Raw genomic sequence first — 92,128 nt, 5'->3', positions numbered from 1 at the left:
GGGGGGGCCCCCCCCCCCCCCCCCCCCCGCCCCCCCCCCCCCCCGCCGGGGGGGGGGGGGCCCCCCCCCCCCCGGGGGCCCGGGGGGGGGGGGGGGGGGGGGCCGGGCAACCTCAACCAGCGGGAGGCGGGGGGAGCGTCGTGGTGTCGTCGGCCGCGAAGGCGGCCGGGGTGAGGCCGGTGCAGTTCGCGGAAGTGCAGCTCCAGGGCGTCCGTGAACCGTCCGTAGGTGTCACTGCGGCTTCTGCTGGCGCTCGTGTCGGCGGGGTTGATACCAGGGGCGTTGGCCAGGCGTAGCAGCAGCGATTCGAGCAGGCTGCGCCGCAGGGCGTGGTGGATGTCGAGGGGGCGGCGCCCGAGTGCGCGGTGTTCGTCCAGAAGCTGGAGCGCCGTCTGCCGGAGCCAGGCGGCGTCGTCGGGGTGCGGGTTCAGTACGGCAGGAGCCGTGTGTGCGGTGAGCGGGGCCAGCAGGCGGGCGATGTCGGGCCGCAGCACGTCGGGTTCGAACAGGATGAGCGGGCCGCGGGCGGCGCCGGGCGGGTGCCAGCACTGCGCGTGCCCCGGGCGCACCCACAGCCACTGGCCGGGGGCGACGGTCCGTGTGAGGTGGTCGACGTCGTGCCGCAGCTCGCCCTCGGTGACGGCGATGAGGTAGTGGAAGGTGGCGCGGCCCGGACGGGGCGGGTTCCACGGCCAGTCGTCGTGCTGGGCGAAGAAGTCCTCGACGGTGCTCACCTCGAGGCCGTACGGGGTGCCGACCGGGGGCTGGAAACCGTACAGCGGGACCGCGGCCGGTCCGGCCTGTAATGCTCTCGCCGTCTGGACCTGGCACCGAACACCGTCAAGCGCTACACCCGGCACACCGATCCCGATCATCTGCGCGAGGACGCGCTCAGGACCCCATACCGAGATGCGCTCCACCGGCGACGTCCAGAGAGACGCCGGTGATGTACCGGTTGGCCCGGTCCGTGAGGAAGCCGATCGCGTTGGCGACCTCGGTCGGTTCGGCGAAGCGGCGCATGGGGAGCTGCGCGGCGCGGGCGTCGCGTGCTGCCTGCGCGGAGCCGGACTGGTCGGCGAGCTGTGTCCACATCGGTGTGTTCACCGGTCCGGGGTTGACGGCGTTGACCGAGATCCCGTCCGGTCCGAGGACCTTCGCCATCGACCACATGATGTGCAGCACGGCGATCTTGCTGGCGTTGTACGGCAGGTAGTCGATCCGCGCTTCCTTGGCCGCGACCGACGACAGCAGCAGAATGGTGCCCTTCGTGCCGCTGCCCCGCATGAGGTTCGCGACCTCGCGCGTGATGGTGAACGTGCCCGTGGCGTTGATGCGCATGGTGCGCTCGAACTCCTCGGTCGTGGTCGCCAGCGGATCGGGGGTGCCGCCGAGCACTCCCGCGGCGTGGACGAGGACGTCGATGCGGCCGTGCTCGGCGACGGTCCGGCGCAGCACTTCGGCGGTCTGCTGCTCGTCGGTGACGTCCAACTCGGAGAAGCCGGCGAGGTCCTGACCTTCGAGCGGTGCGAGGTCCGCCCCGACGACGATGTCCCCGCGCGCCCGCAGTGAGTCGACGGCGGCCGCGCCGATGCCGCCGCTGGAGCCGGTGACCAGGGCGACCTGGGGCTGCGGGGCTACTGCACTGCTTTGCTGGACCATGTGCGTCCTTCCTGCTCCTCGGTGGGCAGGCCTGCCGCCGCGAGGATCTTGTCGAGTAGCTGCTGGGTCTTGGCCGCTTCCCATCCGGAGGTCAGCGGCTGCTGCCGGTCCTGGACGCGGTCGAGGAAGTGGCGAACCGCGTCGGCGAAGCCGAAGGTCTCGGTCGCGGTCGCCCAGCCGAATGCCTCCGGGCTCATCGACCGGACGGTGCGGGCGCCGTCCGCCGTCACCGCGACGGTGTCGGGGGCGATCACCTCCGCCGAGCGCATCTGCCCGTACGCGTCGAGCTTCTCGCCCCACGCGCCGGCGGCTCGGGCCGCGACCAGCACCCCCGTGTTCCCGGTCGAGAACCGGATGAGGGCGGCGGTGCCGTCCTCCTCCCAGGGGTCGGTTCCGGCGGCCGCGCTGCTGACCTCGACGACGTCTCCGCCGCAGAACCAGCGCAGGAGGTCCACCATGTGGATCGCGTTTTCGAACGTGGCCCGGTACTCGGAGCCGGCGCGGTTCTTCTGCGCGACACAGAACGACGCTCCGGCCGCACCGAACGCTTCCCGCGCGGCGACGTACACGGGCGCGAACCGCCGGTTCAGGCCGACCATCAGGATGCGGCCGTGCTCATCGGCGAGTTCCGCGAGGCGGACCGCGTCGGAGGTCGAGGTGGCGAGGGGCTTCTCGCAGAACACGTCGATGCCTGCGCGCAGAGCGCTCTCGACGGCCGCGACATGCTCGGAGCGGGGAGTCAGCACGAAGACGGCGTCGAGCTCTTCGGCGTCGAGCATCGCGTCGACCGTGCGGTACACGTTCGCGAACCCCCACCGACGCTGCAGCGGGCTCGGGTCCTCGCGCCGCGACACCAGGGCGCGCAGCTCGACGTCGTCACGCTGAACAAGGGTGGGCAGCTGCGCGATGCTGGCGATGTTGCCGGCGCCCACCACACCGACGCGGAGCGCGGTCACGAACGGACCTCCGCCTTCTGGCCGGTCGCATCGACATCGAGCTCCCGCAGCAGCGCCCGGAGGTGCTCGGCGCCGCGCCGGAATCCGGTCTCGGGGGCTTCGAGATCCTGCGGATGCCACCGGTACTCGTATTCGAGCGAGAGCACGTCGTCGTAGCCGACTTCGCGCAGGCGTCGGAGGATGGACGACCAGTCAAGGGTGCCGTCGCCGACGACGCGCGACATGACGGCGCGCTCCTCGGCGTGCACGCGCGCCGTCTCGGACGCGACGAACGGGGCGTTCGGGTCCTTGAAGACAAGGTCCTTGACGTGTACGTGGCCGATGAGATCGCCCTGGACGGCGAAGGCGTCCTCGAAGCCCTCGTCGTGGGTGAAGGTGAGGTTCGCCTGGTCATAGAGGACGCGGACGGCGGGCGAGTCGACCTCGCGGATGAGCTTGGCCGTGTCGCGTGCGGTCTGCGTCATGGTGCCGAAGTGGTTCTCGGCGCAGAGCACGACGCCCGCGTCCGCCGCCGGGCCGGACAGCTCCTGGAACGAGCGGACGAGCTGCGCCCAGTGCGTGGCGTGGTCCTGCCGGTCCGGCTGCCACGCGCCGGAATAGACGCGGATGCGGTTCGCGCCGATCGCGTGGGCGGTGTCGATGGCCGATCGCAGTTCGTCGACGGCTGCCGCGCGTATGCGCTCGTCGGTCGCGTTGATGGCGGTCGTGTACGGAGTGAGCCCGATGACGGGGATGCCTTCGCCGTCGGCGACGCGTGCCACTTCCGCCGCTGCCGCGGTATCGCCGACGGGCAGGCCGCTCTTGTAGTCGTCCTGGTAGATCACCTCGGCGGCGTCCAGGCCGGCACGGGCGAAGAGTTGGAGCGCTTCGGGAACGGTGTGGTCGGGGGTGCCGAGGGTGTGTCCGGCGATCTTCACGAGAGTGTCTCCGAAGTCTTCGAGGTGATCGAGGTCATCGAGGTCGAGTGGGCGTGCCAGTCGTGGGGGCCGACGAGACGCGGAGGGTCGGCGACCCGCGAGCGGTCGACGAACTCGAGAATGAGCCCCCAAGAGCTGCGGGCGTACACCCACCGGTTCCCGGCGACGGCGGGGCTGTCGCCTGCGACCTCCTTGCGCGCACCGAGGATCTCGACGCCCCGGAGGTCCGCGATCGCGTTGACGACGTCGTCCACGTCGTCGACGACGAAGCAGAGGTGGTGCCCGCCGGCATCGCTGGCGCGCGGGAACACGGGGGAGCGGTCCTCGCTCCACCACTGGAACAGCTCCACGTTCAGATTCGGCGGCAGCCGGAGCATGCGCAGCTCAAGGTGTGCGTCCGCGGGCACGCCGAAGTGCTCCGGCATGACCGCTGCATCGGGTCCGCGGGTGGAGCGATAGAGCTCCTCGGCGCCGAGGAGGACGGTGAACAGGCGGGTGGCGTCGTCGAGGTCGGGCACGGTGAAGGCCACGTGGTCCACGTATTGCAGACCGGGAAGGCGGCCGGGGTTCGGATTCATGAGCGGTGTTCCTGGGTGGAGGAGCGGATGAGAAGCGACGGCTCGAGCACGACGTGTTCGGGCGAGCTGCCGGCGATGAGGCCCTCGCCGAGTTCGATGGCGATCCGTCCGAGGTCGGTGATGGGTTGGCGGACGCTGGTCAACCGGGGGTTGAACTGGGCGCCGAGGTCGAGGCCGTCGAAGCCGATCACCGACAGGTCGGCGGGCACGGACAGTCCGCGCGAGCCGAGCTCGGAGATCACGGCGAAGGCGATGAGGTCGTTGGAGGCGATCACCGCTGTCGGGCGGTTCGGTTCCCGCATCCAGTGGTCCACGATCCCCGGCCCCGGTTCGGTGCCGGGCGCCGCCTCCAGGACGACGGGCTTGATGGCGTGACGCTCGGCGGCGTGGTGGTACGCGTCCCAGCGGTCCTGGGCGGTGTACGTGCCGACGATCCCCGGGGCGTAGGCGATGTTCGAGTGGCCGAGACCCAGGAGGTGGTCGAAGGCGAGGTCGATGCCCCGGGCGCTGTCGACGGTGACGGTGGGTACGGCCGGGTCGTCCTCGACGCGGTCGATGACGACGACCCGGTTCTGGAACGCGTACCGGCGCAGCGCCTCGAGGTTGACCCGGGTCGAGGGGGCGACGATGCCGAAGGGCGAGTACATGGAGTGCATCGCGCTCACGTAGCCGGCGGTCTGCCCGGCGTCGCCGTTGGTGATGCAGAGCATCAGCTGGTAGCCGCGTGCTTCGGCGGCGGCGGCGGTCGTGCGCGCCAGCTCGGCGAAGAACGGGTTGGTCAGGTCCGGAACGATCAGCGGGACGAGGTTGCTCGAACCGCGGCGCAGAGCCTGCGCGAGGGGGTTCATCGAGTACCCCAACTCGGCTGCGACGCGCAGCACATGTTCCCGGGTCGCCGCGCGCACGGCATCCGGCTTCGAGAACGCGCGCGACACGGTCGAGCGGTGCACACCGGCCGCTTCGGCGACGTCGTCGATACTCACCTCAGCCACGACGCACCGTCCCTTCCGGGTCCGGCGACCAGATGAGTTCCATCGTGGTCAGAAGGTCGGCGAGCGTCGACATGCCCACGAACCCGGTCGTCAGCGTGTCGGCGACGCCGGTGACGAAGACGTCGTACAGCGGGTCGCTGTCGACTTCGAGCACGGCGCTCTTGGTGACGCCGGACTGGTCGGTGAACGTCGCGTCGCCGTTGGTGTCTACGGTGGCGAACCCGTTGGCTCCAGCCGCGGTGAAGCTGCAGTACCGCTTCAGCGGTGAGTCGGGGAACGCGTAGCCGACCTCGACGATCGCCTCGCGGCCCGTGCCGGTGGTCAGGATCATCGTGGAGTGGTCGTCGACCGCCCCGCCGTGCAGCGTGGTGGAGAGCTTCCGGACGACGTCGACGGGGTGTCCGAGGTGACGGATCGCCATGTCGACGAAGTGCGGGCCGAGGTTCATCAGGCTGCCGCCGCCCGAGAGTTCGGGTTCGAGCATCCACGGGTTGCCGTTGTGCCGGTACCGCGAGGGTGGACCGGCGACGAACGCCATCCGTTCGTAGACGATGTCGCCGGCCTGCCGCAGCCACGTGTCGATCGGGGCGCCGCGCTGGACGAGCGCAACGGTCGCCGGCACGGTGGCCGAGCGCGCCTCCTCCTCGATCGTCCGAAGGTCGTCGAGGTTGGCTCCGGCGGGCTTCTCGATCACGAACGGGATGCCGCGGTCGATGAGCTTCCGGCCGACCGTGAGCATCTCGTGGTGCGGGCAGAACACGAACGCCACCTCGATGCCGTCCTGGTCCAGAGCCTCGTCGACGCTCGCCGCGACAGGTGCGCCCAACGGCTCGGCGAATGCCCGGGAGACCGCGGGGTCGTGGTCCTGCACCGCCGTCACGCGGAAGTGCCGGGCGAGCCCGGCACGGTAGAGCGGCGCGTGCCAGTGGGAGGCACCCAGCACCACGGCCGAGGGCCGGGGGGCCGAAGAGGAATGATCCACCGCCGCGGACTCCTTCGTCTCGATGAGGATCCCGGCGCGTCTCGCCCTCACGAATGAGAACGATTGCTGAGATCGATTGCAGACCAGATTGCAACAGGTCACCGCGATTCGTCAACGTCTCCTGGACGCGGCTCGCGAAGCGCGAAAAAGTGGTGTACCCATCGGGGTCATGTTCCAGAAACTCGACGTCATAGAGACCATCCGCGATTCCGGCAACGTCCTCATCGTCCGCCTCGACACCGCCGAGGAGGCGTTCGAAGTCGCCTCGGCAGCCGTCGCCGGCGGCATCCGCGCCCTCGAGATCACCCTGTCGATACCCGGCGCCCTCAGCGTGATCGAGCGCCTGACCGAGCGCTTCGCCGGGGAAGACGTGGTCTTCGGCGCGGGCACCGTTCTCGACGGGCACGCCGCCTGGTCGAGCATTCAGGCCGGCGCGCAGTTCCTCGTCAGCCCGAACCTCAACCCCGAGATGATCCGGGTCGCCAACCGCTACCAAATTGCCACCATCAGTGGTGCCTACACGCCGACCGAGATCCTCGATACGGCCGAGGCCGGCTCGGACATCGTCAAGCTCTTCCCCACCGAAGCCGGCGGCATCCCGTACGCCAAGGCGGTCCTGGCGCCGCTCGCGCACATCCCGATCCTTCCGGCGGGCGGCGTCACCACCGCCAACGTCGGCGACTGGTTCGCCGCAGGCGTCGCCGCGGTCGGAGTGGGCAGCGCCATCACCAAGGCCGGCCGCCCCGACGGCGACATGGACAAGGTCACCGCAGCGGCGAAGGAGTTCGTGGCCGCAATCGCGCAGGTGAAGCGGTGACATCCGACGTCCAAGCCCTGCCCGTCGCCTACATCACGCTCGGCGGGGCGGGGTCGGGCAAGTCGACCCTGTCGAGACACCTCAGCTCCCTCACGGGTGCGGCCTATCTCGACAAGGACACGCTCGCCGGGCCCCTCGTGCGCGTGGCTCTCGAGGCGTTCGGCCAGGATCCCTCCGACCGGGAATCGAACGAGCTGTACCTGCGGACGGTCATGCCGGCCGAGTACGAGACGCTCTTCGCGACCGCCGGCCGGAATCTGGAACTCGGCCACTCCATCGTCCTCGACGCGCCGTTCGTGGCGTACCTCAAAGACCCCGACTTCCTGCGTCGCTCGACCGAGAGCGCGGGCTGGCCCGCCGCTCGAATCCGGGTGATCCACGTGCGCACCTCGCCCGAGGTCGTGCGGCAACGGTTGATCGAGCGCGGCAGCGAGCGGGACCGGGTCAAGCTCGCCGGATGGGACGTCTACTGGGAGCGCTTCGGCGCACTTGAGTGCCGCTGGAACACCGGCGAGCACGACGTCGTCGTGAACGACGACGAGTCGGCGTTCACGCGTCTGCGTGAGCTGGTCCAGCAGACCTGACCGCCGAGTTCCCGCGGTCTGACGACCAGGGTGACCGATCACTCTTGACAGCGAGGGCGGACGCGTGTGACGTTTCGTAACAGCGTTCGTAACGGCGTTACAACCACGCGGACGTGAATCCACGATGGCGAGGAGACGAGAACATGGCACTGGCCGATGGCGTCGTGAATGCGATGCGTGTGCTCGAACTGCTGGCGCCGCACCCGGAAGGCCGCCGCGTCACGGACATCGCCGAGGGCCTGGGCATCAACAAGGCCATCGTTCATCGCCTCCTCGCCGCCCTGGTCGATGCGGGCTATGTGAATCAGGATCCCCGCACCTCCAGCTACTTCGCCACTCACAGCCTCGGCGCCCTGGGACTCCGCCAGCTGTCCTCGTCAGGAGTGGGAACGTGGGCTCAGCGAAGCCTGGACTCGCTCGCGGCGGAGTGTGAAGAGCTCGTTCGCCTGGCGGTAGCCACCAACGACTCCTTGAAGTGGATCGCCAAAGCCCAGGGGGCGAACTCGTCCCTCCGTATCGACCCCGTCATGGGCCAGGACGCGGTGCCCCACGCCACTGCATCCGGGAAGGCGTGGCTTGCCACTCTTTCTCCGGACCGGGTCGCGACCGTGCTGGCGCACGAGAGTCATCTCGACGTCACCGCCAGGTCCGCCCTCGACCGGTCCGCTCTCCAGGTCGAGCTCGAAGAGGTTCGGCACCGCGGGTACGCCACGACGATTGAGGAGATGGACCTCGGTATCAGTGCCGTGGCGGCCCCCATCCACGGAGCCGGACCGGGCCGGGAGGCCACCGGGACGATCAGCATCGCGGGCCCCTCCGTGCGGATGACCCGAGCGCGGATGGCCGGGCTGTCGCCGCGCCTGATCGCGGTCGCGGCCGACATCTCCCGGAGCTGGCCGAGCTACACCTACCTCGTCGCGGACGCGGAACTCTCCGCCTAGACAGGCAGACACCCCTCAACACCTCTTCAACAGGTTCAGCGACCCTCGGCCCGGGCGTTGGGATGCTCACTCGCGCTCAAATTCAAAGGAGAATTCGATGACGGCCTCACGTCGCGCGCCCAGTACATCCACCCTCGACAGCGCAGCTCCTGTCCCGCGTAGGAGACGCTTCCGTAACCTGCTCGCCGGGACCGTCGGGCACTTTGTCGAGTGGTACGACTGGTATGTATACGGTCTTCTCGCCTCTGTCTTCTCCGCGCAGATCTTCCCCTCGGGCTCCCAGTTCGCGTCCCTCATCGCCGCGTTCCTCACGTACGCCATCGGGTTCGTCGTGCGGCCTCTGAGCGGCATCATGATCTCCCCGCTTGCCGACCGGTACGGGCGCCGACGCGTCCTGTCCCTCGCGGTCTCGGGGATGACTCTCGGCGCGCTGATCATCGCGTTTACACCTTCGTACGCGACCATCGGCTACTTCGCGCCGGCGCTGTTCGTCGTCGCCCGCATCCTCCAGGGCATCTCCGCCGGCGCCGAGGGGCAGAGCGCCATCGCGTTCATGGTGGAACACTCCCCGGCCAACCGGCGCGGGTTCTACGGCTCCTTCACCAACATGGCCAGCGGGCTGGCAACCCTCGCCGCAACGGGAGCCGCAGCCGCCGTCACCTCCATTTTCGCCGCCGACGCCCTGGCGTCTTACGGATGGAGGATCCCATTCCTCATCGGTGGTGTGATCGGGATCGCTGGACTCATCCTTCGCACCCACTCGGATGAGTCTCCGGAGTTCGAAGCCAGCACGCTCGTCGAGCAGAAGTCCGCACCCGCGAAGCTCCGACAGCTGCTTCGCGAGCATCCCAAGGCGATCCTGCAGACCGCTGCCCTGTCCGCTCCCGCCGTGGCCTACTACACCTGGGCGACGTTCCTGCCCACCTACGCCAACCTCACCTCGGGCCGCGACCTGTCCTCCACCCTCGCCGGCAGCGTGATCGGCCTGGTCCTGCTGGTTGTCGTCGTCCCCACCAGCGGCTACCTCTCCGACCGTCTCGGCCGCCGGAAGATCTTCCCCATCGTCGGTGCCATCGGGATGATCGTCCTGTTCTATCCGCTTCTTCTCCTCCTGCAGGCGCCCGGCTTCGGTGTCTACGTCATCGTCGCCGCCTCCGGATGGGTCGTCCTCGGAATCTGGCAGGGCGTCTACCCCACCATCCAGGCCGAGCTGTTCCCCGCCTCGGTCCGCGTCTCCGGAATCGGATTCGCCCATCAGATCGTCATCGCCCTCTTCGGCGGCACCGCACCCCTCATCGCGTCCGCGTTCGTCGGCGCCGGACGGCCCATGTACGTGGCGATCTACATGATCGTCGTCGTCGCCCTGTGCCTCATCGTCTACTTCACGCTCCCGGAGACCGGCAGCCGTGCCCCGCGGAAGATCGTTTCCGAGACCGACACCATCGCGGCCGTCATGAGCGAGGACTCGTCCGCTGCTGCTGGTTCAGCCCCTGAACAGTGCAAGGAGCTCCGGTCGTAGCCGCCCCTGCTCCCGGGCGCGCGATGGGGACACCTCAAAGATCGAACGGAAATTCAATGATCATCAACACTTTTTCGTACCTCTGGTCGACAACGGCGATCGATGCGATATCCGAGCTGGCCCAGAATGGGTACAACACCTTCGAGGTGCCCATCAGCTCTCCACATTGCTGGCCGGAAGAGATCCCCAGCGCCGAGCGTTCGGCAATCCTGGCGACGCTCAACGAGAACGACGCCAAGATCCGATCCCTGAATGCCGGCGGATACGACATCAATCTGGCCAGCCCTGCTGCCAGCATGCGCCGGAAGAGCATCGAGCACATTACGTCGGTGATCGATCTTGCGGTGGCCTGGGATGTCCCGGAAGTCGTCATCTCACCGGGAACGCGGCGCCCCATGATCTCCCCCTCGCTCGAGAGCGTCTACGGGTGGATGTACGAAAGCCTGGAAGAGCTGATCCCGCTGGCCAAGCGGGCGGGAAAGCGACTCCTCTTCGAGAACACCCCCTACTGCTTTGCTCCCACGATTGCGGAGCTGGCGGATATCGTCGGCACGGTCAACGATGATGCACTCAAAATCGTGCACGATGTCGCGAACGCTGCTTACATCGGGGACGATCCTGTGTCGAGTCTGCGCTCACACCACGAATCGGTTGCGCTTATGCATATCTCCGACACGGGTACGGAAACGTGGGGGCACGACCCCATCGGCACTGGGGTGATCGATTGGAACGGCCTGGGTAAGGCAGTCCACGAAACAATCGGTGTGGACAACGTCGTGCTCGAAGTCATTCGCGAAGAGAACACGCTTGAAGTGTTCGCGAAGTCGATGCATGACCTCAGTGAAGCGGGCTGGAAACTCGAATAGCGATTCAGGCCGACACGAAATGTGTGGCCTGTTGAGTATGCCAGCTGGAAATATGTGAGGAGAGTGTGCAATGAGGGTTCTGGTCAGTGGTGGAAGCAGTGGCATCGGCGCGGCTGCAAGCCTGAGGCTCGCAGAGGCAGCGCTTGCCCGTGGTGAGAAGCCGATGATCGCGGTATCCGGCCTTACCGCGAACGCGCGGCAGGACGAGGTCGTCCGGTCCATCGAGTCGATGGGCGGCAAGGCCATTGCGTTGACAGGCGACCTGGGTGACCCCGAGGTGCCCGGTCGGATGGTGACCGCTGTGGTCGAAGAATTCGGCGGCTTGGATGCGCTGGTGGCGAATGCCGGGATCGCCAGCCCTGGCGCACTCAAGGATGTCTCCCTCGAGGACTGGGACGGCATGTTCTCCGTCAACCTCCGCGGGGCGTGGCTCCTTGCCAAAGCGAGTTACTCGCACCTGAAGGACAGCCGCGGGTCCGCCTGCTTCACCTCGTCAATGTCCGGCCAGCTCCCGCATGCCGGGTCGGGCGCCTACAGCCCGGCCAAGGCCGCACTGACGATGTTGGCTCAGACACTCGCATTGGAATGGGCGCCTGACGGAATCCGTGTGAACGTGGTATCCCCGGGCATGACTCGCACGCAGATGACCGAAAAGATGTACCTCGACCCCGAGGTCAAGAAGGCAAGGGAAGAAATCATCCCGTTGGCGAAAATTGGCGACCCGATGGATATCGCGAACGTGATCGAGTTCCTTGTCAGCCCGCTGGCAGGATATGTCACCGGCCAAGATGTCTGCGTCGATGGGGGTTTCTCCAAGTCCATTCTCAGCCACATTCCCGGTCGGCCCAGCTCCAAGTCCTGACGGGAACTGTTCGACCGGATTGGCGCTGAGCTTTTTCAGCGTTGCCTCTCCAGGGTGAGGACGGCCTTGGCTTGGATGGCCGGGCGGCGTGCGTATCTGGCGGATTTGTCCGATGCCGAGTGGGCGGTCCTCGCGCCGCTGGTGCCGCCACCGCAGCTGGGTGGCCGTCCGCCCCGCGTCCGCGCCGTGAGCTCATCGACGCCCTCGCGTACTGGCTGCGCCTGGCGGTCGCTCCTCACGACTTTGTGCCTGCCGAAAACCCCATCCGTGCAGCTCAGGCTACGTGTCGGTATGCGTGCAGGATTCCGCCGGGGTGGTCTCTCCGGCGTACGTCGAGGTGTGAGATCTGTGCGCGGGGGAGCCAGGAGGCGATCGTCGCGCCGGTGGCAGCCACCTCCTGCGACGTCGACTCCGCGATCCTGGCAGGGCACGCTTTCATCGACCCGCTCTTCGCCCTCGGGCACGAGTGTGTGGCGAAGGTCGTCGAGATCGGCGACACCGTGACCACGGTCGCACCCGGCGACCTGGTCGTCGTCCCGTGGTCGATCAATTGCGGCAGCTGCGACAACTGCCGCACGGGACTCACCGCGCACTGTGCCGCGGTACCGCACATGGCGATGTACGGCCCCCGATCGGCGGGAGTTGGGGCGGTCTCTTCTCCGACTTGGCCCGTGTCCCGTACGCGGATGCCATGTTCGTCCCGCTGTCCACCGGCCTCGACCCCGTCGCCATGGCCTCGGCGAGCGACAACTGGCCCCTGTCCGGGCGCCTCGTCGCCCCGCGCGTGAAGAGTCGGTCGGAAGCTCGCGTTCTGGTCGTCGCCCGCTGCAGTATCGGCCTGTACGTGTGCGACATCGCCCGCGCCCTCGGTGCCTCCGACGTCCTTTACGTCGACCCGGCCCCCGAACACCGCAAGCTCGCGGAGAGTTTCAGCGCCCACATCCCCGTCGCCCTTGCTCTCGTCGCCTCCGGCAGCGTCGACCCGGCTCGGGTCGTCTTCCGTGTCCTGGACTGGGAACAACTTCCCGAAGCGCTGTCCGAGAAGCACCTCAAGCCCGTCTTCGTCCGCACCGGCACCTGAAGATCGGGCGGCACGGAGCAGGAACGCGTGGGGATCGCGTTGGGTGTAGCTCGTGGCTGCACCCCTTCGCGTACATCACCACCGCCCTGTGCGTCGGCGCGGCTTCGTCCCACGACATGAAGGCCCTGCGCACACGGCCCGCCCGCTACATGGTCTTCCACGTGCCGAAGTTGTCCGGGGTGAGCAGCTTGAACGGGTTGACCAGCGGCCACCGCGCCTGCCGGCGCCAAACGCATGACTCGCTGTCCGACTATGAGCCCGCGCTCTCGCCCCGCTTATCGACTCCGTTCAACCAGGATGCCCGCCGAAATGCGAACGGCTGCCTACCGGTCCAAGGGAGACGACGTCCTATTCGGATGCGCTCTGCCCTGAGCTGAGCCCGTCCAGCAGGAGATCGCCGAGCTCGGAGAAGGCGTCGCCGGCGGTCAGGCCGGTCCTCTCCAGGAGGACCCCCGACTGGACCGCGTCGATGGTGACCGCTACGACGTGTGCGGCGAAGTGGCCGTTGAGGGCACGGAAGACGCCGGTCTGCACGCCCTCTTCGATCAGTTCGTGGACCCGGTGTGCCGCGGCGGCAGAGTTCTTGCGGTAGATCTGCGCTGTCGGCTCGTAGCCGACCATGTCGTCGTAGAAGGCGTGGGAGTGCCGGTGCATGGCTGTGCCGACGCCGTTGAGGTAGACACGGATGCGCTGCCGGGGGTCGGGCTCGGCCTGGACGGCCTGTTCGATCTCGACGGTCGCCTCCCGGAAGAAGGCGCGGGTGACCGCCAATACCAGCTGCTCCTTCGTGGAGGCCAGGCTGTACAGCGTCGCCTTGGAGCACTCCAGCCGCTGGGCGAGCTCGTCCATGGTCACTGCGGTGAAGCCTTCTGCCAGGATGATCGTCTCGGCCTGGCGCAGCAGTTCCTCCCGCCGACGTGTGTCGACGACTCGCCTGCGTGCCGTTCGGCGCGGGCGTCGGTCACGCGAGTCAGTTTGGGCCGTCACCGCAGCAGTCTCCCATGAGGATCTCCGTCTGAAGCGGCGAGTGGCCGTCCGGGCCGGAGGTCGCCTCTTGCGGAATGGGTACCAGCGTCCCTCCTAACGTACCCACAGCGAGTGCCACTCGTGTGGGATGTTCAGGCGAGAGTGTCCGAACTCGAAGACGTCCGTAGCAGCATCGGGACACCCTCATTGAGAGGCGGCCGCGTTTCTTTGCTCGTCGTCGTCAGGCACCGATCTGCAGCAGTGTGCGGCCGAGGGTCCTTCGCTGGTCCAGGTGCTTCAGCGCGGCCGATGCCTGTTCCAGGGGAAAGACGGACGAGAGGGGCGGGTTCAGCCGGCCGGACTTCAGCAAGGGCCAGAGTTCGCGCCAAGAGGCGCGGGCGGCGTCCGGATCCTGTCGCCAGTACTCGTCCATACCCACTCCGAGCACGGAGGTGTTGGTCAGCAGCAGACGATTCACTTTGATCGTGGGGATGCCCCGGCCCGCGAACCCCAGGACGAGGAGGCGCCCCCCACCGTGCCGCAGCGCGCGAAGCGAGTCCGGGAAGCGATCCCCGCCGACCGGGTCGACCACGAGGTCGACGCCCTGGCCGTCGCTGAGGGACCTGACCTCGTCGAGAAATCCGTCGACACGTACGACCTCATGTGCTCCTACCGACCTGGCCAGTTCGGCCTTCTCCTCAGTGGATACGACCGCGATGACGCGCGCGCCGTGTGCTGCGGCCAGTTGGCAGGCCGCGCTCCCCACTCCGCCCGCGGCTCCGTGGACGAGGACGACCTCACCGGGGCGCAGAGCACCCCGGTGAACAAGCGCGAAATGCGCGGTCAGGTAGTTCAGGGGCAGGGCCGCCCCATGGCGGGTGTCGACGTTGTCCGGGAGAGGAAAGACCATCGTTGCGTCGACAGCGACGGTCTGGGCGAAGCCGCCGGTGACCGGCAGGGCTGCCACGCGGTCGCCGGCACGGAATCCGGCACCGTCCGTGCGGACCGTTCCGGACACCTCCCAGCCGGGGACGAACGGCAGCTCGGGACGTGTCTGGTACTCCCCGCGAGTCTGCAGGATGTCCGGGAAGACCACGCCCGCCCATTCGACGTCGATGAGGACCTGGCCCTCTTGGGTCTCCGGCTCCGGAAGCTGTTGTACAACCAGGGCGTCAGGACCCTCGAATGCGGTGACGAGTGCTCCTTGCATCAGTACCTCCCGGTCCCAAGGACCGTTTCTTTACCACTGTGTGCTTGCGCATCTGCGAACCGGGTCAGCTGGGTGACTGTCCTCGACGATCTCCTCGTACGGGGCCACTCGCTCGCGGGGCTCGCTGTTACCGGATCGAGGATCCGATGGAGATGCCACCATCGACGTCGAGGACGATGCCGGTGATGTAGCCGGCGGCTTCGCTGGCGAGGAAGGACGCGGCTTCGGCGATGTCCTCGGGCCGTCCGGTGTGACGCATGGGGACCTTGTGGGTGAGTTTGTCGCGTGCGGGGCCGTTCATGGAGGCGAGCATGGGGGTTTCGATGAGTCCGGGGGCGATGGCGTTGGCGGTGATGCCGTGGCGGGCACCTTCGAGGGCGAGGGTGCGGGTCATGCCGACGATGCCGGCCTTGGCGGCCACGTAGTTGGTCTGGCCGAAGTTCCCGCGCCAGGACATGGAGGAGAAGCTGACGATGCGTCCGTAGCCCTGGCGTTTCATGGGGCCGAACGCTGCGCGGGCGCAGTGGAAGCCGCCGGTGAGGCTGACGTCGATGACCGCGTGCCAGTCGTCGTCGGTGATGTCCTCGACGCGGTTGTCGCGGATGATGCCGGCGTTGTTGATCAGCACGTCGAGGTGGCCGAGGTCGGCGGTGACGCCGTCGATCCAGGCATTGACCTGGGCGGAGTCGGTCACGTCCACCACGTCGGTGCGGAGTTTCGCGTCGTGGGCGTCGGAGATCGTCAAGGAGGCTTCGGCGAGGGCCTGTTCGTTGACGTCGGCCAGTGTGACGGTGGCGCCCTCGGCGGCGAACCGGGTTGCCATGGCGAGGCCGAGACCTTGTGCGGCCCCGGTGATGGCGACGACGCGTCCCTGGTAGCGATTCATTTGCTGTCCGCTTTCGTGGTGGGGGGAGTGAGGAAGGCCCGCAGGGCGTCGGGCACCGAACTCGCCGACCAGTTGTCGGCGAAGGTGGCCAGTTCCTCGCGCAGGGCCTGCTCGGGGGCCATGCCGTCGATCCGGTGCAGCAGCGTTTTGAGGTGTCGCTGGGCGGGGCTGTCGCGGTCGGCCAGTTGCCGGCAGACGCGGGTCGCGGTGGCGTCGAGGTCGGCCTCGGGCACGATCGCCTGGATCCAGCCGGTGTTCGCGAACTCGGTGGCGGGCAGCAGTTCGCCGGTGAGCAGGAGCCAGCGGGACAGGCCGCGTCCGACCGCGCCGGGCAGTCGGACGCTGGACCCGCCTGCCGGTACCAGCCGCCGCTGTAGGTGGCCGTCGCCGATGAGCGTGGTGTCGGCGGCGACGACGACATCGCAGGCCAGCGCCAGTTCGAGGCCGCCGGCGACGGCGTGACCGTGCAGGACGGCGACCCACGGCTTGGGACTGGCCGCGATGCGGGTGAAGCAGGCGGACACGTCGGTCAGGAAGTCGACCGGGTTGTCGCCCTGGTCGTGCAGCTGAAGGAACTGGTGGAAGTCACCGCCGGCACAGAAGCTCGGCCCCTTGCCCGCCACGGCGACGACCGCCGTCCCGGGGTCGGCCTCGGCGCTGGTGATCTGCTTGTCCAAGGCCTCGATGAGGGTGACATCAAGGGCGTTGCGCCGCTCGGGGCGGTTGAGCAGCAGCCACCTGACGGGGCCGCGTTGCTCGACGAGCAGAGGTTCGGTGTCGGTCAACGTGGCTCCGGGGTGGTGAGTTCGGTGCGGCGGCGTTTGCGCAGCAGGTAGCGCTGGGTCTTGCCGCTGGGCGTCTTGGGCAGGGCGTCGATGAAGTGGATCGTGCGCGGGTAGGCGTGGGCGGCGTAGCGGGTCTTGACCAACTGCTGGATTTCGGTGGCCAGTTGCGGGGAGGCGTCGGTGCCGTCGCGCAGGACGACGTACGCCTCGATGACCTCGCCGCGGACGTCGTCGGGGGCGCCGATGACACTGCACTCGGCGACGGCGGGGTGCTGGGCGAGGACGCTCTCGATTTCGAACGGCCCGATCCGGTAGCCGGCCATGATGATGACGTCGTCGTCGCGGGAGGAGAAGAAGAAGTCGCCGTCGGTGTCGATGCGTCCGGCGTCGCCGGTCAGGTACCAGCGGCCGTCTGCGGTGAACTTGGAAGCGCTTTGCCCGGGGATCTGGTAGTCGCGGAACGTCATGAGCGGGCTCGCCGCGACGTCGATCGCGACCCGGCCGAGCACGCCCGGCCCGGCGGGTTCGTCCTGCTCGTCGGCCAGGACGGTGAGGCTCCAGCCGGGCACCGGCCGGCCCATCGATCCGGTCTTGAGCGGGCGGGCGAGTTCGCTGTGGTGCTGGTTGGCCAGGGGCATGCCGACCTCGGTCTGGCCGAAGTGGTCGTGCACGGCCAGGCCGAGCGTGCTGCCGGTCCACTCGTTGACCTCGGGGGTCAGGGGTTCGCCCGCGCTGGACGCCCGCTCCAGGCACAGGCCCTGCGGCACCGGCACCAACGCGGAGCGCAGGCCCCGGTAGACGGTGGGGGCGGCGGTGAAGTCGGTGACCTGGTGGTCGACGAGGGTGCGCCAGGTCGTCTCGGCGGAGAACCCGCCGGACAGCAGCAGGCTGGGGACGCCAGCGGCCATCGGAGCGACGATGGCCGAGTACAGCCCGTACGCCCAGCCGGGATCGGCGGCACACCAGTAACTGCCGCCCGGAGTGACACCGAGGGCGTACTCCAGATAGGTCTGCCAACCCGCGACGTAGGAGACGGGGTGGATGACGCCCTTGGGCTTGCCGGTGGTGCCGGAGGTGAACATGTGCACCAGGGGGCCGTCCCCGCTTGTGGTGACAGCGGGCACCGGCTCCGATGACGCGGCGGCGACGAATTCGGACAGCGACGCCTCCCCGCTGGACGCAGCGGTTCCGGTGACGACGACACGGCGCTGGGGATCGTCGGGCATGTCGGGGCCCGGGTCGAGTTTGTGGCGCTGGTCCGGGTCGACGATCACCACGTGCGCACCCGCGCCCTGAAGGCGCAAGGCGATGGCCTGAGGCGCGAAGGCGGTGAACATCGGAACGTAGACCGCGCCGAGCCGCCAGATCGCCAGGATGACGGTGACCAGGTCGGCGCTCTTGCCCATCAGGGTCGCCACCCTGTCACCCGGACCGACGCCGAGCCCCCCAAGTGCCCGCGCATACCGGTGCGAATTCGCGCCGAGCTCGCCGAAGGTCAGCGTCGAAGCCTTCCCGTCGCTGTCGACCACGGTGAACGCGGTGCGGTCGGCGGGGTGCCGGTCACACAGCAGGTGGGCCACGTCGAGGGAGGGCGCTGCGAAGGTCGCGGTGAGTTCGGCGACCCGGTCGGCGGCACTCACGACTGGTCCTTGCGGTCGATGACCGGCAGCACCAGACGGCTGGGGTGCTCCGGCCCATGGTGGATGTGGTTGATCGCGGGCACCATCTGCTCCTCGCTCTCGTGAGCGATGACGCCGCCGGTGTTGGTGTTGCGGTCGTAGCGCGGGAAGTTGCTGCTGGAGACATCCAGGCGGATGCGGTGACCGGGCAGGAACACATTCGACGTGCCCGTCATGTCGACGGTGATCTCGTAGACCGCGCCGGGAGCCATCAGCTCCTCCGTGGCGAGGCCGCCCCGGTAGCGGGCGCGCAGGATCCCGTCACACAGGTTGATCGCCTTGCCGTCGGGGAAGACGTCGACGAGCTTGGCGGTGAAGTCGGTGTCCACCGCGGACGAGGAGACGTACAGGGTCAGGCTGACCGGGCCGGTGACCTCGACCGGCTCCTCGAGCACCGGGCCGGCGAAGGACAGGACGTCCTCGCGGGCGGCGACGGTCCGCTGATCGACCGGACCACCGAACCCCGGCGTCATCGGCAGGCACGCCCCACCGGCCGTGGGCACAGGGCGGCGCGGGTCGTACAGGTAGGTATCGCGCCCGGCGTCTGTCGGCGCCTCGGTGGTCAACACACCGTCGCCGTCCATGGTGTTGGCGTGGCCGGCGCTGGTGAGGTGGAAGTCGGTCCACCTCGTGTCGGGCAGTGGCCACTCCTGCTCGTCGCGCCACTGGTCGATGCCCATCACGAAAATCTTCACCGGGGCCACGCCGTCCAGAGCGGTGGTGTCACCGCGCAGCCAGCGGTCGAAGAACTTCACATGCAGGTCCGTCAGGCCCATCACCTGGGCGGCGGCCAGCGGGCCGAAAGAACGGTCGGCATAGACGCCATCCACGGAGATGTGATCCCACGGACCGACGATCAGGCGCTGCCCGTCGCGCGCCTCCGCGCTGCCTGCCTTCTGGCGGGCGGTGGTGTAGGTGCGCAGGGTCTGCCCGATGTACAGGTCGTACCAGCCGCCGATGTTCAGCGCCGGAGCGGTAACGTTCTTGAGCTCAGGCGTGAGCTCCATGGCATCCCAGTACCCGTCGTGGGACGGGTGCGCCATCCAGTCGTCCCACCACTTCCCGTATCCCGTCAGGACCGGGACCTCCGCCGTCGGAAGCACATCGTTGAGACGCTCCGGGAACAGGGCCGCCTGGCCGAGCTCCTCCAGCTGGGACAAGGTGTCCTGGCCCAGGGCCAGGGACCGCTGCGCGTCGGCCGCGTACATCATGGCGTTCCACCACGTGACCACGCTCAGCGAGAGCGCACCGCCCGCGGAGAACCAGGGCGCCTCGTAGTTGTCGATCGAGGTGAAGGTCGGCGCGATCGCCTTGAGGCCCCGGGCGCCGGTCGCGGCGGTCTCCCACTGGACCATCCCGAGGTAGGACGCCCCGAACATGCCCACCGTGCCGTCCGACCACGGCTGGTCGGCGATCCAGGCGACGGTGTCCTCGCCGTCCGCCCGGTCGGCCATGTGCGGAACGAACTCGCCTTCAGAGCGGTACGTACCCCGGCAGTCCTGCACCACCAGCGCGTAACCGGCCTCCAGCAACGTCAGCAAGTTGGGCATCATGTCGTGGCCCAGACCCATCGCGTCCTTGCCGTACGGCAGGCGCACGAGCAGCGTCGGAGCCCTTCCCTCGGCCGGACGCCACACGTTGGCGGCGAGGGCCACGCCGTCACGCATCGGAACCCGGACGTCTATGTCGTACAGGTGCTGCATCGACGCTCCTCATTGAGTCAACGGTGGTGCTCCCGGATGTGGGTACGTTAAGAGGAACGTTCGTACCCTGTCAATTACCGCGCGGAGGGGCTTCCGCTTGTTTCCCCTGCACGGGTTCGGTGGCGTGGGGTCGGCGGGCAGAGCGCCCGGCGATGGCATCACCCGAAGGGCCCCCGAGGCCTATTGGTTGTTGTTCTGTGGGCTTTCGCCGGGTCTCAGTCCGGGGGCGGGGTTGGTTGCGGTAGCCGGAAGAGGCCGGGTGACCGCGGAGAGCTCGGCGCCGGGGTCGGGATACGGCGGATGACGCCCTGCCGAGTCGGCGGGGCGTCATCCGCAAATGGCTGCACGGCGAGGAGTTTCGACAACGCGGTGGCTAGCCATCCGGGCCGCCGCGTTCGCAACGTGCGTCCGGCTTGGCAGCGGGCCGTCGCAGGGACGCATCGCTACGCGCGCTGTCGCCGACGACGTGCACGGTGCCGTCGGCGTACGAGGTTCTCAGCCGCGTGAGGCACGGCCGTGTGAGTCGGCGCCGGCTGCAGACGCCGAGAGCGCCATGGGTTCGTGGCCGTTGCAGTCGAGGACGGCCGCCGGGAACGTCTCTACGGATGGCACTTCGATCGGCGGGCTCGTGATGTTGACCGCTTGGACGCTGCGCCAGTCTCTGCCTATTGCGTGAGGTTCCCGCCAGAGCTCCGCACGATCAGTCGCGTCGGGACCGTGATCGTGCCGGCGCGTGAGCGGTCGCCGTCGAGGCGGGCCAGGGCCCTGGTGGCGGCCGCCGCGCCGATCGCGTCGGCGTCCTGGGCGACGACGGTCAGGGCCGGCTCCAGGGCCTCGGCGAGCGGCACGTCGTCGAAGGACACGACGGCGATGTCTTTCCGTTTGTTGCGGGCGAGTTCGGCGACGATCCCGACGGCGATGATGTTGTTGCCGGCGAACAGGGCGGTGGGGGGATCGGCCAGGTCGAGGAGTTGTGCGGTCGCGGCCGCGGCTCCCTGCTGGTCGTGCGCGTTGGCAACCAGGGCGCGGTCGTGCGGAAGTCCGGCTTCCTGGAGGGCTTCGCGGTATCCGGCGAGACGTTCCCGGCGCGTGTAGAGCTTGGTCGGCAGGTCGCCGATGAAGCTGATGCGCCGGTGGCCGTGGGCGATCAGGTGGGCGACGCCTTCGTGGGTGCCGGCACGGTTGGAGCTGACGACGCTGTCCGCGGACAGGCCCGCCCCGGGGCGGTCGATGAAGACGATGGGCAGGCCCGCGGAGCGGTGTGTCTTGAGAGGGGAGTGGTCGGCGCCGACGGACGGTACGACCATCAAGATGCTGACCCGGCGGGCGAGGAACTTGTCCGTCAGCGCGCGTTCGCGGTCGGGGTCGTCCGCGGACGACCCCATGAGGAGGGTCAGTCCGCGGTCGTGGACGGTTTCCTCGATGCTGCGGGCCACGGCGCCGAAGAAGGGGTTGCTGAGGTCGGGGACGATCAGTCCGATGGTGGTGTCGGGGCCGCCGACGCGGATGTTGCGTGCCATGAGGTTCGGTTGGAAGCCGAGTTTCGCGACGGCGGCGAGCACCTGTTCCCGGGTCTGGGCGGATGCGGGTCCGTCCTCGTTGAGGACGCGGGAGACGGTCTTGGCGCTGACCCCTACTTCGCGGGCGACGTCGGCCAGCGTGGGGCGGCGGTTCGCTGCCATGAAGGAAACCGTCTCCTGTGCTCTTACGGTTCCGGCCTCGGCCCCGGCCGGAACCCGTGAGCGGTGTGTGCGTGTGGTCAGGTGGCCCGGACCCCCGCGGCCTTCGCCGCCTCGGAATCCGCGATGACAGTATCTCCTGCCTCGTCGACAGCGAGTGCGCCGGTCATGATGGCGACGACCTCCGCCATGGAGTAGTCGGTGGGCTTGATCAGGGCGGCGCGCCGGCCGAGCCGGTGGACGTGGATCCGGTCGGCGATCTCGAAGACATGGGGCATGTTGTGGCTGATCAGCACGACCGGCATGCCCTGGTCGCGGACGCGGCGGATGAGGTCGAGGACCTGTGCGGACTCCTTGACGCCGAGGGCGGCGGTGGGTTCGTCCATGACGACGACGCTGCGGGCCCAGGCGACGGAACGGGCCACGGCGACGGCCTGCCGCTGTCCGCCGGAGAGGGTCTCGACCGACTGCGTGAGCGAGCGCAGGCCGATCTTCAGGCCGGCCATGTGCTCGGCGGCCTCCTGACGCATCCGCTTCTTGTCCAGCATGCGAAAAACGCTGCCGAGGACGCCAGGGCGACGCAGTTCGCGGCCGAGGAACATGTTGGAGGCGATGTCCATGGAGGCGGCCACGGCGAGGTCCTGATAGACCGTTTCGATGCCGTGGGCGCGTGCGCTCTGCGGTCCGGAGAACTGGATGGGCTTGCCGTCGAGGCGTATTTCGCCCGCGTCGGGGGTCACGGCGCCGGTGAGGGCCTTGATGAGGCTGGTCTTGCCGGCTCCGTTGTCTCCGATGACGGCGAGGACCTCACCCGGCAGGAGGTCGAAGTCGGCGCCGTCGATGGCGGTGACGTGGCCGTAGCGCTTGACCAGACCGCGCGCCTGCAGAACGGGAGTTGAGGAGGTGGTGGCGGTCATCGGGACTTCTTTCGGGAGATCTGGTCGACGGTCACGGCGAGGATCACCAGGACCCCGGTGATCAGGGTCTGGTAGGTGGAGGCGACGCCCATGAGCTGCAGGCCGTTGCGGAACACACCGACGATGAGGACGCCGATGAACGTGCCGAGCACCGAACCGCGGCCGCCGAACAGGCTGGTGCCGCCCAGCACCACCGCCGTGATGCTGTCGAGGTTGTCGGTCTGGCCCGCCTGCGGGTCACCGACTCCGGTGCGGGAGACGAGCAGCAGGGCGGCGATCCCGTACAGGACGCCGGCGACGGTGTAGATGCCGACGGCGAGCCGGGAGGTGCGGATGCCGTTGAGGCGTGCCGCCTCCTGGCTGTTGCCGAGGGCGTAGACGTGCCGCCCCCAGCCGGTGCTGCTCAGCGCGTAGGCGAGGAGGAGGAACAGGGCGATGGTGACCAGCGAGCCGTAGGTGATGTCGGTGTGGCCGAGCGGGAAGGTCTGCCCGAGGGCGGTCAGCGGGCCCGGCAGGCTGCTGACCGTCTTCTCCTCGGAGTAGATATGGGTCAGCGCGAACGCCACGTTGAGCATGCCGAGGGTCACGATGAACGGCGGCAGCGGGATCTTCTGCACGAGCAGCCCGTTGAGCAGCCCGAACCCGCCGCAGACCACCAGACCCAGGCCGATGGCGAGGAGCGGGGGCAGGGAACCGTCGGCGGCCGTCTTGGCGATGACGATGGTGCCGAACGCCATCACGGCCCCGCACGACAGGTCGATGCCCGCGGTGAGGATGATCAGGGTCTGCCCGATGGCGAGGGTGCCGACGACCATGACCTGCTGCACGATCAGGGAGAAGTTCCCGCCCGTGAGGAACTGGTCCGAGGAGATGGAGAAGAAGACACAGGCGAGAACGAAGGCGATCAGCGGCCCTGTGGTCGGTGCCGTGAGCAGTCTGCGGGCCGCGGTCGGCGCTTTGAGCTCGGTGTACGGCGAGGACGTGCTCGGGGGTGTGGACGTGGCGGTCATGCGAGGTCCTTGTCGGAAGACTCAAGTCCTGGTCACAGGACGAGAGGGGCGGCCGTCCCGGGGCGTGGAGGTGGTGGGGCGGCCGCCCCGCTGTGGGATGCGTGGGGCGGCGGCTGGGCGGGCAGGGCGGCTCAGCCCCAGCAGTTCTTCAGGCCGAATCCGGTGTCCTTGGAGGTGACGCCCGTCGCGGCCTTGTCGGCGATCAGGGTGGCACCGGTGTCCGTGTAACCGGACGCCTTCTTGCCGTCCTTGGCGTACGTCACGACGGCCTTGACGCCTTCGGCGGCCATCTTCAGCGGGTACTGCTGCGAAGTGGCGGCGATCTTGCCGTCCTTGACGGCCTTGGTGCCGGTGCAGCCGCCGTCGACGGAGACGATCAGGACGTCCTTCTCCCGGCCCTTGGCCTTCAGCGCGGTGTACGCGCCCAGGGCGGCCGGCTCGTTGATCGTGTAGACGACGTTGATGCCGGGTTCCTTCTGCAGGCAGTTCTCCATGGCGGTCTGGCCCTTGGCCTGGTCACCGCCGGTGTCCTGGGCGCACGCGACGTCCTTGTCGGTGATGCCGAAGCCCTTGAGGAACCCGTTGTGCCGCTGGACGCCGACGGAGACACCGGGTGCGAGGTCGAGTGCGGCGATCTTCGCCTTCTTGCCCTTCATAGCGGCCTTGGTGTACTCGCCGATCAACTCGCCGGCCTTGAGGTTGTCCGTGGCGAAGAGGGCGTCGACGGCGCTCTGCGGCTCGGTCGGGGTGTCGAGCGCGATGACCAGGATGCCCTTGGCCTTGGCCTTCTCGATGGCGGGCACGATCGCCTTGGAGTCGCTCGGTGTGATCAGAATGCCCTTCACCCCTGCGGCGATCATGTTCTCGACCGCGGTGACCTGACCGGCGTTGTCCCCGTCGAACTTGCCCGCCGAGGTCATGAGTTGGGCGCCATCCTCTTTGGCGGCCTTCTCCGCGCCCTCCTTCATCTTCACGAAGAACGGGTTGGTGTCGGTCTTGGTGATCAGCCCGACCTTCACCTTGCCGGAGTCGGAGCCGGAGCCGGCGGCCTTCGAGTCCGACCCGGATCCGGATCCGCAGGCCGTCAGGGCGAGGGCCGCGACCGAGGTACACGCGGCGACTCTGAGCAGGGAAGAGGACAAACGCGAGGTGCGAGACATGAACAACTCCTGCGGAGTTACGGGCGGTTGACGGCATCGGAGTACGCCGTTCCGGAGTGTCATCGATGACTTATGTCATCGTTGACAGCGCATGGCGAGGATGATGGACTCCGCTGCCAGGAAACGTCAATGCCTTGCACCCGTCACAAATCGGTAAACCTCGGCGGGAGTTCACCGCCGCGGCACTCTCGCAGCAGCACCCCGACGTGACCGGTACCCCCGTCGATCTTGATCCCGCAGAGATGAGCAGCCCATGAACCCGCGTCAGATCACCGTCCTGGGGGAGTGCGTCGCGGACGCGTTCGCCCAACCTTCAGGCACCTCGAACGAGCTGGCCCTGCGGGTACAGCCGGGCGGCGGACCCGCGAACACGGCGGTGGCCCTGGCCCGGCTCGGCACCCCGGCCCGCTTCCTCGCGCGGCTGTCCGACGACGTGTTCGGCCGGCTGTTCCGCGCCCACCTGGAGGCGTCGGGGGTGGACCTGTCGGACGCCGTACCGGCCGCGGAGCCCAGCACCTTGGCGGTGGCGGAGCTGGACGCCCTGGGGCAGGCCGCGTTCTCCTTCCACGCGCAGAACACGGCCGACTGGCAGTGGACGGCCGAGGAGTTGGCACGGGTCGACCTGTCCGACACCGCCTGCCTGCACACCGGTTCGCTGGCGCTCGTCCGCGAACCAGGCGGCGCCGTGGTGGAGGACTTCCTGGCGGCGGCCGCACCCGGCGCGACCATCAGTATCGATCCCAATGTCCGCCCGCTGCTCGTGCGTCCCGACGTCTACCGGGCGCGCCTTGCGCACTGGTGCGGCCTCGCCGATGTGCTCCGGCTGAGCGAGGACGACCTCGAACTCCTGTTGCCTGACACGTCTCCCGAGCGGGCGTGCGACCTCTGGCATGCCACAGGGGTGCGGCTCGTCGTGATCACGCGCGGCGCCGCCGGCGCCCTGGCCTCGCTCGACGGCGTACGCATCGAGGTGCCCGCGACACAGACGCGGGTGGTCGACACGGTCGGCGCCGGGGACTCCTTCACCGCCGGTCTGCTGCACCATCTCGGCGCCCGCGGACTGCTCGGCGGCCGGCTGACAGGACTGCGTCTCGACGATGTCGCCGAAGCCTGCGCGTTCGGTGCCCGGGTGGCGGCCCTGACCTGCTCGGTGGCCGGCCCCAACCCGCCGTGGCAGGAGCAGTTGAAGCGGTCGGAGGCTGTCGGCGCCGTATGACGTAAAGGCAGGCCGTCTCACCGAAACCGTTGACGAGTCGGGCGTAATGCGGTCAGTATCAGGCCGCTCGATGTCATCGATGACACAAGTCATCGATGGCAGCCCGTCCTGCGCCGTGGACGACGGTGCCGGTACCAGGGCAGCACTCTTTGGTTCCACCGCGCCGGACACCAGGCTCCGCCGCGCGGATCGCCGCAGCACAGGAGACTTCCATGAGCTCTGTACGTGTATCCCGGCATGCCCGCAGACGGGCGATCGCGGCGGTGGCGACCGTCTGCGCCCTGTCCGCGGCCCCGCTCGCGCCGCACGCCGCGGCCGCCGACAACCCGCCGTACACCGAGACCTACCGACCCCAGTTCCACTACACACCGCAGAAGAACTGGATGAACGACCCCAACGGCCTCGTGTACTACAAGGGCGAGTACCACCTCTTCTACCAGTACAACCCCAATGGCAACTCGTGGGGAGACATGTCCTGGGGCCACGCGGTGAGCAAGGATCTCGTGCACTGGAAGGAGCTGCCGCTCGCCCTGTCGCACGACGACAAGGAGATGGTGTTCTCCGGCAGCGCGGTCGTCGACCGGAACAACACCACCGGCTTCGGCACGAAGACGAACCCGCCCATGGTGGCGATCTACACGAGTCTCGACAACAGCACGGGCACGCAGGCGCAGTCGATCGCCTACAGCACCGACCGCGGCCGCACCTTCACCAAGTACAAGGGCAATCCCGTCATCGACATCGGCTCGAAGGACTTCCGCGACCCGAAGGTGCAGTGGTACGAGCCCACCAAGAGTTGGCTGATGACGGTGTCGCTGTCCGCCGAGCACAAGGTGCGGTTCTACTCGTCCAAGAACCTCAAGGACTGGGAGCAGCTCAGCGAGTTCGGCCCGGCGGGTGCGACGGGCGGCGTCTGGGAGTGCCCCGACCTGTTCCCGATGGCCGTCGACGGGGACAAGAAGAAGATCAAGTGGGTCCTGGTCGTCAACATCAACCCCGGTGGTGTCGCGGGCGGTTCGGGTGCCCAGTACTTCGTTGGTGACTTCGACGGCAAGAAGTTCACCGCCGACAACAAGGGCAGCTACACCCCGCCCGAGGGCAAGGTCGTCCAGGACTTCGAAGGCGCAGGATTCGGTACGTGGACGCCCACCGGGAAGGCCTTCGGCGAGACCCCGGCGAGCGGGGCGCTCGACGGGCAGGGAGAGGTCACCGGATTCGACGGCAAGGCCTTCGCCAACAGCTTCCACAGCGGCGACTCGACGACCGGCACTCTCACCTCGCCGCCCTTCGCGGTCGACGACCGGTACCTGAACTTCAAGGTCGGCGGCGGCAAGCACCCGCACCAGGACGGCACCGTCCTTGAGCGGGGGCCCGTGCCCGAGGGGACGGTCCTCGCCGACTTCGAGGGCGGCACGTACGGCGACTGGAAGGTGACCGGCGATGCCTTCGGCACCGCACCGGCCCCCGGCACCCTGCCCAACCAGCTGCCGGTCACCGGCTATATGGGCGAAGGCCTTGCCAACAGCTTCCGAGACGGCGACGCCACGACCGGCACCCTCACCTCGCCCGAGTTCACCATCGACAAGAACTACATCGACTTCCTGATCGGCGGCGGCAACCACGCCTCCGGCTCCGCCGAGTCCACCGCCGTCGAACTCCTCGTCGACGGCAAGGTGGTCCACAGCGCGACCGGCAACGACGACGAGGCACTCAGCTGGGCCTCCTGGGACGTCAAGGGCCTCGCCGGCAAACAAGCACAGCTAAGGATCGTCGACAACAACACCGGCGGCTGGGGCCACCTCAACGTCGACCACATCGTGCTCTCGGACACCAGGGCCGAGCCCGTCTCGCGGGAGACATCCGTCAACCTGCTCGTCGACGGCAAGGTGGTCACCAGCGCCACCGGCGCCGACAGCGAGAGCCTGGACTGGGCCTCCTTCGACATGCGGCCCTACGCCGGCAAGCAGGCGCGGATCCAGATCGTCGACAACAACACCGCGGGCTGGGGCCACCTCATGGCAGACCAGTTCACCACCGCGTCCGCACCCGCCAAGTCCGTTGTGCAGCGCGCCGACTGGGCCGACTACGGCAAGGACTACTACGCGGCGGTGTCCTGGGAGAACACCCCGGGCGACAAGCGGCACATGATCGGCTGGATGAACGACTGGGAGTACGCCGGCGCCATCCCCACCACTCCCTGGCGCAGCGCACAGAGCATCCCGCGCGAGATGGCGCTGCGCACCGTCGACGGCCGTGCCAAGCTGACCAGCCAACCGGTGAAGAGCCTGGCGTCACTGCGCGAGGGGAAGGCGGCGACGGCCTCCGACGTCACTGTCACCAACACCTCGAAGCCGCTGGTCGGCCCGAAGGGGAACGGCAAGGCACTCGACATCGAGACGACCTTCTCCCTCAAGGACGCCGAACGCTTCGGCCTCAAGGTGCGCACCGGCGCCGGGGGAGAGGAGACCGTCATCGGCTACGACGCCTCGGCCCAGGAGCTGTACGTCGACCGCACCAAGTCCGGTGACGTCGGCTTCAGCAGCGCCTTCCCCGGCGTTCAGCGCGCACCGCTCAAGGCCAAGAACGGCAAGGTCAAGCTGCGGATCCTGGTCGACGATTCGTCCGTCGAGGTCTTCGGCGGCAGCGGCGAGTCCGTGATCACCGACCAGATCTTCCCGGACCCCGCCAGCCGGGGCGTGGAGGTCTTCGCCGAGAACGGCTCGGTGCGTCTTGACCAGGCCAGCGTCTGGCATCTCGGCTCCTACCGCGACTGACAAGACAAGGACACGCAACGTGCATGTGCAACAGAGGACCCTGCTGGCCGAGTTCACCGCCCGCGAGGGAGCGAGGGACGACGTCGCCCGCCTGATCGTGGAGTACGCCGGGAAGGTGCGTGAGGAGGCGGGGAACCTCGCCTTCGACGTGCACACCAAGGCGGCGAACCCGCGCGCCTTTTGGATCTTTGAGGTCTACCGGGACGAGGACGCGTTCCAGGCGCACCTGAACGCCCCGTACGGCGCCCCGTTCAACACCGCACTCGGTCCGTTGATCGAAGAGGACGCCTCCGTCCTGACCTTTCTCGACCCGGTGGCCTGACCGTGGCCGGCCCGCGTCGCGGGCCGGCCGTGACAGATCCCAGAAGTCGCCGAGGGACAGGTTCCGCGGCGCGGGCAGACGCCGTGCCGTGAGGCCCCTCGTCGTCACCAGCGGGGCAGGCCCGGCCGGTGGTCGGGGTGGACGCGGCGCATGTAGCCGCTGTCGTCGCGGTCGCGGATGCCGGAGTCCAGGTAGCGGCGGTGCATGCGCTCCAGTGCGTCGGTGTCGAGGGTGACGCCGAGGCCGGGGCCTGTGGGGACGCGGACCTCGCCGTTCTCCAGCTTGAGGACTCCGGGCTCGATGATGTCGCTGCCCGAGTTCCATGGGTAGTGGGTGTCGCAGGAGTGGTCGAGGCGGGGCAGCGCGGCGGCGACGTGGGTCATGGCGGCGAGGCTGATGCCCAGGTGTGAGTTGGAGTGCATGGACAGGCCGATGTCGAACGCCTCGCAGACGGCGGCGAGTTCACGGGTGCGGCGCAGGCCGCCCCAGTAGTGGTGGTCGGTGAGCAGGACCTGGATCGCGTTGTCGCGTACGGCGGGCTTGAGGTGCTCCCAGGCGATCACACACATGTTGGTGGCCAGCGGCAGCGGGGAGATGCGGGCCAGGTCGGCCATGCCGGCGATGGTGGCGGTCGGGTCCTCCAGGTACTCCAGGACGCCGTCCAGGCGCTTGGCCACGTAGGCCGAAGTCTCCACCGTCCAGGCCGTGTTGGGGTCCAGGCGTAGCGGGGCGCCGGGGAAGGCCTCGCGTAGCGCCTCGATGGCGGCGATCTCCTCGTCGGGCGGGAAGACGCCGCCCTTGAGCTTGAAGGACGTGAACCCGTACAGCTCCTGCATGCGCCGGGCCTGCGCGACGATGCCGTCCGGGGTGAGGGCCTCGCCCCACGGGTCGTCGATGGCGGGGCGGCCGTCGAGGGCGGGGTGCTCGGCCCACTTGTAGAAGAGGTAGCCGGCGAAGGGGACGCTGTCGCGTACCGCGCCGCCCAGCAGGTCACTGACCGGGCGGCCGGTGAGCTTGCCCTGCGCGTCGAGGCAGGCCACCTCGATCGCCGAGGTCGTCCAGCCGCGCTCGTGAGCACTGGGTACGTCGGGGAGCAGTGTCTCGTCGACGGCGGCGCACAACGCGGTGGTGTCGAAGACGTTGTGGCCGGGGAGTATCTTCGCGGCCCTCTGGAGGCGGGCGAGGCGCGCGCTGCCGCCGGGTGTCTCGCCGAGTCCGACGGTGCCGTCTTCCAGGACGAGTTGGAGGATGCAGCGCAGCGCGAGGGGCTCGTGCACGCCGTCGGCGTTCAGGAGCGGCGGGTCGGCGAACGCGATGGGCGTGACGATCAGTTCGCGGATGCGGCCGCCGGCGTCCGGTGGGGCGGTCGTCGAGTTCATGTGCGTCGTCCTTCTGATCGGTGGGACGTGGGCCTGGCACCGGATGGGCGGCTCAGATCACGACTCGGGATTCTCGTACGTGAACGACCTTCGGACAAGCCTCAACGCGTCCCTGATCCGCGTCCGGCTCCCCAACCGTGCAGGTGGGGTGTAGTTCCGTGCGATCCATTGACGCGGCAGAACCCCCTTCGTAAAGTGCCCACGACTCAGACTCAAGTTCATGAATGTGAACAACGCGAACGCTGTCTTCTCGTGGCACTAGACCTGGGAGTCCCCGATGGCCCCGCAATTCCTCAAGTGGAAGACCCGAGCCGAGCGAGCCGCCGAGGCGGCCGGTCGCACCGCTGAGCAGCGCGCGATCAGGAAGTTCCTGCTGCGGATGCTGCCCGTGCTCGTCCTCATGCTGGTGATCAACCAGATGGACCGTACGAACGTCGGGTTCGTCCAGGACGACCTGCGTGCGGACATCGGGGTGAGCGCCACCGCGTACGGGCTCGGCGCCGGACTCTTCTTCATCGGCTACGCCCTGTTCGAAGTGCCCAGCAACATGCTGCTCGAGCGGCTCGGCGCCCGGGTCTGGCTCACCCGGATCATGCTCACCTGGGGCGCCGTGATCCTCGCGATGAGCTTCATCCACAGCGTCTGGCTCTTCTACGGACTGCGCTTCCTGCTCGGTGTCGCCGAGGCCGGGTTCTTCCCCGGGGTGATGCTGTTCTTCACGCAGTGGCTGCCGAACTCCAGCCGCGGCAAGGCCAGCGCGATCTTCCTCGGCGGTTCGGCCACCGCGTACATCGTGACCGGGCCGATCACCGGCGCCCTCCTGGAGATGCACGGCATCGCCGGGATCGCCGGCTGGCGCTGGATGTTCGCGCTCGAGGGCGGCTTCTCCATCGTGTTCGGCATCTTCGCCGGCTTCTTCCTGGTCTCCCGTATCCGCGACGCCCGCTGGCTGTCCACGGAGGAGAAGGAGGCGCTGAGCGCGGCGGTCGAGCGTGACCGGCAGGAACGCAGCCGCGCCCCGAAGACCAGCGGCATCAAGCTGATCTTCCAGGGCCAAGTCGCCGCACTGACCTGTGTGTTCTTCGCGATGGCGCTCACCGGCTACGCCATCACCTTCTGGCTGCCGAGCCTGGTCGAGGAAATCGGCGGGCTCTCGCCCTTCCAGGTCGGTCTGCTGTCCGCCGTCCCGTGGATCTGCGCCGTCGTCGCGATGTACACCACCAACCACTTCACCGACCGGCTCCCCGACCGGCGCCCCTACCTGGCCGCGGCCCTGGTCCTGTCTGCGATCGGCACCTTCCTGGCCACGCTCGGCTCGCCGTGGTTCGGGCTGCTCGCCATCACGCTGGCCGCGGTCGGCGGCAAAGTGGCGGCCGGCCTGTTCTGGCCGATGGCGCAGCACGGCCTGGACGTGAAGATCGCCGCTGCGGGCCTTGCCCTGGTCAACTCGCTCGGCAACCTGGGCGGCTTCGTCTCGCCCACCCTCTTCGGCTACCTCAAGGACACCACCGGCAGCACCAATGGAGGCCTCTACACCCTCTCCGCCGCCTCCCTCCTCGCGCTTATCGGCGTGGCCCTCATCCGCAACCACGGCCAGGGCACTCCAGGCCCGGGCCCCACACGGGCCCCCAAGGATCGAGCCGTCACGAGCGAGGCGTGAGTCCGCAGACGGCGGCCACTCTTGCCTGACCAGACACCGGCTCAGTGGTGGGTCACTGGCCGCTGCCCGGGCGCGCGACGTACCGGCGCAGGCCCAGGGCCGCAGAGCATCAAGGCTGCAAGGTCGCCGACGTGAGGTCGGCGAGGCATCGGGCGCCTATAGCGGGCGAGACCATCGGGCGGCTTGTCGCGGTACCTCCGTAGGGCGTTCCACACGGTGTTCTCCGCGCCGGAAGGCCGGACCGGCCTTCCGGTGCGGAGTGATGCCTCGGTCTCAGCAGGCAATGGCCCGCACTCAGGCGGTCATGCCGCCCATCTTCCACACCGTGAGCGACGTCACGGTGGCACCCTCACCGAAGAGTTGGAGACCGAGGGAGTCGTCGCGGGAGGGGTACGCCCGTGTCGTGATCGAGCGGTGTGTGTTCGCGTACGCCTCGATGATCGAGCGGTCGACGAAGACGTCCATCGTGAGCTTGCCGTCGGCGAGGGCGAGAGAGCCCTTCTGCGTGCCGAGGTCGCCGACAGCGCTGGAGACGTTCCCGGAGCGGGTGCGGTCCACGCCCAGCTCCGAGGCAGCCTTGTCGTAGAACAGGCGGGTGCGTTCCTCGTCGCCGGGGCTGCGTAGTACGTCGAGGCCGAAGGTGGCCGCGCTGCCCGCCTCCATCGTCAGCTTGATGTGCAGTTGGTATCCCTTGACCGCGGCGAGCAGTGCGTTCGCTTCGGAGATCGACGTGGACGCGGACACGGACACCACTGCCTCACCGTCGTGGAGTTTCGCTACTTCGGCGACCGGCTCGAAGCTGATGTCACCGTCTTCGCGCATGGACAGCACGATCGGGAGTCCCGCGTTGTGCGCCCACCCGGCGTCGTAGTGTCCTTGTTCGGAGCGGCGGTCCTGGGCGATGGTGAAGACCAGGGAGCGGCCCTGGTCGTCGACCATGCCGCTGGGGCCGGTGAAGTGCTCGCCGTAGTCCAGCAGTTGGGGCTCCGTGGTGTCGGGCTTCCACGCGCGGGAGGAGCCGTCCCAGGTGCCGGCCCAGTAGTAGGTGTACTTGCTGGAGTACTCGCCGGGACCTGCGGGGAAGGCCGGGTTGACCAGCAGCGCACGGCGCTCGCGGCCCTGTGTGTCCTTGCCGATGGGCAGGAAGGTGGGCAGCTCCCACACCTGACCCGTCTTCGGGTGGGCGGCGACGTCCCCGACCATCAGCGGTCCTCGGTACGTCCAGTCGGTGAGGTTCGTGGAGGTGTAAAGGAGCGCCGTGCCGCCGATGTCGGTGCCGGAGGAGGTCTGGACGCCCGAGCCCACCAGCTGGAACCAGGTGTTCCCGTCCTTCCAGACGAACGGGTCGCGGAAGTCCCCGAAACGGACCTTGCGGTCGGCGCCGACGTCGAGGTCTGCCTGCTGGCTGATGACGAGGGTGTCGTGCATCTTCCACTGCGCGAAGTCGGGATCGCTCGGGTCGACGGGGCGGGCGAGGCCGACGGCCTGGTTGGGCTTGAGGGAGTCGTCGCCTGCGGTGAACAGCAGGGCCGGGACGCCGTCCGCGTCGAGAGTGGAGGCGCCGGACCAGACGCCGTCGGGGGCCACGCTGTCGGCGGTGGGGGCGAGGGCGACGGGGAGGTCGCGCCAGTGCACCAGGTCCTTGCTGACCGCGTGGCCCCAGCAGATGTTGTGCCAGTACGGGCCGTGGGAGTTGTGCTGGTAGAAGAGGTGGAACTGGCCGCCGACCTGGAGGGGTGCGTGCGGTTCGTTCATCCAGTGGTTGGGTGCGGTGAAGTGGAAGGCCGGGCGGTAGCGGTCGCCGTCGTAGCGGGAGCGGTCCATTGCCAGGGCGGCCTCGGGGATCGTGCCGCCGGAGAAGGTCTTGAGGTCCGTCTCGTGGCTGGTGGCCACCTCGGCGGCGGTCAACGCGCCGCCGTGCAGCTTCAATTCGTCGATCAGGCCGTTGAACATGTTGACCGCGAACGTGCCGTTGATGACGGCGGGCTGGTTGTGCCGGCCGACGAGCAGCGGGACGTCGGCCTTGCTGAACCGAGCCGCCGACGGGACCGAGGACTGGGTGACGGATGTGCCGTCGAGGTACAGCGTGATCGCGCTGTCGCCGGGAGCGAACACGGCCGCGACGTGGGCCCACTTGCCGGCGGCCAGGGCGGCGGACTTCGGTGCGGTCACCTCGTACCAGGCGTCTCCCGTGCCGATGGCGAACTGCCACACGCCGTGCCTGCCGACGCCCAGGCTGAAGCCGCGCTGTGCTCCCTTGTCCTGTTGATTGACGATGACGGAGGGCTTGCCCTCGTCGCCCCACTCGAAGGCGCGGGGCGCCACCCATGCCTCGACGGTCAGCCCGTCGGTGGGCAGGGTGGTCTCGGCGGCTCCGCGGGCGACCCACGTGGAGTAGCCGTCGAAGAGCAGCGCCCCGGAGAGGATGCCGTCCGCGTCCCGCTTCGCCGACCACAGAGGGTCGCTGTCGGGCTTGTAAACGGCGTCGTTGAAGACGTAGTTGATGGGGTTCGAGGTGTGGGTGACCTGTTCCTCGGTCGTCGCGCCGCTTCCCTCAGTGAAGTCCCAGTGGGCGGAGAGGGCGGCGGCAAGCGGGGTGCTCGTGTCCCTCGCGAACGCGGCGGTGCGGGCGACCGGGATGAGCGCGGCACCGGCGCCGACGGACAGGACGCGCAGAACTGTTCTTCTGTTCATGGTGGCCATGAGGGCTCCTGAACGGTCGTTGGGGGGCAGGGATGCCAAATCGGTTTATCCCTGTGGACCGCAGGCATCGTTCGACCGCAAAAGTTGCTAACGCAAGAGCTAACGCAGCACGGGTTACATCTCCGCAGTCCCAAATCGGGTACAAATGCCCATAGTCTCAAAGGGTGTTGATTCGCTGCGTCCGGGATGTTGACACGAGATTGGGTGCGCTGCATCCTCATCCTCGACTTGCTAATCCGATTTAACGGAGGTCGAGGCGCAGATGGCCGCGAATCGAGTGACCATGGCCGATGTGGCCCGACGCGCGGGGGTGTCACCGACCACGGCGTCCTTCGCCCTGTCCGGCCGCACCGACATGCGGATCTCGGACGCGTCCCGCGACAAGGTCCTGGCGGCGGCGGCCGACCTGGGCTACCGGCCCAATGTCACCGCCCGCAGCCTGCGTACGAAGTCGAGCCAGACCATCGGGTTCGTCTCCGACACCATCACCACCACACCCTTCGCCGGCGAGGTGATCCGCGGCGCGCTCGACGCGGCGCGCGAGAAGGACCACCTGCTGTTCATCACGGAGACCGGCGGCGACAGGGCCGTCGAATCCGGTCTGGTCAACGGCCTGTTGGACCGACAGGTCGACGCCGTGATCTACGCGGCCATGTACACCCACTACGTCACCCCGCCGCCCGAACTGCACGGGCGGCGGGTGGTCCTGCTCAACTGCCTGGCCCCTGGCTTCGACGCGCCGTCGGTGATCCCCGACGAGATCGAGGCGGGCCGGACAGCGGGGCGGGCCCTGCTCTCCGCGGGACACACCGGCGGAATCTGGGCGATCGGCGGCCACCAGGCGATCCCCGCCACCCCGGACGGTGTCTTCGCCGGCCAGGAACGCATGCGTGGACTGCAAGAGGTTCTGCGGGAGGCGGGAGCGGGCCTCGAGGGCGTGGTGGAATGCGACTGGGGGGCCGAGGACGGCTACGTTCAAGTGCGCCGGCTGCTCACCCAGGGGCGTCGGCCCCGCGCGCTGGTGTGCTCCACCGACCGGGTGTCCTTCGGCGCCTACCTGGCACTCACCGAGGCGAGACTCTCCGTCCCGGACGACATCTCCGTCGTGTCCTTCGACGACCAGGACATCGCCGGCTGGCTCAAGCCGGCCCTCACCACGGTCGCGCTTCCGCACCATGAACTCGGGCGCCGGGCCGTCGAGTTGATCCTCGCGGACGGCCCCCTGGGCGCGTCGACGCATCGTGTCCCGATGCCCTTGCGGGGGCGCGGGTCCGTCGGCTCTCCGCGCCCGGCGGACTGATCTCCCAAGAGCGGCTCTCAGCACATCCGGTGGGGCCGGGCTGCCACCCGGCCCCACCGCAGCCCATCCGTGCTCTCCAATTCAAGAACGGACGAACCCTTATGCGCAGAACCATCCTAGTCGCGGCCTGCTCCGCCCTCGCTCTGGGTCTTACGGTCAGCGGCTGCTCGGGATCGGGCGACACCGCCTCCTCCGGGGGCTCCTCGTGCGACGGGAAGATCGACGGAAAGCGGACGATCAGCGCCTTCTACCACGCCGGCGGAGTGGAGAAGAAGACGTTCCTCAAGGTGGTCAAGGACTTCAACAAGAGCCAGGACCAGGTCACCGTGAAGGTGCAGAGCGTCCCCGAGGGTACGTACAACGACTCCGTCCAGGCAGCCTCCGCCTCCGACAAGCTGCCCGACGTGCTCGACTTCGACGGGCCCAACCTCTACAACTACGCCTGGAACGGCGACCTGATACCGCTCGACGAGTGTCTCAAGTCGTCCACGCGCAAGGACCTGCTGCCCTCGATCGTCCAACAGGGCACCTACGACAAGAAGTTGTACGGAGTGGGCGCCTTCGACTCCGGCATCGTGCTGTACGCGTACAAGTCCGTCCTCAAGAAGGCCGGTATCCGCATTCCCAAGGGTGTCGACGACGCCTGGACCGCCGAGGAGTTCACCGGCATCCTCGGCAAGCTGAAGAAGGCGGGCTACGACCGGCCGCTTGACCCGCACATGTGGTTCGGCCGCCAGGGCGAGTGGTTCAGCTACGCCTTCAGCCCCATCGTCCAGTCCGCCGGCGGCGACCTCATCGACCGCGACGGCTACAAGACCGCCTCCGGAACGCTGGACAAGCCCGAGGTCGTCAAGGCCATGAAGACCTTCCAGTCCTGGTTCAAGAAGGGGTACGTGAACACCGAGGCCCAGGACGACAGTCCGTTCCTGAAGAAGAAGAGCCCGATCTCCTGGCACGGCATGTGGGCGTACAAGAACGGCAACAAGAAGGCCGCCGGGGACGACCTCGCCGTACTCCCCCTCCCCGACTTCGGCACCGGCTCGAAGACCGGCATGGGCTCCTGGCAGTTCGGTATCACCCGCAAGGCCGAGGACCCCGACGCGGCCGCCGCGTTCCTGGAGTACCTGCTCACCAAGAAGAGCCTGCTCAGCATGTACGGCGCCGTCGGCGCACCCCCGGCGACCAAGCAGGCTTTGAAGGCCACCGACATCTACGGTCCGGGCGATCCGATGAGCCTGGTCACCGACAGCCTCAACAAGTCGCCCAAGGTCGCGGTGCCCCGCCCGCAGACCCCGGCCTACCCCGCGATCACGCAGGCGTTCTCGCAGGCCATCGACGACATCAGCCTCGGCAAGGACGTCTCGCGGACGCTGAAGAAGGCGGTCGACACGATCAACAAGGACATCGAGGACAACGACGGCTACCCCACCCAGTGAGGACGGCTCGGTGCGGCGGCGTGGTTCATCGGACCGCCGCCGCACCGAGCGCTCGACGCTCCGACACCGCACCACGTCCTGCGCCTTGAGGTGACCCACCATGTCCCACACCACCCTCGACAAACCCGCCCAAGGGGCGCTGCCGGCCCCCGTGATCCGGCGCCGTCGTCCCCCGGCGAAGGGGAGCGGCCGCGGCCGGCTCGCCGCGCTCCTGTTCTCCGCACCGGCCGTGGCCCTGCTGGCCGTCTTCCTGATCTTCCCGTTCGTCTCCGCCGTCGTCCTGTCGTTCACCAACCAACGGCTGTCCTCGCCGCTGCCCGTGCTGTTCACCGGGTTCGAGAACTACCAGCGCATCTTCACCGACCCGCAGTTCTGGCGCTCGTTCGGCAACAACACCCTGTTCGCCGCCATCGTCGTGCCCGTCCAGACGGCCGCAGCCCTTGCACTCGCCGTCCTGGTCAACCGGCAGCTGCGGATGCGGCTCTTCTTCCGCACGGTCTACTTCCTGCCCACCGTCACGGTGATGGCCGTCGCCTCCGTCGTGTGGAAGGTGCTCCTGCTCCCCGACTCGGGCCTCGTCAACGGGGTGTTGGGGACGCTGACCTTCGGCCACCTGCAGCCCGGCTGGCTGTCCAGTACGAGCTGGGCGATGCCCGCCATCGTGCTGACCTCGGTGTGGCAGGGCGTCGGATTCCAGATGGTGATCTTCCTGGCCGGCCTCCAGGCCATCCCCGCCTCCCTGTACGAGGCGGCGCGGGTCGACGGCGCGAGCGCCTGGCAGCAGTTCCGCCATGTCACGGTCCCGGGCCTGCGCAACACCCTGGTGTTCGTCATCAACGTGACGGCGATCTTCGCCTTCCGGCTTTTCGATCAGGTCTACATGATGCCGCAGTTCCCCGGCGGCCCCACGGACTCCACCCGCACGATGATGCTGCAACTCGTGCAGACCGGATACACCCGGCGCATGATCGGCCAGGCCTCCGCCATTGCCGTCGTCTTCTTCCTGTTCGTTCTCGCCGTCTCGCTGGTCCAGCGCAGGCTCGGCCGTGAGGAGCGCGCCGTCCGATGACCCTCTTCAGCACCTCCAGAACCGGCTCGGGACAGTCCGCGCCCGGCCGCTCCCGCCACAACCTGCCGCTCCACTACCTCATCTGCGGGATCCTCGCGCTGTTCATGCTGTTCCCGCTGGTCTTCATGTTCGTCGGCGCGCTCAAGCCCAACGCGGACGTGCTCGGCGACGGCGGCAGCTGGCGCGCCCTGATCCCGCTTCACCCGACCTTCGACAACTTCGTCAGCGCCTGGGAGCGGTCGAACTTCGGCCGGCTGCTGCTCAACTCCCTTGTCGTGTGCGGCACCACGGTCGGCCTCGGCCTCGTCGTCAACAGCATGTTCGGCTACGCGCTCGCCAGGCTGCGCTGGACCGGCCGCAACGTCGTGGTCGCGATCGTGGTCGCGCTCCTCATCATCCCGTTCGAGGCACTGGCCATCCCGCTGCTGCTGATGATGACGGAGCTGGGCTGGCTCGACACCTATCAGGCGCAGATCGTGCCGTTCATCGCCAACCCGTTCTTCATCTACCTCTTCTACTCGTTCTTCCTCGCGCTGCCCCGCGAACTGGAGGAGGCCGCACGCGTGGACGGGGCCGGTCCCTGGCGGACCTTCCGCAGCATCATCGTGCCGCTGTCGAAGCCCGCGTACGCGTCCGTGGCGATCCTGAGCTTTCTGATGACCTGGGGCCAACTGCTGTGGCCGGTCATGGCGACACGGAGCGAGGACGTACGGCCGCTGCCGGTGGGGATGTCCGTCTTCCAGACACTGCCGCCATTGCAGTGGGGAGACATCATGGCGTTCGCCGCGATGATGACCGTCCCCACGCTGGTCGTCTTCCTGATCTTCCAGCGCGCCTTCGTCCAGGGCGTGGCCGCGCAGGCGGTCAAGGAGTGAGCCAAGACCCGCACTTCCCCGAGGTGCACCTCAGGCCGCCGGCCAACTGGATCAACGACCCCAACGGGCTTGTCCACCACAACGGTTGGTACCACGTCTTCTTCCAGCACAACCCGCAGGCACCCACGCACGAGCAGGTCCACTGGGGCCACTACCGCAGCCGCGACCTGCTGCGCTGGGAACCCCAACCTCTCGCCCTCGCCCCCGACTTCGGGCACCCGGACGAGGACGGCTGCTTCTCCGGCAACGCGGTCTCGCACGACGGCAGGATCACCGCCTTCTACTCGGCGCATCGAGTCGGCCACCCCTGGCAGCCGGTCGCCGCGGCGGACTCCGATCCGGATGGGCGTACGTTCGTCAAGCGGCCCGAACTCCTGGTCCCGGAAGCGCCGTTGGGTGTCACCACCTTCCGTGACCCGTACGTATGGCGGGACGGCGAGCGCTGGCGCATGCTCGTCGGCGCCGGCTGCTCCGACGGGGACGGCGCCGCCCTGGCGTACACCTCACCGGACCTCGACACATGGACGTATGAGGGAGCCCTCCACCGGCGTGCGGACACGGCACCCGCCGACTCCGGGGTCCGCACGGGCGAGGCATGGGAGTGCCCGCAGCTTGCCGCGTACGACGACGGGCGCGTCCTGCTGCTCACGAGCGCCTGGTACCAGCGCACGGGCCCGTCCCATGTGGTGGCCTGGTCGGGTGCGCGGGACGGAGACGGTTTCCGGTTCGACGGTGTGACCCGCTTCGACCACGGCCCCGACTTCTACGCCCCCGCCCTCATGCGCGCACCGGATGGGCGGTGGCTGCTGTGGGGCTGGTCCTGGGAGGCACGGGACGCGATGTGCGCCAAGGAGGCGGGGTGGGCCGGCGTCCTCACCGTCCCGAGGGAGATCACCCTGGGGCCCGACGGGAAGCCCCACCAGGCCCCGGCGCGCGAACTGGCCGGTCTGCGTACGCGTACGTGGCGGGAGACCTGCCGGACGGAGCCGGACACCACCACCGTGCTCGGGGATATCGGCGCCGCGGCCGACGTCCGCGTCCGCCTCGGCTTCGGTGCGGACCCGGCGTGGGGGCTGCGTCTGGTGTGCGGGAGCGGCGGCACCGAGTACCTGGACCTGGAGGCCCGTGACGGTGCGCTGACGGTCGACCGGGGGCACGCGTCGGGTGATGCCCGCGCCCATGTGGGCGCGTACCGGATGCCACTGCCCGAGCTCGCCCCGGGAGGCGAGGTGGAGCTGCGGATCATCCTCGACCACTCCATCGCGGAGATCTTCAGCGGTTCGGGGGAGGCGCTGACCGTCCGCTTCTATCCGTCGGTGTGCGAGGCGTGGACCTTGGTGTCACGTGGCATTGCTCGCGACGCGGTCGAGGTGTCCGTGGACGCTCATGACCTGCGGATACCGGACACCGGCCGGGCCTGACACCTGCCGCCGAGGAGTGCTCAACAACTCCTCGGCGGCAACTCTGCGCCTGCCGAAAACTCCATCCGTGCAGTTCAGGCGGCATGTTGGTATGCGTGCAGGACTCCGCCGAGGCGGTCTCTCCGGCGTACCTTCAACTTGGTGATCTGTGCGTGGGGGAGCGGTTCGGGGGCGGCGCGCAGAGGCGCTGCCTGATCGATCGCTTGGTGGTGGCGGTGGAGGTTGTAGTGAAGCTCGAACTGGCTCAGTGCGTGGCGCAGATGACGCTCGTTCCAGATGGGCGTGCGGTCCAGCAGTGCGCGGCGGCAGGTCTGGACCCAACGCTCCATGATGGCGTTCATGCGCGGGGTGCGGACGAGGGGTGAGGACGACTTGGATGCCAGCGTCGGCCAGGTTTTCCTCGAAGAGGGCGGGGTGCTTCGCATCCCGGTCCCGGATCAAGTACGCGACGGTGGCTTTGACGTCCGTCAAATCCATGGCCAGATTGCGGGCGGCTTGCGCGACCCAAGTCGCGGTGGGGTGTGCGGTGGTGGCGAGGATCCGGACGCGGCGGGTGGCATGTTCGATGACGATGAGGATGTACTGGCGCTGTCCGGTCAGAGTGGCGGTTTCGATGAAGTCGCAGGCCAGGAGGGTGTTGGCTTGGGAACGCAGGAAAGCAGCCCAGGTGGTGGCGGCCCGGTCTCTTCGGCCGGCATGTGCGGGCATGGCGCCGCTTCATCAGATCGCGGTGCCGGCGCAGCATGGTGTCGGGCCGGATCAGTAACCGGAGTCGGCGCATGGTCTGGCGGGGCAGGGGCGCCAGTAGCGCGGCGAGGAACGCCCGGTCGGCGGGAGTGAACTTGATCCGGTCCGTACCGAGTTGTCGTACCAGGACGGTGATCTGGTGGCGCAGGGCAAGGATTTCCGCGTCTTTGTCGCGATCGCTCAGAGGCAGCAGTCGCAACGCGGCGAACGTGTTGGTGATGGTCAGGTAGGCGAGGCGAAGCAGCACGAGTGCTTACCCTGCCGCACCGTCGAAGGCGCTCATGAGCTGCGCGGATGAGATTATCGGCAGGCGCAACGTTCGCGAGCGCCGGGCCCTGCTTCCAGGCGCGGCCCGGGGCGCGGTCGGCGGGAACGAGGATCTCGAGTTCCTCGCGGAGCGCGGGGGCGAGGGCGAAGCGCGGGGTGTGGTACTTCGCGGCGGTCTTCCACGCCGATCAGGAACCGTTACCGCCCAACGCCAGAGTGCTGGCGAAGGGCAGGAAGTCGGGCTCGAACTGGGCCGTTACGGGCGGCGTCAGCGGGTCACGGATCGCATGAGCTGCTCCAGGTCGGCCTCGCCCTCCGGGGTCTGCGCGCCGTGCTCCAGCGCCCTGCCCATGAGCGCGAGGGCGATCGGGTCCGCGATCAAGCCGGCCCAGGCGGTCTGCTCACGCTCGTAGCCCTCGAGCGGACGAGCGGGCGCCAAAATCTCCTTCGCGCGCAGGGCGACGTTGTCTGCGAGGCCGGCGATGTTGCGCGCGACGCGAGCAACGAACTTGTCGAGTTCCGCTGCGGGCACCGCACGGTTGACCCACCCGTATGCGGCAGCCGTGGTCGCGTCGTAGAGATCTCCGGTCAGCACGATCTCCAAAGCTCGATTACGGCCGACACGCTCAAGGAGATACTGCGTCCCGCCCCCAGCGGGCACGATACCCATGAGGCTCTCAATCTGCCCGAGCCCGGCAGTCTCGGTCGCGGCGAACACCATGTCGGCGGCCGCGACGAACTCCGCCCCGCCGCCTCGCGCCTTGCCGGCGAGCTTGACGATGATCGGCTGCGGTTGATTGCGGAGCAGTTCCCCGACAGCCTGGAACACGTTCACCCCTCGCGGGGTGGCGGCAACGAGCTCGTTGAAAAGATCTTCGTCGTCGAGGATGTGCATGTCGACGTGGGCAAGGAAGAACTCCGGGTTCGCCGAGGAGAACACGATCACCTTCACCGACGAGTCGTCGCGAAGCTCTCCCAGAACGCTGGTGAGGTCCTTCATCAGCATTGCGCTGATGACGTTCACCGGAGGATTGTCGAGCACGATCTCGGCGACACCATCCGCGACGGTCACATGCAGGGTCGAGTAGGACTGTGGCATGAGGGCCCTTCGTGAGTATGCGTTAAGCATGTAGGTTTGCGATGCATACCCATACTGAGTTAGCGCGCAGACGTCGCCTAGAACGCACTTTGGAGGACCTAGAGCACATGACTGATACCACCCCCTACACGGCGCACGGTGATCAGAGTGTGCTGTTCGCCGTGGATTGCCCCAGCCGGCCGATCCTCGATCAGATCGCCGACAAATGGTCCATGATGGCCCTCGCAGTGCTCCAGCAGCCGACCCGGTTCAACGAAATCAAGCGCCGACTTGCCGGGGTGACCCAGCGCGTCCTCACCCAGACGCTCCGACGTCTGGAGCGCAACGGCATGATCACCCGCCGCGTCATCCCTACATCCCCGATCGGCGTCGAATACGCCCTCACCCCCCTCGGCGAATCACTGCTCGAACCATTCGGAAGGCTCTACGACTGGACCGTCGAACACGCCTCGACCATCCGAGCAGCACAAGCCGACTACGACGCAGGACCCGGACCATCTCGCGACCACGGGACGGCCCAAGCTGAACGTGCCCTCTGACAGCCCGATCCGTGCACATCACCTCCCGCAGCGCTGAGTCGGAAGCAGCCCGCAAGGAGCACTACAAGCAGATCTACGCTCCCGCGCACGAGCGGCGGAAGCAGGCGAAGACGGACTCGGCCACCGAGGCACAGGTGAAGCACTTGACCACGCTCGCGGAGAGGGTCGGCAAGGAGCGGTTCGACGCCGAGTTCACCAAGGTGATCAAGGGCAGCGGCAGCGCCCCGCGCGCTCCCCGCCAACGTGCGCGACGGCCGCGAAACGGCTGACCAAGGGCAGAGCCCACAAGCTCATCACCGCCCTGGTCGGCCACGACTAGTCCGGCTCGCCCCCGTCGTCGTCCTCGTCCCTCGTGGAATCGAACGGTGAAGGCGTGACCAACGTCGAGCGCGGCGACTTCGTGATCCTCAACCGGCGGGCGGTGTGCGGCCAGTGCCGGGCATGCCTGCGAGGTCGCCCCTGGTACTGCTTCGACACCCACAACGCCCGGCAGAGGATGACCCTGACCGATGGCACGGAGCTGCCCCCGGCTCCGGGCATCGGTGCCTTCGCGGGGAAGAACCTGGTCGCGGCCGGGCAGTACACGAAGGTGGACCCGGCGGTGTCTGCGGCCGCGGCGGGCCTGATGGGCTGTGGTGTGATGGCGGGCATCGGCGCGGCGATCAACACGGGGTCGGTTGGCTGCGGTGACTCCGTAGCCGTCATCGGCTCCCGGCTGGCCGGTGCCGCCGGCATCATCGTCGTGGGCATCGACGCCGCAAGCTCGACACCGCCAAGGAAGTTGGGCGCCACGCACACCGTCAACTCGCGGGAGACGGACCCGGTGGCGGCGGTGCGTGAGCTGACCAGGGGCGTCGGCGCGGACATGGTCATCGATGCGGTCGGGCTCCCGGAGACGTACCAGCAGGCCTTTTACGCCCGGGACCTCGTCGGAACGGTCGTCCTCGTCGGAGTGCCGACCCCGGACATGAAGCTGGAACTGCCGCTGCGGCGACTGCCTGCCGAGCCAGGACTTCCCGACGCTCATCGACCTGTACCTCCGGGGCCGCCTCGACTTGGACGCGTTCGTCAGAGAGACGATCGCGTTGGACGGGGTCGAGGACGCCTTCGCCCGGATGCACAAGGGCGACGTGCTGCGCTCGGTAGGTGCTGCTTGTCCTCGGTGCTGCGGCCGTGCTGGGTGAAGATCTGGATCATGACGGCACCGGGGGTGCGCTCGAAGCCGAGTCCGGCATCCTGGGCGATGATCTCGTCGGCGTCGTGCTGGGTGACGAGCTGGAAGCGGTCGCGCTCGGGAATCTTGAAGACCTCGACCAGGGACTGGTGGACGGCGTCGGTGACTGCCTTGATCTCTTCGCGGCTGCGTCCGCGGTTCATGTCGATGCGTACGAGGGGCATGGGGTTGTTCCAATCGTGCGGGGCCGCCGACTCGGTGGGGGCAGATCAGGCGGGGCGGCTCAGTTCTGGAGCGAGTTGTGCCTGGAAGACGGCGGGGTCGAAGTACGCCTTGGCGTCCTGGATGCGGCCGTCGTCGTTCAGTTCGTAGATGTTGATGCCGGACCAGTTGGCCGGTCGGCCGTCCCGGGCGACGGCGACACGGCGGCCCACAGTGTGGGCCTGAGTGGGTGTCAGACCGAGGAACGGCTCGAACGTGGCCAGCGTCGTGGCGAGGAAGTCTCGGATCGCGGCGCGTCCTACGAGGGGCTCGGTGCCGACCGGGTCGTGAAAGGCGCCGTCCTCGGCGAAGGCGTCCACCCAGGCGTCGGCGTCGGCCTGTTGGGAGGCCCGGAAGAACTGCAGCACGGCCAGAGGCATGGCGGGGAAGGTCATGAGGTCTTCTTCTTCGTTCGGACGTGGAGATCGGGTGGTGGAAGGAGGGACGGAGGAAGGGAGCGAGGGCGGACGGCTACCGTGCCGCGGCGGCCTGCTCGTTCACCGGCTCGATGCCGTCGGCCTCGGCCGGGCGGTTGCGGCGGCCCGTCAGGTACGCGGTGAGCGCGAGGAGTGCGCCCAGGGCGATGAGCGCGCAGACGGCGCCCCAGCCGAGCTGGGTGTAGGCGCGGGTGCCGAGCCAGGAGCCGGCGCCGGCTCCGAGGAAGCCGAACGTCATGTAGCCGGTGTTGAGGCGGGCGCGGGCCTCGGGGCGCAGCGCGAAGATGCGGGCCTGGTTGGCGACCTGGCCGCACTGCACGGCCACGTCGATCAGGAGCAGCCCGGCGGCCAGGCCGACGATGCCGACAGCCCCGCCCACCAAGCCGGTCAGCAGCAGGGCGCCGGAGGCGAGGGCGAGCAGGATGCACCACAGGTTGATGTGGTCCGGGCCGTACCGGTCGACCCGGCGTCCGGCCGCGGGGGCGAGGAACATGCTGGCCGCGCCGATCAGCGCGAGCAGGCCCACGGCCTGGGTGCCCATGCCGTAGTCCGGTCCTGTGATCAGCAGGGCGACCGCGGTCCAGGCAGCGCTGAAGCCGCCGAAGATGCTGACCTGGAAGTAGATCGAGCGCCGCAGCAGCGGCTCATCGTGCAGCATCCGCACGGTGTCGGCGAGGAGGGTCGTGTACCGGTCGCGCACGGATGGGGTGGTGCGGGGCAGAGCGACGCCGAGGGCGACGGCAAGGAGTGCGGTGAGGACGGCGGCGACCAGGTAGGGGGCGCGCCAGCCCAGGTGCTCGCCGAGTACGCCGCCGAAGGTGCGGGCCAGCAGGATGCCGCCGATCAGCCCTGCCTGCAGGGTGCCGGTGACGGCGCCGCGCTGCTCGGGACCGACCATGCCCGCGGCCATCGGCAGCAGGATCTGCGGGACCACGGTGGCTGTGCCGATCACTGTGCCTGCGGTGAGCAGCATGCCGGTGGACGGGGCGAGACCGGCGGAGAGCAGGGCGAGCGCGGTCACCGTGAGCAGCACCGTGATCAGCGGGCGGCGGGGCAGCCGGTCACCGAGCGGTACCAGGAGGAAGATGCCGGCGGCGTAACCGAGCTGGGTGAGGGTGGCCAGCGTCGCCGCCGCGTCCTGTCCGATGCCGAAGTTGTGGGCGATCAGCGGTGTGATGGCCTGTGGAAAGTACACGTTGGCCACCGCGACACCGCAGGCAAGGGCCATGATCAGCGGCAGCCTGCGGCCAAGGCCGGCCGGGGCCTCGGGGACGGACGAGTCAGTGCGGGACACGCCGCGACTCCAATCGAACGAACTGGATGGTTCGAATTAAGGATCACGCTGCACCTCGCCTCTGTCAAACGAACCAGTTCGTTTAGAATCACCGCATGGGATACGACTCGGCCGCGACCAAGGAACGCCTGCTCACCGCGGCGACCGCGGAGTTCGCCGCGCATGGCGTCTCGGGAGCCCGGGTGGACCGCATCGCCAAGAACGCCGGCGCCAACAAGCGCGCCATCTACGACTACTACGGCGACAAGAACGCACTGTTCACCGCCGTTCTCGAACGCGCCCTGGCCGACCTCGCCCGCGACGTGCCGCCCAGCGAGGACCTGCCCGCGTACGCCGAGCACCTCTTCGACTACCACCGCAAGCACCCGGAAGCCCTGCGCCTGGTGATGTGGGAGGCCCTGGAAATGGGTGAAGGCCCCGTCCCCGGCGAGGAGGAACGCACGCGGCACTACGGCGACAAGATCCACGCCGCCCAGCTCGGCGGCGCGCCGGACGCCGAAGCGGGCACCCAGGTGTTCTTCACCCTCGCCCTGGCCGGTTGGACCATCGCCATGCCGCAGCTGCGCCGCATGCTCCTGGGTCCGGACTGCGACCTCGACCAGCTGCGCGAGAACGTCGGCCGTGCGGTCCAAGCCATGCTGACGCCAGCCGACAACGCCAGGTAGAACGGATCCCGGGCCGTCGCGCCTCACCTCCCGACCCTGGTGCACGCTCCATATGCCGTCGGCGACTTCGTCCAGCGGCCCGCAACGCAGAGAGCGGGCGCGCTCAGCGCGACGTATCGGCCTGGAACGGACTCAGTGTCCGGGTATCCGGCCAGGCTTGCGAACTCCCCGAGCCACATGCGGCGGGGCCCGCTGTCGGGCTTTGGGGTGTGGACGCGGCGGGGCTGCCCCCAGTCGGGTCGCCGATCGAACTCAACGGGGTGGCCGGAGAGGCCCTCGCCGCGTGAAGTCGACATTCTTTGCTCAGGTCTCTAGTTCGGGTACCTGAAGCGTCCCGGCCCTGTAGTGAGCTCCTTCCCGTCGGGCAGGACCACGGTGGCGGTGCAGGTGGGAGGGACGTCGACCGTGAGGTGCAGGGCGTCGTTCTCGGTGTGCCAGTCGACCGCGATGGTGCCGCGTGGGCTCTCGTATGTGCCGCGCGCCCACGTCACCGATGCGTTCGGCACGGGGGCGACGATGAACCGCTCCCAGGCGATCGAGTCCTCGGCCTGCCGCAGCCCCAGGGTGTGCGTGTGGAGGAAGCCGATGACGGCGCCCTTGCTGTAATGGTTGAGGGACTCGTGGGCGGTGCCGTGCTCGTCGACGCCGTCCCACTCCTCCCAGATGGTGGTGGCGCCGCGGTCGAGCATGCCGAGCCAGGAGGGCGAGGTGCGCTGGAGCAGCAGCCGGTAAGCGAGGTCGGCGTGGCCGTTGTCGGCCAGGGCGGGCAGCAGATGGGCGGACGACAGGAAGCCCGTTCCCAGGTGGGTGTCCGCAGCGGCGATGAGCTCGGTCAGGCGGGTGACGGCGGCGTCCCGCAGTGCTTCGGGTGCCAGGCCGTAGGCGAGGGCCCGCACGTAGCTCGACTGGGTGTCGACGGTGGTGCGGCCGCGGGCGTCGAGGAACTCCGTTCGCCACGCCGCCTTGATCCGCTCGGCGAGCTCGTCGTAGCGGGCGGCCTCGACCTCACGGCCCAGGACGTGGGCGACGCGGGCGAGCGTGGCGGTGGAGCGGTAGAGGAAGGCGGTGCCGACCTCGCCCTTGTCGGTCCGCATCCAGGCGTCGGGGTCGCCCGGCGGCGGCGCGGGCAGCGAGCCCTTGGGCTCGCACCATTCGCCCCAGTGGAACGAGCCGTCCCAGATGAACTCCTCGTGGGGCAGAGGGGCGGCCGAGCGGGCGACGCGGGAGGGATGGCGTGCCGTGCGCGCGGTGGCCAGGGCCCAGTCGATCCAGCGGACCATCGCGTGCCAGTTCTCGGCGAGCACCTGGCGGTCCCCGTACGTGACATACAGCTCCCACGGTACGAGGACGACGGCATCGCCCCAGCCCGCCGAGCCCGTCATCATGTCGAGCCGCCTGTCGCCGCGCAGTTTGATGCGGCGCCCGTCCGGGGAGAAGTTGGCGATCCGCCCGTCGTCGAGCTGGTCGTCACGGACCGAGCGCAGCCATTTTCGGCTGAATCCGGACACATCGTAGAGGCGCACGGAGCTGGGGAGGAAGACCTGGTAGTCGCCGGTCCAGCCAATGCGCTCCCGGGTGGGGCAGTCGGTGGGAACGTCGACGGCGTTGCCGCGGAAGCTCCAACGGGCCACCTCGTGCAGGCGGTTGAGGTCGGGGTGCGAGCAGGCGAAGTCCCCGGCGGGGCGCAGGTCGGTGTGGACGACCCGCATCGTGAGGCTCGACGCGGCCAGGCGGGCATCGCCGCGGGCCAGGCGGGCGTAGCGGAAGCCGTGCACGGTGTGGCGCGGTTCGAAGACTTCACCGGGTGCACCCGAGGAGACGGCCTCGTCGTGCTGGACGAAGACGGTCACCGGGTCACCTGTGCGCTGGCAGTCCAGGTGCGACGTGGTCAGGTCGCCGCTGTCGGGGTCGAGGTGCTCTCCGTAGTCGATCACCGTGCGGGTGCCGGCCGGACCGAGGTCGGTGAGGGATATCCAGCCGGACGCGTTCTGCCCGAAGTCGGCGATCCAGGCGCCGCTCGGCAACCGGGTGAGCGAGTCGACCGGACGGTCCTCGATTCGACGGACAGGGGGAGCCGGGGACCAGTCGATGGGCGGCGCGGAGACGGCGTCGACGAGTACCGGGCGCTCGGGGCCGCCTGACGCGCGGAAGTCGGTGATCTGGCCGTCCATCAGATCTGCCCGCAGGAGTGGGCTGACGGTCGAGGTCCAGTGCCCGTCGGTGCGTATGACTCGACGCGTTCCGTCGGCGAGCTCCAAGTGCAACTCCAGGCGGGCTGCGCGTAGTTCACCCCACTCGGCGGGCTTGCGGAAGGCGCCGACCTGGCCGCGGTACCAGCCGTCGGACAGCAGGATCTCGATGGTGTTCGCGCCTTGCCGCACGGACGAGGTGACGTCGGCGGCCTGCGCGTACAGCGTGCGGTCGTACGACGTCGAGCCCGGCGCCAGTTCGACGGTGCCCGCGCGCTCACCGTTGAGATACGCCTCGTAGACACCGAGGGCCGTCGCGTACAGGCGGGCGCGGGTCACCTCAGTCGTCGTGAAGGTGGTCCGCAGGAAGCGGGCGGGACGAGTACCGGGCGCCAGGCCCGCAAGGTCCGGGTCGTCGGCGGGTGTGATCCAGCGGGCCGTCCAGTCCTCGTCGAGGAGCCCCGCTTCGAAGTCGTGCCACGTGCTCCAGGAAGTGTCTGCTGTCTCGCCGTGGACACGGACGCGCCACCGGACGCATTCACCGCTGGACAGGGGTGCGGCGGGCCAGGCGACGTACAGATGACTGCTGACGACAGCGGTCAGCGATGGCCTGTCGCCTGCGCGGATCTCCACCTCGTAGGCGGCATCCGCCTGTGTGCCGACGGGCGGGTTCCACGACAGTCGTGGGCTGCTTCCGGAGACAGGGACGTGATCGCCGCCGAAGTCGATCGCGAGGGCGTACGGTGCGGGCGCGGACATCGTTGCTGTCGTCTCCCTTTCGGGGCCGATGGTGGAGCGGATCAGGTTGTTTCGGTGTCGGAGGTGGGGGAGGAGGGCAGCGCGCGCGTCGAGTCGCGGACCACCAGGCGTGTCGCCAGCTCGACGTGATGGGAGTCGATCTCCTCCGCGGCGGCCAGGCGCAGCGCCGTACGCAGGGCCACGGCCCCCATCTCGTGGACGGGGCCGTGGATGGTGGTCAGCGGCGGTGAAGTGACCGCGGCCAGCGGGGTGTTGTCGAAGCCGACGACACTCAGGTCGTCCGGCACGCGCAGGCCCCGCAGCCGGGCCGCTTCGATGAGCCCGGCGGCCAGTTCGTCGGACGCGGCGAACACGGCTGTGGGCGGCGGTTCGAGAGCCAGCAGTACCCCGCCGTGCTCGACGCCCTCCGCGGCGTGGAACGTGCCGGCGTGGCGGACCAGTTCCGCCGGCACCGGCGCGCCCGCTGCCTCCATGGCGCTGCGGAACCCGTGCAGCCGGGCCTGGTTGGTGCCGGCGTGCGCCGCGCCGCCGAGGTAGGCGATCCTGCGGTGGCCGAGGGAGAGCAGGTGTGTGGCGGCGGCGCGGCCGCCGGCGAAGTTCGTCGCGCCGACGCTGACGACCGAGGCGTCGGGCAGCGGTTCCGTCGGGTCGAGCAGTACCAGCGGCATCCGGTACCGGGTCAGGGCTTCGTGGATCGGCGCCGACAGGGTGTTCGCCGTGACCGCGATGACCGCGCGCCGGCCCGCGGCCGCCAGACCGCGGGCCCAGGCGACGGGATCAGCCGTCGGATCCTGCTCGCCGCGCCGGCCCACCACCACGGCGACACCCTCGCGGGCTCCGGCGTCCACCACGCTCTGGATGATCTCGATGTGGTAGATGCTCAGCTGCTCGAAGCCGAAGAGGAGCTCCACGGTGGGGTGCGAGCGCAGGTCGTCCCGGTAGCCGCCGTAGTTGTGGCGCCGCAACAGGTCCAGGACCTTGTCGCGGGTCTGCTGGGCCACGTCGGGGCGGCCGTTGATGACCTTGGAGACGGTGGCCGTCGACACACCGGCGGACTCGGCGACCTTCGCAAGGGTGACGCGCTGGGGATCGGATGCCATGGCTCTCCAGGGACGTGGGTGCGGGTCGGCGGACCGCGCTGCGCCGACCGTAGCACCGAAACAATTTTCGGAACGCTGAGAAGTCAAGTCCCCCGCTGGACAAGGGAACTGGGCCGGAAAACTGACCACGCGGAAGGGGTTGACGGGGCTTTGTCGCCCTCTTACGGTTCAGCGGCAACGTGAGTTACAGAAAGAATTTTCGAGCGCCAGGGCCCATCTTTCGGTCCTCATGACCGGCGGCTCCTCGCACGGCATCTTCGTTACCGACTCAAAGGGGCTGTCCCGAGATGACGCGTTTCCACATGGCGGGTTCGACCGACTCATCCGTCACCGGCCCGGGATCCTCCCGCCGCGGTTTCCTCCTGGGTGCGGTCGGCGTGGGCCTCGCCACCACCTCGCTGGCGGCCTGCGGTTCCGGCGAGTCGGACAGCTCAGGCGGTTCGGGCGGTTCCGAGGTCTCCTTCATGAACCAGTCCCGCGGCCAGGCCGCGACGCTGAAGAAGCTCGCCAAGCAGTACACGAAGCAGACGGGCGTGAAGATCAGGATCGACGACGTCGGTCCGACCGACTTCGTGACCAAGCTCCAGTCGAGTTCGCAGGCCCGCAACATGCCGGACATGTACTCGGTGGTGGACGGCCACACCATGGCGCCCTACTACAAGGCCGGTTGGGCCATGGAGCTGAGCGGCCGGATGAAGGGCAGCTGGGGCGACAGCTTCCGGCCCGCCACGCTCAAGACGACGACGTTCGGCGCGGACAATCCGCAGCATGTGAAGCCGGGCGTCTACAGCGCCCACTGGGAGACCCCGGCCCTGGGCGTCTTCGTCAACGCCGCGATGTACAAGGCCGTCGACCTCGACCCGGACAAGGCACCCGCGTCCATGGGCGAGTTCATCGACCAGATGCGCAAGATCAAGAAGTCCGGGAAGGGCCCCTTCTGGTTCGCCACCAGCCTCTCCAACCAGGTGATCCAGTCGTACGCGTCCAACTACATGAGCGACGAGGAGCTGAACGCCACCTTCGTCGGCAAGCAGAGTTGGAGGAGCGCGAGTTGGCGCAAGACCCTGCAGCTCGTGGTCGACCTGCGGGACGCCGGAGTGATCGCCACCGGCTCGCTGCCGAGCGGCGCCACCGACAACCCGAATGTGGAGAAGGCCTTCTTCAACACCCAGGGCGTCGCGGCCATCTTCGACGGCACCTCGGCCGTCGGCGTGGCCCGCGCGACCGCCCCGGACTTCACCGACTTCCGCTCCTTCCCGCTGCCCAAGGCCGACGACGGCACCCAGACCCCGCGCCTGGTCGGCGGCGCCGCCAAGGGTGCCGCGGTCAACCCGCGCGGCAAGAACGCCGCCGAGGCGCTGAAGTTCCTCAAGTGGCTGACCGCCGCCAAGCAGCAGCAGGTCTGGGCCGAAGGGGTCCCGCTGATCCCCTCCGCGCGCGCCGTGTCCGACAAGAACATCCCCGAGCAGCTGGCGGGGATCGCCGCGAAGATATCCGACTTCCAGCTCGTCGAGAACCAGATTCTGGAGCAGGTCAACACCGCGCTGCAGAAGGGCACTCAGGCCCTCGTACTCAAGGAACGCTCTGTCGATCAGGTCCTCGGTGACCTCGACGCGGCGCAGAAGAGCGCGTAATGAGGGGTACGAGGAGCCGCAGTCGTGCGCTGGCGGCCTGGCTGTTTCTGGCGCCGGCGCTGGCCGTGATCGCCGTGTTCACGGTGGTCCCGTTCGTGCAGGGCATCCTGCTGAGTTTCCAATCGTGGGACGGGGTGAGCCTGGACTCTCCGTACATCGGTCTTGAGAACTACAGCTACGTGCTGCACGACACCCAGTTCTGGGGCTCGATGAAGAACGCCGTCCTCTACGGCGCGGTCGGCCTGGTCGTCGCCAACGCGGTATCGATGGGGATGGCGCTCGCCGTGCACCGCGCCCGCCGTGGGTCCGGGTTCTTCCGCACGGTGTACTACCTGCCCGGCGTGTTCTCCACCGTGGTCGTCGGCGTGATGTTCTCGTGGTTCCTCGACCCGAACATCGGGATCGTCAACCAGGCGCTCAAGGCCGTCGGCCTGGACGGTCTTCAGCACAACTGGCTGGGGGACCCCACGACGGCCGTGATCGCGGTCGCCGCCGTGTTCGTCTGGTACCACTGGGGCTTCGGCTTCATCCTCTTCCTCGCGGGCCGGCAGGACGTGCCCCAGGAGCTGTACGAGGCCGCCTCCCTGGACGGGGCCCGTGGCCCGGCCCAGTTCCGCTACGTCACCTGGCCCGGCATGTCGCACGTCACCGGCATCGTCAGCGTACTGACCCTGCTCGCCGGTCTGCAGATCTTCGGCACCGTCCAGGTACTCACCAACGGCGGCCCCGCAGGACACACCGAGGTGCCCACCCTGCACATCTATCAACAGGCTTTCCAGTACAGCGAGTACGGCCGCGCCGCCGCGATGTCCGTCATCTTCGGCCTGTGCCTGATCGCCCTGGCCTGCGTCCAGCTGTGGGTCTCCCGCAGGCTCGGTGGCAGCACCAATTCACGGACGGAGAAGGGACGTTGACGGTGAACACTCTTCTCGACCCGGCAAAGGACTCGAAGAAGGCGAAGAAGGCCACGGGGCCGATGCCGTCGCCGGGCGCACGCCGCCGCGGCAGCCGGCTGCGTGGGCCACATGCGGCTCTGTACGCCCTCCTGATCGCAGGCGCGCTCTCCGCTCTGGTGCCGATCCTGTGGGTGCTGAGCGGTTCCCTGCAGAGCGCGAAACAGTTGTACAAGGGGACCGACCCGATCCCGCGCCCCTTCGAATGGGGCAACTTCACCACCGCGTGGAACGAGGGCGGCTTCAGCCAGTACCTGCCCAACAGCCTCCTTTACACCACGGCCGCCGTCCTTGGCATCCTGATCATCGCGAGCCTCGCCGGATACGCCCTCGCCCGCATCGAGTTCCCCGGCCGGGGCGCCGTCGTGGGGGCCATCCTCGTCATCATGATCATCCCGCTGCCGGCCTCGTTCATCGCCCAGTACAAGCTCATGATCGAACTCGGCCTCGCCAACACCCGCGTCGGCTACATCCTCGTGCTCATCGCCGGCGGGCTGCCGATCTCCATCCTGATCATGCGCGGATTCTTCGCCAGCCAGCCCAAGGAACTGGAGGAGGCCGCCGCCATCGACGGCGCCTCGCTGCTCGGCACCTTCTGGCGGATCATCCTGCCGCTCGCGAGGCCGGGCCTGATCGCGGTGGCCGTCATCCAGGCGATGCAGGTCTGGAACGAGTACCTGATGGGCCTGGTCCTGTTCAACGACAGCTCGCTGATGCCGGTGCAGCGCGGACTCACCAACTTCGTCTCCGCGGACTCCCCGCAACAGCAGATCCTGCTGGCCGCCTCGCTCATCGCCGTGCTGCCGATCGTCATCTTCTACGCGATCGCACAGCGCCACATCATCAGCGGCCTCTCCGCAGGAGCGCTCAAGTGACCGTGCCACCACCAATCGGGAAGGTGCAGTGATCATGCGCGTACGGAGAATACGTTCCGCCCTGGCGAGAGCCGCGGCGGCGGCAGCGGCGTTAGTGCTGGCCGCCACGCTGTCCGGCACCCAGGCGTCCACGGCCGCGGACACATCGGCGGCCACGTCTCAACCACGGGTCAACGTCAAGGAGTTGCCGGTGCCGCCGGCCGTCCCCGAGGACGGCGCCTGCACCCACCCCACCGGCTGCGTCTCGGCCGAATGGAGCGGCATCGGCACCCCGGGGCCCGCCCGCGACCCGAGGTACGTGTTCCTCGGCATCACCTACGCCGGCGCGCCGGACTCCGGCCCCGCGAGCAAGTACAGCGGCAATCAGGTCCTGGTCGTCCGCACCGACGGCACGACCTTCCCGAACGGCGAGGCGTACAAGTGCCTCACCTGCGGGGTGTCCTACGGCTCCGACATCGACACCAGCCAGCTCGTCTACCCGCCCGCCAACGAACTGCCCGACCGCAAACGCGTCCTGGTCGGCAACGGCATCCTGGAATGCGGCCCCGAAGGAGCCGAGTACGCGGTCACCGACCCGCGCTGCACCCCGGCCAACACCCGTATCAAGCCCATCTACTGGAACGACAAGCCGCTCTTCCAGCGGGACGAGAACGGCGTCAACAACGGCCGCGAGTGGAGGCTGAGCCCCGACGGACAGCACCTGCTGTTCAACGTCGTCGACTTCAGGGTCCTGTCCATCGTCCCGTACGTCGGCCGCATCGCCTACGACCACGAGAAGGGTCGCTATCACCTCACCAAGGTCTCGGCACTGACCAACCCGTCGACGGCCTTCGCACCCATGGTCGTCGAGGGCGGCAACCGGCTGCGCTTCAACCATGCCGGCATGGTCGGTGAGCCGCGCGGCTGGAGCGCCGACGGCCGGGCGACCCTCGGCATCCAGAGCCTGAACTCCGACAGCATGGACGCCTGGGCCACCGACCTGGCCACCGGCGCCTCCAAGCCGATCACCCGCAACGCCCACTACACCGACCCGATGCAGATGTCCCCCAACGGCAAGTGGCTCCTCGCCGAGGAAGTCAACGGCTCCGGGCGCCTCGACTTCATCTCCGGCATGCCGGGCATCCCGCCACTCACCGCCCAGGCGGGCACAACCCCGTACGTCTCAGGGATCCGCAACAACGGCAACCGCCGCTTCTTCTCACCCTGGCTCGTCGACCCGAAGACCGGCCGCGGCTTCCAGATCAACGCCGGATCCGACCCGAACTGGAACGCCGCCGCCGACCCCGCGTGGCTCGCCGACAGCACCGCGGTGGTTTACACCGAGAACCTCGCGTGCGGCGCCAACCCGACCCCGCACCGCTGTGCCGACTCCACGGAACCCGGCGGCCGCAACAGCCGGGTGATGATCGCCCGCTTCCCGGACCTCAAGCCCAGCGCGCCCGTCGCTCCCGCGCCGGTCTCCGACAAGACCTGGGGCCTGCCCTACGACCCGAGCACCCCTCCGCCACAGCCGAAGCCCGTACCGACCGGCACCTACACCCTGCGCGGCAAGGACCGCGGCTCGGCGACCGTACACATCACCAACAACAGCGCGGGCACCCAGACGCTCAGCCTCGCCGTCGACTACGGCAACTTCAGCGACGACGGCACGCACATCATCAACGGCACCGAGAAGGTGGAGCGCGCCTCCAACACCACACTCGGCTGCACTGCGGGTACCGCTTCGGCCCTCGCCTGCCTCACCTGGACCGAAGACCTGAGACTGTCCGGCCGGCACACCGGCACCAAGCGCACCGGCTCGGAAGGCTTCACACTCGGCCCGGCCGCCATGCTGAGGAATCAATTCCAGGCCGTCGGCACCCTCATCACGACCATCGACGGCACCACCTACACGCAGCCGGCCAACGGCAGCTGACCTCGGCGGGGTGGCGGCGGACCGACTCTCCGCCGCCACCTCATCTCCCCCAACTCTGCCTCCAGGAGGCTCCCTTCATGGCGGACCTGCCCGCCCGCGTCCTCTTCGGCGCCGCGTACTACCACGAGTACCGACCCCCATACGGCGACGAACAGGCCGAGGAACAGCTCAAGACCGACCTCGACCTCATGACCGAGGCACGCTTCACCGTCATCCGCGTCGGTGAATCGGTGTGGTCGACGTGGGAACCGGACAACGGCGTTTTCGACCTCGACTGGCTCCAACCTGTCCTCGACGGCGCCCACGAGCGTGGCATCTCCGTCATCCTCGGCACCCCGACCTACGCGGTGCCGCCCTGGCTCGCACGCCAGTACCCGGAGATCGCGGGGGAGCGGCGCACCGGCGAACGCATCGCGTGGGGTGCCCGCCAGGAGGTCGACTACACCCACCCCGCCTTCCTCTTCCACGCCGAGCGGGTGATCCGCCGCATCCTCGCCCGCTACGCACAGCACCCGGCGGTCATCGGGTTCCAGGTCGACAACGAGCCCGGCCTGGAGCTCTTCCACAACCACGGCGTCTTTCAGCGCTTCACCGACCACCTCCGCCACACGTACGGCGACGTGGAGACCTTCAACCGCGAGTGGGGCCTTGTCTACTGGTCGCACCGCCTGACCACCTGGGCCGACCTGTGGCGCCCTGACGGCAACACCCAGCCGCAGTACGACGTCGCCTGGCGGGCGTTCCAAGCCCGCCTGACCACCGAGTTCATCGCGTGGCAGGCCGGCATCGTCCGCGAGTTCGCCCGCCCCGAGCAGTTCGTCACCACCTGCGTCTCCTATCCCCGCCCGGGAATCGAGGACCACGAACTGAACGAGTCCCTGGACATCGCCGCGGGCAACCCCTACTACGGCATGCAGGACGTCCTGGCGCACGACCAACGCGCCTGGTGCCTCTCCCGGATCGGGGACTGGATGTACGCCTCGCGCCAGGCGCCGTTCCTGGTGACCGAGACCAACGCCGGCACCGTCGGCCCGTCCTGGATCAACCTGCCCGCCTACGACGGCCAGTGGCGCCAGGCGGCGTGGGCCCTGGTCGCACGCGGGGCGCGGATGATCGAGTACTGGCACTGGCACAGCCTGCACTTCGGCGCCGAGACCTACGTCGGCGGCATCCTCCCGCACAGCGGTCGCCTCGGCCGCATATACGCCGAACTGGCCTGTCTGGGAGCGGAGTTCGAGGCCGCGGGCCCCCTGGTGGCGGGGCTCGAACCGGACGCGGATCTCACCTTCGTCCACTCGACGCCCAGCAAGTGGCTGATGCAGAAGTACCCGCCGCTGGCCGACTCCGGCTTCGGGCCGGACGCGAACGCCTACGACGGGATCTTCGACCCCTTCTACCGCGGCGCCTTCGAGGCGGGACGTCAGGTACGGATCGTGCACGCCCGCCAACTGCACGACCCGAACGGCGAACGCCCGGGACCGAGCCCTGAAGAGGCGGCACGCCGTCACCCCGTCCTCGTCGTCCCGGCGCTGTACCTCGCCGCCGACACCACCCTCGACTGGTTCGCGGCCTACGCACACGCGGGCGGCCACCTGGTACTCGGACCGCGCACCGGCTACGCCGACCACGAGGGCCGGGCCCGGCAGGAACCCGCCCCGGGACGGCTGGTAGAGGCCGCCGGGGCGAGCTACGAGGAGTTCAGCAACCTCACCGCCGACATTCCGCTGCGTGCGACCCCGGCCGGCCCGCTGACCCTCACCGAACAGGCCACGGCCACCCGCTGGGCCAACGGGCTCACCGCCATTGACGCGGACGTCCTCGCCACGTACGACCATCCGCACTTCGGGCGCTGGGCCGCTGTCACCACCCGCAACCACGGCGCGGGCCGGATCACCTGCGTCGGAACGGTCCCGGGCCGTGACCTCGCCCGCGCGCTGGCCACCTGGCTCGCCCCCGTCCCGTGCAGTGGCTGGACCGATCTGCCGCCCTCGGTCTACGTCGCCACCGGCACCTCCCCGGACGGCCGCCGCGTCCATGTCGTGCACAACTGGAGCTGGGACTCCGTGCACGTCACGGCACCGACGGCGCTGACGGACGCACTGGACGGCACGGCCGTACCCGCCGGCGCGCCGCTACTCCTGACCGCCTGGGACGTACGCGTCTTCGTGGGCGCCAACGACGAACGCGTGGAGGCCTGAGAGTCCCGATTCCGTACCACTTCCGTACCGCGAATACTGTCTCTCGGCCGCTTCCTGACCGCCTTCTTCGATGAGGCTGAGGCGGCGCCGCTCGCAGCGAGTGGCATCAACTACGCCCGTATCCCCGTCAATTGCCGTCACTGTCGGCGTACGACCTCATCTGGCCCTGGCAAGACTTTCGTGACGTCGGGCTGTGCCCCTGTGCGCCGACCACCACACCAATGGTGTCCGTCAAGCGGAACAAACTCAGACGGCCTGTGAGGCTAGTCAATTCATCAGTCCCGACGTACGGGCCCGCTCGTCCCGCGCACCACCAGCTTCGGTTCGAGGGCCACCTCGCGCGGATCCAACTCCCCGTTGTCCAGCCGCTCCATGGCGAACCGCACCGCGTGCTCCGCCATGAGGACGGCGTCCTGACGCACCGTGGTCAGGCCGACCGGCATCAGATGGGAGAGGTGGCTGTCGTCGTAGCCCACGACGGAGACCTCGCCCGGGACATCGACGCCGGCCCGTGCGAACGTCATCAACAGGCCCATGGCGCAGCGGTCGTTGCCCGCGAGGATCGCCGTCGGCAGTGACCGGCCCGCATTGCGCTCTGCCAGGAGTCGGCGGCCGGTCTCGATACCGGAGTCCTCGGTGTGTTCACCGGGGATGACGCACAGTTCCGAGGTGAGTCCGTGGCGGCGCATCGCCGCCCGGTAGGCGCGCCTGCGCTCGGCCGAGCCTGGCCCGCGTCCGCCGTCGACGTGCACGATCCTGCGGTGCCCCAGTTCGACGAGGTGCTCCATGACCTGGCGCACACCCTTGCCCTCAGAGGTGTGCACGCTGTCGACGCGGGCACCGGGCACGCGTCGCCCCACGGCGACGGTGGCGGTGCGGTGGCCGAGCGCGTCGAGGTCCGCGACCGGGGCGTCCGGCCCCAAGAGGATCACTGCCTCGCAGCGGTGCCCAAGGAGGGCCTCCACCGCTCGCGCCTCGTCCCGCCCGGGGGCGTTGGCGGACAGCAGCACCTCGTAGCCGAGCCGGTCGGCCTCCGGGTAGATGGCCTCGACCAGGTCGGCCTGGAAGGACTGGTGGACGGTGACCATCACGCCGAGGGTGCGGCTGCGGCCGCGGGCCAGCAGCTGGGCAGCGTTGTCGGGGCGGTAGCCGATCTCGTCGGCGACGCGCAGCACCCGCTCCCGTGTCTCCTCGCCGGCCCCTGGCTGCCCGCGGAAGACGATCGAAACCAGCGCCCGCGACACCCCCGCCTTGGCGGCGACGTCCGCCATGGTGGGGCGTCGGCTGCGTGATGCTGTCACCGTGGACCGTCCTCCCGCCGTCGGGGATACCGGAAATCCCGCGGCAACAAACTCTTGACATGACATTTGGACAGAGGTCATCGTACTCGCACTAGAGCGCGCTAGTAGAGCGCGACAGTAGATCTGGTGAAACGCCGTCCGTGCCCCGCTCACGACAGCCGGACACCTGCAATACCCCGGATCTCCGGAGCGAAGGGACCCTGCGTGATGTCGTTCGAAGTGCTGACCATGGGACGGGTGGGTGTGGACGTGTATCCGCACCAGACCGGTGTGGGACTGGCCGAGGTCTCCTCGTTCGGGAAGTACCTGGGCGGCAGCCCCACCAACGTGGCGGTGGCGGCGGCCCGTTACGGACACAGCGCCTCGGTCGTCACCAAGACGGGACGCGACCCGTTCGGCGATTTCGTGCGTACCGCGCTTGACGGGTACGGCGTCGATACGGGGTTCGTCGGGACGTCGGAGATCGCGCCGACCCCGGTGACGTTCTGCGAGATCTTCCCTCCGGACGACTTCCCGCTGTACTTCTACCGACAGCCCAAGGCTCCTGACCTGGACATCCGGCCGGACGAGCTGGATCTGGGCGCCATCCGCGACGCCCGGATCTTCTGGGTGACCGGCACCGGGCTGAGCGAGGAGCCGTCGCGGTCGGCGACGCTGGCCGCGCTCGCGCACCGGGCCACCACCGGGACGACGGTCTTCGACCTGGACTGGCGGCCGATGTTCTGGTCTGACCCGGCCGAGGCCCGGACGTACTACCGCGAGGCACTCGCACACACCACCGTGGCCGTCGGCAACCGCGACGAGTGCGAGGTGGCCACCGGTGAGCGCGAGCCGCATGCCGCGGCAAAGGCCTTGCTGGCAGCGGGAGTTGACCTCGCCGTGGTGAAGCAGGGCCCCAAGGGCGTGCTGGCGATGGACCGTTACGGGGAGGTAGCCGAGATCCCGCCCGTGCCGGTGGACGTGGTCAATGGGCTCGGCGCCGGCGACGCGTTCGGCGGCGCCCTTTGCCACGGACTGCTGTCCGGCTGGGACGTGCGCCGCACGGTGTCGTTCGCCAATGCCGCCGGCGCGCTGGTCGCCGGGCAGCTGGCCTGCTCGGACGCCATGCCCACCGAATCCGAGGTCGAAGAGAAGCTGCGTGAGGTGCACAGTGCCGTCTGAGCTGTTCAAGCCGTCCAAGCCGTCCGGCAAGGTGAGCCGGATTGTGGATGCCAGGGTCAAGGACCCGGGCGCGATCGCGGCGGCCGCCGCTCGCCGGGTGAAAGCGACGTCCCCGTTCGGTGAGCATGGCAAGGCGATGATCATTGCCGCGGACCATCCGGCGCGGGGCGCCAACGCGGTGGGCGGCGATCCTTCCGCGATGGCGGACCGCTTCGAGCTGCTCGAGCGGATGTGCATCGCGCTGGAACGGCCGGGTGTCACCGGGGTGTTGGCGACGGCCGACATCCTGGAGGACCTGCTCCTGCTGGGCGTTCTGGACGGGAAGAGTGTCTTCGGGTCGATGAACCGGGGCGGGCTCGCGGGTTCGGTCTTCGAGATCGACGACCGGTTCACCGGGTACGACGCGGAGACGATCGACGCGATGGACTTCGACGGCGGCAAGATGCTCACCCGCATCGCCCTCGACGACCCGGCGACGCCGTCCGCCCTGGAGAACACGGCCCGCGCCGTCGACGAACTGAACGACCGTCACCTCATCGCGATGGTCGAGCCGTTCCTGTCTTCCTGGCAGGACGGGAAGATCCGCAACGACCTCTCCACCGAAGCCGTCATCAAGTCCGTCACCATCGCCGCCGGGCTCGGCCGGCGCAGCGCCTACACCTGGCTGAAGCTGCCGGTCGTGCCGGACATGGAGCGAGTCCTGGCGGCCTCGACGCTGCCGGCGGTGCTGCTGGGCGGGGAGGTCAAGGATCCGGAGACGGCGTTCGCCTCATGGGGGAAGGCGTTGAAGGAGCCCACGGCACAGGGGCTGACCGTCGGCCGGTCCCTGCTCTACCCCGCGGACGGCGACGTCGCCGGCGCCGTGGACCGGGCGGTGAGCCTGCTGTGAACCACACCGACACCGCCAAGTACCGCCTGCCCAAGGGCACTTCGGGCACCGGCGCGTACGAACTCGACGTCACGCCCGAGTCCGCAGGATGGGGCCACTCCGGCCTCGGGATCGTGAACCTGGGCCCCGGCGAGACGCACACCCTGAACACCGGGGAAGCCGAGTTCCTGGTGCTTCCGCTTGAGGGCGGCTGCACCGTCACGGTAGGCGATCACGTCTTCGAGCTCGCGGGCCGAAGTGGTGTGTTCGCCGCAGCCACCGACTTCGCGTACGTGCCGCGCGGCGCGCAGGCGCTGATCAGCAGTGCGGCCGGGGGCCGGTTCGCGCTGCCCTCGGCGCTCACCGAGCGTGCCCTGCCGGCCCGGTACGGCCCCAGGGAGAACGTGCCGGTGGAGCTGCGCGGCGCGGGCGCCTGTTCGCGGCAGGTCAACAACTACTGCCTGCCGGGCACGTTCGAGGCCGATCAGCTGCTGGTGTGCGAGGTGCTGACGCCGGGCGGCAACTGGTCGTCGTACCCGCCGCACAAGCACGACGCAGTCCGCACCGACGCCGACGGCACTCCGGTGGAGTCGGAGCTGGAGGAGATCTACTACTTCGAGGTCTCCGGCGGCCCGGACGGCTTCGCCTACCAGCGCGTGTACGGCACCGAGGACCGGCCCCTGGACGTGCTGGCCGAGGTGCGCTCGGGCGACACCGTGCTGATCCCACACGGCTGGCACGGCCCGTCGATCGCGGCCCCGGGCTACGACCTGTACTACCTCAACGTCATGGCGGGCCCTGGCCAGGACCGCGCCTGGCTGATCTGCGACGACCCCGCGCACGGCTGGGTCCGCGACACATGGGCGTCCCAGGACGTCGACGACCGGCTTCCCTTCGGAGAGCAGCGATGAACACCGTACGACTCACGACTGCTCAGGCCCTGGTGCGCTTCCTGGCCAACCAGTACAGCGAGCGCGATGGCCAGGAGCAGCGCCTGATCCCCGGCGCCTGGGGCATCTTCGGACACGGCAACGTGGCGGGCACCGGGCAGGCCCTGTTGCAGGCCGCGCTGACCCAAGAGGCCGATCTGCCGTACTACTTGGCCCGCAATGAGCAGGGCATGGTGCATGCGGCCGTCGCCTACGCGAAGATGCGCGACCGGTTGTCCGCGTTCGCGTGCGCCGCGTCGACGGGGCCCGGATCCACGAACATGATCACGGGTGCGGCGCTCGCGACGACGAACCGGCTTCCGGTGCTGCTGCTGCCCTCCGACATGTTCGCCACCCGCGCCGCCGACCCGGTGCTGCAGCAGTTGGAGGACACGAGGGCCGGGGATGTCACCGTCAACGACGCCTTCCGTTCCGTGTCGAAGTACTTCGACCGGATCACCCGGCCCGAGCAGCTGATCCCGGCGGCGCTGGCGGCGATGCGGGTGCTGAGCGATCCGGTCGAGACGGGTGCGGTCACCCTTGCCCTTCCGCAGGATGTGCAGGCGGAGGCGTACGACTGGCCGGTGGCCTTCTTCCGGCGCCGGGTGTGGCACGTTGGCCGGCCGGTGCCGGAGCCGGCCGCCGTCGAGCGGGCCGCCGCCCTGTTGCGGGGCGCGAAGAAGCCGCTGATCGTGGCGGGCGGCGGCGCCGTGTACTCCGGAGCGGAGACAGCCCTGCGGGCGTTCGCGGAGGCCACCGGGATCCCGGTCGCCGACACCCACGCCGGCAAGGGCGCGGTGGCGTGGGATCACCCGTGCGCGGCCGGCGGCCTCGGCTCGACCGGCGCGTACGCGGCGAACGAGCTGGCGCGCGAAGCCGACGTGGTGCTTGGTATCGGCACCCGCTACTCCGACTTCACCACCGCGAGCCACACCGTCTTCGGCAACCCGGACGTCACGTTCCTCAACCTCAACGTCGCCCGCCTCGACGCGGTGAAGCACTCCGCCGAGCCGCTCGTCGCCGACGCCCGCCTCGGCATCGAGGCGCTGTCCGAGGCGCTGGACGACTGGTCGGTGGAGCCGGAGTACCGCGAGCACACCCGTCAACTCATCGCCCGCACCCGGGAGATCGAGGAGGAGTGCTTCGCACCCGACCGCAACACCGGTGTCCTGCCCGCCCAGACGCAGATCCTCGGCGCGCTCAACGCGACGCTCGACGACCGCGCCGTGGTCATCAACGCCGCCGGGTCGATGCCTGGTGACCTCCAGCAGCTGTGGCGGGCCCGCGACCCGAAGGCGTACCACGTCGAGTACGCGTACTCCTGCATGGGATACGAGGTCGCGGCCGGCGTCGGCGCCAAGATGGCGGCTCCGGACCGCGAGGTCGTCGTCCTGGTCGGCGACGGCTCGTACCTGATGATGGCTCAGGAGATCGTGACGATGGTCTCCGAGGGCCTGAAGGTCATCATCGTCCTCGTCCAGAACCACGGCTTCGCCTCCATCGGCGCGCTCTCGGAGTCACTCGGCTCGCAGCGATTCGGCACCAAATACCGCTACCGCGACGGCCGTTCGGGTCAGCTCGACGGTGACACCCTCCCCGTCGACCTCGCCGCGAACGCCGCCTCACTCGGAGCGGACGTCCTGCACGCAGCCTCCGTGGACGACTTCCGCGCGGCGATGGACAAGGCCAAGGCCGCCGAGCGGACCACGGTCGTGCACGTCGAGACCGACCTGTACGGGCCCAACCCGCCCGGCCACGGCTGGTGGGACGTCCCCGTCAGCGAGGTCTCCGCCCTCGACTCCACACGCACCGCATACGCGACGTACGCCGACCACAAGCGCGCCCAGCGCCACTACCTCTGATCTCCCGGCTCCCCCGACCCCCTGATCTCCGACAAGGACCCTGATCGTGAACACCATCCCGCACTGGATCAACGGCGCCCCCGCCACACCTGCCGCCGACACCCGTACCGCCCCCGTCTACAACCCGGCCACCGGCGCCGAGCAGGCCCGCGTCGCCCTCGCCGGCCACGCCGACATCAACGCCGCCGTCACCGCAGCGACCGCCGCCTTCGACTCCTGGTCGCAGTCCTCGATCTCCCAGCGCACCACGGTCCTTTTCGCCTTCCGCCAGCTGCTGATCGAGCACGAGGAGGAGCTGGGCCGGATCATCTCCGCGGAGCACGGCAAGACCGTCGACGACGCCCGCGGTGAGATCGCCCGCGGCCGTGAGGTCGTCGAGTACGCCTGCGGCCTCGGCGACGTCCTCAAGGGCGGCTTCTCCGGGCAGGTCTCGCGCGGCATCGACGTGCACGACTTCCGCGAACCGCTCGGCGTCGTCGCGGGCATCACCCCGTTCAACTTCCCGGCCATGGTGCCGTTGTGGATGCACCCCATCGCGATCGCGACCGGCAACACGTTCATCCTCAAGCCCAGCGAGCGCGACCCCTCGGCCGCCAACTTCGTCGCCGGCCTGTACCAGAGGGCCGGCCTGCCCGACGGTGTCTTCAACGTCGTGCACGGCGACAAGACCGCCGTCGACGCCCTCCTCACCCACTCCGGGATCAGCTCGGTCTCCTTTGTCGGCTCCACCCCCATCGCCAAGTACGTGCATGAGACGGCGACGGCGAACGGCAAGCGCGTCCAGGCCCTCGGCGGTGCGAAGAACCACGCCGTCGTCCTGCCCGACGCCGACCTGGAGTTCGCCGGTAGCCACATCACAGCCGGCGCGTACGGCTCGGCCGGCGAGCGCTGCATGGCCCTGTCCGTCGCGGTCGCCGTCGGCGACGCCGCCGACCGCCTCCTGCCCGTCCTCCAGCGCAAGGCCGAAGAGGTGCGGGTCGGACCCGGTGACACTCCCGGCACCGACATGGGACCGCTGATCACGGCCGCCGCTCGCGAGCGTGTCGAGAGCGCCGTCGCCGCGGCCCCCGGCCAGGGCGCCACCGTCGTCGTCGACGGCCGCGGCCTCAAGGTCGACGGCTACGAGAACGGCTTCTTCACCGGCCCGTCCCTCCTGGACCATGTCACCACCGCCATGGACGCCTACCAGGACGAACTGTTCGGCCCGGTCCTGGCCGTCGTCCGCGTGGAGACCCTCGACGAGGCCATCGCGCTGATCAACGCCAACCCGTACGGCAACGGCACCGCCGTCTTCACCTCCTCCGGTGAGGCCGCCCGGCGTTTCCAGCGCGGCGTCAAGGTCGGCATGATCGGTGTGAACGTCCCCGTCCCCGTCCCGATGTCCTACTACTCCTTCGGCGGCTGGAAGGACTCCCTCATCGGCGACTCCCCCATCCACGGACCTGAGGGCGTCCGCTTCTACACCCGCCCCAAGGTCGTCACCACCCGCTGGCCGCAGCCCGCACAACACGAGGCCGCAGGCTTCACCTTCCCCACCTCCAACTGACCGCCCACACAACTCCCCTTCTGGAGGTCGACATGGCAACGGCGCCGTCCCCTCTCCGCACCACAGCGGGCAATCTCTGTCTCGGTTCCGCCCCCGACTCGTGGGGCATCTGGTTCCCCGAGGACGAGCAGCAGGTCCCGTACACCCGCTTCCTCGACGAACTCGCCCGGGCCGGATACGAGTGGCTGGAGCTCGGCCCGTACGGCTACCTGCCCACCGAACCCGCCCTCCTGGCCCAGGAGTTGACGACTCGCGGCCTCAAGGTGTCCGGTGGCACCGCGTTCGGCGCGCTGCACCGGCCCGAGGCGTGGGACGACATGCTCGCCCACGTACGCCAGGTCGCCACGCTGACCGCCGCGGCCGGGGCACACCACCTGGTGCTCATCCCGCCCATGTACCGGGACGAGAAGACCGGTGACTACACCGAGTCGCCCGAGCTGACCGCCGCGCAGTGGGCCGGTTTCGGCAAGGCGGCCGACCGGCTCGGCAAGCTGCTGCTCGACGAGTACGACATCCGGCTCGTCCTGCACCCGCACGCCGACAGCCACATCCAGACCCAGCCGGAGATCGAGCGGCTCCTCAACGAGTCCGACAGCCGGTACACGAACCTGTGCCTGGACACCGGACACGTCGCGTACGGCGGCGGCGACAACCTCGACCTGATCCGCCGCTTCGGCGAGCGCGTCGGCTACGTCCACATCAAGCAGATGGACCCGGCAGTCCTCGCCCAGGTCGCCGCCGAGAAGCTGTCGTTCGGTGAGGCCGTCAAGCGCGGAGTGTGCGTCTCGCCCCCGGCCGGCGTACCGAACCCGGCCGATGTCGTGGCCGAACTCTCCCGCCTGGACGCGGAGTTGTACGTCATCGTCGAGCAGGACCTGTACCCGTGTGCTCCCGATGTGCCGCTGCCCATCGCGGTACAGACCCGCGAGCACCTGGCCGGCTGCGGCCTCACCGGAACCCGCCGACCGACCCTCACCCGGTAGGAGGCGGCCATGGACGTCACGGACGACGCGCCCACGGCACCCCCGGCACCCGGCCACGAGCCGCCGCCCCGCGCCGTCTCCCGGCGGCTGCGCGTGATCACCCTCGTCGCCACTTTCGGCGGCCTGCTGTTCGGCTACGACACCGGCGTCATCAACGGCGCGCTGCCGTACATGACCGACGACCTCGGCCTCACCCCCGTCACCGAGGGCATGGTCACCAGCTCGCTGCTGCTCGGCGCCGCGTTCGGCGCGGTCATCGGCGGCCGGCTCTCCGATGCCCGCGGCCGGCGGCGCACCATCCTCTGCCTCGCCGTGCTGTTCTTCGGCGGCGCGCTGGGCGCCACTCTCGCGCCGACGACCGAGACACTGATCGCGGCCCGGTTCCTGCTCGGCCTCGCGGTCGGCGGGGCCTCGGTCACGGTGCCCGTGTATCTCGCGGAGGTGTCCCCCGCCGAGCGCCGCGGCGCCCTCGTCACCCGCAATGAACTCATGATCGTGAGCGGCCAGTTGCTGGCCTTCACCTTCAACGCGATCATCGCGCGCATCGGCGGCGAGTCCGGTGGTGTCTGGCGCTACATGCTGGTCATCGCGACGCTGCCCGCGGTGGTGCTGTGGTTCGGGATGCTCGTGATGCCGGAGAGCCCGCGCTGGCTGGCCTCGCAGACCCGCTTCGCCGAGGCGCTCGCCGTGCTGCGGCAGGTGCGTTCCGAGGCGCGGGCTCAGGCCGAGCTGAGCGAGGTGACGGCGCTCGCAGCCCAGGACGACCAGGAGAAGCTCGGCGGCTGGCGGGACATGCGGGCCACCCCGTGGGTGCGCAAGCTGATGTTCGTCGGCTTCGGCATCGCGATGGTGCAGCAGCTCACCGGCGTGAACACGATCATGTATTACGGCACCCAGATCCTCACCGACTCCGGGCTCGCCTCCGACAGCGCACTGACGGCGAACATCGCCAACGGTGTCATCTCCGTGCTCGCCACGTTCGTCGGCATCTGGCTGCTCGGCCGGGTGCCGCGCCGCCCGATGCTGCTGACCGGCGTGGCCGGCACCACCACGGCGCTGCTCCTGATCGGCGTCTTCTCGCTGATCCTGCCCGAAGGCCCGGGGCGCGCCCTCGCCGTGCTCGCCATGACCGTCACCTTCCTCGCGTTCCAGCAGGGCGCGGTGTCCCCGGTGACCTGGCTGATGCTCTCGGAGATCTTCCCGGGCCGGATGCGCGCGTTCGGGATGGGTATCGCGGCGGTGGTGCTGTGGCTGACCAACTTCTGCGTCGGCCTGCTCTTCCCCTCGCTGGTCTCCGCGCTCGGCATCTCGGCCACGTTCTTCCTGTTCGTGGTCGCCGGCCTGGCCTCGCTCGCCTTCGTCAAGCGGTACGTGCCCGAGACCAGGGGCCGCACCCTCGAAACCCTGGAGGCGGAACTCCGCGCCCGCTTCTCCTGAACACCCCCTCTGCACAAGCCTGTTGAAAGGCAGCTCGACATCATGACTGTACGTATAGGCGTCATCGGCGCCGGCTGGATCGGCCAGGAGCACATCCGCCGCCTCACCGAGACCATCGCCGGGGCCCAGGTCACCGCCGTCACCGACATCGACGCGGAGCGCGCGGCCCAGGCCGCCAAGACCGCCGGCGCACAGGTGCACCCCGACGGCGCCGCGCTGATCGCCGCCGACGACGTCGATGCCGTCCTCGTCACCTCCTGGGGTCCCACCCACGCCGAACACGTCCTTGGCGCCATCGCCGCCGGCAAGCCCGTCTTTTGCGAGAAGCCCCTCGCCACCACATCCGAGGACTGCCTGAAGATCGTCGAAGCGGAACAGGCGCACGGCCGCCGCCTCGTCCAGGTGGGCTTCATGCGCCGCTTCGACCAGGGCTACCGGCAGATGAAGGACGTCATCGCCTCCGGACGCATCGGCACCCCGCTCATCGTCCACTGCGCACACCGCAACGCGACGGTCCCCGCCTCGTACACCTCGGACATGGCCGCGCTCGACACGGCCGTGCACGAGATCGACGTGCTGCGCTGGCTCCTGGACGACGAGATCGTCTCCACCCAGGTCATCGCCCCGCGCGCGACCGCGAACAAGCACGAGCACCTCACCGACCCGCAGATCATGCTCTTCGAGACCGCGAAGGGCGTCCGCATCGACCTGGAGGTCTTCGTCAACTGCCGCTACGGCTACGACATCCAGTGCGAGACGGTCGGCGAGGAAGGCCTCGTCCGCCTGCCCGACCCGGCCGCCGTTGGTGTCCGCACGGCCGGCGCGCACAGCACCGCCGTCCTTCCCGACTGGACGGGCCGCTTCGCCGACGCCTTCGACACCGAGTTCCGCGAGTGGGTCGCGAACCTGGCCGCGGGCAATGAGCCCACCGGCCCGTCCGCCTGGGACGGCTACGCCGCCACCGTCATCACCGGCGCCACCGCCGAGGCCCTCACCTCCGGCCGCATCGTCCCCACCGACATCCCGAACCGCCCCGCCTTCTACGCCACCGGTGGTCACCAGTGAAGATCGCACTCGACCCCTACATGCTGCGCGACCTGCCCATCGACGAGATGGTGCGCACTGTCGCCGAACTCGGCTACGACTACATCGAGTTGTCGCCCCGCGACGACTTCATGCCGTTCTTCCTCCACCCCCGGGCGGACGACGAACGTGTAGCCGAACTCAAGACCGCCCTGCGCACGCACGGGGTGCAGTTGTCGTCCGTCCTGCCCCTGTACAAGTGGTCCTCACCCGACGAGACCGAGCGGCAGGCCGCCGTGCGCTACTGGAAGCGCATGATCGAGATCGCCGTCGAGCTCGAAGTCCCGCTGATGAACTCGGAGTTCAACGGCCGCCCGGAGAAGGCGACCGAGAGCGAAGCTTCCTTCTGGCGCTCCATGGACGAACTGCTCCCCGTCTTCGAGCGCGAGGGCGTCGCCCTCAACCTCGAAGCGCACCCGGACGACTTCTGCGAGGAGAACGTCCCCGCCGTCGAACTGGTCCGCGCCATCAACAAGCCCTGGGTCAACTACCTCTACTGCGCCCCGCACACCTTCCACCTGTCCGGTCCGGCCGACCCGAAGGCCGACATCGCGGCGATGATGCGCCACGCCGGTGACAAACTCCAGCACGTCCACATCGCCGACACGTTCAACCACAAGGGCTCGTCGGGCCTGCGCTACATCATGAACCCGCCCGGCACCCCGGCCCGCATCCACCAGCACCTCGACATCGGCCAGGGCGAGGTCGACTGGGACACCTTCTTCACCACCCTGCGCGAGATGGACTTCGACGGCGTCGCGACGGCCTGCGTCTTCGCTTGGGAGGAACGGGCCCGCGACTCCTCGTCCTTCATGCTCGACCGCATCCGCAAGGAACTCGTCGCCTGACGAACACGGCCGGACCCGACAGGTGCGGCCGTGCACCACCAGTCGCCTCCCTCGGTGAGACTTCTATGCGGCCGGTACGGCAGGCCCGCAAGACAGAAAGTACGGTCCCACGCCGGGTGACGTTCCCTCTCAGCCACTACGGGGGAGATGGCCCGGTTCGGCCTTCTGCAGGTCAGAATCGAGGTCCTGCTCGTTGCCCTGCTGGTAGCGCAGGATCACACATCCGGCGAGCGCCACCAGGCAGATGCCCGCGACGATCAGCAGCGCGCTGCTGACGCTGCCGGTGCGTTCCTGGACCTGGCCGAGGAGGGTGGGCGCGACGAACCCCCCGAGGTTACCGACCGAGTTGATCAGGGCGATGCCAGGGGCGACCATCGCTCCGGCCAGGTACTGCTGGGGGATGATGAAGGAGGAGGCCGCCACCTTGAAGCCGACCGTCGCGATGATCAGCATGACGACGGCCAGCACCGGTGAGGTGACGGCGGCGGCGCTGAGGCCGATCGCGGCCAGCAGGAACCCGGAGCCGAGGACCGTGCGGCGCAGTCCGGTGCGGTCGGATATCTGGCCGGCGGCCAGAATCGCGAAGAACGCCACGGCGAACGGCACCACCGAGATGACGCCGATTGTGAACTCGCTCAGTCCGCCGATGTCGCGCACGAAGTCGGGGAGCCAGAAGGTGACGGCGTACTGGGCGAGTTGGGCGGCGAAGTAGACGAAGCAGAACAGAAGCATCTGCGGGTCGCGGAGCATCGACCAGCGGGAGGGTGCCTTGTCACCCTTGGTCGCGACCCGCTCGGCCTCCTCGGCGGCGAGCCGGTCGATCAGTGCCGCTTTCTCCTCGTCCGAGAGCCAGGGGGCGTCCGACGGCTTGGAGACCAGCCAGGTCCACACCACAGCGCCGATGACGATGGCGGCGAGACCCTCGATCAGGAACATCCACTGCCAGCTGTGCAGCCCGAGCGTGTCGTCCATGCTCAGCAGGGCGCCGGAGAGCGGTCCCGCGATGACGGCGGCGATGGCCGACGCGGAGTAGAGCGCGGCGTTGGCGCGGCCGCGGATCGCGTTGGGGAACCACTGGGTGAAGTAGAAGATGACACCGGCGAAGAACCCGGCCTCGGCTGCGCCCAGGGCCATGCACAGCACGTAGAAGATGAGCTCGTTGTGCGCGAACATCATCAGCGCGGAGACCAGTCCCCAGCTGATCATGATGCGGGTGAGCCAGAACTTTGCGCCGTAGCGTTCGAGCAGGATGTTGCTCGGTATTTCGAAGATGGCGTACGTGACGAAGAAGAGGCCGGCGCCGAGACCGTAGGCGGCGGCGCCGATACCCGAGTCCGATTCCAGCGCGTCCTTGGCGAACCCGATGTTGACCCGGTCGATGTAGTTCACGACGAACATGACCATGGCCAGCGGGACGAGGTGCCAGTAGGCCTTTTTCATGGCAGAGGCCAGGGCCGGCGGATCGGTGACTGCTGAGGGAGAGTGCTTCATTGCACCTGCCTTGGGGCGAGTTGGGTCGGGCCCGACTCCCTCGTCTCCTCCCGTACCGACAACAGCCCCGGCGGAGCACCCTTCGGCGGGTACGGCATGTTCTGGACGCAGGACTCCATCGCCAAATTCGCGAAATTCCTCAACAACGACCACGGCACCGTCAACGGCAAGCAGCTGCTCGACCCGGCACTGCTCGCGGCCACCATGCAACGCACACCGGGGGACCGGGGCATGACCACCACCGGCACCAAGCCCATGAAGTACCAGAACAGCTTCTGGGGCCGGGAGTTCACCTCCGCCGCCCCCCCCTGCACCAGCCCCTTGCGGCGGTTACGGCGAGGTAGACGCACTTCAGAGCGGCCTGTTCCGTGGGGAAGTGTCCACGGAACAGGACGGCCTTGCGGATGCGGGCGTTGACCGACTCGATCGCGTTGGTCGTGCACACCCGGTACTTCGCGCCCCCGCCTACCCGCAGACCCAGGGTTCGGGCTGCCTGGCTGTAACGCTGGTGAAACGGGTGCAGCCGAACCTCAGGCATCGACCACGCCTGAGGAGGTACTGATGGAGGACGGCGACGCCGGGCTGTTGTATGTGACCGCTCCCGACGGGGCGAAGATCGCAGCTGAGGTCATCGTTCCCGCGCGGCCGGTGGTGGCGACGCTGCTGCTCGTCCCGGGGCTGGGGTACGGGCCGTGGAGTTGGGCGCCACAGCGAGCGGAGTTCGCCGCCGATTACCGGGTGGTGCTGCTCCACAACCGCGGGACCGGAGCGTCCGACGCCCCGGCGGGTCCGTATTCCATCGACACCTTGGCCGATGACGCGGCGGCCGTGCTGCGCTCGCTGGGCTCCCCGCCCACCCACGTGGTGGGTACGTCGATGGGGGGATACGTCTCGCTGCGGTTGGCGGCTGCGCATCCTGACCTGGTGGCGTCGGTGGTCGTGATCGCCAGTTCGCCAGGCGGCCCCGGCGCGCTGCCCGTCCCAGAGCGGACGGCCATGCTGTGGCGCGACCACGCGCACCTGACCGGCGAAGAGTTCGCGCGGCGGACCATGCCGAACTCCTTCGCTCCCGGCTGGACCGAAGCCCATTCCCGGGAGTACGCGGAGCTGCTGGCCGCCCGCATGGCGTCACCCGTGTCGCCGGAGGCCTGGGCGTCGCAGTCGGCGGCGTGCGCGGAGTTCCTCACCCACGGCCTGCGGGGTGTGGGACCTCATCAGCCGGTGACCGGCATTCACGGCACCGCCGATCGCGTCGTGCCGTTCGAGAATCTCGCCGAGCTCGGCCTGCAGCTCCCGCGGACGCAGCGGATCGCCCTCCCCGGCGCTGGTCATCTGTGCTGGCTGGAGCGTCCCGGGGACGTCAACGAGGCCATTCGTGACCACCTCGCGCGTGCTGGTGCCGTCCCCATCCCTGCCGAACCGACGTCCCTGGCGGCGTTGTAACTGCGGCGTAACGCCGTAGCCGCACCCTCACCCAGCACTTCGCAGGAATCTCCACCGCGCATCACCAGCAGGAATCACCACGAGGAGAAGCTCATGCCGTACGTCGATGTGGCGCCCGGTGTCCGTATGGCCTACGAGGACCGGGGCACGGGCCACCCGATCGTGTTCGTGCACGGATGGGGAGGCAGCGCAGACGTGTGGGACTGCCAGGTGCTCGACCTGGCCGATCGGTTTCGCGTCATCACCGTTGACCTGCGGGGCCACGGAGCGTCGGACAAGCCGTGGGGCGACTACGGCTACGCGACGTTCTGCGCCGACCTGGCCACGCTGATGCGCGAACTGTCCCTCGAGGACGTCACCTTGGTGGGCTGGTCGATGGGCGGCCACATCGGCCTGAAGTTCGTGCAGACCATCGGGGCGCCGGTCGCACGGCTCGCGCTCACCGGGTCGGGTCCCCGCTTTCTGCAGGCGGCCGACGCGCCGTACGGCGGTCCCGAGGACAGCGCGCAGGCGCTGTGCGACGCCGTGCGCTTCAGCAGGGTGGAGACGATCCAGGGCCTGTACGGGCAGAACTTCCACCGGACCGATCTCGCCCCGACGCGTGACTGGCTGATCCGCATCGGCCTGCAAGTGCCCGCGTTCGTGGGCCTCAAGTCCTTCGAGGCGCTGCTCGCCGAGGACTTGCGGCCCGGTCTCGCGGACATCACGATCCCGGTCGCCGTGTTCTGCGGACGCCACGACGAGATCTGGGACCCGCGGTGGTCGGAGGCGGCCGCCAAGGACATCCCGCGCGCGGCCCTCACCTACTTCGAGAACAGCGGCCATGTCCCGTTCCTCGAGGAACGTACCGCCTGGAGTGCCGCTCTGACCGAATTCATCACCGGCAGCTGACTTTCACACCCAAGGAGCCGCACATGAAGACCCACCCTGACCAGCTACCGGCGCGCGCGCACCGCAAACTGCTCGCCGCCGGTCTGCTCGGCAGCTCGATCGAGTGGTACGACTTCTTTCTGTACGGCACCGCCGCCGCCCTCGTGTTTCCGCATGTGTTCTTCCCGCACTCCTCCGCGCTGATGGGGACGCTGCTCTCGTTCAGCACGTTCTGGGCGGGATTCCTGGCCAGGCCGATCGGCGGGGCCATCGCCGGCCACCTCGGGGACCGGCACGGGCGCAAGCCCGTCGTCGTGGTCGCCCTGCTGGGCATGGGTCTTGCCACCTTCCTGATCGGCTGTCTGCCCGGTGCCGGCACCATTGGTGTGGCCGCGCCGCTGCTGCTGGTGGTGCTGCGGTTCGCGCAGGGCCTGGCCTGCGGCGGTCAGTGGGGCGGCATCGTGCTGCTGCTGACCGAGTCGGCGAGCCCCAAGCGGCGTGGGTTCGCCGGGACCTTCGGGCAGATGGGCGTGCCGCTCGGCATCATCCTGGGCAACGCCGCCTTTCTGCTCACCACCAAGCTGACCTCCGACGACACCTTCCTGAGCTGGGGCTGGCGCGTCCCGTTCTTCTGCAGCGCCCTGCTGTTCCCCGTCGTGCTCTTCATCCAGACCAAGGTCGAGGACACTCCGGAGTTCGAGCAGCTGCGGCGCAGTGCGGAGCGCGGGGCCCGCCCGAAGGTGGCGCAGGCGCCGCTCAAGGAAGCGATACGCGACCACTGGCGCGCCATCCTGCTGGGCTGCGGGCTGCTCGCGGCCACCAACTCCCTCTTCTACATCAGCAACACCGGCGTCCTCGCTTACGCCACCGCCGAGCTCGGGATGGACCGTGAGGCACTGCTCACCGGGTCGTTGCTGAGCTCCCTCGTGGCCGTGGTGGCGACGCTCGCCGCGGGGGCCGCCTCCGACCGCTTCGGGCGGCGCCCCGTCATCCTGGTGGGAGCCGTCGCGCTCGTCGCCTGGGCTTTCCCGTACTTCTGGCTGGTGGACACGGCGAAACTGGGGATGCTCTTCGTCGCTGTCACCGTCGGTGCGGTCTTCCAGTCCCTGACCTTCGGCCCGCTGGCGGCCTACCTCGGTGAACTCTTCGCTCCCCGGGTGCGGCTGTCGGGCGCCTCGCTCGCCTATCAGCTCGCCGCGATCACCGTCAGCGGCGGCACGCCGGTCATCATGACGGCGCTCATCGCCCGGACCGGAGCGACCTGGCCGGTGGCTGTCTTCGTGGCCCTGATGGCGCTGGTGACGACCTGGTGTACCTGGCGGCTGCGGGAGACCAACCCGGCGTCCGTGCGACGTGATCCACAGGCCGTTCCCGGTGCTGAGGGGGCAGAGGCGCCGGGTATTGCCGTAGCCGGTGCGGAGTCAGTGGCCAAGGCGTAGGCCAAGGCAAGGGGCAGGGCGTAGGCCAAGGCAACAGGGCCGGGCGCAGGCCGACATCGGCCGGAACAGGGAGCAACCTCGTGGCCGCAGAGCGGGCTTACGATGCGGTGGTGACCGAGATCGTCCGTACCCGGCTGCGGCCGCCGAGGCCGGTCGCGGCGCGGATCGCACGACCCCGCGCCGCGGCCGCCTTCGCCGACGCGGCCGACGTGCCGTTGGTCTGCGTCGAGGCGGACGCGGGGTACGGCAAGACCACCTTTGTCGACGCCGTGACGACCGGTGCGCACCGGGCCTGGTACGCCCTCACCCCAGCGGACCGGGACCCGCACACCTTCCTCGCGCACCTCACCGCCGCCGTGACGGTTACGCAGGAAGCCGCCGGAGACTCACCATCGCCGAGCGGCAGCTGGTCCGCCCTGCTCGACAGGGCACTCGACCGGATCGACGAGTGGGCCGCGGCAGGCGGTACGTACATCGTGTTCGACGACTATCACGTGGTCCACGGTTCTCCGGTGGACGCGGTCGTCGGGCGGCTCGTGGACGTTCTGCCGGCGCGGGTGCAGATCGTCGCGACGTCACGGACCCACCTCGATCCCGAGTCCTGGGGAGGCCGCAACGCCAGGTACGACGCGGTGCGCGTCATCGACCGTGCTCTGCTCGCGTTCGACGACGGCGAGACCGTCGCCTACCTGCACTCCCGTTTCGGGGTGAGCCTGCCACCGCCGGTGGTCGAGGTGCTGGTCGAGGAGACCGAGGGCTGGCCGATCGCCCTGTCGCTGATCGGCCGTCGCCTGCATCGCGGTCACCACGATGCCGAGGAGCTGCTCGCGGCGCTGCCCGCGGGGCGGGACGCGGCCTTCGGCTTCCTCGGGAACCAGGTCTTCGCCGAGCAGCCCCTGGACGTGCAGCGCTTCCTCCTCGACGTGTCGGTTCTGTCCCTGCTCGCGCCCGAAGCCTGCGCCGCCGTCGCCGGCACGACGACACATGAGGCGGCGCGCACGCTGAGGGGGATCGCGGCAGCGGGGTTGTTCTGCGCCGAGACGGATGCGGGTTCCTACCGGATGCACCACCTGTTCCGGCATTTCCTCATCAGCCAGATCGACCCTGCGCGGCGGCGCGAACTGCATGGCGCCGCTGCTCGCCACTACCGCGCGGGTGGCGAGTACGAGCGGGCGGCCACCCATGCCCTGGCATCGCAGCAGCCCGAGGCCGCCGCGCGCGATGTGGCCGTGATCGCCGGGCAGTTGCTGGCCTCTGGCCGTCACCTCACCCTCCTCAGCCTGACGGACGACCTCGGCCCCGCCCTCGACGAGCATCCGACGCTCCTCGTCGCCCGTAGTCACGCGGTCCGCCTGAGCAGCCGGTTCGCCGAGGCCATCGACCTCGCGAGCCGGGCCGCACAGCTCATCGGTCACGAAGCCGGCCCCGAAGCCGGTCCAGAACCCGGCTCCGAAGCCGGCGACGACCTCCGTGAAGCGCTGCGGGCAGAGCTCGCCGTTCATCTCGACACGGTGCACCCCGCGCGCGCCGAGCAGGTCCTTGAACGCCTCACGGCCGTCGGCCCGCCAGAGCAGGACCTTCTCGCTCCGCGCATCGAGAACGAGATCAACCGCGGCCGCCTGGACCACGCCGCGCGACTGCTCGACCGCGCGGGTGACGCGCACACCGCCGCGCTGCGCCCCCGCCTGCTGGTGCGTCAGGGCAGGCTGTTGGAGGCCCGCAGCCTCCTGGAGCGGTTCACCGACGACCACAGCCGCATCCCGATGGCCCACCGCGAGAGCTCGGCTCTGCTCGCCTGGATGCACGCACTCCTGGGGCATGCCGACCGGGCGGCCGAGCACGCCCGGGTCGGAATCGGCCTGGGGCGAGACCTGCGCTCCCCTCTGCTCACCTGTGTCTCGACCGGTCGACTGGGGCTGGCCCTCAGCACCGGCTCCGGCCCCACCGACGTCCGCCAGGCCCAGCAGCACCTGCTGGAATCCCTCGAACTCGCCGAGCGGCTCGGCGTCGACCGTTTCCGGGCCGAGCCCCTCATGGGCCTGACGGTCCTGGCCGATCGGATGGGGCGGCCCGAGGACACGTTGCGCTTCGGAATCGACGCGGTCGAGATTCTGGCCGCTGCCGGAGACCGTTACCTCGAAGCCATGGCCCGACTGGCGATCGGCGCCGCCCTGGCACGTCGGCACGACCCGACGGCCCGCACCTGGCTCGAGGAGGCCCGGAAGCTGGCGCACGAGTGCGGCGATGCGCTGGTGCCGCTGCTCTGCGACCAATGGCTGGCGTCGCTGGACCTCGCCGAGGGGGATCGGGCCGCGTTCGCCGCGCGGGCACAGGACGTGCTGACCCGCACGGTGGACCTCAACCTCACCGATGTCTGGCTGACCCCCGGCTGGCTCGGGATCACGGACGAAGCCGTCCGACGGGCGTGGCTAGACGCGGCGCGGGCGGAGCGGTGCGCCGCCGCCCACGCGGCGTACCTGCAAGACAAGATCAGCTCGCCGGCCGACGGCGCCACCATCCTCCCGTCTCCAACAGCCCAGACCGTACTGCGTATTACGACGCTCAGCGGTTTCTCGGTCGACCGTGGAGGTGTCACCCTGACCGCGGAGTCGTTCGGGCGACGCAAAGCGATCGAGATCCTGCTGCTTCTGTGTGCGAGCGACCGCCATTCCCAGAGCCGTTCGGAGCTTCACGACAAGCTGTGGCCGGAGCTGTCACGCGAGAAGGCGAGCGTCAGGTTCCGGGTGGCCCTGCACGCGCTGCACCATGTGCTCGAGCCCGACCGGGCGCCGCGCGAGCCCACCCGATTCGTGCGCACCTCCGCGGACCGGATCTGGCTCGACCCGCACAGCGTGACCATCGACGCCGACGAATTCCGCGCACACGCAGGTCAGTTGCCGGCGTCCGCGGAGTGCGACCCGGCAGCGGGCCAGAAGGTCCTTGCCGCCTACCAACAGCCCTTCCTCCACGACTATCCGGCCTTCGAGTGGGCGATTCCCGTACGCGACGAGCTGGCGGTCCGATTCACCGAACTCACCCTGGCGACCGCGGAATCGTTGCTGGAAGCCGGCGACCACACAGCGGCCATTGCAGCCTGCCGCCGTCTCCTCGCCCATGACCCGTTCGTCGAACCGGCCTATGAAGTCATGGCGGCGGCCCGCCTCGCCGCAGGCGACTCGGCGGGCGCTCACCGGGCGTTTCGTGAGTGCGAGCGACTCTTCGAGGAAGAGCTGGACATCAGGCCCACGTGGACTCTGACCTCGTCCGGCGTGCACTCGGCTCGGCACACCGTCAGGTCGTCAGAAACTGACGTACGGCCTTGAGGATCGCCGCATCGGAGAGGTACCCCATGTGCGTCTCGCAGGCCACGTAGTTGTTGGTGGCCCCGCTGAGTTTGGTGCTGGTGTAGGGGCTGATCATGTTGTCGCAGGGCGAGTACCAGGTGGCGTACTTGGTGTTGCCGGGGGTCTCGTCACCGGAGTTGACGGTGGTCAGGAAGGACGAGCCGGGGTACATCTCCTGACACGAGGTGTAGATCTGGCAGGAAGAGGCCTTGGTGCTGCCGTGGTTGGCGCCGGCCAGTGAGGCCATGTGCTTCACGTACGGTTGCCCGCCGAGCTTGTTGATGTACCAGTCGGTGACCATGCCGCCCATGGAGTGGTTGACGATGTCGACCTGGTCGGCTCCTGTGGTGGCCCGCACCTGCTTCACGTAGTCGGCCAGGCCCTGAGCGCTGGTCTTGTTCGACTGCGTCCAGGTGTACTGGTAGGTGAACAGCTCGTCGGCCGAGTAGCCGGCGTCCTCGAACGAGGCTTTCGCGGCACTCCAGTTGGACGGGCTCTCGGCGTAGCCGTGCACGAAGACGACCGGAGTGTGGGTGGCGGCCTCGGCCTGGGGAGCCGTGACCGCGCCGCCGAGGGCGAGCGTGCCCGCGACGGCGAGCGCGGTGAGTGCGGAGCGGGTACGGCGTGTGGCGGAGGCATCAGAAATGCGGCTCAATGTCTGCTCCCGGTAGAGGGGAAACCCGGACGGGGTGCCCGAGCGGAGGGAACGTTAGGCAGCCGCGTTACAGCAGGGTTACAGGCCCCTCAGAGGTGCGCCTCAGAGGTGCGAGAGCTGCCAGAGGCGCAGCGCGAGGTGGACGTCGAGTACGCGCGTGCCGTCCCGCCAGTCGGCGCCCAGAAGACGGTCGAGCTTGTCCAGGCGCTGGCGCACGGTGTTCTGGTGCAGGTGGAGACGCGACGCGGTGGTGGTGACGCTGCGGTTGGCATCCAGGTACGCCAGGGCCGTGGGCGCCAGGGAAGTGCCGTGCTCGGTGTCGTGGGCGAGGGCCGGACCGATGGCGTCCTCGACGATGGTGCGGTGCAGCGCCGTGTCCTGTGCCCCGAGTACGAGCCCGACACTGCCCAGCATCGACTCCGTCGCCGCCTCGCCCTCCCGCCCGAGCAGCCGAAGCGCCCGCGCGATCCGGTGCGCCCTCTCGTGCGTGTCGCGGACCGAGGCGATGCCGTGCCCGGGGCCCGCGCAACCGACCGTGGCCGCTACTCTCCTGCGCCGCAGCTCGGTGGAGATCTCGGTGCCGATGCGCGCCGGAGCCTCGCAGGACAGCAGTGCGCATACGTGCCCACGGTGCGACGCGACGAGCCCGACGCTGCCCGCCGTCTCCTGAACGACGCGGGAGACGACCGCGTGAGCCGTCTCCGGTTCCTGCGAATCGACCACCAGGACTGCCAGTGACGCCTCGACGTGGATGCCGTACTCAGCGAGCTTTCGCTGCAGCACGGGCAAGGAAGGACCGGTCGCGCCCTCGGCCAGAACGAGATCGAGGAGCTCGGACTGCTCGCGCGTGCCCGCCTCCGCGATCGCCTGATCGAACAGCAGCTGGGCGACGAGGGTGGTGGCGGCCCGTTGCAGGATGAGGTCGTCGAGCGCGTTGAGGGGACCGGAGGCGCAGATCGCGCCCAGCACCTTGTCGCCCACGACCGCGGCCATCACGGTCGTCATCCGTGCCTGCGCCGGGGAGTTCGCTTCCTGGTCGGCCGAGCAGGGGCTGTCCGGGCGCAGGTCGCTCGTCGCCGGCTCACCGGTGCGGCGGGACTCCTGTGCCAGCTCGCTCAGCCGTCGGGCGTCATGCCCGGCCGTGGTCCGTGCGGCACTCAGCATGTCGGCCGTCACCATCTGCACGTCGGTGCCGAGAATCGTCGCGAGCTCCGCCTCGATGCGGCTCAGTCCCTCCATCGAGGACAGTGCGGAGACCAGTGCGGCGTCGGCCCGCTCAAGACGCTGAAGGTCCGTGACGTGACGCCGGCTCTCGGCTTCGGCATGCCGTGCCTGGTCGAGCGAGTGATGGAGGCTCTCCACCAGTTGTGCGGTCTCCAGGGCCACGGCGGCCAGCGAGGCAAGGGAGTTGAGCGTCGATGCCTCGGCGTGGTCGTAACCACGGGGGTAGCGGTCCGCGACCAGGAGCGCTCCGATCACCCGGCCCTCGACGTGCAGGGGCGCTCCGAGGATCGCCCTTACTCCCTCGGCGCGGACCGCGTCGTCGACGGACGCGATGTGGTGCATAGTCTCGTCGGTCAGATAGTCGCGGGTGGCAGCGGGTACGTCCGAGTCGGCGACGGCGCCGAGGATGCCCGTGCCGAACGGCATGCGCAGGGAGCGGTAGGCAGAGGTGACGACACCGTCTGTGGTGTGGATGTACGTCTCTTCCGTGGCGTAGTCGTTGAGGCTCAGGTACGCCATGTCCGAGCCGACGATCGTGCGCGCGCTGCGCACGATCGTGCGGATCGCCGCTTCGCGGTCGCGCTTGGCGGTGATCTCGAGGGCCGTCTCGTAGATGGCATTGAGCAGAGCCTGTCGTGTGCGGGCCTCGGCGAGCGTGTGACCGATCGTCCGGATCGCCTGCCGGGCCGCGGGTGACAGGTGTCGGAGATCCTCGCCCGCGAGCAGCGCGTCGAGGGCTGCCGCGTCGGCCTCGGAGGCCAGCGCGGTCAGGACGGATTCGACAGCGTGGGTGGGCACCGTGGGCGCCGTGGGGCCGGTCGGGGAGGCGGCCGCGCAGGACCGCGCGGCCGAGGCGGAGCCATCGTCGGACACATCGGACATGGGCACAGCCTCCTTGATCGTCCGAGGACTCCCCGCCGGTAATGGAGAAGTCCACAGTAATCCGCCGAGATCATGGAGTTCTCTCCATAGCTCCACGGAAGCCGCCCGGCGAAGCTGTGCGCAGGCGTTGTCGCTGGTGACAGCGCCGTGCAGTCACAGAAGGGGCGCCGAATGGCCACCATGGACGCCGGTACGCGGGGTGTTCCCCCGGCGGGTTTCAGAAAGATCATCGCTGGTTCGATGGCCGGCACTGTCGCCGAGTGGTACGAGTTCTTCATCTACGGAACGGCCGCGAGCCTCGTCTTCGGCGAGCTGTTCTTCCCCGGGTCCGACAACCCGCTCGACGGGGTGATCGCCGCCTTCGCGACGTACGCCATCGGCTTTGTCGCCCGCCCACTGGGCGGCCTCGTCTTCGGACACTTCGGCGACCGGTACGGGCGCAAGCAGCTCCTGCAGATCTCGCTCCTGCTCGTCGGGGCGTCGACCTTTCTGATGGGCTGTCTGCCGGGCTTCGACACCTGGGGCTACCTGGCGCCGGTCGCTCTGGTGACCCTGCGGTTCGTCCAGGGATTCGCCGTCGGCGGCGAGTGGGGCGGTGCCGTGCTGCTCGTCAGCGAACACAGCCCCGACGACCGCCGCGGCACCTGGGCCGCGTTCCCCCAGGCGGCCGTGCCACTCGGGAACCTGATCGCCACGATCGTCCTGCTGAGCCTCAACGCCGTCATGTCGCAGGACATGTTCCTCACCTGGGGCTGGCGCATCGCGTTCTGGCTGTCGGCCGTGATCATCATCGTCGGCTACTACGTACGCAAGAACATCGAGGACGCCCCGCTCTTCGTCGAAGCCCTCGAGCGGCAGAAAGAGCGAGAGGAGGAACAGGCCGGACTCAGGGAACTGCTGAGCCGCCATCCCCGACAGGTCCTCGCGGGAATGGCCGCGCGCTTCGGTGACAACACGCTCTACTACCTCATCGCCACGTTCACGATCACGTACCTCACCGTGTCGAAGGGCATGTCCAGCCAGACCGTGCTCCTGCTCATGCTCATCGGAAACACCTTCCAGACCGGCTTCATGATCCTCGCCGGGTACGTGTCCGATCGCATCGGCCGGCGCCCCACCTACCTCCTGGGCGGGGTGACGGGGCTCGTCTGGGCCGTCGGCTACTTCTTCGCTCTGGAGACAGCGAACTTCTGGGTGATCCTCGCGGCGATCGTCGTCGGCCTCGGGGTGCACGCGATGCTCTACGCCCCCCTGGGGGCGATGCTCAGCGAGATGTTCCCGACCCGGGTCCGGTACACGGGAGTGTCGTTCTGCTACCAGGTGACGTCGATCTTCGCGGGCTCCCTCGCCCCGATCATCGCTGCCCTGCTGCTGTCCCACTTCGGCTCGACCGTGCCCATCACGATCTACATCCTCGTCGTCCTCGCGGTGTCGACCACCACGGTCTTCGCGGCGTACAAGGAAACTTCCGGGGCCTCGCTTCGAGCCATCGACGAACAGGATCACTCAGCCAGGCAGGACACGGCACCGGTAGGAGCGGCCCGATGAACACGACGACGAACACGGCGACGAGCGCGACGATGAACCCCACCCCGACCCACCAGGCCCACCAGGCCCGCCAGACCCGCCAAATCCGAGGGGCCGTGTTGGAGTCGTGCGACAACGAACGCCCCTTCGCCACCAGCCGGCCGATCACCGTGTGCGACCTCCAGCTGTCCGGTCCCGGCCCCGATGAGGTGCTGATCCGCATCGAGGCCGCCGGTGTGTGCCATTCGGATCTGTCCGTGGTGGACGGCAACAGGCGCCGGCCGACTCCGATGCTGCTCGGCCACGAAGCCGCCGGGCGCATCGTCGAGATCGGCGAGAACGTCGCCGACCTCCGCGTCGGACAGCGGGTCGTCATGGCGTTCCTGCCCCGCTGCGGAGCATGTGCGGGGTGCCGAACCAACGGCAAGATGCCGTGCGTCGCGGGTACCGCGACGAACAACGCGGGGACGCTGCTCGGCGGCGGCACCCGACTGTCGCGGGGCGGCGAACCGGTCTACCACCACCTGGGCGTCTCCGGCTTCGCCACGCACGCCACCGTGGACCGCAGGTCCGTCACCCCGGTCGACGACGACGTGCCGCCGGACGTCGCCGCCCTGCTCGGCTGCGCGGTCCTGACCGGCGGTGGAGCCGTACTCAACGCGGTGCGCCCCGCACCGGGCCAGACCGTGGCGGTCGTCGGCCTCGGCGGGGTCGGCATGGCAGCGGTGCTCACCGCCCTGTCGCTCGGTGCCGAAGTCGTGGGGGTCGACGCCGTCGAGTCCAAACTGGACCTGGTCAGGCCACTCGGCGTCGCGCAGGCACTCACCCCGGAACAGGCCCACGAGCAGGGACTCCGGGCGGACGTCGTCGTGGAGGCCGCCGGACATCCGCGCGCATTCGAGACCGCCCTGGCCATCACCGCGCCCGGAGGCGCCACGGTGACGGTCGGCCTGCCCGGGCCCGAGGCGCGCGCCACCGTCTCGCCCCTCACGCTCACCGCGGAAGCCCGGACTGTCGTGGGCAGTTACCTCGGCTCCGCCGTGCCCCAACGGGACATCCCGATCTACGCACAGCTGTGGCGCGAGGGCCGGCTTCCCGTGGACCGGCTCATCTCCTCCCGCATCCGGCTGGATGACATCAACGAGGCGATGGACCTCCTCGCCGGCGGATCCCAACTCCGACAGGTGATCGTGTTCGACGACGATGGCACGCCCGCGGTGGGGTGAGTGCGGTGGCCGGCCCTCCTCGCGGGCCCCGCGTCGGCGGCCGTCTTCGTCGCCGGTGACCGGAGGCGCTCAGCGCGGGCTCGACTCCGTCTCGTACGCGGTCGCGTCCGCGGCGTGCCGGGCCGCGACGTAGCCGAAGGTCATGGCGGGGCCGATGTTGATGCCGCCGGACGGGTAGTGACCGCCCATCACGTTGGCCTGGTCGCAGCCCGCCGCGTACAGGCCGGGGATCGCCTCGCCGTTCGCGTCCAGCACCCGCGCGCTCTCGTCGGTGTTCAGGCCGGCGAAGGTTCCGAAGCTGCCGGGCAGCACCTTGATCGCGTAGAAGGGGCCCTTGTCCAGGGGAGCCAGGGACGGGTTGGGGCCGTGCGCGTAGTCACCGGAGCCGCGGTTGAAGGGGGTGGTGCCCCGCTGGAACTCGGGGTCCTCTCCCTGGCGGGCGTGCTGGTTGAACTCGTCGACGGTGGACCGGAGTTGGACCGGGTCGATGCCGCAAGTCTGCGCGAGCTCCTCCAGGGTGTGTCCGCGCGTCATGTATCCGTTGCGCAGGTAGGGCCACTGTGGGACCGGGAACGACTTGGCCATGCCGAAGGGGTAGCGGCGCTGGAACCGGTGGTCGCAGATGAGCCAGGAGACCACTTCTTCGCCCTGCGGGGTGGCGTCGATCATGGCGGTGACGTAGTCGTAGTAGCCGTTCGCCTCGTTGACGAAGCGTCGGCCGTCGCGCATCACCGCGAGAAGGCCGGGCTTTCCGCGGTCGACGATGTGGGGGAACCTGCCGGTACGGCTGTTGGGGAGACGGATGGGGGACACCGGGCACCAGGCGGCGGGGGAGGCGCCGGTGGTGTCGAGGACGCCGCCGACCTCCTCGGCGAGGCGGATGCCGTCGCCGGTGGTGGAGGCGGGGGCGAGGGTCTGGTGGTGCACGCCGGTGCCCTTGGGGAAGAGGGCGCGGCGCCGCTTGTCGTCGTGCGGGAAGCCGCCGGTGGCCAGGACCGTGCCACGGCGGGCGCGGATGGTGACGTCGCCCTGCGGGGTGGAGACCATGGCTCCGTTGACCTCGCCGCGTTCGGTGAGCAGGCGTGTGGCGGGGGCGTTCACGTAGAGCTTCACGCCCAGGTCCTCGGCGGACTTGGCCAGCCTGGCGACGAGGGCCGGCCCGTTGACCAGGTGCATGCCGCGCCGGTGCGTGACCAGGTCCAGCGTGTGGAGGGCCACGCGCCGGGCGGCGTGGAGGAAACCCTTGACCGAGGTGGTGGCGTGCAGGAAGTGCTGCAGATCGGTGCCGGCCATGATGCCCATGCCGAGGAAAGAGGTCTCGTACATCTGCGGGCGCAGTTTGCGGCGCAGGGACCTGCTCAGGCGGCGGGCGTTGATCGGCTCGGGCCCCACCTGGCGGCCGCCGGTGCTCGCTCCGGGCTGCCACGCCTGGATGTCGGCGATCTTCGCGCCGTTGACGAAGCGCAGGCTGGTGCGGTCGTGGAAGAAGCCGACCATGTGGGGAGCGGCCTCGAGGAAGGCGGTCACCCGTGACTCGTCGAATTCCTTGCCCAGGACGTTCCTGAGGTAGGTGCGCGGCTGGTCGATGTCCTCGACGAAGCCCTCGGCCCGGGCGAGAGGGTGGCGCGGTGTCCACATCCAGCCGCCGGACCAGGCGGTGGCGCCGCCACACACCGGGTCCTTCTCGACCACGACCACCTTCAGGCCGTGCCAGGCGGCGGTGACCGCGGCGGACAGGCCGCCGGCGCCCGACCCGATGACCAGCAGGTCGCAGGCCAACTCCCGTGCTGGGGAGGGTTCCTGACGGGTCGCGGTGGAGGCTTGGGTACTCATGGGGTCTCTCTCTTCTCGCCGGTGTGTTGTGCCGGCGTATTGCTTGCTCGCGTGCTGAAGTGCCGCTGGTCGAGCCGACGTCACCTTCTCGGGTGGGTCATACGGGCTCGTGCCGTCGGCCCGCGGCGCCGGCGGACGTCCACCGGTAGGCGAACAGGCCGGTGACCAGGGCGGCGAGGGCGAGTCCTGCCAGGAGCAGGGCCACGCCGAGCCAGTCGCCGTCATGGCCGGCGAGGGCGGTGGCGACCAGCGGGATGAAGCCGCCGACCGCGCCCGCCAGCGCGTAGCCGAACCCGGCGCCGCTGTAGCGCACGGAGATGTCGAACATGCCGGTGAACCAGGTCTGTTGCACCGCGGTGGAGATGTTGTGCCCGAGGTTGATCAGGGCGAAGAAGCCCAGCGTCATCAGCACCAGGGAGCCCGAGCGCAGGGACAGGAAGAACGGGACCGCGGCCGCGGCGGCGCACAGGGGGCCGGCGACATAGAACCAGCGGACGCCCACCCGGTCGGCGAGCTTGCCGTAGACGGGGGTGAGGAGTGAGGCGAGAACCAGCGCGATCATGGACGCGGTCAGCACCGTACTCGTCGGGTGGTCGGTGTAGTTCTCCACGTAGACGAGCGAGAAGGTGAAGGCGATGTAGAAGCAGCCCTGGTCGACGAGGCGCATGCCGATCACCGCGAGAATCCGCAGGGGCGAGGTCTTCAGTGCCACCCAGAGCGGCGCCTTGGCCCGCTCCCGCTTCTCCTTGGCCTCGGCGAACTCGGTCGACTCCGCGACGCCCGTGCGGATGAGGAGGCCGACGACGGCGAAGACGAGGCTGATCAGGAAGGGGATGCGCCAGCCCCAGGACTCGAACTGGGCCTGCGTGGTGAGCGCCTGCATCAGGGAGAAGACGGCGGTGCCGAGCAGCAGGCCGATGAAGGAGCCGACCTGGACGCCGCTGGCGAGGAAGTTCTTCTTCCCCGGTGGGGCGCTTTCCACGGCCATCAGCGCGGCGCCGCCCCACTCGCCGCCGACCGCCACACCCTGGATCGCACGCAGCAGCACCAGGCAGATGGGGGCCGCGATGCCCATCGCCGCGTAGGTGGGCAGTGCGCCGATCGCGGCGCTGGCCAGACCCATGATGAGCACGGTGAGGAACAGCATCTGCCTGCGCCCGATGCGGTCACCGAAGTGACCGAAGATGGCGCCGCCCAGCGGTCTGAAGACGAATCCGACGGCGAACGAGCCCATCGAGGCGAGGAGCCCGACGAACGCGTCGTGCGAGGGGAAGTACTGCGGCCCGAAGATCGTCGCCGCGGCGATGCCGTAGAGGAAGAAGTCGTACCAGTCGATCACGGCACCGGCCATGCTGGCCGCCGCCCGGCGTCGCGGCGAGGCGCCGCCAGGGGCGGGCGGATTGTCCATGGAGACAACTGTGGTCTCCATGGGCCCTGAGTGAGAGTTGTTGTGGGGCATCGTTGCTCCAAACCTGGGCGGCCATCGATCACTGCACGGGCCGTGGGAGTCGCGTCCTGCTGGGCAGGAAGCCATTGACACCTTGATGACTACGTAGTCATTCTGGTGTGGGCAGCGTAGGAACGTCTTCTGCGCCGCGTCAATACCCGCACTCGATTGGTGGTTCAAATACGTGGACATCACGTTCGGGCTCGCTCACTTGTCGGCCCTGCAGCTGGATCCGCCCGCCCTGGTCAGCGCGGCGAGCGAGGCCGGCTTCGCCTCGGTGGGTGTGCGGGTCTTCCCCGCCACCCCGACGGAGGCCCGCTATCCGGTCGCGGCCGGAACGCCGATGGCGGCCGAGACGGTCCGCCGCTGTCGCGGCACCGGTGTCTCGGTCCTGGACGTCGAGGCCTTCACCCTCGACGGTGTGCGCGGGCCCGCGGACTGGATACCCGCGCTGGAGGCCGGGGCGGAACTCGGCGCCCGCGTCCTGAACGTCATCGGGGCAGACCCCGACCCGTCCCAACTGCGGTACTCGCTGGCCGAGTTGGTGGCCGACGCGGCCGGCTTCGGGATCCGCCCCTGCCTCGAACCGATCTCCTACCAGTGCGTCGACACCGTCGCGAAGGCTGCGCGGCTGGCCGAGGAGACCGGGGCTGGGATCATGCTCGATGTCCTGCACTTCGTGCGCGCGGGCGGCACGGTCGCCGACCTCGCGGCACTGCCCGCCGGGGCCGTCGAGGTGATCCAGCTCTGCGACGGTCCGGCCACGGTCCCCGACCTGCCCACCCCGACGCGGCTCCCGCTCGGGCAGAGCGTCGACGGTTCCTCGCGGCAGATCGAATCCCGGGCGCACCGCCTGGCACCCGGATCGGGCGCCTTTCCGCTGGCCGGGATCCTGGGCGCCCTGCCGGGCGTGCCGGTCAGCGTCGAGGTGCCCCACGTCGACCGGACCGCGCGCGAGGGCACCGCCGCGTATCTGACAGCCCTCCACCGGGCCACCACCACACTGCTCACCTCCACCGACACTGCAGGAGTCCGCTGATGACCGAGCTCGTCGACACCATGGCCCCCACTACCGACTACTGGCCCGGCCGCTACCGTGACCAGGTCGTCCTGGTCACCGGCGCGGCGGGCGGACTCGCCGCACCCACCTGTCGGCGGCTCGCCCGCGAAGGCGCCACCGTGATCTGCACGGACGTGGCGGGCGACGGGGACGGCTCCTCTCCCGAGGCCTGCCTGTCCCTTGATGTCACCGACCCGGAGGCCTGGTCCCGGGTCGTCGCCGACATCATGCGCACCCACGGGCGGCTCGACGGCGCGCTCCTGGCCCACGGTGTGCAGGGCCCCGAGACACCGATCGACGAGACACCACGGGACGGCTGGCAGCGAACCCTCGCCATCAACCTCGACGGCTGCCTGCACGGCCTCGGCGCCGCCCTGCCGGCGATGCGCGCACGCGGCTACGGACGTGTCACCATCCTGTCCTCCATAGCCGGTCGCGAGGGCAACCCCCACCAGGCCGCCTACTCCGCGTCGAAGGCCGCTGTCATCTCCCTGGTGAAGACCGCGGCCAAGGAGTACGCCCGCGACGGCATCACCGTCAATGCCGTCGCCCCCTCGATGATGCGGACCCGCATGCTCGATGACCTCAGCGAGGAACGCAATGCCGCGCTGCTCGCCAGGGTGCCGATGGGCCGCGTCGGCACCCCGGAGGAGTTCGCCGCGCTCGCGGCCTGGCTGCTCTCGCCCGAGGCCAGCTACACCACAGGACAGACCCTCGACCTGAGTGGAGGGCGCAACACCGCCTGATCCGCTGTACGTTCACGCCGGAGCGGCGGTCGTGCCCCGCTCGACCAGCCGCACCGGGAAGAGCGTCTGGGAGAACTCGCCGTCCGCCCGGCCCTCGAGCCGGTCGATGAGCACGTCCACCGCCTTCGCCGCCATCTCCGCGAACGGCTGGTGCACCGTGGTGAGGTTGATCATCGACCACCGGGCGGGTTCCGAGTCGTCGAACCCGACGACGGACAACTCCTCGGGCACCCGGACCCCCAACTGCGACGCCGCATCCAGCGCCGCGAACGCGAAGGAGTCCGTCGAGCAGAAGATCGCGGTCGGCCGGGGCTCCGCCGCCAACAATGAGCGGGTCATCTCCAGCCCGCTCTCGTGATCGATGGCCCCTCGCCGCACGTACTCCTCGGGCAGATCCAGGCCACGCTCCCGCAGCGCGTCCCGCATGCCGTCCTCGCGTTCGCGGCCATTGCTCACCGTGCGCGGCACCGACAGCATCGCGATCCTTTGGTGTCCCAGCTCGGCCAGATGATGTGCGACCAGCGCACCGCCCGCCCGGTCCTCGCTCATGACGGTGTCCGCGCGCAGGTCCGAGAAGTCGCGGCTGAGCAGCACCATCGGCATGTGACGTGCCGCCACCCGAGCCACCCCCGGGGAGTCGTCCGTCGCGGACATGAAGATCAGCCCGTCGACGATCGCCTCGTTCAGGACCTCCACGGCTTCCGCGTCATGCGCTTCCTCGGGGTCGCGGATGAGGGCCATCCGATAGCCGCGCGCCGCCGACCGCTCCTGGATCGTCGCGATCGCCGGTGGGTACAGGGGACTCCTGAGGTCGGCCACGACCACGCCGAGCGCCTTCGCCCGACGCGTCACCAGCATCCGGGCCGCGGCATCGGGCCTGTACCCCAGCGCCTGGGCCGCGTCGATCACGCGTCGACGGGTCTTCTCCGTCACGGAGGGATGACCACGCAGCGCCCGCGACACCGTCGTCTGCGAAAGACCCAGCTGCCGGGCCAGATCGACACTCGTCACCATGGGACGAGGATACGGGGCCACCTCCGCGTTCCCGAAGCCCGTTCCCCTGACCGACCTGGGGCGACAGCCTCCAGCCGGGTCATTCGCGCACCACGAACACCTTCACGTCCCATGGGCCGAGCTCCACCGATGCGCCGGCCTCGTACGGGATGTGCGCGAGGGCGTCCTGCGCGGCGGTGTGAAGGGAAACGGAGGACGGCTCCCTGGACCAGTTGTGCAGGAAGCGGACGCGGCGGCCGTCCCGGGCGGTGACCGAGGCCGCCGTGACGCTCGGGTGCGGGCGGCCCGGATTTCCCGGCATCCCGGCCCAGCGGAAAAGTGCCTCGCCGAAGGCCGGGTCGGGCACCGTGCCGACGCAGGTGATGCGCCCGGCGCCGTACGGGCGGGTCGTGACGGCGGGCCGGCGCCCGAGGTGCGGATCGTCGTACGTGGCCGGCACGTCCGCCCCGTCCGGGGACGGATGCACAAACTGCTGGTGTGGAGCGGCAACGACAACCTCGACGTCGCCGCCCAGTACGCGGTCTCGGCCGACTTCGTCAAGGGCCTGGCTGGTCAGGAAGGCGCGGGCGCCTTCATCAACACCCACGCCTACCAGGGCGCGGTCTTCAGCCACCTGCGCAAGCGCAAGGCCGACCCGTCGCCCCTCAACCCCCTGCTGATGGGCCGCGCCGGGGTGCAACGGCACATCGAGATCTTCGGCAACACACATCGCGCACGCACTCGCGCAGCGCGTCACGATGGCGTCCCTAGTCGGACACCGTTGGTGAATTCCCCGGGTGCTACGTGGGTCGGATTCGGGTGAACCGTGAGGTCCTCGTGGTGGCGAGTGGGGTGTCAGTGAGCCAGGCGTCGGTGCGGATGAAGTTGAGGGCTGCTGCGGTCAGTACGTGCTGGAAGCG

73 protein-coding genes and 5 pseudogenes are annotated in these 92,128 nt (G+C 69.1%); 43 read left to right on the top strand and 35 right to left on the bottom strand.

The window, feature by feature from the left end; genetic code table 11:
- Positions 1-176: 176 nt before the first annotated feature.
- The 7 genes and pseudogenes from ACIRHA_RS38885 to ACIRHA_RS38855 all read right to left on the bottom strand — a co-directional run.
- Positions 177-779: pseudogene (locus ACIRHA_RS38885) on the bottom strand (AraC family transcriptional regulator); the annotation flags it as partial.
- A gap of 112 nt (positions 780-891) precedes the next feature.
- Positions 892-1,659 (bottom strand): SDR family NAD(P)-dependent oxidoreductase, encoded by a 768-nt coding sequence (locus ACIRHA_RS38880; protein WP_403855814.1) that lies wholly within the window; start codon positions 1,657-1,659, stop codon positions 892-894.
- Positions 1,635-2,615, bottom strand: a complete 981-nt coding sequence (locus tag ACIRHA_RS38875) for a Gfo/Idh/MocA family protein (RefSeq protein ID WP_403855812.1) — start codon at positions 2,613-2,615, stop codon at positions 1,635-1,637. Before ACIRHA_RS38875 ends, ACIRHA_RS38880 begins: the two co-directional genes overlap by 25 nt.
- A complete protein-coding gene (locus ACIRHA_RS38870; protein WP_403855810.1) occupies positions 2,612-3,532 on the bottom strand; it encodes a sugar phosphate isomerase/epimerase family protein in 921 nt (306 codons plus the stop codon). The genes ACIRHA_RS38875 and ACIRHA_RS38870 overlap by 4 nt, the downstream gene beginning before the upstream one ends.
- Positions 3,529-4,110, bottom strand: coding sequence for a VOC family protein (locus ACIRHA_RS38865; RefSeq protein WP_403855808.1), 582 nt, complete (start codon positions 4,108-4,110; stop codon positions 3,529-3,531). Before ACIRHA_RS38865 ends, ACIRHA_RS38870 begins: the two co-directional genes overlap by 4 nt.
- A complete protein-coding gene (locus ACIRHA_RS38860; protein ID WP_403855806.1) occupies positions 4,107-5,102 on the bottom strand; it encodes a LacI family DNA-binding transcriptional regulator in 996 nt (331 codons plus the stop codon). Before ACIRHA_RS38860 ends, ACIRHA_RS38865 begins: the two co-directional genes overlap by 4 nt.
- Positions 5,095-6,135: a Gfo/Idh/MocA family protein gene (locus ACIRHA_RS38855; RefSeq protein WP_403855804.1), complete on the bottom strand. Its 1,041-nt coding sequence runs from the start codon at positions 6,133-6,135 to the stop codon at positions 5,095-5,097. Before ACIRHA_RS38855 ends, ACIRHA_RS38860 begins: the two co-directional genes overlap by 8 nt.
- Positions 6,136-6,253: 118 nt before the next feature.
- Here ACIRHA_RS38855 and ACIRHA_RS38850 point away from each other — a divergent pair, with 118 nt between their 5' ends.
- The 7 genes and pseudogenes from ACIRHA_RS38850 (at position 6,254) to ACIRHA_RS38820 (ending at position 12,754) form a co-directional block, all read left to right on the top strand.
- A complete protein-coding gene (locus tag ACIRHA_RS38850; RefSeq protein ID WP_403855802.1) occupies positions 6,254-6,901 on the top strand; it encodes a bifunctional 4-hydroxy-2-oxoglutarate aldolase/2-dehydro-3-deoxy-phosphogluconate aldolase in 648 nt (215 codons plus the stop codon).
- The gene (locus tag ACIRHA_RS38845; RefSeq protein WP_403855800.1) at positions 6,898-7,485 is read left to right on the top strand and encodes an AAA family ATPase; all 588 of its coding nucleotides are present in this window, start codon (positions 6,898-6,900) and stop codon (positions 7,483-7,485) included. The genes ACIRHA_RS38850 and ACIRHA_RS38845 overlap by 4 nt, the downstream gene beginning before the upstream one ends.
- 143 nt (positions 7,486-7,628) lie before the next feature.
- Positions 7,629-8,426: an IclR family transcriptional regulator gene (locus ACIRHA_RS38840; RefSeq protein WP_403855798.1), complete on the top strand. Its 798-nt coding sequence runs from the start codon at positions 7,629-7,631 to the stop codon at positions 8,424-8,426.
- 97 nt (positions 8,427-8,523) lie between these two features.
- Positions 8,524-9,945, top strand: coding sequence for an MFS transporter (locus ACIRHA_RS38835; RefSeq protein WP_403855796.1), 1,422 nt, complete (start codon positions 8,524-8,526; stop codon positions 9,943-9,945).
- A 56-nt stretch (positions 9,946-10,001) separates the two neighbouring features.
- Positions 10,002-10,811: a sugar phosphate isomerase/epimerase family protein gene (locus ACIRHA_RS38830; protein WP_403855794.1), complete on the top strand. Its 810-nt coding sequence runs from the start codon at positions 10,002-10,004 to the stop codon at positions 10,809-10,811.
- A gap of 70 nt (positions 10,812-10,881) precedes the next feature.
- On the top strand, positions 10,882-11,673 hold the full coding sequence (locus tag ACIRHA_RS38825) for an SDR family NAD(P)-dependent oxidoreductase (RefSeq protein ID WP_403855792.1): 792 nt from the start codon (positions 10,882-10,884) through the stop codon (positions 11,671-11,673).
- A 302-nt stretch (positions 11,674-11,975) separates the two neighbouring features.
- Positions 11,976-12,754: pseudogene (locus ACIRHA_RS38820) on the top strand (alcohol dehydrogenase catalytic domain-containing protein).
- A gap of 348 nt (positions 12,755-13,102) precedes the next feature.
- On the opposite strand, the gene ACIRHA_RS38815 reads toward ACIRHA_RS38820, so the two are convergent.
- The 10 genes from ACIRHA_RS38815 to ACIRHA_RS38770 all read right to left on the bottom strand — a co-directional run bounded on the left by ACIRHA_RS38815 (position 13,103) and on the right by ACIRHA_RS38770 (position 24,749).
- A complete protein-coding gene (locus ACIRHA_RS38815; RefSeq protein WP_403855790.1) occupies positions 13,103-13,741 on the bottom strand; it encodes a TetR/AcrR family transcriptional regulator in 639 nt (212 codons plus the stop codon).
- A 220-nt stretch (positions 13,742-13,961) separates the two neighbouring features.
- Positions 13,962-14,930, bottom strand: a complete 969-nt coding sequence (locus ACIRHA_RS38810) for an NADPH:quinone oxidoreductase family protein (protein WP_403855789.1) — start codon at positions 14,928-14,930, stop codon at positions 13,962-13,964.
- Between the two features lie 127 nt (positions 14,931-15,057).
- Positions 15,058-15,816: an SDR family oxidoreductase gene (locus ACIRHA_RS38805; protein WP_403855787.1), complete on the bottom strand. Its 759-nt coding sequence runs from the start codon at positions 15,814-15,816 to the stop codon at positions 15,058-15,060.
- Positions 15,813-16,601, bottom strand: a complete 789-nt coding sequence (locus tag ACIRHA_RS38800; RefSeq protein WP_403855785.1) for an enoyl-CoA hydratase/isomerase family protein — start codon at positions 16,599-16,601, stop codon at positions 15,813-15,815. Before ACIRHA_RS38800 ends, ACIRHA_RS38805 begins: the two co-directional genes overlap by 4 nt.
- Positions 16,598-18,241 (bottom strand): AMP-binding protein, encoded by a 1,644-nt coding sequence (locus tag ACIRHA_RS38795; protein ID WP_403855783.1) that lies wholly within the window; start codon positions 18,239-18,241, stop codon positions 16,598-16,600. Before ACIRHA_RS38795 ends, ACIRHA_RS38800 begins: the two co-directional genes overlap by 4 nt.
- Positions 18,238-19,983, bottom strand: coding sequence for a CocE/NonD family hydrolase (locus ACIRHA_RS38790; protein WP_403855781.1), 1,746 nt, complete (start codon positions 19,981-19,983; stop codon positions 18,238-18,240). Before ACIRHA_RS38790 ends, ACIRHA_RS38795 begins: the two co-directional genes overlap by 4 nt.
- 665 nt (positions 19,984-20,648) lie before the next feature.
- Positions 20,649-21,665: a LacI family DNA-binding transcriptional regulator gene (locus ACIRHA_RS38785; RefSeq protein ID WP_403855779.1), complete on the bottom strand. Its 1,017-nt coding sequence runs from the start codon at positions 21,663-21,665 to the stop codon at positions 20,649-20,651.
- Positions 21,666-21,742: 77 nt separating this feature from the next.
- Complete coding sequence (locus tag ACIRHA_RS38780) at positions 21,743-22,579, bottom strand: ATP-binding cassette domain-containing protein (protein ID WP_403855777.1); 837 nt, start codon at positions 22,577-22,579, stop codon at positions 21,743-21,745.
- Positions 22,576-23,589: an ABC transporter permease gene (locus tag ACIRHA_RS38775; RefSeq protein WP_403855775.1), complete on the bottom strand. Its 1,014-nt coding sequence runs from the start codon at positions 23,587-23,589 to the stop codon at positions 22,576-22,578. Before ACIRHA_RS38775 ends, ACIRHA_RS38780 begins: the two co-directional genes overlap by 4 nt.
- Positions 23,590-23,720: 131 nt before the next feature.
- Positions 23,721-24,749 (bottom strand): substrate-binding domain-containing protein, encoded by a 1,029-nt coding sequence (locus ACIRHA_RS38770; RefSeq protein WP_403855773.1) that lies wholly within the window; start codon positions 24,747-24,749, stop codon positions 23,721-23,723.
- A gap of 253 nt (positions 24,750-25,002) precedes the next feature.
- Between ACIRHA_RS38770 and ACIRHA_RS38765 the strand changes: the two genes are divergently transcribed.
- The 3 genes from ACIRHA_RS38765 (at position 25,003) to ACIRHA_RS38755 (ending at position 29,061) form a co-directional block, all read left to right on the top strand.
- Positions 25,003-25,965, top strand: a complete 963-nt coding sequence (locus ACIRHA_RS38765; protein ID WP_403855771.1) for a carbohydrate kinase — start codon at positions 25,003-25,005, stop codon at positions 25,963-25,965.
- 212 nt (positions 25,966-26,177) lie between these two features.
- The gene (locus tag ACIRHA_RS38760) at positions 26,178-28,739 is read left to right on the top strand and encodes a GH32 C-terminal domain-containing protein (RefSeq protein ID WP_403855769.1); all 2,562 of its coding nucleotides are present in this window, start codon (positions 26,178-26,180) and stop codon (positions 28,737-28,739) included.
- Positions 28,740-28,758: 19 nt separating this feature from the next.
- Complete coding sequence (locus ACIRHA_RS38755; RefSeq protein ID WP_403855767.1) at positions 28,759-29,061, top strand: putative quinol monooxygenase; 303 nt, start codon at positions 28,759-28,761, stop codon at positions 29,059-29,061.
- 104 nt (positions 29,062-29,165) lie between these two features.
- Here the strand turns inward: ACIRHA_RS38755 and ACIRHA_RS38750 are convergent, their stop codons facing one another.
- Positions 29,166-30,440: a glucarate dehydratase family protein gene (locus tag ACIRHA_RS38750; RefSeq protein ID WP_403855765.1), complete on the bottom strand. Its 1,275-nt coding sequence runs from the start codon at positions 30,438-30,440 to the stop codon at positions 29,166-29,168.
- A gap of 277 nt (positions 30,441-30,717) precedes the next feature.
- Between ACIRHA_RS38750 and ACIRHA_RS38745 the strand changes: the two genes are divergently transcribed.
- Positions 30,718-32,100, top strand: coding sequence for an MFS transporter (locus ACIRHA_RS38745; RefSeq protein WP_403855763.1), 1,383 nt, complete (start codon positions 30,718-30,720; stop codon positions 32,098-32,100).
- A gap of 294 nt (positions 32,101-32,394) precedes the next feature.
- On the opposite strand, the gene ACIRHA_RS38740 is transcribed toward ACIRHA_RS38745, so the two are convergent.
- Positions 32,395-34,803: a GH32 C-terminal domain-containing protein gene (locus ACIRHA_RS38740; RefSeq protein WP_403855761.1), complete on the bottom strand. Its 2,409-nt coding sequence runs from the start codon at positions 34,801-34,803 to the stop codon at positions 32,395-32,397.
- Positions 34,804-35,065: 262 nt separating this feature from the next.
- Between ACIRHA_RS38740 and ACIRHA_RS38735 the strand changes: the two genes are divergently transcribed.
- The 5 genes from ACIRHA_RS38735 to ACIRHA_RS38715 all read left to right on the top strand — a co-directional run bounded on the left by ACIRHA_RS38735 (position 35,066) and on the right by ACIRHA_RS38715 (position 40,904).
- Entirely contained in the window at positions 35,066-36,103 is a 1,038-nt protein-coding gene (locus tag ACIRHA_RS38735; protein ID WP_403855759.1) for a LacI family DNA-binding transcriptional regulator, read from the top strand.
- 101 nt (positions 36,104-36,204) lie between these two features.
- Complete coding sequence (locus tag ACIRHA_RS38730) at positions 36,205-37,539, top strand: ABC transporter substrate-binding protein (protein ID WP_403855757.1); 1,335 nt, start codon at positions 36,205-36,207, stop codon at positions 37,537-37,539.
- Positions 37,540-37,639: 100 nt separating this feature from the next.
- Positions 37,640-38,608 carry a carbohydrate ABC transporter permease gene (locus tag ACIRHA_RS38725; RefSeq protein WP_403855755.1) on the top strand — a complete coding sequence of 323 codons (969 nt, stop codon included), beginning with the start codon at positions 37,640-37,642 and terminating at the stop codon, positions 38,606-38,608.
- Positions 38,605-39,483, top strand: coding sequence for a carbohydrate ABC transporter permease (locus ACIRHA_RS38720; protein ID WP_403855753.1), 879 nt, complete (start codon positions 38,605-38,607; stop codon positions 39,481-39,483). The genes ACIRHA_RS38725 and ACIRHA_RS38720 overlap by 4 nt, the downstream gene beginning before the upstream one ends.
- Positions 39,480-40,904 carry a glycoside hydrolase family 32 protein gene (locus ACIRHA_RS38715; RefSeq protein WP_403855751.1) on the top strand — a complete coding sequence of 475 codons (1,425 nt, stop codon included), beginning with the start codon at positions 39,480-39,482 and terminating at the stop codon, positions 40,902-40,904. The genes ACIRHA_RS38720 and ACIRHA_RS38715 overlap by 4 nt, the downstream gene beginning before the upstream one ends.
- 74 nt (positions 40,905-40,978) lie before the next feature.
- Here the strand turns inward: ACIRHA_RS38715 and ACIRHA_RS38710 are convergent.
- Together ACIRHA_RS38710 and ACIRHA_RS38705 are read right to left on the bottom strand one after the other, a co-directional pair.
- Positions 40,979-41,898: pseudogene (locus tag ACIRHA_RS38710) on the bottom strand (integrase core domain-containing protein).
- A 288-nt stretch (positions 41,899-42,186) separates the two neighbouring features.
- On the bottom strand, positions 42,187-43,017 hold the full coding sequence (locus tag ACIRHA_RS38705) for an enoyl-CoA hydratase/isomerase family protein (protein WP_403855749.1): 831 nt from the start codon (positions 43,015-43,017) through the stop codon (positions 42,187-42,189).
- A gap of 107 nt (positions 43,018-43,124) precedes the next feature.
- Here ACIRHA_RS38705 and ACIRHA_RS38700 point away from each other — a divergent pair, with 107 nt between their 5' ends.
- The 3 genes and pseudogenes from ACIRHA_RS38700 to ACIRHA_RS38690 all read left to right on the top strand — a co-directional run.
- A complete protein-coding gene (locus ACIRHA_RS38700) occupies positions 43,125-43,556 on the top strand; it encodes a winged helix-turn-helix transcriptional regulator (protein ID WP_403855747.1) in 432 nt (143 codons plus the stop codon).
- Positions 43,557-43,567: 11 nt separating this feature from the next.
- The gene (locus tag ACIRHA_RS38695; RefSeq protein ID WP_403855745.1) at positions 43,568-43,825 is read left to right on the top strand and encodes a hypothetical protein; all 258 of its coding nucleotides are present in this window, start codon (positions 43,568-43,570) and stop codon (positions 43,823-43,825) included.
- A 71-nt stretch (positions 43,826-43,896) separates the two neighbouring features.
- Positions 43,897-44,740: pseudogene (locus ACIRHA_RS38690) on the top strand (zinc-binding dehydrogenase); the annotation flags it as partial.
- Here the strand turns inward: ACIRHA_RS38690 and ACIRHA_RS38685 are convergent.
- The 3 genes from ACIRHA_RS38685 to ACIRHA_RS38675 form a co-directional block, all read right to left on the bottom strand.
- Positions 44,625-44,954, bottom strand: a complete 330-nt coding sequence (locus ACIRHA_RS38685) for a tautomerase family protein (RefSeq protein ID WP_403855743.1) — start codon at positions 44,952-44,954, stop codon at positions 44,625-44,627. The pseudogene ACIRHA_RS38690 and the gene ACIRHA_RS38685 overlap by 116 nt on opposite strands.
- Positions 44,955-44,999: 45 nt before the next feature.
- On the bottom strand, positions 45,000-45,386 hold the full coding sequence (locus tag ACIRHA_RS38680) for a nuclear transport factor 2 family protein (protein ID WP_403855741.1): 387 nt from the start codon (positions 45,384-45,386) through the stop codon (positions 45,000-45,002).
- A gap of 76 nt (positions 45,387-45,462) precedes the next feature.
- A complete protein-coding gene (locus tag ACIRHA_RS38675) occupies positions 45,463-46,722 on the bottom strand; it encodes an MFS transporter (protein ID WP_403855739.1) in 1,260 nt (419 codons plus the stop codon).
- 95 nt (positions 46,723-46,817) lie between these two features.
- Here ACIRHA_RS38675 and ACIRHA_RS38670 point away from each other — a divergent pair, with 95 nt between their 5' ends.
- Positions 46,818-47,387, top strand: coding sequence for a TetR/AcrR family transcriptional regulator (locus ACIRHA_RS38670; protein WP_403855737.1), 570 nt, complete (start codon positions 46,818-46,820; stop codon positions 47,385-47,387).
- A gap of 311 nt (positions 47,388-47,698) precedes the next feature.
- Here ACIRHA_RS38670 and ACIRHA_RS38665 read toward each other — a convergent pair whose 3' ends face one another.
- Positions 47,699-50,335 (bottom strand): family 78 glycoside hydrolase catalytic domain, encoded by a 2,637-nt coding sequence (locus ACIRHA_RS38665; RefSeq protein WP_403855735.1) that lies wholly within the window; start codon positions 50,333-50,335, stop codon positions 47,699-47,701.
- 41 nt (positions 50,336-50,376) lie between these two features.
- On the bottom strand, positions 50,377-51,435 hold the full coding sequence (locus ACIRHA_RS38660) for a LacI family DNA-binding transcriptional regulator (protein WP_403855733.1): 1,059 nt from the start codon (positions 51,433-51,435) through the stop codon (positions 50,377-50,379).
- Positions 51,436-51,722: 287 nt separating this feature from the next.
- Here ACIRHA_RS38660 and ACIRHA_RS38655 point away from each other — a divergent pair, with 287 nt between their 5' ends.
- The 5 genes from ACIRHA_RS38655 to ACIRHA_RS38635 all read left to right on the top strand — a co-directional run bounded on the left by ACIRHA_RS38655 (position 51,723) and on the right by ACIRHA_RS38635 (position 59,010).
- A complete protein-coding gene (locus tag ACIRHA_RS38655) occupies positions 51,723-53,069 on the top strand; it encodes an extracellular solute-binding protein (protein ID WP_403855731.1) in 1,347 nt (448 codons plus the stop codon).
- Entirely contained in the window at positions 53,069-53,983 is a 915-nt protein-coding gene (locus ACIRHA_RS38650) for a carbohydrate ABC transporter permease (protein WP_403855729.1), read from the top strand. The genes ACIRHA_RS38655 and ACIRHA_RS38650 overlap by 1 nt, the downstream gene beginning before the upstream one ends.
- 2 nt (positions 53,984-53,985) lie before the next feature.
- Entirely contained in the window at positions 53,986-54,897 is a 912-nt protein-coding gene (locus ACIRHA_RS38645) for a carbohydrate ABC transporter permease (protein ID WP_403855727.1), read from the top strand.
- A 34-nt stretch (positions 54,898-54,931) separates the two neighbouring features.
- Positions 54,932-56,812, top strand: a complete 1,881-nt coding sequence (locus ACIRHA_RS38640; RefSeq protein ID WP_403855725.1) for a hypothetical protein — start codon at positions 54,932-54,934, stop codon at positions 56,810-56,812.
- Positions 56,813-56,889: 77 nt separating this feature from the next.
- Positions 56,890-59,010 carry a beta-galactosidase gene (locus tag ACIRHA_RS38635; protein WP_403855723.1) on the top strand — a complete coding sequence of 707 codons (2,121 nt, stop codon included), beginning with the start codon at positions 56,890-56,892 and terminating at the stop codon, positions 59,008-59,010.
- A gap of 275 nt (positions 59,011-59,285) precedes the next feature.
- Here ACIRHA_RS38635 and ACIRHA_RS38630 read toward each other — a convergent pair whose 3' ends face one another.
- Positions 59,286-60,281, bottom strand: a complete 996-nt coding sequence (locus tag ACIRHA_RS38630; RefSeq protein ID WP_403855925.1) for a LacI family DNA-binding transcriptional regulator — start codon at positions 60,279-60,281, stop codon at positions 59,286-59,288.
- 237 nt (positions 60,282-60,518) lie between these two features.
- On the opposite strand from ACIRHA_RS38630, the gene iolC reads away from it, so the two are divergent.
- From iolC to ACIRHA_RS38585, 9 genes are read left to right on the top strand one after another with little or no spacing between them, the layout of a single operon-like run.
- Positions 60,519-61,472, top strand: a complete 954-nt coding sequence (gene iolC / locus ACIRHA_RS38625; RefSeq protein ID WP_403855721.1) for a 5-dehydro-2-deoxygluconokinase — start codon at positions 60,519-60,521, stop codon at positions 61,470-61,472.
- Entirely contained in the window at positions 61,462-62,361 is a 900-nt protein-coding gene (locus ACIRHA_RS38620; protein WP_403855720.1) for an aldolase, read from the top strand. Before iolC ends, ACIRHA_RS38620 begins: the two co-directional genes overlap by 11 nt.
- Complete coding sequence (gene iolB, locus ACIRHA_RS38615) at positions 62,358-63,251, top strand: 5-deoxy-glucuronate isomerase (protein WP_403855718.1); 894 nt, start codon at positions 62,358-62,360, stop codon at positions 63,249-63,251. Before ACIRHA_RS38620 ends, iolB begins: the two co-directional genes overlap by 4 nt.
- On the top strand, positions 63,248-65,131 hold the full coding sequence (gene iolD / locus ACIRHA_RS38610) for a 3D-(3,5/4)-trihydroxycyclohexane-1,2-dione acylhydrolase (decyclizing) (protein ID WP_403855716.1): 1,884 nt from the start codon (positions 63,248-63,250) through the stop codon (positions 65,129-65,131). Before iolB ends, iolD begins: the two co-directional genes overlap by 4 nt.
- A gap of 46 nt (positions 65,132-65,177) precedes the next feature.
- A complete protein-coding gene (locus ACIRHA_RS38605; protein WP_403855714.1) occupies positions 65,178-66,677 on the top strand; it encodes a CoA-acylating methylmalonate-semialdehyde dehydrogenase in 1,500 nt (499 codons plus the stop codon).
- A gap of 32 nt (positions 66,678-66,709) precedes the next feature.
- Positions 66,710-67,660, top strand: a complete 951-nt coding sequence (locus ACIRHA_RS38600) for a TIM barrel protein (RefSeq protein ID WP_403855712.1) — start codon at positions 66,710-66,712, stop codon at positions 67,658-67,660.
- A gap of 9 nt (positions 67,661-67,669) precedes the next feature.
- A complete protein-coding gene (locus tag ACIRHA_RS38595) occupies positions 67,670-69,097 on the top strand; it encodes a sugar porter family MFS transporter (protein WP_403855710.1) in 1,428 nt (475 codons plus the stop codon).
- A 42-nt stretch (positions 69,098-69,139) separates the two neighbouring features.
- Positions 69,140-70,162 (top strand): Gfo/Idh/MocA family protein, encoded by a 1,023-nt coding sequence (locus tag ACIRHA_RS38590; RefSeq protein WP_403855708.1) that lies wholly within the window; start codon positions 69,140-69,142, stop codon positions 70,160-70,162.
- Positions 70,159-71,028 (top strand): sugar phosphate isomerase/epimerase family protein, encoded by an 870-nt coding sequence (locus ACIRHA_RS38585; protein ID WP_403855706.1) that lies wholly within the window; start codon positions 70,159-70,161, stop codon positions 71,026-71,028. The genes ACIRHA_RS38590 and ACIRHA_RS38585 overlap by 4 nt, the downstream gene beginning before the upstream one ends.
- A 129-nt stretch (positions 71,029-71,157) precedes the next feature.
- Here ACIRHA_RS38585 and ACIRHA_RS38580 read toward each other — a convergent pair whose 3' ends face one another.
- Positions 71,158-72,519 (bottom strand): MFS transporter, encoded by a 1,362-nt coding sequence (locus tag ACIRHA_RS38580; RefSeq protein ID WP_403855704.1) that lies wholly within the window; start codon positions 72,517-72,519, stop codon positions 71,158-71,160.
- 337 nt (positions 72,520-72,856) lie between these two features.
- A pseudogene (locus ACIRHA_RS38575) lies at positions 72,857-72,964 on the bottom strand (transposase); the annotation flags it as partial.
- A gap of 116 nt (positions 72,965-73,080) precedes the next feature.
- Between ACIRHA_RS38575 and ACIRHA_RS38570 the strand changes: the two are divergent.
- From ACIRHA_RS38570 to ACIRHA_RS38555, 4 genes are all read left to right on the top strand, one after another.
- Positions 73,081-73,962, top strand: coding sequence for an alpha/beta fold hydrolase (locus ACIRHA_RS38570; RefSeq protein WP_403855702.1), 882 nt, complete (start codon positions 73,081-73,083; stop codon positions 73,960-73,962).
- Positions 73,963-74,055: 93 nt separating this feature from the next.
- The gene (locus ACIRHA_RS38565; RefSeq protein ID WP_403855700.1) at positions 74,056-74,853 is read left to right on the top strand and encodes an alpha/beta fold hydrolase; all 798 of its coding nucleotides are present in this window, start codon (positions 74,056-74,058) and stop codon (positions 74,851-74,853) included.
- A gap of 23 nt (positions 74,854-74,876) precedes the next feature.
- Positions 74,877-76,271 (top strand): MFS transporter, encoded by a 1,395-nt coding sequence (locus tag ACIRHA_RS38560; protein WP_403855698.1) that lies wholly within the window; start codon positions 74,877-74,879, stop codon positions 76,269-76,271.
- 110 nt (positions 76,272-76,381) lie between these two features.
- Positions 76,382-79,594, top strand: coding sequence for a BTAD domain-containing putative transcriptional regulator (locus ACIRHA_RS38555; RefSeq protein ID WP_403855696.1), 3,213 nt, complete (start codon positions 76,382-76,384; stop codon positions 79,592-79,594).
- Here ACIRHA_RS38555 and ACIRHA_RS38550 read toward each other — a convergent pair.
- Positions 79,563-80,270, bottom strand: coding sequence for an esterase/lipase family protein (locus ACIRHA_RS38550; protein ID WP_403855694.1), 708 nt, complete (start codon positions 80,268-80,270; stop codon positions 79,563-79,565). The two genes, ACIRHA_RS38555 and ACIRHA_RS38550, sit on opposite strands and share 32 nt — an antisense overlap.
- Before the next feature lie 102 nt (positions 80,271-80,372).
- Positions 80,373-82,376: a helix-turn-helix domain-containing protein gene (locus ACIRHA_RS38545; protein ID WP_403855692.1), complete on the bottom strand. Its 2,004-nt coding sequence runs from the start codon at positions 82,374-82,376 to the stop codon at positions 80,373-80,375.
- 240 nt (positions 82,377-82,616) lie between these two features.
- On the opposite strand from ACIRHA_RS38545, the gene ACIRHA_RS38540 reads away from it, so the two are divergent.
- The gene (locus ACIRHA_RS38540) at positions 82,617-83,924 is read left to right on the top strand and encodes an MFS transporter (RefSeq protein ID WP_403855690.1); all 1,308 of its coding nucleotides are present in this window, start codon (positions 82,617-82,619) and stop codon (positions 83,922-83,924) included.
- A complete protein-coding gene (locus ACIRHA_RS38535) occupies positions 83,921-85,129 on the top strand; it encodes an alcohol dehydrogenase catalytic domain-containing protein (RefSeq protein ID WP_403855688.1) in 1,209 nt (402 codons plus the stop codon). The genes ACIRHA_RS38540 and ACIRHA_RS38535 overlap by 4 nt, the downstream gene beginning before the upstream one ends.
- Before the next feature lie 69 nt (positions 85,130-85,198).
- Here the strand turns inward: ACIRHA_RS38535 and ACIRHA_RS38530 are convergent, their stop codons facing one another.
- Positions 85,199-86,962, bottom strand: a complete 1,764-nt coding sequence (locus ACIRHA_RS38530) for an FAD-dependent oxidoreductase (RefSeq protein WP_403855686.1) — start codon at positions 86,960-86,962, stop codon at positions 85,199-85,201.
- A gap of 97 nt (positions 86,963-87,059) precedes the next feature.
- Positions 87,060-88,391: an MFS transporter gene (locus ACIRHA_RS38525; RefSeq protein ID WP_403855684.1), complete on the bottom strand. Its 1,332-nt coding sequence runs from the start codon at positions 88,389-88,391 to the stop codon at positions 87,060-87,062.
- A 202-nt stretch (positions 88,392-88,593) separates the two neighbouring features.
- On the opposite strand from ACIRHA_RS38525, the gene ACIRHA_RS38520 reads away from it, so the two are divergent.
- Together ACIRHA_RS38520 and ACIRHA_RS38515 are read left to right on the top strand one after the other, a co-directional pair.
- Entirely contained in the window at positions 88,594-89,448 is an 855-nt protein-coding gene (locus ACIRHA_RS38520) for a sugar phosphate isomerase/epimerase family protein (protein WP_403855682.1), read from the top strand.
- Positions 89,448-90,215, top strand: coding sequence for an SDR family NAD(P)-dependent oxidoreductase (locus ACIRHA_RS38515; RefSeq protein ID WP_403855680.1), 768 nt, complete (start codon positions 89,448-89,450; stop codon positions 90,213-90,215). Before ACIRHA_RS38520 ends, ACIRHA_RS38515 begins: the two co-directional genes overlap by 1 nt.
- A gap of 12 nt (positions 90,216-90,227) precedes the next feature.
- Here the strand turns inward: ACIRHA_RS38515 and ACIRHA_RS38510 are convergent, their stop codons facing one another.
- Both ACIRHA_RS38510 and ACIRHA_RS38505 read right to left on the bottom strand, forming a co-directional pair.
- Positions 90,228-91,229, bottom strand: coding sequence for a LacI family DNA-binding transcriptional regulator (locus ACIRHA_RS38510; RefSeq protein ID WP_403855678.1), 1,002 nt, complete (start codon positions 91,227-91,229; stop codon positions 90,228-90,230).
- A 79-nt stretch (positions 91,230-91,308) separates the two neighbouring features.
- The gene (locus ACIRHA_RS38505; protein ID WP_403855676.1) at positions 91,309-91,668 is read right to left on the bottom strand and encodes a Beta-galactosidase C-terminal domain; all 360 of its coding nucleotides are present in this window, start codon (positions 91,666-91,668) and stop codon (positions 91,309-91,311) included.
- Positions 91,669-91,689: 21 nt separating this feature from the next.
- Here ACIRHA_RS38505 and ACIRHA_RS38500 point away from each other — a divergent pair, with 21 nt between their 5' ends.
- A complete protein-coding gene (locus ACIRHA_RS38500; RefSeq protein ID WP_403855674.1) occupies positions 91,690-92,031 on the top strand; it encodes a hypothetical protein in 342 nt (113 codons plus the stop codon).
- Positions 92,032-92,128 lie beyond the last annotated feature (97 nt).

Source organism: Streptomyces sp. NPDC102360 (genome assembly GCF_044766085.1).
In the GTDB taxonomy this organism is placed as follows: Bacteria; Actinomycetota; Actinomycetes; order Streptomycetales; family Streptomycetaceae; genus Streptomyces.
Note: the sequence above shows the minus strand (reverse complement) of the source record. Positions and strands in the feature narration are given on the sequence as shown.

What these genes read in the sequence shown, in the direction of transcription:
- ACIRHA_RS38685 (WP_403855743.1), bottom strand. Translation starts at nt 44,954, where the DNA reads ATGCCCCTCGTACGCATCGACATGAACCGCGGACGCAGCCGCGAAGAG.
- ACIRHA_RS38510 (WP_403855678.1), bottom strand. Translation starts at nt 91,229, where the DNA reads ATGGTGACGAGTGTCGATCTGGCCCGGCAGCTGGGTCTTTCGCAGACG.
- ACIRHA_RS38680 (WP_403855741.1), bottom strand. Translation starts at nt 45,386, where the DNA reads ATGACCTTCCCCGCCATGCCTCTGGCCGTGCTGCAGTTCTTCCGGGCC.
- ACIRHA_RS38565 (WP_403855700.1), top strand. Translation starts at nt 74,056, where the DNA reads ATGCCGTACGTCGATGTGGCGCCCGGTGTCCGTATGGCCTACGAGGAC.
- ACIRHA_RS38880 (WP_403855814.1), bottom strand. Translation starts at nt 1,659, where the DNA reads ATGGTCCAGCAAAGCAGTGCAGTAGCCCCGCAGCCCCAGGTCGCCCTG.
- ACIRHA_RS38515 (WP_403855680.1), top strand. Translation starts at nt 89,448, where the DNA reads ATGACCGAGCTCGTCGACACCATGGCCCCCACTACCGACTACTGGCCC.
- ACIRHA_RS38765 (WP_403855771.1), top strand. Translation starts at nt 25,003, where the DNA reads ATGAACCCGCGTCAGATCACCGTCCTGGGGGAGTGCGTCGCGGACGCG.
- ACIRHA_RS38725 (WP_403855755.1), top strand. Translation starts at nt 37,640, where the DNA reads ATGTCCCACACCACCCTCGACAAACCCGCCCAAGGGGCGCTGCCGGCC.
- ACIRHA_RS38535 (WP_403855688.1), top strand. Translation starts at nt 83,921, where the DNA reads ATGAACACGACGACGAACACGGCGACGAGCGCGACGATGAACCCCACC.
- ACIRHA_RS38660 (WP_403855733.1), bottom strand. Translation starts at nt 51,435, where the DNA reads ATGGCATCCGATCCCCAGCGCGTCACCCTTGCGAAGGTCGCCGAGTCC.
- ACIRHA_RS38670 (WP_403855737.1), top strand. Translation starts at nt 46,818, where the DNA reads ATGGGATACGACTCGGCCGCGACCAAGGAACGCCTGCTCACCGCGGCG.
- iolD (WP_403855716.1), top strand. Translation starts at nt 63,248, where the DNA reads ATGAACACCGTACGACTCACGACTGCTCAGGCCCTGGTGCGCTTCCTG.
- ACIRHA_RS38640 (WP_403855725.1), top strand. Translation starts at nt 54,932, where the DNA reads ATGCGCGTACGGAGAATACGTTCCGCCCTGGCGAGAGCCGCGGCGGCG.
- ACIRHA_RS38720 (WP_403855753.1), top strand. Translation starts at nt 38,605, where the DNA reads ATGACCCTCTTCAGCACCTCCAGAACCGGCTCGGGACAGTCCGCGCCC.
- ACIRHA_RS38655 (WP_403855731.1), top strand. Translation starts at nt 51,723, where the DNA reads ATGACGCGTTTCCACATGGCGGGTTCGACCGACTCATCCGTCACCGGC.
- ACIRHA_RS38775 (WP_403855775.1), bottom strand. Translation starts at nt 23,589, where the DNA reads ATGACCGCCACGTCCACACCCCCGAGCACGTCCTCGCCGTACACCGAG.
- ACIRHA_RS38635 (WP_403855723.1), top strand. Translation starts at nt 56,890, where the DNA reads ATGGCGGACCTGCCCGCCCGCGTCCTCTTCGGCGCCGCGTACTACCAC.
- ACIRHA_RS38705 (WP_403855749.1), bottom strand. Translation starts at nt 43,017, where the DNA reads ATGCCACAGTCCTACTCGACCCTGCATGTGACCGTCGCGGATGGTGTC.
- ACIRHA_RS38770 (WP_403855773.1), bottom strand. Translation starts at nt 24,749, where the DNA reads ATGTCTCGCACCTCGCGTTTGTCCTCTTCCCTGCTCAGAGTCGCCGCG.
- ACIRHA_RS38735 (WP_403855759.1), top strand. Translation starts at nt 35,066, where the DNA reads ATGGCCGCGAATCGAGTGACCATGGCCGATGTGGCCCGACGCGCGGGG.
- ACIRHA_RS38560 (WP_403855698.1), top strand. Translation starts at nt 74,877, where the DNA reads ATGAAGACCCACCCTGACCAGCTACCGGCGCGCGCGCACCGCAAACTG.
- ACIRHA_RS38500 (WP_403855674.1), top strand. Translation starts at nt 91,690, where the DNA reads ATGCACAAACTGCTGGTGTGGAGCGGCAACGACAACCTCGACGTCGCC.
- ACIRHA_RS38830 (WP_403855794.1), top strand. Translation starts at nt 10,002, where the DNA reads ATGATCATCAACACTTTTTCGTACCTCTGGTCGACAACGGCGATCGAT.
- ACIRHA_RS38665 (WP_403855735.1), bottom strand. Translation starts at nt 50,335, where the DNA reads ATGTCCGCGCCCGCACCGTACGCCCTCGCGATCGACTTCGGCGGCGAT.
- ACIRHA_RS38590 (WP_403855708.1), top strand. Translation starts at nt 69,140, where the DNA reads ATGACTGTACGTATAGGCGTCATCGGCGCCGGCTGGATCGGCCAGGAG.
- ACIRHA_RS38850 (WP_403855802.1), top strand. Translation starts at nt 6,254, where the DNA reads ATGTTCCAGAAACTCGACGTCATAGAGACCATCCGCGATTCCGGCAAC.
- ACIRHA_RS38745 (WP_403855763.1), top strand. Translation starts at nt 30,718, where the DNA reads ATGGCCCCGCAATTCCTCAAGTGGAAGACCCGAGCCGAGCGAGCCGCC.
- ACIRHA_RS38750 (WP_403855765.1), bottom strand. Translation starts at nt 30,440, where the DNA reads ATGAACTCGACGACCGCCCCACCGGACGCCGGCGGCCGCATCCGCGAA.
- ACIRHA_RS38525 (WP_403855684.1), bottom strand. Translation starts at nt 88,391, where the DNA reads ATGGAGACCACAGTTGTCTCCATGGACAATCCGCCCGCCCCTGGCGGC.
- iolC (WP_403855721.1), top strand. Translation starts at nt 60,519, where the DNA reads ATGTCGTTCGAAGTGCTGACCATGGGACGGGTGGGTGTGGACGTGTAT.
- ACIRHA_RS38810 (WP_403855789.1), bottom strand. Translation starts at nt 14,930, where the DNA reads ATGCAAGGAGCACTCGTCACCGCATTCGAGGGTCCTGACGCCCTGGTT.
- ACIRHA_RS38740 (WP_403855761.1), bottom strand. Translation starts at nt 34,803, where the DNA reads ATGGCCACCATGAACAGAAGAACAGTTCTGCGCGTCCTGTCCGTCGGC.
- ACIRHA_RS38780 (WP_403855777.1), bottom strand. Translation starts at nt 22,579, where the DNA reads ATGACCGCCACCACCTCCTCAACTCCCGTTCTGCAGGCGCGCGGTCTG.
- ACIRHA_RS38630 (WP_403855925.1), bottom strand. Translation starts at nt 60,281, where the DNA reads ATGGCGGACGTCGCCGCCAAGGCGGGGGTGTCGCGGGCGCTGGTTTCG.
- ACIRHA_RS38790 (WP_403855781.1), bottom strand. Translation starts at nt 19,983, where the DNA reads ATGCAGCACCTGTACGACATAGACGTCCGGGTTCCGATGCGTGACGGC.
- ACIRHA_RS38865 (WP_403855808.1), bottom strand. Translation starts at nt 4,110, where the DNA reads ATGAATCCGAACCCCGGCCGCCTTCCCGGTCTGCAATACGTGGACCAC.
- ACIRHA_RS38530 (WP_403855686.1), bottom strand. Translation starts at nt 86,962, where the DNA reads ATGAGTACCCAAGCCTCCACCGCGACCCGTCAGGAACCCTCCCCAGCA.
- ACIRHA_RS38600 (WP_403855712.1), top strand. Translation starts at nt 66,710, where the DNA reads ATGGCAACGGCGCCGTCCCCTCTCCGCACCACAGCGGGCAATCTCTGT.
- ACIRHA_RS38540 (WP_403855690.1), top strand. Translation starts at nt 82,617, where the DNA reads ATGGCCGGCACTGTCGCCGAGTGGTACGAGTTCTTCATCTACGGAACG.
- ACIRHA_RS38730 (WP_403855757.1), top strand. Translation starts at nt 36,205, where the DNA reads ATGCGCAGAACCATCCTAGTCGCGGCCTGCTCCGCCCTCGCTCTGGGT.
- ACIRHA_RS38840 (WP_403855798.1), top strand. Translation starts at nt 7,629, where the DNA reads ATGGCACTGGCCGATGGCGTCGTGAATGCGATGCGTGTGCTCGAACTG.
- ACIRHA_RS38785 (WP_403855779.1), bottom strand. Translation starts at nt 21,665, where the DNA reads ATGGCAGCGAACCGCCGCCCCACGCTGGCCGACGTCGCCCGCGAAGTA.
- ACIRHA_RS38760 (WP_403855769.1), top strand. Translation starts at nt 26,178, where the DNA reads ATGAGCTCTGTACGTGTATCCCGGCATGCCCGCAGACGGGCGATCGCG.
- ACIRHA_RS38825 (WP_403855792.1), top strand. Translation starts at nt 10,882, where the DNA reads ATGAGGGTTCTGGTCAGTGGTGGAAGCAGTGGCATCGGCGCGGCTGCA.
- ACIRHA_RS38545 (WP_403855692.1), bottom strand. Translation starts at nt 82,376, where the DNA reads ATGTCCGATGTGTCCGACGATGGCTCCGCCTCGGCCGCGCGGTCCTGC.
- ACIRHA_RS38650 (WP_403855729.1), top strand. Translation starts at nt 53,069, where the DNA reads ATGAGGGGTACGAGGAGCCGCAGTCGTGCGCTGGCGGCCTGGCTGTTT.
- ACIRHA_RS38570 (WP_403855702.1), top strand. Translation starts at nt 73,081, where the DNA reads ATGGAGGACGGCGACGCCGGGCTGTTGTATGTGACCGCTCCCGACGGG.
- ACIRHA_RS38835 (WP_403855796.1), top strand. Translation starts at nt 8,524, where the DNA reads ATGACGGCCTCACGTCGCGCGCCCAGTACATCCACCCTCGACAGCGCA.
- ACIRHA_RS38580 (WP_403855704.1), bottom strand. Translation starts at nt 72,519, where the DNA reads ATGAAGCACTCTCCCTCAGCAGTCACCGATCCGCCGGCCCTGGCCTCT.
- ACIRHA_RS38805 (WP_403855787.1), bottom strand. Translation starts at nt 15,816, where the DNA reads ATGAATCGCTACCAGGGACGCGTCGTCGCCATCACCGGGGCCGCACAA.
- ACIRHA_RS38700 (WP_403855747.1), top strand. Translation starts at nt 43,125, where the DNA reads ATGACTGATACCACCCCCTACACGGCGCACGGTGATCAGAGTGTGCTG.
- ACIRHA_RS38595 (WP_403855710.1), top strand. Translation starts at nt 67,670, where the DNA reads ATGGACGTCACGGACGACGCGCCCACGGCACCCCCGGCACCCGGCCAC.